A 101,260-nucleotide genomic window follows, 5' to 3' on the forward strand; every position below is an offset into this window, starting at 1 on the left:
CCAGCGAAGTAGAGAGCCGGCAAGTCCTTTCGACCACATCGAGCATCGGATGCTGATTGGGATGCTGCCGCGTTTTCGCCGCCGAACGTCTGGTGACGTAAGGTCACGCAACCTTGCAACTTGCGGCGCTAACCAGATGATTGCACAAAAAAAATGCAAGGCACGAGGCCTTGCAATTAAACGCGTCCGATCTGTTTCCGTTATCCGGCGGCAGCGAGTAACCGCGCCTAGATCGCATCCTCCCAAGACTTTGACCGCGTAGGAGGGCAGATTTTTCTCCGCCCTCTCGGTTATCGGGGCACATTAGCCCAACGGAAATGAAAATGTCACGAAGAATTTTGCCTTGAAACGGGCATTCTCGTGTTGCACTGCACAATAGTGCGGCAGGCTTTGCTTTTGAAACGAACAGGCGAGTTCGACAGAGCCTTTGCGGCATGTTCGCAATTGACGCGCGCAAAGAATTGGCGGCTAGACCCGAAGACGTTCGGCGCGTTCCATTGTCGGCGCTGACTGATCCGGAAGCGAGGGATTCCGGGCCGGAAGGGGGTGATGTATAGGGATGGCCGGGTTTCCATTCCGTCATGAAATCGCTATGAAGCCGGGGCAAGCAAGCCTGCGCCGCGCCGATTCTGGCGTGGCCATTCTCATTCACGGACCAGTCCATGCGTTTGTCGCGCTATTTCCTGCCTATCCTCAAAGAAAATCCGCGCGAGGCCGAAATCGTCTCGCATCGGTTGATGCTACGCGCCGGCATGATCCGCCAGCAGGGGCAGGGCAGTTTTTCCTGGCTGCCGCTGGGCAAGCGGGTGCTGGACAAGGTCTGCAAGATCATCCGCGAGGAGCAGAACCGCGCCGGCGCGCTGGAGATTCTCATGCCGACCATCCAGTCGGCCGATCTGTGGCGCGAGAGCGGGCGCTACAACGACTATGGCAAGGAGATGCTGCGCATCAAGGACCGCCAGGACCGCGACATGCTCTACGGACCGACCAACGAGGAGATGGTCACCGAGATTTTTCGCGCTTACGTCAAGTCCTACAAGGACCTGCCGCTCAACCTCTACCATATCCAGTGGAAGTTCCGTGACGAGGTGCGGCCGCGCTTCGGCGTGATGCGTTCGCGCGAATTCCTGATGAAGGACGCCTATTCCTTCGATCTCGACTTCGAGGGCGCGCGAGCCGCCTATAACAGGATGTTCGTCTCCTATCTCCGGACCTTCACCCGCATGGGCCTGCAGGCAATCCCGATGCGGGCCGACACCGGGCCGATCGGCGGCGATCTCAGCCACGAATTCATCATCCTGGCCGACACAGGCGAGAGCCAGGTCTTCTGCCATCGCGATTATCTGTCGCTTGCCGTGCCCGGCGCGAACACGGACTTCGCCAATGACGGCGAAATTGCCGATATCGTCAAGACGTGGACGACGCCTTATGCCGCGACCGACGAGATGCATGACGAGGCGGCCTGGGAGAAGGTTCCGACAGGCGACCGGGTCTCGGCGCGCGGCATCGAGGTCGGCCATATCTTCCACTTCGGCGAGAAATACTCCAAGCCGATGGGCGCCAAGGTGACCGGGCCCGACGGCAAGGATCATTTCGCCTCGGGCGGCTCCTACGGCATCGGCCCGTCGCGGCTGGTCGCGGCGATCATCGAGGCCAGCCACGACGAGAACGGCATCATCTGGCCCGAAGCGGTGGCGCCGTTCGATATCGGCCTGATCAACATGAAGGCGGGCGACGCCGACTGCGATCGCGTCTGCGACGAACTCAATGCCGCCTTCACCGCCGCCGGCAAGGATGTGCTTTACGACGATACCGACCAGCGGCCGGGCGGCAAATTCGCCACCGCCGACCTGATCGGCCTGCCCTGGCAAGTGATCGTCGGACCGCGCGGCGTGGCCGCCGGCGAGATCGAGATCAAGAATCGCAAGAGCGGCGAGCGCGTGACGCTGCCGATCGCCGACGCGAAAAAACGCTTCGGTGTCGCCGCATGAGCGAGGCGGCGGCAGCGAGATCGGCCGGCGCCGGCCCTTTTTCCATCTTCGAACGCACGGTTGCGTGGCGCTATTTGCGTTCGCGGCGCAAGGAGACGGTGATCTCGGTGATCGCCTCGATCTCCTTCCTCGGCATCATGCTGGGCGTTGCCACGCTGATCGTGGTGATGGCCGTGATGAACGGGTTCCGCGCCGAGCTTTTGACGCGCATTCTCGGCGTCAATGGCCATCTGATCGTGCAACCGCTCGATTCGCCGCTCGAGGACTATGCCCAGGTCGCCAGCCGCATCAACGGTGTGGCCGGGGTCAAATACGCCATTCCGCTGATCGATGGCCAGGTGCTGGCGCAAGGCAATGTCGGCGGCGGCAGCGGCGCGCTGGTTCGCGGCATCCGGGGTGAAGACCTCGGCAAGATCGCCATCGTTGCCAGCAACATCAAACAAGGCTCGCTCGACGGCTTCGATACGGGCGACGGTGTCGCCATCGGCAAGCGGATGGCCGAGAATCTTGGCCTGACGCTCGGCGATACCATCACCTTGATCTCGCCGGACGGCGATGTGACGCCGCTCGGCACCACGCCGCGCATGAAGGGTTACAAGATCGCGGCGATCTTCGAAGTCGGCATGTCGGAGTATGACAGCTCCATCGTCTACATGCCGTTCTCCGAGGCGCAGCTCTATTTCAACATGGACGGCCGGGCGCAGACCATCGAGATCTATGTCGACAATCCCGATGATGTCGACGCGCTGAAGCCGAAGGTGGAGGAGGCGGCACAACGCCCCATCGACCTGGTCGACTGGCGCCAGCGCAACGAGACCTTCTTTTCTGCCCTGCAGGTCGAGCGCAACGTGATGTTCATGATCCTGACGCTGATCGTGCTGGTGGCGGCGCTCAACATCATTTCCGGACTGATCATGCTGGTGAAGGACAAGGGGCATGATATCGCCATCCTGCGCACCATGGGCGCCTCGCGCGGCGCCATCCTGCGTATCTTCCTGATGACGGGTGCGGCGATCGGCGTGACGGGCACGCTCGCCGGCGTGCTGCTCGGCGTCTTGATCTGCACCAACATCGAATCGATCCGCCAGTTCTTCTCCTGGATGACCGGCAAGGTGCTGTTCAATCCGGAGCTGTATTTCCTCAGCCAGTTGCCGGCCAAGATGGATCCACGCGAGACGACCTATGTCATCATCATGGCGCTGGCGCTGTCCTTCCTGGCAACGGTGTTTCCAGCGTGGCGGGCGGCCCGCCTCGATCCGGTCGAAGCCTTGAGGTACGAGTAGTGGCCGAGGTCATTATCGAGCTGAAGAGCGTCGAGCGGCACTACGTCCAGGGGCCGCGCAAGCTCACCATCCTGAACGGCGCCGACTTCTCGCTGCGGCGCGGTGAGATGGTGGCGCTGGTAGCCCCTTCGGGCTCCGGCAAGTCGACGCTGCTGCACACGGCGGGGCTGCTGGAGCGTCCTGACGCCGGAGACGTGATCCTGTCCGGACGCGCCTGTGGCCGGCTGTCCGATGACGAGCGCACCTCGATCCGCCGCAACGATGTCGGCTTCGTCTACCAGTTCCATCATCTGTTGCCGGAGTTTTCCGCGCTGGAAAACATCATGATGCCGCAGCTGATCAAGGGGCTGCCGCGCAAGGAAGCGGGCGAGCGCGCGGCGCAACTGCTCGACTACATGCAGATCGGCAAGCGGGCGTCGCACCGGCCATCCGAGCTGTCCGGCGGCGAGCAGCAGCGCGTCGCCATTGCACGCGCGGTCGCCAATGCGCCGCTGGTGCTGCTCGCCGACGAGCCGACCGGCAACCTCGACCCGGTCACCGCCTCCTATGTGTTCGAGGCGCTGGAGGCGCTGGTGCGGCAATCGGGGCTCGCCGCGCTGATCGCCACCCACAATCATGAACTGGCATCGCGCATGGACCGGCGTGTCACGCTGGCCGACGGCAAGGTGGTGCCGCTGTAAGGAACGGTTCTCACCCGGCATGTACCGCGCGGGGGTAGCTTAGAATCGCCAGTGAGCGTTCATTGCGATCAGAGTGGACGATATCGCGCTCGTCGCCAGGATGAACAACCAGATTACAAGGTTGCGAGAGAGGCGTCGCCGGCGGCCTTGTCGCATGCGCTTTCGCCAACGGTCACCTTGATTCGCGCCTCCGTACTTCCCCATATCCATCGCCCGGCAGTGCCCCAGCCCAAGAATTATTGCTTCGGCCACGCTTTAATACAAGCGCGCGCTAATCCTGATCTCCAGGACTGGAAGCCTACGCCGCCGCGCTTTCAGCATCGTCTCGTGGCGAACGATTAACCTTTCGCTAACCGTGCAAAATTCCCCGCCTATCGCTCTATCCCCTAGCGATTGACATTGGAACAAAATTAGAACAAATTGGAAACATATCCACAACAGGAGAGAGTTATGACCGATCTGGTTCAGGATGTCATCTCGCTGGTTTGCATGAGTGCGTTTCTTGTTTCCATGGCGATCTGGATCGGAGCCATGTGAGTTGGCGGCGTCTGCCATCGCTGTTTCCCGATGGCCCTAAGCCGCTCCGCCGTTAAGCTTTTCTTGCCGCCGCGACGTTAGGGTGCGTCTCCAGGCAGGGAGCAGCGTCCAGGTGTCGCCCATCGTCACGGCCATTCTCGTGGCCAGCAATCTCGGACTGATCTTTCTCTTGATGACCGTGCCGCTTGGTTTGCGCACGGTCCGGTCCAGCCGCATTGTGGCAATGGACCGGCAGCGCCTGTGGCAGGCGCTGTGGCCGCTTGGCAGCGATGCCGGCTGGTCCGGCGAGATCCTGTCGGCGCAGCCGCTGGACGAAGAGGGCGTGGCTCGCATCATGCTGTCGTGGGAAGGCCGCGACGGCAAGCCGATAGAGCGCAGGGCGCGGTTTGAAGATGTCGTCGAGGGCAGCCGCTTCTCGATGCGGGTGATCGAGGATACCGCGCTCGATGGCTCGTTCTGGAAGGATTATGGCGAGACCGCCGAGCTGGTTTCGGAGGGCAGCGGCACACGCGTGACGCTCAGCCGGACCGACCGGTATCGCGGCGTCGCCTTCCTGGTGTTCCGCTACTTCGCCATGCGCCGCGAGCTTTCCAAGCTGCAGCGCTGGGCAAGGACCGGGCAGTACCGCAAGGGCGGCTGGTTCGAGCATCCGCTGAGCCAGGTCGGCTTTGCCGTGCTATCGGCATTGCTCCTGTGGCCGTTCTTCGGCCTCCACCTCGGCGGGCTGGCGCTGGCCGCGATCCTGACGTCGGTGGTGGCATTGCACGAACTCGGCCACATGGCGGCGTTCCGGCTGGCGGGCCATCGCAGGGCGCGGATGATCTTCATCCCGCTGCTTGGCGGCATCGCCATTGGCGGACGACCCTACAACAGTCGTTTCGAAGTGGCCTTCGTGGCCTTGATGGGGGCGGGGTTCTCCGCCTTCCTGGTGCCGATCGTCATCGCCGCCAGCGTGCTTGCCGGCAACGAGGGTCACAAGGCTGCCGCCGCGCTGCTGGCCGCCCTTGCAGGCTGCGCTGCCCTGTTCAACATCGCCAATCTGGTGCCGGTGTGGAAATTCGACGGCGGCCAGGTGCTGCGCCAGATCTGCCCAGGGCCGGTGGTCCTGGCGCTGGCGTCCTTCTCGCTGCTTTCGGCCTTTCTGGCGCTTGGCTGGCGGGCTGGTTTTTCCTCGGGCTTCCTGCTGGCGGCCGGTGCGGTGTTTTCGATCCTCAGCCTGCTCACCGTCGGCAGCGGGGTGAAGCCGCGTCACGAACTGGAGCCGATCGGCACCCTCGACCGTTTCGTCATCGCAGGCGCCTTGCTGGCGGTGTTCGCCATCCATGGCTGCGGCGTGCTATGGGCTTCCGCCCAACTGATCTAAGGGCGCTCGGAACCCACAGCTTTCGACTCGGCCTGACCTGAATCTCAATACACCTTATGCAGTTCCCAGGCCGACAGTGTCAGCCGGCCTTGCGCGAAGCTTCGGCGGGCAAGGCCGTCGCGGGACCGAACACGTCCTCGAAAGCGGATTTCAGTGCCAGGTCGAGATCGGCCATGGTCAGGAGCAGGCCGAGATCGACGAGGCTGGTGACGCCGTGGTCCTGCACGCCGCAAGGAACAATGCCGCCGAAATGGGCGAGGTCCGGCTCGACATTGATGGCGATGCCGTGAAAGCTCACCCAGCGCCGCAGCCGGATGCCGATCGCCGCGATCTTGTCCTCGGCCGGCGCACCGTCCCGCAGCGCAGGGCGATCGGGCCGCACCACCCAGACACCGACCCGGTCCTCGCGGCGCTCGCCGCGCACGTTGAAGGCGGCGAGCGTGCCGATGATCCATTGTTCGAGCGCGGCAACGAAGGCGCGCACGTCCTCGCGCCGACGCTTCAGGTCGAGCATGACATAGGCAACCCGCTGGCCGGGCCCATGATAGGTGTATTCGCCGCCGCGTCCTGCCGAAAAGACCGGAAAGCGGTCCGGCTCGATCAGGTCCTCGATGCGGGCGCTGGTGCCGGCGGTGTAGAGCGGCGGATGTTCGACCAGCCAGACGATCTCGGCGGCAGCTCCGCTGCGGATCGCCTCGGCGCGCGCCTCCATGAAGGCAAGCGCGTCGGGATAGGCGGTAAGGCCGGGTTCGACCAGCCATTCGACCGGCGCCGAACCGGGCAAGGGCAGGAATGACGTGGCGATCTGGCTGCGTTCAGTCATGACGTATCGCTTTGCTTATCCATGTCACGGCCCCAAAACCGCCTTGCCCTTTTGGGCGACATGCCTTTGGCCTCCATATGGCGATATCGGGCGCAAACGTCCAGTTCGGGATGCTCATTGCAATCCTGTGGAACGTTATGCCAATTGCCTGACATTATTGCTCGCCACGCACTTGTTTCGCCGGAAACGATTTGCTACACGCCGCGAGCCGGTCGGTTCCGGCTCCTACCACGTGCGGTCGTGGCGGAATTGGTAGACGCGCAGCGTTGAGGTCGCTGTGGGGCAACCCGTGGAAGTTCGAGTCTTCTCGACCGCACCAGTATTTCCTGAGGCAAGCCTTCGGACGTCTTGAAATGACCTCCTGCAATCTGGCGATCATCAGATCCTGAGTATGGCGCCGGCCTGCTATAAGGGCCGGATCTCGGTTCCACTCGGCAGATCAAAGGTCACGACGAGGCCGCTTGGCTGGTTGTCGTGCAACTCGATCTTGCCGCCGTGCCCCTGGATGATATCCGCTACGACGGAAAGGCCGAGCCCGAAGCCGTGCTTCGAGGCAACGCCGCGTGACATGTCCTCCTTGAAGAACGGTTCGAACACGCGCGAGCGCGCTGTCATGGAAATGCCCGGCCCATCGGGAGGCAGTAGGAGCACCGATGCCTGGACTATTTCAGGTGAAAATGGCTGCATGCATGAAGTGATCTTAAGTTTTGTTGCGCAATCTTGGCTTGATCTTGGCTCCGTGCGCGCCTCTGGAACGGCAAAGCGTCAGACTCGGGAGTGTTTGATAGTCCCGCTCGTCAGGACGTTGGGCCGGCCTGACCGCTGCCGAGAGGGATTTTTTGTCGGCCAACTAAAGTTCACCAGCGGCTGGCCGCTTCCTCAGCTGAGCTGCTAAACAAGGCTGTCGCTGTTTTGTTATTGCTCTCAGCTCGCTTGACAAAGCGATCCAGACCACGGCACGAATCGCTTCGTGGGTTTTGGCAAAGGGGAGATACCATGAAGAAGACTTATGTGAAGCCGATGTTCGTAAGGCGCGAAAAGCTGTCCGCCGTGACGGCGATAGCTTGTCCTAGCTTCGGCTGCCCGACCTAAGGGCTGGGCCGAACCGGCTTCTGCCAGATCGCCCGCCGTCGAAAGCGGGCGGGCTTCCATCGTGGCGTGAGCTTTTCGACTGTTTGGAAGGGACCGCTGGGCCGCGCATTCAGATCGCGCCGCCCCGTGCTCCGGGAACTGCCCTTAGGCAGCCTGTTCCCAGAGGTTATGCAGCCTTCTTCATCCGTGCCAGCGTATCGGCCACCTCCTCGCCGAAGGAGGACGGCGTCGGCACGATGATGACGCCGGCATGGCCCATGCGGCGGCCTTTCGGGCAGACAGGCCGATGATCTGGGCGATCGGCAATCAGCCAAGAATGATGAAGCAAGGTGACTGACGTAACTCGGCCAGCCGGCGAGCTACCCCGTCCATCCCAGCCCAGCCGAGATGCAATTAATCGACACCAGCAAGGCGTCAGTTGCCCGCTTTTGATCCGTCGTCCTTGCCCTGACATCACGCAGCAGATCGACCTGCAGCCGGTGGATGTCGTCCATCTGCCGCCGCAGGCTGTCGAAACGCCGCTTGAACATCGGAAAGCGCTCGGAAAGATCACCCCCTGTGAGGTCGCCGATCAGGCGTCGCGTCAACTCGTACTCCCCGGCGATGCGGGCATAGATTCGTTTGGCGGCATCGCTGTCGGACACAAGGCCGGCGTAGAGCCGCGCGATCTCCATGTCGGCCTGGTAGAGCGTCTTCTCGGCTTCGTCGACGACCAGGCGGAAAAAGCGCGAGTGCTCGAACATGCGGGCCAGAAGGTCGCGCCCGACCTCGCCGCGCACCGCGACGAAGGCGCTCAGCGCGCTGCCGATGCCATACCAGCCGGTCAACAGATGACGGTTCTGGCTCCAGGCGAACACCCATGGAATGGCGCGCAGGTCGGCGATGCCGTTGGCGCCGAAACGGCGATCCGGCCGTGAGCCCATTTTCAGGAGCGCCAGTTCCGCGACCGGGCTCGCCTGGTTGAAATAATCGAGGAAGCCGGGCTCGGCCATCAGCGTGGCATAGGATGCCTGCGACATACCGGCGAGCGCCTCGAGCGCTTCGTCGAACTCCGGCGTCTCCTTCGTCTCGGCATCGCCCGGCGATCCGACGCTGTGGGCCAGAACAGCGGCGGCGAGGATCTCGAGCTGGTTGAGGCCGGTGCCGCGATTGGCGAATTTCGACGATACAACCTCGCCTTGCTCGGTCACCCGCATGGTGCCGGCGACGGTGCCTTGCGGCTGCGCCGCGATCGCCCGGCCGGTCGGCGCGCCGCCACGGCTGACGGAGCCGCCGCGGCCGTGAAAGAAACTGATCCCAACCTTGTGCTTGCGCCCGACGGCAGCGAGCCGCTTCTGCGCTTTGGCCAGTTCCCAATTGGAGGCGAGGAAGCCGCCGTCCTTGTTGGAATCGGAATAGCCGAGCATGATTTCCTGGCGCGCGCCGAAATCGCGCACCGTGCGCCTCACCAGCGAGACGTCGAGCAATCCGTTCAATATGCCAGGGGCGGCCTGCAGGTCGGCGATGGTCTCGAACAAGGGCACGATCCGCAGCCTGATTGTGCCGCCGGCGGGCGCGGTCGAAAGTCCGCAATATTGCGCCAGCAGATAGACCGCGAGCAGATCGTCGGCGGAGCGGGTCATCGAGAGAACGAAAGAGCCGACAGCCTCGGGATCAGAGCTGGAGATGTGCCTGGCGATGACGGAGAATGTCGAAAGCAGTTCGCCTGCTTCAGCCGAGAGCCGCCCAGCGTCTATCTCCAGCCGCTCGCCCTCGCTGATGGCTTTGCGAATGCGCGCCGACCATTGCGGCGTGCCAGCCGCGACCGGATCGGCGGGGTTCGTCAGCGCAAACAGTTCGGCCAGCACGCGGTTGACGACCGTGGAGTTCTGCCTGAGGTCGAGCGAGACGGTGCGGAAGCCGAAGCTGCCGACCTGCCAGAGCAGAGGCTGGACGAAACGCCTGGCCACCGCGCGCCCGCCGATTGCTTCGAGAACGCTCGACAGCCCCTCCAGATCGGCACGAAACGCGTCCGGCGACGGGTACGCCGCCGCACCGCCGTCCCGTGTCGCCTCCAGCCGGGCAAGCAGGGCCGAAGCGAATTGGCGGAGCGGTTCGTCAGGGTTGCGGGCGTTGATCCCATCAGCCTGTCGGCTTTTATCAAGCGCCGTTTGCAGCACCGGCTTGAAGCTCGCCGGCAGGTCGATGACGTTCGAGCTGGCGCTGAGCACCGTCACCAGCCGCTGCATCTGCGCCAGATACCAGCCTATGGCCGTATCGCGGTATTCGGCCAGGGCATGGGCGGTGACGGCGGCCGTCACATTCGGGTTGCCGTCGCGGTCGCCGCCGATCCACGAGGCATAGCGCATGAAGGAGGGGATTCTGATCGACGCTGCCGGATAGTGGCGCTCGAAGGCGCCTTCAAGCCTGCCATAGAGCTGCGGCGTTGCCTCGAAGATGACTTCACGAAAGAAATGCAGGCCCCAGGCGATTTCGCGTTCGACCGTCGGGCGCTCCAGCCGCAGCTCGCCCGTCATCCACAGAAGCTCGATCTCGCTTTCCAGATCGGCGACCAGCAGATCGCGTTCGCGCGGCGCCCAGCGCGGCTGGTCGAGTTCGGTCAGCTTGCGATAGATACGGCGGTGGATCTCCAGCACCGTGACGCGTTTGGCCTCCGTCGGATGCGCGGTCATGGTCGGGCCGACGCAGAGTTCGTCGAGGCTCGCCTGGACCTGCTCCGCCGAATGGCCGTTCGCCGCCATCCGCGCGATCACACTGCCGAAGGAGCCGGGCACGTCGTCGACACCCGCGCCTTGTTCGAGTTCGCGGCGCGCCCGCATGGCGAGCAACTCGTCGGCAATGGCGAGCAGCTGGAACCAGACGCCGCTCGCCTGAAGCGCCGGGATGCGCTGCTCCGCGGCAAGCGAGACAAGCGACCGACGTCCGGTCAGAACGGCGGCGATCTCCGGCTCCCGCGCGCTTGCGACCTGAAGCAGCAGGCGCAACAAGAGGCTGCGCTCGTCCTCCCGAAATTTGATGCGTCTGCTCTGTTCCAAACGCTTCAAGCCGCCTTCTTCGTTCGCTCCAAAGTCTCGGCCACGACGTCGCCGAAGGACGACGGCGTCGGCACGATGATGACGCCGGCCTCTTTCAGGATCTCGACCTTCTCCTGCGCGGACTCACCGAAAGCCGAGATGATGGCGCCGGCATGGCCCATGCGGCGGCCTTTCGGGGCGGAAAGCCCGGCAATGTAGGCGATCAGCGGCTTTCTCATATTGTCGCGCGCCCAGATCGCGGCTTCGGCTTCCTGCGGTCCGCCGATCTCGCCGATCATCACCACGGCGTCGGTCTCGTCGTCCTGCTCGAACAGCTTCAGAACGTCCTTGAAGGAGGAGCCGTTGATCGGATCGCCGCCGATGCCGACGCTGGTCGAGACGCCGATGCCGAGCGCCTTCATCTGCGAGGCGGCCTCGTAGCCCAGCGTGCCCGACCGCCCGACGATGCCGACGCGGCCGGGAAGGTAGATGCTGCCGGGCATGATGCCCATCAGCGCCTGTCCGGGCGTAATGATGCCGGCGCAGTTCGGCCCGACCAGCCGCATGCGGTCCTCGAAGCGGTAGCGACGCATGTAGCGCTTGACCTGCATCATGTCTTGCGAGGGGATGCCGTCAGTGATGCAGACGCAGAGTTTTATTCCCGCGTCCGCCGCCTCCATGATCGAATCGGCGGCGAAGGGCGGCGGCACGAAGACGATGCTGGCCTCGGCACGGGTTTCGCGCACCGCGCCCTTGACGGTGTTGAAGATCGGCAGGCCAAGATGCGTCTGGCCGCCCTTGCCGGGGGTGACGCCGCCAACGAGCTTGGTGCCGTAGCGCTTCATGTCCTCGGCATGGAAGCTGCCGATCTTGCCGGTGAAACCTTGCACGATGACGCGCGTGCTGCGGTTGAGCAGGATTGCCATTCTTCTGTCCTCCCTCAGGCTGCTTTTTTACTGGTGGCCGCGCGCCATGCGGCGACGGCTTTTTCGGCGGCTTCGGCGAGCGTGTCGGCGACGATCACCGCCTCGCCGGAATCGGCCAGGATCTTGCGTCCTTCCTCGGCCCTGGTGCCGGACAGCCGCACCACAAGCGGCACGCTGACGCCGACCTCGCGGATCGCCTTGATGACGCCCTCGGCAACCCAGTCGCAGCGGTTGATGCCGGCAAAGATGTTGACCAGGATGGTCTCGACATTCTTGTCGCCGAGCACGGCGCGGAAGGATTTCGCCACACGCTCGGGCGAGGCGCCGCCGCCGATGTCGAGGAAATTGGCCGGCTCGCCGCCGGCGATCTTGATCATGTCCATCGTCGCCATGGCGAGCCCGGCGCCGTTGATGATGCACCCGATATTGCCTTCGAGGCCGACATAGGAGAGGCCGCGGTCGCTGGCGAAGGTTTCGCGCGGATCTTCCTGGCTCTTGTCGCGCAATTCGGAGATTTCCGGCCGCCGGAACAGCGCGTTCTCGTCGAACGACATCTTGGCGTCGAGCGCCACCAGGCTGCCGTCGCGGGTCACCACCAGCGGATTGATCTCCAGCATCGAGGCGTCGTAGTCGCGGAACACTTGGTAGCAGCTGAAGATGGTCTCGGTCGCCTTGCCGATCAGGCTGTCCTCCAGCCCGAGCCCGAAGGCGATCTCGCGTGCCTGGAAGCGCTGCATGCCGACGCCCGGGTCGACGGTGGCGCGGATGATGGAATCCGGCGCTCTTTCGGCGATCTCCTCGATCTCCATGCCGCCGGCGGCCGAGGCGACGATCATGACGCGCTCTTCCTTGCGGTCGAGCACGAAGCCGAGATAAAGCTCCTGCGCGATGTCGACGGCTTCCTCAAGGTAGAGGCGCGAGATCAGCTTGCCGCGCGGGCCGGTCTGGTGGGTCACCAGCTTGCGCCCGAGCATGGCTTCGGCGGCGCTGGAAATCTCCTCGTCATTGGCGCAGAGCTTGATGCCGCCGGCCTTGCCGCGCGCGCCGGAATGAACCTGCGCTTTCAGCACCCATTTGCCGCCGCCGATTTCGCGCGCCCGGTAGGTGGCTTGCTCGGGGCTGTAGGCCAGGCCGCCGCGCGGCACGTGCACTCCATGCCGGGCGAGCAGTTCCTTGGCCTGATATTCGTGGATGTCCATTTTTTCTCCTCCGCAAATCGTCAAAGTGCCGCGACGCGGCCCTTGTTGGCTAATTAAGCTGGCCGGCGCGTTCGATGGCGTCGTTGACCACCAGCACGTTGCGCGCCATGCGTTCCGAAGCGGCGTCGATCATCTTGCCGTCGAGCGCGGCGGCGCCTTTGCCTTGCGCCTCGGCTTCCTTCAGCACCTCCAGGATGCGGCGGGCGCGCGTGACTTCCTTCTCCGGCGGCGAGAACACATCGTTGGCCAAAGCAATCTGCGAGGGATGGATCGCCCATTTGCCTTCGATGCCGAGTGCGGCGGCGCGCCGGGCGGCCGCCTTGTAGCCTTCCGGATCGGAGAAATCGCCGAACGGCCCGTCAATGGCGCGCAGGCCATAGGCGCGGCAGGCGACGGTCATGCGCGACAGGGCGAAATGCCACTGGTCGCCGGGATAGTCGGGGTTGAGGCCGCCAATGTTGACGGTGCGCGCCTTGTTTGAGGCAGCATAGTCGGCAACGCCGAAATGCATCGCTTCCAGCCGGCCGGGCGTCGCGGCGATGGCCTCGACATTGGCCATGCCGAGCGCGGTCTCGATCAGCGCTTCGAGACCGACCCGGGTCTTGTAGCCCTTGGCCATCTCGATCTGGTTGACCATGGCCTCGACCATATAGAGGTCGGCGGGCACGCCGACCTTCGGCACCAGGATGGTGTCCAGCCGGTCGCCGGCCTGTTCCATCACGTCGACGACGTCGCGGTACATATAGTGCGTGTCGAGGCCGTTGATGCGCACCGAGACTGTCTTGCCCTTTGCGCGCCAGTCGATGTCGTTGAGTGCCTGGATGATGTTCTTGCGGGCGCGTTCCTTGTCGGGCGGAGCGACAGCGTCCTCGATGTCGAGGAAGACGAAATCGGCGGCGCTGTTGGCCGCCTTGTCGATCATCTCCGGGCTGGAGCCGGGAACCGCCAGCTCGCTGCGCTGCAGCCTGAGCTTCTTGAGATGGTTGATGGTGTGGCTCATCTTCTCATCCTCAAGCGGCTTCGGCGACCGGCACCGCGGCCGAGGCGCGGAAATGCTGGATGGCGGCGCCGACTCCGGACCCCGGCGCCAGCCGCACGCCGCAATCGAGCAACGCCATTTCGGCCGCCGACAGCGAGGCCAGCACCATCACCTCGTTCAGCCAGCCGAGATGGCCGATACGGAAGACCTTGCCAGCCACCTTGTTGAGGCCGCCGCCAAGCGACGTCTGGTACTTCTGGTAGGCCTTTTTGACGATTTCAGCGCTGTCGATGCCTTCCGGCACGAGGATGGCGCTGACCGTGTCGGAGTGCCATTTCGGCGCCTTGGCGCAGAGTTTCAGCCCCCAGGCGTCGACCGCCTTGCGCACGCCTTCGCCAAGGCGATTGTGGCGGGCAAAGATATTCTCCAGCCCTTCCTCGGCGATGAGGTCGAGCGAGGCGCGCAGACCGCGCAGCAATTGCGTCGCCGGCGTATAGGGGAAATAGCCGGCATCGTTGGCGCGGATCATGTCCTCGAAGGAGAAGAAGCAGCGCCGGTGTGTGGCGGTTCTCGAAGCGATGAGCGCCTTCTTGCTGACCGACAGGAAACCGAGGCCGGCAGGCAGCATGAAACCCTTCTGCGAACCGCTGACGGCGCAGTCGACGCCCCATTCCTCCTGGCGGAAGTCGATCGAGCCGATCGACGAGACGCCGTCGACGAAAAGCAGGGCAGGGTGGTTCGCATCGTCGAGCGCCGCGCGGCAGCCGGCGACGTCGCTGGTGACGCCCGTCGCCGTCTCGTTCTGGGTGCAGAAGATGGCCTTGATGCGGTGCGTCTTGTCCGCCTTCAGCCGCTCCGCATAGAGCTCGAGCGGAACGCCGGTTCCCCATTCGCAGTCGATCACGTCGACCTCGAAGCCGAGCCGCTCGGCCATGTCGACCCACAGATGCGAGAACTGGCCGAAGCGCGACATCAAAACGCGGTCGCCAGGGCTGAGCACATTGGTCATCGCCGCTTCCCAGGCACCGGTGCCGGAGGACGGGTAGATGAAGACGCGGCCGGTTTCGTTCTTGAAGACTTTCTTGATGTCCTCGAACAGCGGCAGGGTGAGATCGGGGAAGGTGGCGGCGCGCATGTCCTCCATCGGCAGGTTCATCGCCTGCCGCACTTGCTCGGGAATGTTTGTGGGTCCTGGGATGAAGAGATGAGTGAACCCAGCCATGTACGAACTCCTCCGATCGTTTTGGATTGTGGAGGGAGTGTCGCGTCGATGCGGCCGGCCAACAACACCTTGCCGGGTAAGTAGTTGGCCCGCGCGGGTGGGGTGCTCCTACCCGGTTGGCCTACCCGATAGGTGACTTGGGGCTTCGGCGCTTCTCGCTCGAATAGAGCGCTACCGCCATGGCGCGGTTGCGGACATCCAGCTTGTCGTAGAGATTCTTGAGGTGATATTTCACCGTATTCTCGGAGATGCCGGTCCGGGTCGCGATCTGCAAATTGGTCCAGCCGTCGGACAGCACCGCCAGCAGTTCACGCTCGCGCACGGTCAGTCGAGACAGAGGCGTGTCGTTGACCTTGTTGATGTCGATATAGGGGATGCAGATGCGGCCGTGCGCGACCGCCAGGATCGTGTCGAAGATGATGGCGGGATCGTCGAACTGGAAGCAGTAGCCCTGCGCCCCCAGGCGCACGCACTGTTTCAGGATGCCGATGTCATGGTCGTTTGAAAAGACGGCGATGCGAACGTTGAGCTTGCTGCCCTGGACCTCGGCCAGGACGTCCGCGCCGTCCATGTCAGAGAGCTTCCAACCGATCACGGCGACATCGAACTCCTGTGCCGTGGCAAGCTCCAGGAAATGCCTGCCGCTTTGTACCGAGGCCAAAAGTTCGAACCGCCCGTCGCATTCCAGCATTTCGCGCAGAGCCGATATGACGAGCGGATTGCGTTCGGCGACGACCACGCGAACGCGCCGCTCTTCGATTGCCTTGTTCTCTGTCCGTGACCTGATCTTCAAGGGCTTTCGGCTTTTTTGTTGCGGCCTGGCGGGTCCTGGCGATGCCTGGACCTGCGTCATGGGTAATTCTGCCCCAATGGCGCGAGGGTGCTCTTTCCCCAGCGACATCAGCTGTCGCGCCGCCGGAAGCCGAAGGGCGCCCTTCTTTTGATGAAATCGATAGTCCGTGCGCGCATGACAACACGGCATCGGCGAAGCCCGACGTGAGCGGGCAAGCATGCGTTTGACCTGAGATTCCCGAGCGTTAGAAGGCCATGTTGCGAAGTTGAAGCGTGTTGGGCCGACGTCGCTTTTGCACAGGCACCGGGCCGAAAAACCGGTTTCCACTTTGCGGACTCATGGTCTAGACCTGATTTGCACCTTTTCCGGGATTCTGATGGCGGGAGGCGCTGGTGGAAGGCCAGGACGAACGGACGACGGGCGCCAAGGCCGCCGACGAGCACCACGCCGACATCTATGGCGAGGACGGTGCCGTCCTTTCGTCCTTCCTCGCCCGGATTGGTGCGGCGATCGCCGACCGCGACACGCTGACCCTCAAGCGTGAAGTCGACGACCTGCATCAGTCGGAACTTGGCGACCTCATCGAGGCGCTGCACCCCGAACAACGGCTTGCCTTGGTCGATCTGCTGGGCGCCGACTTCGACTTCTCCGCTTTGACCGAAGTCGACGAGGCGATCCGCATGGATATCGTCGACAATCTGCCCAATGCGCAGATCGCGCAGGCGGTGCAGGAGCTCGATTCCGACGATGCGGTCTACATCCTGGAAGACCTCGAGCCGGAAGACCAGGACGAGATCCTGTCGCAACTGCCGTTCACCGAGCGGATCAGGCTGCGCCGTTCGCTCGACTACCCGGAAGAGACCGCCGGAAGGCGCATGCAGACCGAGTTCGTCGCGGTGCCGCCCTTCTGGACGATCGGCCAGACCATCGACTACATGCGCGAGGACAAGAACCTTCCCGAGCGCTTCAGCCAGATCTTCGTCATCGATCCGACCTTCAAGTTGCTGGGCGCCATCGATCTCGACCAGATCCTGCGCACCAAGCGCGCGGTCAAGGTCGAGGAAGTCATGCATGAGACGCGGCACGCCATCCCGGCCACCATGGACCAGGAAGAGGCGGCGCGGGAATTCGAACAATACGATCTCTTGTCGGCGGCCGTGGTCGACGAGAACGAGCGGCTGGTCGGCGTGCTGACCATCGACGACGTCGTCGACGTCATCCAGCAGGAAGCGGAGGAAGACCTGCTGCGCATGGGCGGCGTCGGCGACGAAGAGCTCTCCGACAGCATTCTGGCGACCTCGCGCTCGCGCGTTCCCTGGCTGCTCGTCAATCTCTTGACCGCATTTCTGGCGGCATCGGTGATCGGCCTGTTCGACCACACGATCGAACGGATCGTGGCGCTCGCCGTGCTGATGCCGATCGTGGCCGGCATGGGCGGCAATGCCGGGTCGCAGACCATGACCGTCACCGTGCGGGCGCTGGCGACCAGGGATCTCGACATCTACAATGCCGGCCGCATCATCCGGCGCGAAATGGGCGTCGGCTTCATCAACGGCATCGTCTTCGCCATCCTGATCGGCATCGTCGCGGCGGCGTGGTTTCGCGATCCTAATCTGGGCGGCATCATCGCCGCGGCGATGATCATCAACATGTTCGTGGCGGCCCTTGCCGGCATCCTGATCCCGCTGCTGCTCGACCGCTTCAAGGTCGATCCCGCGGTCGCTTCGGCGGTTTTCGTCACCACGGTCACCGATGTCGTTGGATTCTTTGCCTTCCTCGGCCTCGCGACCTGGTGGTTCGGCGTCCGGTAAGTGTCTCAATTGACTTTTACGTAAATGCCGTGCGAGGCTCGTGCGGGGGTGCCCGGTTCGATTCCGGCGGGCAAGGGTTTGGTTCGGGACAGATGGGCGACGCCGCATGGCGATCACCCGGAATTCCGGCATGGAGTGACAATGCGGGAATATTATTCGATCACCGAACTGACCCGCGAATTCGACGTGTCGACGCGGACGCTGCGTTTCTACGAAGACGAGGGGCTGGTGCAGCCGGTGCGTCGCGGCCGCACGCGTCTGTTTCGCCCTTCCGATCGCCATCTCATCCGGCAGATCATGCGTGGAAAACGGCTCGGCTTCTCGATCAACGAGATCCGCGAGATCATCCAGATGTACAAGGAGCCGCCGGGCGAGGTCGGGCAGCTCAAGCTGATGATCAAGCGCATCGAGGAAAAGCGCGAGGATCTCAGGCAGAAGCGCCGCGACCTCGAGGAGACGCTGGCCGAACTCGACCAGGCCGAAGAGTCCTGCGTCGAGCGGCTGGTCGAGCTCGGCGTCAATACCTGACCTGTGCGGTTGCTCCGATGCCTCGCCGCCAGGAACTGTGAAGGCTTGAACCGGCGGTCGATCACGTCATGTTCATCACTCTCGCTTGGCTGTTTGTCGCCGCTGTCACCGTCCACAATCTGGAGGAGGCGGTTTTCCTGCCTGCCTGGTCCGAGCAGGCGGGGCGCTGGCACCGTCCCCTCGCGGCCAACGAATTCCGGTTCGCGGTGTTCGTGCTGGTTGTTCTTGCTGGCGTTGCGGCTTTGCTCGCCACCGTGCAGGGACGGGAGAGTTTCGGCGCCTACGTCCTGTCGGGCTATGCGCTTGCGATGCTGCTCAACGTGGCTTTTCCACATCTCCTCGTCACAATGGTCACGCGCCGCTATATGCCGGGGACCGCGACCGCTCTCGCATTGAACCTGCCGGTCACCGCGGCTCTGCTGCATCAGGCATTTCGCGAGGGATATATTTCGGCGACCGGCTTCGCCTTGACGGCGCCCGCCATTGTCCTGGCCATCGTGCTTCTGCTCCCGGTGCTGTTTTATGTCGGCCGGAAACTGCTTCCGGACACGGCAGGCGCTCCAGGCAAGGCTTCTGACTGATCCCGCCGGACCTCAGATCCAGCGCCGCACGCGTTTGGCGTAGTCGCGGTATTTCTTGCCGAATTTCGCCGCCAACATCTTTTCCTCGCGCTCGATCGCGACCTTCTGGGTGACGAAGGCGGCGACGAAGGCAAGCAGGATGAACCAGGCGATGCCCGAGACGAAGGCAACGCCGATCAGCATCAGCGTGTTGGCCAGGTACATCGGATTGCGGGTGACGCCGAAGGGACCGGTCGTGACGAGATGATCGGGCACGGCGTTGGGATTGAGCGTTGTCCTGGCCCGTATCATGGTGCGGATCGCGGTGAACCAGAGGACGGCGACAGCGAACAAAGCCACCCAACCGGCGGCGAACAGGATGTCGCCCAGCAGGTCGCCGATCCAGGGCAGGGGATAGAGCAGGCCGAGGATGATGCTGAGGGCGATTGCGGCGACGTAGATCACCGGCGGCCACGGTATCAGCCCAGGCTTCGGCTCCGTCATTGCGTCCCTCCCTCCGTCATCTTGTCCTCGGTCTTGGCGGTACACGTTGCGGCAAGATCGGACAGATGCGCCCTGAAGTCCGCAGTCTGGTCGTTGTTGTAGAGCCGATCAAGAGAGCCTTCACCTTCGAGAGTCTCGAGCATACAGCCGCAATAGCTCGAACAGAAGGTTGCGTTGCGCATCTGCTCGCACGAGCGCTGGCAGGTTTTCAGGAAATTGACCCGCGGGGGGTCGACCTGCGCGGGCATCACTTGCGAGAACAGCCAGACGCAACCGATCAGCAGCGGCTGGTGGATCAGGTAGAAGGCCAGGCTGTGGCGGCCGATGAAGACCAGAGGATTGGCCCAGCGGCCTGGCACGCGGCTCGCCAGACGTGCCCGTATACCGGAAGTGGATGCGAGTTTCGCCGCCCCGAGGCCAAGAAGCACGGCCCCAAACCATGGAAACAGCGGCACATAGTCGTTGGAGCGCGGATTGATCGCCGACAGGCCGATCCACCACAGCCACGGATGATCGAGGGCCTCGAAGCGCAGGTAGGCTGGCGCCGCGATGACGAGCGCGGCGACGACAAGCGTCAGCAGCGCCGGCAGGCGCAGGAAGGCGAGGCCAAGCAAGCTCGCCAGCGCGATCTCGTGCAGGATGCCGAAGAAGATGAACCCGTCGGGCGTGGCGATGCGGGTGACGACCGAGATGGCGACCGCCGCGCCGGCGACCATGGCGAACCGCTTCCAGAAACCGTTCCAGCGGATCTGTCGGCCATGGGCGAGATAGAGGCTGACGCCCACCAGGAACAGGAAGGTCGAAGCGATGCAGCGGGCGTAGATCTTCCACCAGCCGAAGGCGGTGAGACCAGGGTCGGTGTAACCGAAGAATTCCAGGTCCCAGGTGAAGTGGTAGCTCGCCATCGCGATCAACGCGATGCCGCGCACGATGTCGATGGCGACGATTCGCTTCGATGGCTCCGGAACGGGTGCGGTCGGCGTGTTGATGCTCATGGTCTCGTGATCTGATTCAGCCCCTCCAAGACGACTATCACGGTTGCACCGGATAGAAGAAGACCGGTCGCCCTGGCCCGGACCGCGCGGCGGAGCCCGCGCCAGCCGCCGGGTTTGGGCCAGCGCGGGAAAGCCTTTGACCGGCTTCGCTTTTTGCCGGGTGTGCGTCGGTTTCCTCTTAATGGGCCTGAAATGTCCGCGCCAGATTTGGCGCCGCGATTCTGTTTGGGGAAGCAATGTCCACCCATGTGCGCCATCCGATCTGGCTTCCGGCCCTCAAGGCCGCGGACGCGCGCACCTTCGCCTCGCTCTACGCGGTCGAATCCTTCGCCCGCGCCATGGTGTCGAGCGTCATCCCGATCCAGGCCTACGAAATCCTGCACAACGAGCAGGTTGTCTCGATCCTCTACACCGTCGTGTCGCTGCTCGGCCTGTCGGTGACCCTGTTCATGCCGATGCTGATCCGCCGCTTCGCGCGGCGGTGGGTGTACACCGCCGGCGCCTGCCTGCTTGCCATAGGCTCGCTGTTCTTCGTTACCCATACGCTCGCCGGGCAACTGGCCGGCATGCTGTGCCGCGTCATGGGCGCCAGCGCGCTGTCGATCACGCTCAACCTCTACATCATGGACCACATCCGCAAGACCGACTTCATGCAGGCCGAATCGCTGCGCATGGCGTGGTCGATGGTTGCCTGGACCTGTGGGCCGACGCTCGGCATCTTTCTTTACGCGCATTTCGGCATCTACGCCGCGCATGGCGCGGTGGCCGTGTTCGCGTTTGCCTTGCTGGCGCTGTTCTGGACCTACCGGCTGGGTGACAACCCGTCGATCCGCCCGGGCAAGACGCGGCCCGCCAATCCGCTCGCCAATATCGGCCGCTTCGTGGCGCAGCCGAGGCTCAGGCTCGCCTGGCTGATCGCCTTCGGCCGGTCCTGCTTCTGGACGACGTTTTTCGTCTATGGGCCGCTGTTCATGGTCATCACCGGGCAGGGCGATATCGCCGGCGGCCTGCTGGTCTCGGCCGGCAACGCGCTTTTGTTCATGGCTATCTTCTGGGGCAAGGCAGGAAAGCGCTTTGGCGGCCGGCGCACCATGACGTTTGCCTATTTCGCCATGTCGGCATCGCTGCTGGCCGCCGGCACGATCGGAGCGACAGCACCGTTGCTGACCGGCGCCTTCCTGTTGTGCGGCGCCTTCTTCACCATCGCGCTCGACGCCCTGGGTTCGACCGCCTTCATGCGCTCGGTACGCTCCTATGAGCGGGCGCAGATGGCGGCGGTCTACCGCACCTATCTCGATTTTTCCGAACTGACGCCGCCGCTGGTCTATTCGGTGGTGCTGGCGTTCTTCGGCCTGGGATCGGTGTTCGTCACCCTCAGCCTGCTGGCGGCGTTTTGCGGCTTCATGACCTGGCGCTACCTGCCGAAGTCCCTGTAGGTATGTCGATATTCAGGTGATGCCGGCCTGACCTGAATCTCGACATACCCTCATGTCACCGCCGCATGGCGCTCGCGCACCCAATTGTGGAAGCGGTGCAGATCATATTCCTCGGGCATCAGCACGCCGGCTGTGTGGCGCATCGAGCGTAGGCCCTTCTGGTTGACCTCGCAGATGGCGGCGTCCTCCTCCAGCACCTGTGTGCCAAAGGTGATGATGTTGTCGATATCGGTCTCGGCGAGGGCCTCGGGCGCGAACAGCCACTCCGCGACAAGCTCCGTCTGTTCGGGACCGAGCGGCACCAGGCGCACGGTCCTGACATAGTCGACATGGCCGACGATGAACATCGAGGGCAGGCTGGTGGCATAGGTCTGGCCGGCGCTGCGTTCCGCCGGCTTCAGCCCTGAGAAGACCGGCCCGTGCGTCTGGCCGTCGCGCGACCAGGTCTGGGCGCCTGCGCGCAAGCCGCCGGAAAATTCCGGCGCGTCATTGTCGGCGTGGCGGAGCCATTCGGGATCGTCATGCCGGCTCATCAGGCCGCGGCCATAGATCGGCACCAGCCGCGACAGGTCCTTGTGGACGCCCGGACAGTGCAGGCACTCGTTGAAGTTTTCCCAAAAGATCTTCCAGTTGCAGTTCATGACCTTGCGCAGCACATGGCCTGAGACCAGCGTTTCGAGCGGCCAGTTGCCGAGGTTGCCGGACGCGGGATCGAAGGAGGATTGCGCCGAGCCGGCGGCATCTTCAGCAAGATTGACGAAGACGAAGCCGCGCCACACCGAGAGCGCGACGCGATAAAGCGGGTGATCGGCCTTGTCGAAGCCGTCAGGCAGCGATTTCGACGGCACGCGCACCAGCTCGCCGCGCAGCGAGTAGGACCAGGCGTGATACGGGCAGGTTATCAGCCGCGCTTTCAGGCGGCCCTCGCTCTCCTGGCAAAGCTGCGAGCCGCGATGGCGGCAGGTGTTGTGGAAGGCGCGCAGCTCACCTGTGTCGTCGCGCAGCACGAGGATGTCCTGCGTGCCGATGCGGAATCGGCGGAAGGCAAGCGGCTGCGCCAGATCGGCCTCGCGGCAGACGAGCAGCCAGTCTCTGTACCAGATGGCGTCGAGATCACGCTTATAGCTCTCCTGGTCCCAATATGCCGATGAGGGCAGCGTCGGCTCGGTACGGGTCAGCCCGTTATAAGGATCGCGCTCGCTGGCATTGGGCTGCATGGCTGGCTTCCTGTGAGGCTTGCCAGCCGACACCCGGCCATGAAGTTTGTCAATCAGGACGGGATGGGAGCGGCTTTGCCGATACGACGCTCCTGCGCTGGCGGCTGTCGGAATTTGGTTTGCCGCGCGCGGCGAATTTCCCTATAGTCACCAACGTCGTCGGTTCCTTTTTGGGAGCCAAGAGGGAATGCGGTGCGGGCGAGGTTTCGCCCAATGCCGTGGCTGCCCCCGCAACTGTGTGCGGTAGTCCTCTCCATATGCCACTGAAGGTTTTCCTTCGGGAAGGTGGGGAAGGGCGCTTATCCGCGAGCCAGGAGACCTGCCGGCGACAGGAAACTGACTTCGATGCCCTCGGGTGGAGGGTGAAAGGACAAGACATGACTACCGCTACCGTCTCCCTCGGCGCCTCCGTCTCCTCGCAGTCGCGCTTCATGCAGCTCGCGCTCGCGGCGCTGCTCGGCATCTTCGTCGTTGGTTTTGTCGGCTTCTCACACATCGATGCGGTCCACAACGCCGCCCACGACTATCGCCACTCGATGGCCTTTCCCTGCCACTAACTGGGATCTGACATCATGAACCTTTTTCGCAACGTCGTGTTCGTCGCGGCGATCGCGGGGCTCGTGGCCGGTGTCGTTCTCGCCTGCATGCAGGCCTATGCGACCGTTCCACTGATCCTGAAAGCGGAAGTCTACGAAAAGGCAGGCGGCGGCCATCATCACGACCATGGCGCGGCACCCGCGGCAACCGATACCGGCGCCGTGAGCACGGCCGCTCCGGCAGGCAATGCCATGAGTTCCGCCGCGCCGGCAGCGGAAGCAGCTGCTCCGGTAGCGGAGGATGAAGGCTGGGCGCCGGCCGACGGCTTAGAGCGTTTCGCCTTCAGCGTGCTTGCCAATATCGTCACCGGCATCGGCTTCGCATTGGTCCTGGTCGCGGTTTCGGAATTCGCAGGCGGCGTCGGCAACTGGCGCCAGGGCGTTTTCTGGGGTCTGGCCGGCTTTGCCGTGTTCACACTGGCGCCTGGCCTCGGCCTGCAGCCGGAGCTGCCTGCAATGCCGGCGGCCGATCTCCTGCCGCGCCAGATCTGGTGGTCGGCAACGGTGGCGGCAACCGCTATCGGCCTTGGCCTGATCGTGTTTCGCAGATCGCTGCCGTTGACCATCCTCGCGGTCTTGCTGATCGTCGCGCCGCACATTGTCGGCGCGCCGCAGCCCGACAGCTTCGAGACACCGATCCCGGAAGGCCTGCATCATCAGTTCGTGGTGGCGGTGACGGTGACAAATCTGGTGTTCTGGCTGTTGCTCGGCGCGGTCGTCGGCGTGGTTCGCGGGCGCTTCACCGGCCCGGCGACCAGCCTGCGCGACAGCTTTGCCTGATCTGGGCAAGCTGACCTTCATCATCGGTGGTGCGCGCTCCGGCAAGAGCGCGCACGCCGAAACCCTGGTGACGGCATTGCCCCCGCCATGGGCCTATATCGCCACGGCGCAAGCCTATGACGACGAGATGCACGAGCGCATCGCGCTGCATCGTTCGCGGCGCGGCGAGGGCTGGTCGACCATCGATGTGCCACTCGACCTTGCCGAAGCGCTAGAGGCGTTGCCGGATGGTCAACCGGTGCTTGTCGACTGCCTGACGCTGTGGCTGACCAATCACATGCTGGCGGATCACGACGTCGAGGCCGTGTGCCGACGGCTGGCGGACGTTCTGTCGCGGCCGCGCGGGCCGTGGTTCGTGGTGTCGAACGAGGTCGGGCAAGGCATCGTGCCCGACAATGCGCTGGCGCGGCGTTTTCGCGACGACGCCGGTCGGCTCAACCAGCGGGTCGCCGCGGTCGCCGATACGGTGCTCCTGATGGTGGCGGGGCTACCGCTCAAGGTGAAATGAAATGACCGAAGACAAGGGCTCCAAAGACCGGGATGAAGAACGCCATCGCGCCAAGATGGCCAAGCGCAAGGCGGTGCAGGACGCCGAGGTCGCGGGCAAGACGATCGAGAAGGGGTTGCTGATCGTCAACACCGGCCCCGGCAAGGGCAAGACCACGGCCGCCTTCGGTCTCGCACTGCGGATGCTCGGCTACGGCAAGCGCGTCGGCGTCGTCCAGTTCATCAAAGGCAAATGGCACACCGGCGAGAAGGACGCTTTCGCCGCCTTCGGCGACCGGGTCGTCTGGCATGCGATGGGCGAGGGGTTCACCTGGGAAACGCAGGATCTGAAGCGCGACATCGCGGCCGCCGAAGCCGCCTGGGCCAAGGCCGTGGAATTGATTGGCGACCCCTCGATCAGCCTTGTCGTGCTCGATGAACTCAACATCGCGCTGCGCTACGATTATCTCGATCTCGACAAGGTGGTTGCCGCGCTCAAGGCTCGCCGCGAGGGCCTGCACGTTGTCGTCACCGGTCGCAACGCGAAGCCGGCGCTGGTCGAGGCGGCGGACCTGGTCACCGAGATGGGGCTGACGAAGCACCATTTTTCCGCCGGCGTAAAAGCGCAGCAGGGCATCGAGTTCTAGAACACCAGGATTGCGATCACCGCGATCAGCCCAAACAGGCCAATCAGCAAATAGTCGGCGACACGATAAAGTTGGAGCGCCCGCCGGATGTCGCCGCTGTCGACATCGCGTCGTCCGTCTTCGCCCATGAAGACGTCGTCGACCACGACGCCGCCATAGCTGCGCGGCCCGGCGAGCGCGAGGCCAAGTGCGCCGGCCATGGCCGCTTCCGGCCAGCCGGCATTGGGCGAGCGGTGTTTTTTCGCGTCGCGCCGTACCGCCTGCCAGGCATTGCCGGGGTCGGTGCCCTTGACCAGGAAAGCGGCCAGCACAATCAGCACCGCCGTCAGCCGTGATGCCGGCAGGTTGATCCAATCGTCGAAGCGTGCCGCCGCCCAGCCGAAGGCCTCATGGCGTGGGGTGCGGTGGCCGATCATCGAATCGGCGGTGTTGGCGGCCTTGTAGGCGGCGCCGCCGGCCAGCCCGCCGACACCGGTCCAGAAGGCGGGGGCGACGATGCCGTCGGAGAAATTCTCCGCCAGGCTCTCGATCGCCGCCCGGCAGACGCCGGCGCGGTCCAGCGTTTCGGGATCGCGGCCAACGATTCGCGAGACGGCGGCTCGGCCCATGTCGAGGCCTCCGCTGTCGAGCGCGTCGGCGACGGCTTCGACGTGTTCGTAAAGGCTTTTCTGCGACAGAAGCGATGTCGCCAGAAGGACGGCAATGATCAATCCCAAGGGGACGAACCAGAGCAGGACAAGCTGCACGCAAAGACCTGCTGCCGCCGGCACCAGCACGATGACGAGAAGCGCCTGGACACCACGTTGGCGACGCAGCGCGTCGGGATCAGTGGCGCGGTTGAGCCTCAAGTCGAGAAAGGATATCAGCCTTCCGAACCACGTCACCGGATGGCCGATGGCGCGAAACAGCCAGTCGGGATAACCGAGGGCGAATTCGACAACCAATGACAGGAAAGCGATCAGGACTGACATGAAGCTTCTTGAAGGAGCGGTGGACCATGGTGGAAGTCTTGGCCGGGCAAGGGCGCTTTTCCCCAATGCCGTGCTGCCGTTCGTCGACCTCTCGACCGGTATCAATCCGCACTCCTACCCGCTTTTCGACCTGCCCGCCACCGCCCTGTGGCGATTGCCGGAGGCCGCGCGTGGGTGCGAGCTGATAGAGATTGCGGCCCAAACCTATGGCGCGCCTTCAGCGGGCAACGTCGTGGCGGCGCCTGGTACGCAGATTCTGCTGCCGCGCGTGGCATCGCTGGTGCGGCCCGGCAAGGCATTGGTGCTGGCGCCGACCTATGCGGAACACGCCAGGGCGGCGGCAATCGCCGGGCACGAGGTGGCCGGGGTCGGCGATTTCGCCGCGCTGGCCGAAGCCGACCTCGCCATCATCGTCAATCCGAACAATCCGGATGGGCGCATCATCGAGCGCGACCGGCTGCTGGCGCTGGCCGCCAGGTTGCGCGCCAGGGGCGGGTTGCTGGTCGTCGACGAGGCGTTCATGGATGTCGGCCCGCGCGAGCACAGTCTCGCCGGCGATGTCGGCCAGGGCGGCATCGTTGTGCTGCGTTCCTTCGGCAAGTTCTTTGGTCTGGCCGGCCTGCGGCTTGGGTTCGCGCTTGCCGATGCGCCGACGGTCGAGCGGCTGGAGACACAATTCGGACCTTGGGCCGTCGCCGGGCCGGCGTTGGAATATGGCATCCGCGCGCTCGCCGATCTCGGGTGGCAGGATGCGATGCGGGCGTCGCTGGTGGATGCGTCGGCGCGCCTCGATGCGCTGTTCGGCCGTTTCGGCGTTCGCGTCGCTGGCGGCACCACATTGTTCCGCTATCTCAGCCTCCCCGATGCCGGCGGCCTGTTTTCCGCGCTTGGCGAGAGCGGCATTCTGCTCCGGCATTTCTCCGGCCGGCCGCATGTCCTGCGCGCCGGCCTGCCGGGGAGCGAGGTGGAATGGCGCAGGCTCGAATCCGCGCTTGCCGATTGGGCGTCGCGGCGCGAGGATCGGTCGAAAGGTTAGAAACAATGATCCATGTCTGCTCGCTGGCGAAGATCGAGGAAACGGTGGCCAGGACAGGCGCCGACCGCATGCTATCGCTGCTTGCGGCCGGGACGGATGTGGTGCGTCCGGCCTCGATCCCTAGGGAAAACCACCTGCATCTGGTCATGCATGACATTGCGATGGCGCAGGACGGCATGACCATGCCTGGCGAGGAGCATGTGCGCAGTCTGCTCGATTTCGCGCGCCGCTGGGACCGGGCAAGGCCGATGGTGGTTCACTGCTATGCCGGCATCAGCCGTTCGACGGCTTCGGCCTACATCATCACCGCGGCGCTGGCGCCTAAGCGCAATGAGCTGGAACTGGCGCAGACGTTGCGCGCGCTGTCTCCTTCGGCGACGCCCAATCCGCGACTGATCGCGGTGGCCGACACGCTGCTCGAGCGCAAGGGCCGCATGATTGAGGCGATCGAGTCGATCGGGCGAGGGGCCGACGCCTTCGAAGGCACGCCGTTCGCGCTCAAGATCGATATTTAGGCGGCTATTTCAGCCACTCCGCGAGCTTTGCCTTGCGCATGTCCCGCAGCAGGTTGATGAAGCCGTCGGCCTGATATTGCGCGGTCAATCGGCCTTTCTCTGCCGTTGCAATGCTGGCGTCGCCGACCACGCCGTTGGGGTTGAGATCCCCAGCGATCCAGGCGAAGGCATGCGTGCCGGTGTGGCGCAGCAGCGAGAAGTCCTTCTCGGCCTTGGCAACGTTGGAAATGAAATTGTCGGCCTTGCCCATGTCGACGAGATCCGGCCGGAAATGCAGCATCAAAGAGGTCTCGACATCGCCGCCATGGATGCCGTGACGGTCCTCGAGCTCGGTGTACATGCCGGCCGGGCGGCCAAAGCGCTGCCAACTGGTCTTCACCGCCAACATCTTTTCGCGCACGCGCAGTTCGCGCGTGACGATGCCCATGATCTCCTCATTGCCGCCATGCGAATTGACGACGATGAGCTTGCGCACGCCGGCGCGCGCGATCGACAGCCCAAGCTCGGTCCACGCCTCGATCAGCGTCGTTGCCGGCAGGGTCAATGTGCCCGGCGCATGGAGATGCTCATTCGACTTGCCCACCGCCTGGACCGGCAGGATACGGATGTCGAGGTCCTCGGGCAGGCGTGCGATCACCGTGTCGAGCATGCCGTTCATGATCGAGGTGTCGGTCGACACAGGAAGATGCGGCCCATGCTGCTCGATCGCCGCCAGCGGCAACACCGCTATAGTCGCCTCGGGATCGATCGAGGCATATTCTGATGTCCGGTAGTCGCCCCACCAGACGCGTTTTTTTGTCTCGTTCATTTTGTGCCTCAACGGAACTGATTTGGCGTCGGCGCTGCCCCTCACCCTTACCCTCTCCCCGTAAGGACGGGGAGAGGGGATCGCCAGCCTCGGAGCGCTTCCCTTCTCCCCGTCTCTATACGGGGAGAAGGTGCCGGCAGGCGGATGAGGGGCAGCGCCAACTTCGCGTGACTTTAGACGATTGGACTGTCGATTCGTAGGGTTTCACTGGCGCTTCTTACCCGGCCGCGATGACCTCGACCTCGACCTTGAATTCGGGCCTGGCAAAGCCGGAAACGATCATCAGCGTCGAGGCCGGCGCCGGGCTGGAGAACATACGGTCACGGACCCCCATATAGGGCCGCAGATGCGCACGGTCGGTGACGTAAGCGTTGATGCGAACGATATCAGGCAACCCCAGCCCGGCTTCGCCCAGGATCGCCGCGATGTTCTTGAAGCAGAGTTCGGCCTGCGCGCCGGCGTCTTCCGGTATCTGGTCGTCCGCCGTGATGGCGACCTGGCCCGAGCACAGCACCAGCCGCTTGCCAGCCGGCACCTCGACGCCGTGGCTGTAACGGGCAAAGGGCGGCTTGATCGACTTCGGGGTGAGAAACTTGAACATGGCAATCTCCTGGATATCGTCAGCCTAGGGCCGGATGCATTGCACCATCAAGATGGCGGTGCATGTCGCCCGTGCGATTGTGGACAGGCGTTCAAAAAATAGGCACGATGCCCTTCGGTGCAGCACGACCTTTCCGGCTTTCGCAGATGGCTGTGGTGCAGGCGGGCGGGTCCCGGCGCGCGACGCCGGTGGCATGTGTCTTGCTTCTTGAATCTTTGGTGTCAAGCACGGCGCGCAACGCGCCGGTGCAAATAAAGGGCGGTGTCAATGTACGTGAAACAGAAGATTTCGGTGGCTGTCGTGGCTCTGCTTGCGGCCAGCACGCTGGGCGCGGCGGCGAATGAAAAAGTCACTTTCGGCACCAACTGGCTCGCCGAGCCGGAGCATGGCGGCTATTACCAGGCCGTGGCGGATGGCACCTATGCCGCCTGCGGCCTCGATGTCACGATCATGCAGGGCGGCCCGCAGGTCAGCGGCCGGCCGATGCTGCTCGCCGGCAAGATCGATTTCTACATGGGCGGCAATTTGCTGTCGGCCTTCGATGCCGTCCAGCAAGGCATTCCGATGCGCGTGGTGGCGGCGGATTTCCAGAAGGATCCACAGGTCATCATGTCCCACCCCGGCGAGGGGCTCGATAAATGGGAAGACCTGAAGAACGCCGAGCAGTACATTCTGGGCGATGAAGGTGCGCAGACCTTCTTCCAGTGGATGGTCATCGAGCTCGGTTTCGATGCTTCAAAGCGCGCGCCCTACACCTACAACACCGCTCCTTTCCTCGCCAACAAGAAGTCGATCCAGCAGGGCTACGTCACCTCGGAGCCGTTCGCGGTCAAGAAGGAAGGCGGCTTCGTGCCGAACCAGTTCCTGCTCGCCGACTATGGCTGGGACACCTATTCGACCACGATCGAGGTGATGCAGGACACGATCGACAAGAAGCCCGAGGTGGTCCAGTGCTTCGTCGATGGCTCGGCCAAGGGCTGGTACAAATACCTCTACGGCGACAACAAGGCCGCCAACGACATGATCAAGAAAGATAATCCTGACATGAGCGACGAGCAGATCGCCTTCTCGATCGAGCAGATGAAGAAGTTCGGCCTTGCCGATTCCGGCGACACCGAGAAGCTCGGCATCGGCGCCATGACCGATGCGCGGATCAAGAGTTTCTACGACAAGATGGTCAAGGCCAAGGTCACGCCTGCAGGCATCGACATCACGAAGGCCTACACGCTGGCCTTCGTCAACAAGGGCGTCGGGCTCGAGCTGAAGAAATAGGCCGGTCCCGGCATGAAGAGGGAGAAGGTGGCGCAAGCGCCGGCCTTGGACGTCGCTCCGACCTTGTTGGCGCTGCGTGGCGTCGGCAAGGTGTTTTCCAATGGCGTGACGGCGCTCAGCGATGTCGACCTGACGATCCGGGAAGGCGACTTTCTCAGCCTGCTCGGACCGTCCGGTTGCGGCAAGTCGACGGCGCTGCGGCTGATCGCCGGCCTGTCGACGCCGACGTCAGGCGTGCTCGACTGGCGCGGCAGCGGCTCGCTCGACCGTGCCAATATCGGCTTCGTCTTCCAGGAGCCGACGCTGCTGCCCTGGGCCAGCGTCTTCGACAATGTCTGGCTGCCGCTCAGGCTGAAAGGCATTTCTCGCGCCAAGGCCGCACCGGCAATAACGGAAATGCTGGCGCGGGTTCACCTCACCGGGTTCGAGGACGCGGTGCCGCGCGAGCTGTCCGGCGGGATGAAGATGCGTGTCTCGATCGCACGCGCCATGGTGACCAAGCCGCGCGTGCTGTTGATGGACGAGCCGTTCGCCGCGCTTGACGAGATCACTCGCTTCAAGCTCAACAACGACCTGCTGGAACTGTGGCAGGACGAGCGCTTCACCGTCGTCTTCGTCACCCACAGTGTGTTCGAAAGCGTGTTTCTGTCCAACCGCGTCGTCGTCATGGCGGCGCGGCCGGGCAGGGTGTTCGACGAACTCGCCATCGAGGCATCCTATCCGCGCGACGAGGCTTTCCGCACGTCGCCGGATTATGCAGCCCTGTGCCGGCAGGCCTCCGACGTTCTGGTCAATGCCATCAACTCAACGGCGGGCTCGCATCATGACGGTCATTGACGGCACGTTGAAACTCGACCCCGAGGAAGCGCGGCGCGTGCGCCAGGAGCGGCTCGAGCGGATCGGCCGCTGGGTGCTGCCGCTGGCGATCATGATCCTGGCGATCTGGCTGTGGGACCGCATCTGCGTCTGGAACGAGATTCCGCAGTACATCCTGCCGCGACCCGGCGTGGTGCTGTGGACGCTCTACAACGATGCCGGCCTGCTGTTCTCCGCGCTGCTGGTCACCCTGCGCATCACCTTCCTCAGCCTGCTCCTCGCGGTTGTCGGCGGCGTCGGCCTGGCGGTCTTGTTCGCGCAGTCGAAATGGGTGGAGATGTCGTTCTTCCCCTTCGCCATCGTGCTGCAGGTGACGCCGATCGTGGCGATCTTTCCGCTGATCAACATCTATGTCGACAACCAGACGACCAAGCTTCTGCTCTGCGCCTGGATCGTCGCCTTTTTTCCGATCCTGTCCAACACCACGCTCGGCCTCAACTCCGTCGACCGCAATCTGCGCGACCTGTTCAAGCTCAATGGCGCGACGCGTTGGCAGCAGCTGCGCTATCTCAGACTGCCGGCGGCGATGCCGTATTTTCTCGGCGGGCTGAAGATTGCCGGCGGCCTGTCGCTGATCGGCGCGGTGGTGGCCGAGTTCGTCGCCGGCGCCACCGGCCAGTCGTCGGGGCTCGCCTCGCGCATCATCGAAGCCGGCTACCGGCTGAATGCGCCAAGGCTGTTCGCGGCGCTGTTTTTGATTTCGCTCACCGGCATTCTGATCTTCCTCGTGCTGTCGCTGATTTCGCATCTTATATTGCGGCGCTGGCACGAGAGCGCGTTGAAGCAGGAGCGCTAGTGCCTTGATACCAGCCTCAGGTCCCTACCACTTAACCAATGTCCGGCTTCACGCGTCGCTGACGCCGGGCTTTGCCTCGGTCTTCGACAGAGATGGTTTTGCGCTGGCCGACATCACCGTCGCCGATGGCAAGATTTCCAGCATCGCGGCGCATGCCGCATCGAAAGTGCCGGCCGGCGCCATCGATCTTGGCGGCCGTATCGTGCTGCCGTGTTTCGTCGATTGCCACACGCATATCGACAAGGGCCATATCTGGTCGCGAAAGCCCAATCCCGACGGCAGTTTCATGGGTGCGCTGAACGCCACCGGCGCCGACCGCGCGGCGCGCTGGAGCGCCGAGGACGTGGCGCGGCGCATGAATTTTTCGCTGCGCTCGGCCTACGCGCATGGCACCAGGGCGCTCAGAACCCATATCGACAGCGTCGCCCCGCAGGAGGAAATCTCCTGGCCGGTGTTCGAGACGATCCGCGAGGCCTGGCGCGGCCGCATCGAATTGCAGGGCGCCTGCCTGCTTGGCATCGAGGGCGTGCGCGACAGAAAATGGTTCGACAGGCTGGCCAAACGAGTGGCCGCCGCCAAGGGCGTGCTGGGTGTGGTGACCTATATGGTGCCGGACCTGGAGGAACTGCTCGACCACGTCTTCGCGCAGGCGATCAAGCACGGGCTCGACCTCGATTTTCACGCCGACGAGACCAACGATGTCGCCGCGATCTCGCTGAAAAAGATCGCCGAGGCAGCCCTGTGGAACGGATTCGAGGGCAAGATCCTCGTCGGCCATTGCTGCTCACTGGCGCGGCAGCCCGATCTCGAGGTGCTGGACACGCTGGACAAGGTGGCGAAGGCCGGGCTCGCCATCGTGTCGCTGCCGATGTGCAATCTTTATTTGCAGGATCGACGGAGCGACGGCACCACGCCGCGCTGGCGTGGCGTGACTCTGCTGCACGAGATGAAGGCGAGGGGCATTCCGGTGGCCGTCGCTTCCGACAACACGCGCGACCCCTTCTACGCCTATGGTGATCTCGACATGCTGGAAGTCTATCGCATGGCGACGCGCATCCTGCATTTCGATCATCCGGTCGCCGACTGGCCGCAGGCGGTGACCGCGACACCGGCCAAGGTGATGCGGCTCGATGGCTTCGGCATGCTTGCCGCCGGCGGCGACGCCGACTTCATCCTGTTCAAAGGTCGAAGCTGGACGGAATTGCTGTCGCGGCCCGAATCGGATCGCATCGTCGTGCGCGCCGGACGCGCGATCGACCGGCAATTGCCCGACTATGCCGAACTCGACGAGCTGATGGTGGAATGATGGATGTTTCGGCGCTCAAACGCGATCTCGACGGGATAAAGCTCGACGACAATCCGGCGATCGTCCAGCAGAAGAGCCGCGACTTCTACTGGTACAGCCCGGTGCTGAAACGGCAGCTCGACCACGTCACCGGCGACCTCATCGTGACGCCGAAGACCGAGGCCGAACTGATCCGCGTGCTTGCCGCCTGTCACCGCCATGGCGTGCCGGTGACGCCGCGCGGCAGCGGCACCGGCAATTACGGCCAGGCAATGCCGCTGTCGGGCGGGGTGGTACTCAACCTCGCCGAGATGAACGAGATCAAGTTGATCGGCCCAGGCCGCGTGGTGACCGGACCCGGCGCGGTGCTGGCCGACATCGACAAGGCGACGCGGGCGCATTCCGGCCAGGAACTGAGGCTGTCGCCCTCGACCTACAACACCGCCTCCATCGGCGGCTTCATCGCCGGTGGTTCTGGCGGTGTCGGCTCGATCAATTTCGGCGGATTGCGCGACTTCGGCAACGTGCTGCGGCTGCGCGTGGTGACGATGGAGGCCGAGCCGAAGGTGCTCGAACTGACAGGCGAGAACCTGCACAAGGTGACCCACGCCTATGGCACCAATGGCATCATATCCGAGGTCGAGATGCCGCTGACGGCAGCCTATGACTGGATCGATGTCATCGTCGGTTTCGACGCCTTCATGGAAGCAGCCCGTTATGGAAACGCGCTCGCCTGCCAGGACGGCATCCTGACCAAGCTGATCACGCCGATCGCGGCACCCGTGCCGCAACTCTACTTCAAGCGGCACCAGAAATTTTTCAGGGAAGGGCAAAGCATCTGCGTCGTCATGGTGGCTCGGCATGGGCTGGACGCCTTCCTGGCCTTTACGCGCCGCGCCGGGGGCGACGTGATCTTCAACGCTGCCCTTGTCGCGCCGGAGGAGAAAAAGGGCCTGCCGCCGGCCTACGAGCTGGCCTGGAACCACACCACGCTCAGGGCACTGCGGGTCGATCCGTCGATTACCTATCTGCAATCGCTCTATCCCTTTCCCGACCAGTTGGCGCTGGTCGAGAAGATGGATGCAATGTTCCCTGGCGAGGTGTTCTCGCATCTCGAATTCGTCCGGCTGGACGGCAACATCACCTGCTTCGGCCTGCCGCTGGTCAAGTTCACCACCGAGGCGAGGCTCGACGAAATCATCCGCCTGCATGAGGACAATGGCTGCCCGATCTTCAACCCGCACCGCTACACGCTGGAAGAGGGCGGCATGAAGCAGACCGACGCCGTGCAGTTGGCCTTCAAGCGCGAGACCGATCCGGAAGGCCTGCTCAACCCCGGCAAGATGATCGCCTGGGAAAACCCGGACTACGACTACCGTTCGGGCCGGACTTTTCTGTTCAAGGGGCTGCAAAAGGCAGGCTGATGAACATCCTCGTGCTCTACGCCCATCCGGTCGAGACCAGCTTCAATGCCGGCCTGCACCGGATGATCGTCGAGCGGCTGACGGCGGCGGGTCATACAGTCGACAACTGCGACCTCTACGCAGAGAATTTCGACCCGCGCCTGACGCGGGCGGAACGGCTTGGCTATCACGACCCGCGTGGACCAGGGGATGCGGTTGCCGGCTACATTCAGAGGCTGCAGGCGGCCGAGGCCCTGGTGCTGTCATTTCCGGTCTGGAACTACGGCTATCCGGCGATCCTGAAAGGATTTTTCGACCGCGTCTTCCTGCCCGGCGTGTCGTTCAAGCTGGTCGATGGCAAAGTGCAGCCGACGCTGCACAACATCCGTAAACTGGCGGCTGTCACCACCTATGGCGGCAGCCGGTTCCGCGCCATGGTGATGGGCGATCCGCCGCGCAAGGTCGTGAAGCGCATGCTGCGCGCGACGATCAAGCCCGGCGCTCCCGTCTCCTATCTCGCCCATTATGCGATGAACCTGTCGACCGACGAAACGCGCAAGTCCTTCATGACGAAGGTCGCGGCCAGCATGGATGCATTCTGATGCGTGCGCTTGTCGTCTATTGCCATCCGGTGCCGGAGAGCTTTTGCGCCGCGATCCGCGACACCGCCGTGGACGTGCTGACGCGTCGAGGCTGGGACGTGCGGCTGCTCGACCTCTATGCCGAGAAATTCGATCCGGTGATGAGCTGCGAGGAGCGGCGCAGTTACAACGACCATGCGCCGCAGGATCCGGCGCTGAAGCCGCATTTCGAACTGCTCAATTGGGCCGAGGCGATCCTATTCGTCTATCCGACCTGGTGGTATGGGCTGCCGGCGATGCTGAAAGGCTGGCTCGACCGGGTGTGGGCGACCGACATCGCCTTCAAGCTGCCGGCGGGCAAGGGCGGGATCAAGTCGCTGATGACGCATGTCACCAAGGTCGGCGTCATCACCACCTGTGGTGCGCCAACCTGGTGGAGCGTCGTCGTCGGCCAGCCCGGACGCAAGACCTTGCTGCGCGGCATGCGGGCGCTGTGCGCCAGACGCTGCAAGACGTTTTTCCTGGCGCATTATTTGATGGATGCCTCGACGCCGGCGACGAGAGCGGCGTTTCTGGTCAAGGTGCGGGCGAAGCTGGAGCGTTTTTGAGAGCAGCACTTGCCTTCTCCCCTTGTGGGAGAAGGTGGCCTCGCGAAGCGAGGTCGGATGAGGGGTGCTCCAGGGAACGCCAACGCCTCACTCCGCTGGAACACCCCTCATCCGTCTCGGCGCTGCGCGCCGATCCACCTTCTCCCACAAGGGGAGAAGGAAGAGGCGCCGCGCTACATCCTCACCCGTTCCGACCTCGGATCATACATCGGCTTCAGCGATGATTCGGCGGCAAACCGTTCGCCGGCGATCTCGATCTCATAAGATGAAGCGAGCACATCCGCCTCGCTTTCGCCCTGGCATGGCACATAGCCAAGGCCGATGGCGCCGCCGAGATGATGGCCGTAATTGCCGGAGGTGACCGGACCGACGATCTTGCCGTCGCGCAGGATCGCCTCGTTATGGAAGAGCAGCGGCTGCGGGTCCTTCAGCCGGAACTGGACCAGCCGGCGGTTCAACCCGGCCTCCTTCTTCTTCAGCACGGCGTCGCGGCCGATGAAATCGCCCTTGGCTGTCTTCACCGCGAAGCCAAGGCCTGCTTCCAGCACATTGTCCTCATCGGTGATATCGTGACCGAAATGGCGGAAAGCCTTTTCGATGCGGCAGGAATCCAGCGTGTGCAGGCCGCACAGCTTTAGCCCGACATCCGCGCCGGCCTCGTCGATCGCCTCGAAGACATGCGCGGCCTGTTCGGTCGAGACGTAGAGTTCCCAGCCGAGTTCGCCGACATAGGTGACGCGGTGCGCCCGGGCGAGCCCCATGCCAATCTCGATCTCCTGGAAGGTGCCGAACGGATTGTTCTCGTTGGAGAAGTCGTTGGGGCTGACCTTCTGGATCAGTTTTCGCGCATCCGGACCCATCAGGCAGAGCACGCTTTCGGCCGCGGTGACATCGGTGATGACGACGAACGCCTCACCGACATGCCGGCGCAGCCAGGCGAGGTCGCGTTGCAGCGTGGCCCCTGGCACGACGAGGAAATAGGCCGTATCTGAGAGGCGAGAGACGGTGAGGTCGCTCTCGATGCCGCCGCGCTGGTTGAGCATTTGCGTGTAGACGATCTTGCCCGGCGCCACATCCATGTCGTTGGCGCAGAGCCTTTGCAGGAAACGCTGAGCGTCGCGACCCTCGACTCGGATCTTGCCGAACGAGGTCATGTCGAACAGACCGACCTTGTTGCGGACCGCCAGATGCTCCTCACGCTGATTGTCGAACCAGTTCTGCCGCTTCCAGGAATAGCGATATTCGCGCTCCTGGCCTTCGCGCGCGAACCAGTTGGCGCGCTCCCAGCCGGCAACCTCGCCGAACACGGCGCCACGCGCCTTCAGATGTTCATGCAAGGGCGAGCGGCGCACGCCACGCGATGTCGCCATCTGCCGGTAGGGAAAATGGTCGGCATAGAGCAGGCCGAGCGTTTCGGAGACGCGCTCCTTGAGATAGCGGCGGTTCTTCTGGAACGGCTGGGTGCGGCGGATGTCGACTTCCCACAGGTCGAACGGCGCTTCGCCATCGTTGATCCACTGCGCCAGCGCCATGCCGGCGCCGCCGGACGAGACGATGCCGATCGAGTTGTAGCCGGTCGCCATCCAGTAGCCGCGCAGCTCCGGCGCCTCGCCTAGATAGTAGCGGTCGTCGGGGGTGAAACTTTCGGGGCCGTTGAAGAAAGTGTGGATGCCGGCGGTGGCCAGCATCGGCATGCGGTTGACGCCCATTTCGAGGATCGGCTCGAAATGGTCCATGTCCTCCGGCAACTGGTCGAAGCAGAAGTCTTCGCGTATGCCGTCCATGCCCCATGGCTTGGCCACTGGCTCGAAGGCGCCGAGCATCATCTTGCCGGCGTCTTCCTTGTAGTAGGCGCATTCGTCGGGCACGCGCAGCACCGGCAGCCTGCCGAGGCCGGGGATCGGTTCGGTGACGAGATAGAAATGCTCGCAGGCATGCAGCGGGATGGTGACGCCGTTCCGGGCACCGAGTTCGCGCGCCCACATGCCGGCGCAGTTGACGACGATGTCGGCCTCGATGGTGCCTTGCTCTTCGCCCTGCGCCCAGGACACGCCGGTGACGCGGCCATTTTTTGTATGGACCTTCGTCACCTTCACATTCTCGACAATGGTGGCGCCGCGCTGGCGCGCGCCCTTGGCCAGCGCCATGGCGATGTTGGCCGGGTCGCATTGACCGTCGAGCGGCAGATGCACGGCGCCGACCACGTCGGAGACGTTGAGATGCGGATACATCTGCTTGACTTCATTGGGAGAAATCTCGCGCACATCGACATCGAAGGCGCGGGCGAGCGATGCCTGCCGGTAGATCTCGTGCTTGCGCTCCTCGGTCAGCGCGACGGTGATCGAGCCGACCTGGCGCATGCCGGTGCCGACCTCGGTCTCGGCCTCCAGCTTCACGTAGAGGTCGGCAGAATATTTCGCCAGCCGGGTCATGTTCTGCGAACCGCGCAACTGTCCGATCAGGCCGGCGGCATGCCATGTCGTGCCCGAGGTCAGCTGCTTGCGCTCCAAAAGCACGATGTCGGTCCAGCCGAGCTTGGCCAGGTGGTAGGCGACCGAGCAGCCGGAGACGCCGCCGCCGATGATGACGGCCCGCGCCTTGGTGGGAATGGTCTTGACGGTCATGCGGCCTCACGACGGTAGCTGGAAACAAAACGGCGCAGCCGGGCGGCTGCTTCCCGCAGTACCGGTTCGGGCTGGCACAGGCTTATCCTGATATGGCCGGCCGCGGCTTCGCCGAAGCTGGAACCGGGCATGACGCCGACCTTCTCCTTGTCGAGAAAGGCGAAGGCGAACTTCTCGTCGTCGGGTTCGACATCCGATATGTCGAGCATGACATACATGCCGCCTTCGGAACCGCGCACGGTGACATCGTTCATGCCGCGCACCGCGTCGAGCAGGACGGTGCGGCGTGCGGCGTAGCGTTCGGCGATGTCCTTGACGCCATAGTGCTGCTCCAGCGCCTCGGCGCAAGCGATCGAGATGAAGGCCGGCAGGCCGTAGGTTGTCACCAGGTTGAGGTTGGTCAGCAGCGTGATCATCTCCTCCGGACCCGTCAGCCAGCCCATGCGCCAGCCGGTCATGCCGTGGCTCTTGGACATCGAATTGATGACCAGCGTGCGCTCGGCCATGCCGGGCAGCGAGCGCGGCGAGACATGCTCGCCGCCGCCCAGAGTCCAGTAAACCTCGTCGGAAAGCAGCCAGAGGTCGTGCTCGCGGCAGAGTTCTGCCAGTTGTTCCAGCCGCTCGCGCGAGTAGACCGCTCCGGTCGGATTGTTCGGCGTGTTGATCAGGATGGCGCGCGTGTTGGGCTTGAGTGCCGCACGGATCATGTCCGTGCGGGGTTGGAACCCATCCTCGGCCGGCGTCTCGACCACGGTGAAACTGGCGCCGGCGGCACTGAACGTGTTGGGGTAGGTGGCATAGTAGGGCGCTACCACGATGGCGTGGTCGCCCTGATCGAGCACGGCTTGCACGGCAGCGTAAAGTGCTGCCTGGCCGCCCGGCGTGGCGATGACCTCTTCCGGCCTCGTCTCGACGCCGGTGCAGGCGCTGGAGGCCGCCGCCATGGCCTTGCGCAGGCGCGGCAGGCCGGGCAGCGGCGTGTAGTGATGGTTGCTGCCACGGACCGCTGCCACGCAAGCCTCGATCGTCTGCGACGGCGTGTCGAAATCGTGGTCGCCGACCGACAGCATGATGATGTCCTCGCCGGCCTCCTTGCGGTTCCAGGCGGCGAAATGAACCTCCCAGCCATCCTTGCCCGATGGCACGATGCCGGTAATGCGCGATGATGGTTTAGGCATGTAAGACTCCCGTGATCGCGTAACCGTTCTGTTGCAGCCGGTCGCGCAAGGCGGCGATATGGGCGGGACCGACCTCGCAGCAACCGCCGACGATGTCCGCTCCAGCTTCCACCCAGCCGACAGCCTGATCGGCGTAAGCATCCGGACCGAGGTCGTGGCGGGCATGCAGCACATCCACCGTGCCGCCATGCTTGAGCGCTTCGGTGGAGGTGAAGCCATTGGCATAGGCGCCGACCGGGCCGCCGAGCTCGATCAGTTCCGGCAAGGCCGCCGCGATGGCTTCCGGACGACAGCAGTTGAGCAGCCGCGCCGCCACCGGCAGACCTCCGAGCGCATCCGCTGCCGACGCAATCGTCTCGCCGCTGCGCAAGCGTGGCGTGCCGTGATCGGCCAGCGTCCATGACACCCAGACGGGCTTGCCGCTTTCCGATGCGGCGGTGACCGCCGCGCGTGCCTCTTCGGCAGAGGCCATGGTCTCGCACAGGAACAGGTCGACGCCATCAGCCTGTTCGGCGACGATGCGGCGGTAGATGTCGAGCGTATCCTGATAGGAGATCGTCAGCGCCGGCGCGTAGCTGCCGAAAAGCGGTGACAGGCAGCCGGCGATCGCCGCGTCGCCGGCCTCGTCGCGGGCTTGCCTGGCGAGGTCGATGCCACGCTTCTGCAACGGCTTGAACAGGTCTTCCGCGCCCTCGCGCGCCAGGCGTTCGGGCGTCGCCGAATAGGTGTTGATGGTGATGACCCGGGCGCCGGCGCGGATGAATTCGGCATGCAGGCCGCGCACGAGGTCCGGTTCGTCGATCAGCACCCTGGCCGACCACAGCGGCGTCGGCTCGGACTTGCTGCGCCGCACCAGCTCCTGGCCCATGCCGCCATCGGTGAGGATAACCGGCTTCATGCGCGCAGCCTTTCGTTCTTGGGATCCCACAACGGCTCGTCCTGCTGCACGACCGCCTTGAAACGGTCGCCGAAGATCTCGACCTCGACAGAGGTGCCGGGCTCGCTCAGGTCGGCGCGCAGCATGCCGAGCGCGATCGATTTGTCGACACGATGACCCCAGCCACCCGATGTCGTCTCACCGACGATCTGGCCGTCGTGCCAGAGCGTCGACATGTAGGGCGCGTCGCAATCGCCGGGATTTTCGACCACCAGCGTGACGAAGCGCTTCTTCACGCCTTGCTGTTTCTCGTTCTGGAGTGCCGCCTTGCCGCGGAAGTCGGGCTTTTCCCATTTGACGAAGCGCTCGAGCCCGCCCTGCAGGATCGAATAGTCGGTCGACAGGTCGCCCTTCCAAGTGCGGTAGCCCTTTTCCAGGCGCAGCGAATCCAGCGCGTACATGCCGAACGGCTTCAGCCCGTGGTGCTGCCCGGCGGCACAGATCGCATCGAAGATGGCGGCGGTGTCGTCGACCCTGGTGTGGATCTCCCAGCCGAGCTCGCCCGCGAAGGAGACGCGAACCAGCTTGGCCCAGCGGCCGGCGATCCTGGTTTCCTGATGCGTCAGCCATGGCAAGGTCAGGTCGGCTTCACAGACATCGGCAAGGATTTTTCGCGAATTGGGGCCGGCCAGGATCTGCGTGGAGAATTCCTCTGTCCGGTCGATCAGCTTGAACGCGGCATCCCCGGGCATGTGCGACTTCAGCCATTCGAAGTCGTGCCACTGCGCCACCGCCGCGGTGATCAGCGTCATGGACTCCTCGCCATGGCGCACCACCGACATTTCGGTGACGATGCGGCCCTTGTCGTCGGAGAAATAGACCAGGCCGATGCGACCGGGCTTCGGCACTAGGCCGGTTACCTGCCGGCTCAGCCATTCGGCGGCGCCAGGGCCTTCGAGATTGAAGCGCGAGAAGCCGGGCAGGTCGAGGATGCCGGCGGCGTCGCGGACCGCGAGACACTCTTCGCGGACTCGTTGCTGCCAGGGCCCCTCGCGGCGGAAGGTCAGCGTGGCTTCCTCGGAGATGTCGTCGCCGTCCTGCGCGTACCAGGTGGCGCGTTCCCAGCCATTATAGGCATCGAAGCGGGCGCCCAGCGCCTTGATGCGATCGTGGATCGGCGACAGTTTCCTGTCGCGGCCTTCCGGCCAGGCGTGACGCGGGAACTGGATGGCGTATTCGTTGCCGTAGATTTCCATGCCCTTGGCCACGCAATAGTCCGGCGCGGAAGCAAAGGAGGTGAAGCGGCGCGGATCGCACGACCACATGTCCCATTCGGTCTGGCCTTGCGTCACCCATTCGGCCAACACCTTGCCGGCGCCGCCGCCCTGGGCGATGCCGAAGGTGAAGACGCAGGCCTCGAAGGCATTGGGGACGCCAGGCATCGGGCCGATCAGCGGATTGCCATCCGGCGCATAGGGGATCGGGCCGTTGATGACCTTGGACAGGCCGGCGGTGCCCAAGATCGGCACGCGGGCGACGGCGTCGGCGAGATAATGCTCCAGCCGGTCGAGGTCGTCTGGGAAGAGCTGGAACGAAAAGTCATCCGGCATGGGATCGTTGTGGGTGGCCCAATGCGCGCGGCAATTGCGCTCATAGGGGCCGAGATTCATGCCGGCCTTTTCCTGGCGCAGATAATATGAAGTGTCGACGTCGCGCAGCAGCGGCAGCTTCTTGCCCTGTTCCTTCGACCAGGCGGCGAGCTCGGGGATCTCTTCGAACAATATGTACTGGTGGCTCATCACCATCATCGGCACTTCGCGGCCGAACATCCTGCCGACTTCGGCGGCACGGTAGCCGGCAGCATTGACGACGATCTCGCAGCGGATCTCGCCTTGCGCCGTTACAACCACCCACTCGTCCTTCTCACGGCGCACGCCGGTGACGGGGCAGAAGCGGATGATCTTCGCGCCCATGTCGCGTGCGCCCTTGGCCAGCGCCTGCGTCAACTGTGCCGGGTCGATGTCGCCGTCGCTCGGATCGTAGAGCGCGCCCTTCAACTCGTGCGTTTCGAGGAAGGGATAGCGGCGCTTGATCTCGTCGAGCCCGACCACGTCGATGTCCATGCCCTGATAGCGGCCCATGCCCTTGGCGCGCTGGAACTCCTGCATGCGCTCCTTTGTGTGGGCGAGCCTGAGCGAACCGGTGACATGGTAGTTCATGGGATAGTCGACGGCGTCGGCGAGGCCCCGATAGAGTTCGGTCGAATAGCGCTGCATGTTCATCAGCGACCATGAGGAGGAGAAGGTCGGCACATTGCCGGCGGCATGCCAGGTCGAGCCGGAGGTCAGCTCGTTCTTTTCCAGGAGCACGCAGTCGGTCCAGCCGGCCTTGGCCAGATGATAGAGCGAGGAGGTGCCGACCACGCCACCTCCGATGATCACCACGCGCGCAGTGCTCGGCAAACCCGCCATGTTCTTCTCCCAATCTTCAAGCGCGCCGCGCTTTTCTTTTTGTTTTTATGCGTGTCGCCGTCGCAAAACCGCTGCACGGTTCCGGCGACATCCACTCATCAATCAATAGACCGGCGGCGAAACCACCCAGATGACAACAGCCGGCTCGCTACCCGGATTGCGCCAGCGGTAAGACTTGCCTTCGAAGCGAAAGGAGTCGCCTTCGCCAAGCCGGTGCCAGACCCCGGCTATTTCGATGTCGAACTGCCCGGACGCGATGTATCCGGCCTCCTCGGTCGGCCGGCGGGCCTCGTTCTTCAACTCCGCTCCCGGCGCGAAGACCGACCGCACCATCTCGAAGCTACCACCGAGGTCCGGTGACAGAAGCTCTTCCACCAGACCGGATTCGCTGGTGCCAAGCGTGCGGCGCCTGCCGGCGCGCACCACCACGCCGCGCTCGCTCTCCACGGGTACGTCATGGCTGAAGAACAGGCTGATCGGCACGCCGAACAGTTCGGCAAAGGCCCGGAGATCACTGAGCGATGGCGTCGACAGGCCGCGCTCGACCTGGCTGACCCAGCCGACCGAGCGGCCGAGCTTCAGCGCGATCTCGGCCAGCGTCAGTCCGCGCACCCGGCGCAAGGCCCTGATATCGCCGGCCAGGACTCGCTCGTCAGGTCCCTGTAATGTTCGTGCGGTAGGGGAGACCAAATCGCTCACTTCATGAAAATTTTCAGTCGAATTTCATGAGAAATCAAGCTCATGAAAAAATCAAGTAGATTTTCACCAATGCTCAAGATTTGCTTGCAGGATTTTGACGGTTCATGCAAAGGCTCCGCCGCGAGCGGCGAGTGGGGACGTCCGATCGACACAACGGCTAAGGGACGGCCCATGCTGGAAAAGAAGGCTCGAATCACGGTTGATGCCGAGATCGTCGACGACGCGATCATGTCGCGCCGTTCGGTGCGTGCATTTCTGCCCGACATGATCGATGACGAGACGATCCGTGACATACTGACTGTTGCGGCGCGCGCTCCCTCCGGCACCAATATGCAGCCGTGGCGGGTCTACGTTACCAAGGGCGGGACCAAGCAGCGGATCACGGATGCCATCATGAATTCCGGCATCCGCGCGGAAAAAGCCGACTGGGACGAATATCGCTATTATCCCACCCAGTTCTTCGAGCCTTATCTCACCCGCCGCCGTGCCAACGGGTTCGGCCTTTATGGCGCACTCGGCATAGGCCGCCGGGAGGTCGACAAGATGCGCGCCCAGCACGACCGCAACTTCGTCTTCTTCGATGCGCCGGTCGGCATGATCTTCACCATCGACCGCCGGCTCAACCAGGGTTCGTGGATCGATTACGGCATGTTCCTGCAAAACATCATGGTCGCGGCGCGGGGCAGGGGTCTGCATACCTGTCCGCAAGCGGCCTTCGCGCCCTATCACCGGCAGATCCGGCCGGTGCTCGGCATTCCCGACGAGGAGATCGTCGTCTGCGGCATGGCGCTCGGCTATGAAGACACTTCCAAGCCCGAGAACGCCTTCCGCACCGATCGTGAGCCGCTCGAGGAATGGGTGACGTTCAGCGAATAGGTCTCGGCCGCCAACCGGGGCAGGGCCGCTATTCCGTATTCATGTGCGCGCCGTGGCCGCTGACATGGGCGCCGTCCTGCGGCGTCAGCTTGAGATAGGCAAGCAGCGCGCAGAGCGTGATGATGCCCTCGATCACGAACAGGATCCGGAAATCGCTGGCGACGGCCGGCCCGCCGCCGGCGAGAAACGACAGCATCGCGGCAGCCAGGCCAACGCTGATGGCGACCGCCAGCTGCCACAAGATGTAGTAAAGCGCGCTGAAGCGGGCGAGCTGCTCGGGCGCGATGTCGGAATAGGCTAGATTGCCGGTCGAAGCCCATTGCACCGAGCGGAAGACGCCAAAGACGAAGATGTAGGTGAGCGTGATCCAGACCGGGGTCGTTGCTTGGATCAAGGCGAAGCCCGCGACCATGGCGGCAACCACGGGCGTGTTGAAGACCAGCACGCGGCGAAAACCGAAACGGTTGAGAAGGCGTGGCATGAAGAAACGCATACCCACCGAGCCGACCGCCGCAACGAAGGTCAGCGATCCCGCCTGCACCGCGCTCATGCCGAAGCCGAGCTGGAACATCAGCGGCAGCAGGAAGACGACGGAGCTGAGACCGATCGTGTCGAGGCCGCCTCCGGTAAGGAAGGAGATGCGGAAGGTGCGGATGCGCAGGAGCTTGAGATCGAGCAGGGGATTGCGCACACGCAGGCAATAGAAGGAGGCGGCCGTCAGGATGATGAGCGCCAGCGCAAGCTCGGCCGCGATCATGCCGCTGGCGGCGTCTTTCGCCGCAAGGGAGTCCATGCCGAAGACCAGCAGCACCATGCCGCTGCCGACCAGCACAAAGCCTGGAAAATCGAACCGCGTGCGCACGGGCTTGGTCATTGTCGGGAACAGTGAGGCGGCAAGGATTGCGGCGGCGAGCGCGAACGGCACGTTGATGAAGAAGATCCAGCGCCAGGAGATGTAGGTGGTCAGCGCGCCGCCGACGAGCGGACCGATCAGCGGCCCGGACTGGCCGGCCAGCGAGATATACATGTTGATCTTCAAGGTCCGGCTGCGCGGGAAGGTCGACAGGATGACGACCTGGCCGAGCGTGCCCATCAGTGCGCCACCGAAACCCTGCAGCGCGCGGGCGCCAACCAGCATCCAGATGTCGTTCGAGAGCCCGCACAGAGCCGATGAAGCGGCAAACACCAGCAAGGCGAAGCAATAGACGTTGCGCAGGCCGAAACGATCGGCCGCCCAGCCGCCGAGCGGCATGGAGATGATCAGGCTGGCGACGTAGACGGTGATCAGCAGGCCGAGCTGGCTCGGCGGACGGCCAAGGCTTTCGCTGATGCCCGGCAGCGCCGTCACCACGACATTCTGGTCGAGGCTGGTCATGAACACGCCGCAGGCGACCGTCAGCGGCAGCAGGAGCAAGGCTCTGGCCGGCACATCGGCGCGATCGGTGGCGCCGGCGGATAGTTCAGCAGTCATGGGGATGTTCGAACCAAATATGCCGACTTTGAGACCGGATTTTCATATCCCTTGGACCGTGGGCGGCCATGTTTTGCATCATGGGCGCCCGCGGCAGGATTCTCTAGCGGCAGAACTGGCCGGTATTGAGGCCAGAAGCAGCGGCAATGGGCACATCCGGCCGCACTGCCTACTGCACCTCGTAGCCGACTTCCTCGCTGGCATGGCAGAGCGCCTTCCAGAACGAGCGGGCGAAAGAGCGGAAGACATAGATGTCGAACTGGTCGGTGCCGGTGCGCTGGATCTGGGCGAAGACATCGTGATGCGTTGTCGAGCGGCCGGCGCCGACCGGAAAGGCGGGCAGAACGAAGTCGATGGCAAAGAATTTCGACAGCACCCATTCGGCTTTCGGCCCGGCAATGCGGATGGCGGTGCGGCCATGCGACAGGTCCGTCACCGTGCCGATGGCCGGCGTCACCGCCTTGGCGAAGGCCGCGGCCAATCCTTCGGCCTCATCGGCCACGGTGAATTTTCCCGGTGCGAAACCGAACACCGACTTCGCGCCGTCGCTCAAGCCGCCGCCGGCGCCGTCCGGCAGAGCGAGCCCGCTGACGGCGCGGATCGCTGCCATCAGTTTCTTCTCTTCGCCAGGCCATGCCGCGAGTTGCACGATCGAGCCCGGCCTGGTTTCGGTGAGCAGGATTTCGACGCCATGTTCGAAATTGCCGTGCGAGCCGACATGGAATTCCGGTTCGAGGGGCGATTGACGCTCAGCCATGCATGCGGGTCCCTTCCGGATCGTAGAAGTGGTTGGAGACGATCTCCACGGGTCCGAAGCGGCTGCGCAAGGGATCGGAGACATGGGCACGCGTGCCGTGCCTGGCCTTGCCGCCCTTGACCAGCGCCAGCGCGATATGCTTGCCGAGCGCCGGCGAATAACAGCAGGCGGTGATGTGCCCGATCGAGCCGTGCGGATTGACCTCGTCGACTTCCTCGACAATATGCGCGCCGCCATTGAGCGGCCGGTTGTCGAGCGCGATCAGGCCGACCAGTTCCAGCCGCTCGGACGCGACGAGGCCTTCCCGGTCCATCATCGCGGAGCCGATGAACGGCTTCTTCTTCGACAGCATCCAGTCGAGATGCAGGTCGCGCGCCGTGGTGCGGCCATCGATCTCGGCGCCGGTGACATGACCCTTCTCGATGCGCATCGTGCCCAGCGCCTCGAGCCCGTAGGTCACCAGCCCGAACGGCTTGCCGGCCTCGACCAAGGCTTCCCAGACATGGGTGCCGTGGCCGGCGCCGGAATAGACTTCGAAGGCCATTTCGCCGGAGAAGGATAGCCGGCAAATCATTACCGGCACACCTGATATCTCACCGTGCACGATGCCCATGAAGGGCAGCGTCGCATTGTCGACAGCCGTGCCGGTGACACAGGCCGCGAGAATCTGCCTCGCTTTGGGGCCGCCTATCGCGGCTCCCGCCCATTCGTCGGTCACCGAGGTGACATGGACCTTGAGTTCCGGCCAGATCACGTCGAGGAAATATTCCAGATGCTGCATCACCTTGCCGGCATTGGCCGTGGTGGTGGTCATCAGGAAATCCTGTTCGCCCAGCCGCCAGGTGGTGCCGTCGTCGAAGGCAAAACCGTCCTCGCGCAGCATCAGCCCGTAGCGTGCCTTGCCGACGGCGAGCGTCGAGAACATGTTGGTGTAGACGCGGTCCAGGAACGCGGCCGCGTCGGGGCCTTGCACGGCGATCTTGCCCAGTGTCGAGACATCGACCATGCCCGCGCTTTCGCGCGTCGCCTTGGCTTCTCGCACATAGGCCTGTTCGACAGTCTCGCCTGAAAGCCCGTAGATCATCGGCCGGTACCAGAGGCCGGCCGAATACATGGTCGCGCCATTGGCGAGGTGCCAGTCATGCATCGGCGTAAGCCGCTCGGGCTTGAGGTCACCGAAACGTTCGGCTGCCAGCGAGCCGATCGACACTGGCGCGAAGGGCGGCCGGAAGCGGGTCGTGCCGACTTCCGGGATCGGCTTGCCGAGCGCTTCCGCCATGATGGCAAGGCCGGGGATGTTGGAGCTCTTGCCCTGGTCGGTGGCCATGCCGAGCGTGGTGTAGCGCTTCAGGTGCTCGACTGAGACGAAGCCTTCGCGATGCGCCAGGCGGACATCCTCCGCCGTGACGTCGTGCTGCAAGTCGACAAAGCTCTTGCCGCTGCCCTTGATCTCGAACACAGGCGCGGGATCCTGGTCTCCAGGAGTTGCCTCGACAGTGGGCAGCGCCGCCGGCGTGCCTGTTCCTCCGGCTGCGGCAAGGCCTGCGGCGCGGCCTTCGGCGATCGCCTCGACCGTCGAAAAGCTGCCGGTGAAGGCGCCGGCGCCAATCCAGTTTTGTGTCGGCTTGGGCGGCAGGAAGGCTTGCCGGGCGGCGTTCCATTCCGCTTTGGCGCCGGCCTGGCTGGCCAGATGAATGGTCGGCGACCAGCCGCCCGACATCAGCAGGCAATCGGCATGGACGCTGCGCGCATCGCCGCTCAGCGCACCGGCGACCATGTCGAAACGCTGGACCTTGAGGCCGGACAAGGCCTTGCCACCTTCCGTGGCGACCACCGCATGGCCGGACAGCAATTCCGCCTCGGCTTCGCCGGCCAGGGCGCTCATCTCGGCGGAGGGCTGCGGGCGCACGTCGATGATGGCAACGATCGCGGCACCTGCCTGCTTCAGCGCCAACGCCGACCGGTAGGCGCTGTCATTGTTGGTGAACACCACCACCCGCTGCCCCGGCAGCACGCCGAATTCGCTGGCGTAGCGCTGCGCCGCGTGCGCCAGCATCACGCCGGGCCGGTCATTGCCCGGGAACACCAGCGGCCTTTCGAAGGCGCCGGTGGCCAGCACCACGGATCCGGCGCGGATCGCCCAGTAACGATGGCGCGGCTCACCCTTTGCGGGCTGCGCCTTGTGGTCGCTGACCCGCTCGAGCGCGGCAAGCGTGTTGTTGTCGTAGTAACCCCAGACCGTGGTGCGCGGCAGAAGCCGGACATTGTCGCGGGCCTCGAGCTGGGCGACGGTGCGCCGCACCCATTCAGCCGCCGGTGCGCCATCGATGGTTTCGCCCGACCAGTTGCCCGAACCGCCGAAACGCGGCTCGAGATCGGCCAGGACAACGCGTGCGCCTTGATCGGCGGCAGCCTTGGCGGCCATCAGCCCGGCCGGGCCGGAGCCGACCACAAGCACGTCGCAAAACGCGTTCATGCGTTCATAGCGGGCCGGGTCCTTTGCCGATCCGGCGCTGCCGAGGCCGGCGGCGCGGCGGATGAAATGCTCGCAGAACATCCAGAAGCGCGTGCCTTTCAGCGGGCCGACAACCGGACCCATGAAGGTCTTGTAGTAGAAGCCGGCCGACAGGATCTTGCCGCCGAGCTGGTTGACGGCATGGATGTCCCAGGTGAGCGAGGGGAAACGGTTCTGGCTGACGGCGATCAGCCCGTCATGGATCTCGACCATGGTCGCCGGGATGTTGGGCTCGCGCACTTCGCCCTTCAGCACCGTTACCAGCGCGTTGGGCTCCTCGACGCCCGCGCTCAGCAGGCCGCGCGGCCGATGGTATTTGAAGGAACGTCCGAACAGCGTGACGCCATTGGCCAGCAGCGCGGACGCCAGCGTGTCGCCGCCATGCCCGGTATAGGCAACGCCGTCGAAAGTGAAGCGGATCGTCTTCAGCCGGTCTATGCGGCCGCCGGTGTCGGTGCGGCGCGGGCTCATGGCTTGTCCTCCGCCTTGCGGCGCGCGGCCGAGCTGTGATCGCCGCGCACGAAGGCGACACTGGAAATCTCATGCGTCAGCGTGTTGCGCACAACCCTCAGATGCGCCCGGCAGCCGCCGGAGTGCTGCCAGATCTCGTTGTGGTCGCCGGCCGGATTCAGCCGGTCGTAGACATAGGCGTTCCAGGCCTCGAAATTCTGCGAGGCGGGGTCGGGACGCTCGCGGTTTCCGTCGCCCTGATAGGTGAACTCGATGACGTCGCGCGGGCCGCAGTAGGGGCAAGTGATCAGCACGGAATGTTCCTAATGAAGCCGCGGGTTCGCGCCCTGACCCTTGTCGTCGATCACCAGGCCCCGATGAAAGCGGTCGAGCGTGAAAGGGGCGTTGAAATCGTGCGGCTGGTCCTTGGCGATGGTCCAGGCAAAGCACCAGCCGGAAGCCGGAGTCGCCTTGAAGCCGCCATAGCACCAGCCGCAATTGAGATACATGCCGGGCAGGGGGCCGATGGTGATGATCGGCGAGCCATCCATCGACATGTCGCAGACGCCGCCCCAGGAGCGCAGCATGCGCACGCGGGCAAGGCCTGGGAAAAGCGCCAGCATCTCGCTCATCACCTCGTCGACGATGGGCAGATTGCCGCGCTGGGCGTAGCTGTTGTAGCCGTCGATGTCGCCGCCATAGACAAGGCCGCCCTTGTCGGACTGCGACATGTAGAAATGGCCCATGCCGAAGGTCACGACGGTGTCGATGAAAGGTTTCAGCGATTCGGTGACGAAGGCCTGCAGCACATGGCTTTCGATCGGCATCGTCTCGACGCCGGCCAATTGCATGACGCGGCCGGTGCTGCCGGCCACCGCGACCGCCACTTTCTTGGCCCTGATATCGCCGCGCGAGGTGGTGACGCCGGTGATGCGGTCGCCGTCGCGCAGGAAGCCGGTGACCTCGCAATTCTCGATGATGTCGACGCCGCGGCGGTCGGCGCCGCGCGCATAGCCCCAGGCAACCGCATCGTGCCGGGCGGTGCCGGCGCGCCGCTGCATCAGGCCGCCAACCACGGGAAAGCGTGCATCATTGGAGATATCGAGCGCCGGGATCAGGCGCTTGATCTCGGCTGGCGTCATCAATTCCGCGTCGACGCCGAGATGGCGCATGGCGTTGCCGCGCCTCGCGTAGTCGTCGAACTGAGCCGGCGTGTGCGCCAGGTTCAGGCAGCCGCGCTGCGAGAACATGACGTTGTAATTGAGCTCGTGCGACAGGCCCTCCCAAAGCTTCATCGAATGCTCGTAGAAGCGGGTATTGGCCGGCAGCAGATAGTTCGAGCGCACGGCCGTGGTGTTGCGGCCGACATTGCCGGATCCCAGCCAGCCTTTCTCCAGTACCGCGACATTGGTGATGCCGTGTTCCTTGGCCAGATAGTAGGCGGTCGCCAGGCCGTGACCGCCGCCGCCGATGATGACGACGTCGTAGGATGCCTTCGGATCCGGCTTGCGCCAGGCCGGCTTCCAGTCCTTGTTTCCCTTGAGCGCGTTCGCGAGCAGCGAAAGGGCCGAGTACTCTGCCATGTGTAAGGTGTCCGTTGCGGGCGATGCGGCAGACTATAGAGCAGGCCGCATCGGCAAAGCCAATATTGCGCCATGGCCTTTCGACTGGCCGACGCCTCGATGCGACGGCTTGCCCCATGATATGGCCGTCTTTATCAAGGACAGGCTTTTTTTGAATTGCCTTTGCGCTCCGTGAGTCGCCAACAGATCATGCTTTTTCGATTGCTTCGCCTCATCCTGATCCTCGCGCTTGTCGTTTCGGCGCCGCCTTCGTTCGAGGCGATGGCGCAAGCGCTCGGCCAGGGCGCCGCCGGATTGGTCACCGATCAGCAGAAGGTCATCCAGGGCCTGACAGCCAAAACCGATGATCTCGAGAAGAAAATACAGCAGGACGGTGAGGACGATGCCTCGCTCGTGGATATCCGTCTGCAACTGGAGGATCTGTCGCGGTCGGCACTCACCAGTGCGCTGGCATTCCGTTCGCGCCTCACCGACATCAACAATCGCATCGAGGTGCTGGGCCCGCCGCCGGCGGCGGGCCAGCCGCAGGAGCCCGACATAGTGACCGGCGAACGCCAGGCGCTGGCGTCGGAGAAGGCCGAGATCAACGCGGTCGTCGCCAGCGCACAGAACCTGTCGATCCGCATCAGCGGGCTGATCGACAAGATCGGCAACATGCGCAGCGCGCTGTTCCGCAATCTTTTGACCAAGCGCTACGTACTCTCGGACGCCTTGAGCCCGCAGGTGTTTTCCGATGCGCGCGACGAGTTCGGCAATTTCTACAAGGCGGTGTCGTCCTGGCTGAGCTTCGCCATCAAGTTCAAGTTCCAGGCCATCCTGGCGGCAACCTTCGTGGCGCTCGGCCTGGCGCTGGTGCTTCTGGTCGGCGGGCGGCGCCTGTTCGGGCGGGTGTTCGAGGCCGACCCCAGCAATGAGGATCCATCCTATCTCAGCCGTCTTTCGGTGGCCTTCTGGTCGACCTTGCTGCCGACGCTGGCGGTTGCCGCGTTTCTCGGCTCGACTATCTTCTTTTTCAACTATTACAACGTCTTGCGCGGCGATATTGGGCTTTTCCTCAATGCGTTGGCCACCGTCATCGGCGTGGTGTTTTGCGTCAACCGGCTGACCAACGCGGCACTCGAGCCGCGTTTGCCCAACTGGCGTCTCATCCCCGTCGAAACCGGGCCGGCGCGCTGGCTGGTCCGCCTGACCACCGCCATGGCCGTGGTCATCAGCTTCAACACCTTCCTGTCGATCGTGAACGACAAGATGGGGTCGCCGCTGTCGCTGACCATCGCGCGCAGTTTCGTCGCCACCATCATCGTCGGCGTCATCCTGATCCTGATGGCGATGCTGAGGCCCTTCAAGGCGCGTGACGGAAGCTGGCGCCCGTGGCCGGCATGGCTGCGCTACACCTCGCTCGGGCTCGGGCTTTTCACCATCATCGCGGCGCTACTCGGTTATATCGGCCTTGCGCTGTTCGTATCGCTGCAGGTCGTGGTCACCGGCACCGCGCTGATAACAGCCTATATCGGCTTCCTGTCGGCGCAGGCGATCGGCGAGGAGGGCGCTTTCGCCAACACCTCGGTCGGGCGCTGGCTGTCGGCCAATTCCAGCTACGAGGATACCGCGCTCGACCAGCTCGGCCTTGTCGTCAGCATCGCCATCAACCTGATGATCGTGCTGGTTTTCCTGCCGCTGATCCTCTTGATGTGGGGCTTCCAGCCCGGCGATATCGAGGCGTGGGCATATAAGCTCGCTACCGGCATCAATATCGGTTCGGTGACGATTTCGGTCACCGGCATCCTGTCGGGCATCGTTGTCTTCGTCATCGGCTATTTCCTGACGCGCTGGTTCCAGGGCTGGCTCGACGGCTCCGTCATGGCGCGCGGCAAGGTCGATACCGGGGTGCGCAACTCGATCCGGCTGGCGGTCGGCTATGCCGGCGTAGCGCTCGCCGCACTGGTCGGCATCTCGGCCGCGGGCATCGACCTCTCCAGCCTGGCGCTGGTCGCCGGTGCTCTCTCCCTCGGTATCGGTTTCGGCCTGCAGAATGTGGTGTCTAATTTCGTCTCCGGCCTGATCCTTTTGGCCGAGCGCCCGTTCAAGGTCGGCGACTGGATCGTGGCCGGCGACGTCAGCGGCACGGTCAAGAAGATCAGCGTGCGCGCCACGGAGATCGAGACCTTCCAGCGGCAGTCGGTGATCCTGCCCAATTCCAACCTGATCAACAACGCCGTCGGCAACTGGACGCACCGCAACAAGCTCGGCCGCATCGACATCAAGGTCGGCGTCGCCTATGGCAGCGACGTCAAGCAGGTCCACGCCGTGCTGCTGGATATCGCGCGCAGCCATCCGCTGGTGTTGAAGAATCCCGAGCCTTTCGTGCTGTTTTCCAATTTCGGACCCGCCGCGCTCGAATTCGAGATTCGTGTGTTCCTGGCCGATGTGATGAACGGCAACATCGTGCAGAACGACGTCCGCTTCACCGTGCTGGAGAAGTTCGACGACCAGCACATCGAAATCCCTTCCACGCCGCGCGCGGTCGTCGAGGCCAAGAAGCACCAGGCTTGGCCAACCGATGACGACAAGATCGAGGCCGATTTCGCGGAGCAGGAAGAGGCCAAGGCGCAAGCCGAGGCGGAGTCGAAAAAGCTGCCGAAGCCGCGCAAGTCCAAGAAGCCCGATCCGGACTAGGCCCGGCATCCGGCCTGCCGGGCGGCGCCCGTCGCTGCCTTTCGGCTCATTTCGTGCCGGGCGGCCAGATTAACGGGGTGGGCAAAAGCCAAAGCCAATTGCGGCATGAATGCGGCATTCAGTTGCGGTTCAGCTTTCATCTCATATAAGCTCCCATGCAACGGCGAAAATGCCTTGTGAAATGCAACAGAGGCGGTGGGAACACCGATACTGCAAATGTGGAAGTCTCTCGTCGCTGCCGTGGCTTTGCTCGCCGTGAGCGGCTCGGCCCATGCCGCCAGCGCGGTCAACAAGGACGCCGAGACCCGCACGCTGGTCGTGACCGAGGGCGGCAGCAAGACCGAGCTTGCCCTGGCCGGCGGTGAAACCGTCGAGTTCTGCCAGAACGGCTGCTTCGTCACCTTGCCGAACGGTGACCTCGAAGCCCTGACCGGTTCGGAAACCATCGAGATTTCCGGCGGCGTCGCCCGCATCAAGTAATGTCCGTGGCATGGTTGGAAAGGCCGGGCATTTGTCCGGCCTTTTATCGTTTCCGGTAGCTGTTGCTTAACAGTGACGCCTGAAATACCGCCGCGGCAGCCGCCTGCAACCGTACGTTTTAACGTTCGCTAGGCGATCCCCCGCTATACCACTGTCCAAGACGCCGAAATACGGCGCTCAAGGGGTTCCGGTTTCCGGATCATATGCTGGCAGGGCAGGACGGGCATGGACGCGCGGTCGGACAGGAACGCAATACCGCTTGCGGTCGATCTCGACGGCACGCTGATCGCGACCGACCTGTTGTGGGAAGGACTGTTCATCCTCCTCAAGAAGAACCCGCTCTATCTTTTCCTGGTGCCTTTCTGGGCGGCCGGGGGACCGGCGCGGCTGAAGCAGGCGATCGCCCAGCGCGTGGACATCGACCCCGCCACGCTGCCCTATCGGGCGCCGTTGCTCGACCGGCTCCGCACCGAGCACGCCGAAGGCCGCAAGCTCGTGCTGGCCACCGGCACGCCGCGCAAGTTCGCCGACGCCATTGCCGTCCATCTCGGCATCTTCGACCGGGTGCTGGCCACCGACGGCCTCGACAATCTCACTTCGGGCAAGAAGCGCGCCTCGCTCCTCGCGGCCTATGGCGATGCCGGTTTCGACTATGCCGGCAACAGCCGCCATGACCTCCAGGTCTTCGACGCGGCGCGCAGCGCGATCGTGGTGGCGCCGGACCGTCATGCCGCACGCTGGCAGGCGGCGCATGGCGCCGAAACGATGCCGGCTCCGAAGCCGACATTGCCGACCATCATCAAGATGCTGCGCGTCCACCAATGGCTGAAGAATTCGCTGATCGCCGTGCCGATGATGCTGTCGCACGAATATTTCAACTCCAACATGATCTGGGAGTGCCTGCTGGCATTCATCTCGTTCAGCGCGGTTGCCTCGGCGATCTATATACTCAACGACTTCTTCGACCTTGCGCTCGACCGCAAGCACGTCACCAAGCGCAACAGGCCGTTCGCCAGCGGCGCGCTATCGATCCCGTTCGGCCTTGGCGCGATCGCGGTGCTGCTGGTGATCGGCGTCGGCACCGGCTGCCTTCTGCCGATCGAATTCCTCGGGGTGCTCGGCGGCTATATGGTCGTTACGACCGCCTATTCGCTGTCGTTCAAACGCATGCTTCTGGTCGACGTGCTGACGCTTGCCGGGCTCTATACGATCCGTGTGCTGGCGGGCGCGGCCGCCACAGGCGTCGACGTCTCGTTCTGGCTGCTCGCCTTCTCGATCTTCTTCTTCCTGTCGCTGGCGCTGGTGAAGCGCTTCGTCGAATTGCGCACCACCGCCATTCCGCCAGGCGAACGCATTGCCGGCCGCGGCTATCGCACCGAAGACCAGGAGATCGTCGCCCAGGCCGGCATGGCTTCGGCCTTCTCCTCGGCGCTGGTGCTGGCGCTCTACATGGACAGCGTCGCGGTGCGCGAACTTTATCCGCATCCCTGGCTGATCTGGCCGCTGGCGCCGATCGTGCTCTACCTCACCATGCGCGTCTGGATCCTGGCGCGCCGCGACGAAATGCACGATGACCCGGTCGTCTTCATCATACGCGACTGGCGTAGCCAGATCGTGGTAGCGATCGGCGCCGTGCTGCTGGTCATCGGGGGCTGGTAGGCATGGCCGAACGCTTCCAGAGCTTTGGCCTTGCCACGCCGCCTGCGGCAAGGGCGATGCATGCCGATGACGCCATTGCACTGCTGAAAGGCGGCCAGGCCAGGCAAGCATCGTTGCTTGCCTATGGCAATGGCCGGTCCTATGGCGATTCCTGCCAGAACCAGGCCGGCACGGTCATCGACATGCGGTCCCTGAACCGCATTCGCGGCTTCAACGCCGAGAGCGGCCTGCTCGAAGCGGATGCCGGTGTGCTGCTCGCGGATGTCATTGCACATGCCGCGCCTCACGGTTTCTTTCCGGCGGTGGTCCCCGGCACACAATTCGTCACGCTCGGCGGCGCCATCGCCAACGATGTCCATGGCAAGAACCATCACCGGCGCGGCACGTTCGGTTGCCATGTGGAAAGCTTCACCCTGCTGCGGTCGGACGGGCGTAGCTGTCGCTGCTCGGCGACCGAAAATCCGCGTCTGTTTCGGGCGACCATCGGGGGCATGGGCCTCACGGGCCTGATTCTGTCGGCCTCGATCCGGCTGATGCGGGTTCCGTCGCTCGACATCATCGAAAAGACGGCGCGGTTTCGCGATCTCGGCGAATATTTCGACCTTGCCGAGGCTGCGGACCAGGCCAATGAATATGCCGTCGCCTGGATCGACCAACTTGCCCGTGGCCGCGACAGCGGACGGGGCTTGCTGTTTACCGGCAACCACGCCGAGCATGGCTCGCACGCGGCCGCGCGTGCAAACGGGAAATTCTCGGTGCCGTTCCAGCCGCCTTTCAACGTGCTCAGCCGGCCGTTCCTGACCGCGTTCAACGCTGCCTACAGGTGGAAAAAACGCCCGGCTACCGTGCCGCGCCAGGTCGAATACCAGGGCTTTTTCTTCCCGCTCGACGGTTTGCACGACTGGAACAGGCTCTATGGCCCGAAGGGGCTGTTCCAGCATCAAAGCGTGGTCCCGGAAGAGGCGGCGCGCGCGATCGTGCCGGCATTGCTGACGGCTGCCCGCCAGGCCAGGCAGGGGTCCTTCCTCACCGTCCTGAAGCGCTTCGGCGGAGTCCGCTCGCCGGCACTGCTGTCGTTCCCGAGGCCGGGCTACACGCTGACGCTGGACTTCCCCAACAGGGGAGCGGCGACGCTTGCCCTGCTCGGCGAGCTCGACCGCATGACCATCGCGGCCGGCGGGGCGGTCAACCCTTACAAGGATGCACGCATGTCGGCTGCGACCTTCAGCGCTTCGTTCCCCGACTGGCCGAGACTGGAAGCGTTGCGCGATCCCGCCTTCATGTCCGATTTCTGGGCGCGCACGGCCGGGAGCATCGACCACAGGCGCCGCGGCGCCGAGGCGGCCGAATAGATAAAATTGGAATGAATCATGGTTTCTGAGCGCTTAACGGCAAGGTTTACTCAAAATAGTCTCGTGAGTTCACGAAATCTTTTCAGGTTTGTATTATCTGATATTGCAGGGGTGGCGGGTTGAAATGAAATATATCGTCTTCATTCTCTTTACGGTCATGACCAATGCCGCCGCGCAGCTTATGCTGAAGCAAGGCATGATTTCGCTCGGACCGATTTCGTTCGAGGGCACCAATCCGCTGATCAAGCTGTTGCAGATCGTCTTCAGCCCCTGGGTCTTCCTTGGCCTGTGCACCTTCGTCATTTCGATGGTCTCGCACCTCTATGTGCTTTCCAAAGTCGAACTCTCCTTTGCCTATCCGTTTCTCAGCCTGGCTTACGTCGCCGTCGCGATCTTCGCCTATTTCGTGTTCCGCGAGGATCTCAACGGCTGGCGCATCGCCGGCATCGCCTGCATCTGCGTCGGCACGGTGCTGATCGCGCAAAGTGGGCGAGGGCATGAGGAGCAGAGCGCGTCCATCACCTCCGACAAGATACAGGCAAACGAGATCGTTCGATGAGACATGTGATTTTCGGCGGTGACGGCTTCGTCGGCCGCCACCTTGCGCCGAAGCTTGTGGCCGATGGTGAGGAAGTCGTCGTCGTCGACATCGCCAAGAGCGACCTTGCGCATTACCGCAATGTCCGCTTCATCAAGTGCGACGTCACCGACCCGGGCTCGGTTGCCGCGGTCGGGCTGAAAGCCGACGACATGGTCTACAATTTGTCGGCCAAGATGCTGTCGCCTATCCAGGTGCGTGCCAAGCGGCACGATTTCTTCTTTCCGGTCAACGTCCACGGCACCGAGCACATCATGCAGGCCATGGACAAGGCTGGCGCGCCGAAGCTTGTCCACTACACGACCGACATGATCTACGGCCACACGGTCACCCAGCCGATGACCGAGGAGCATCCGGTCGCGCCGCTCGGCGAATATGGCTGGTCGAAGCAGAAGACCGAGGAACTGGCCGCCGAATGGCGCAGGCGCGGCATGTCGATCTCGCTGTTTCGTCCGCGCCTGATCATCGGACCCGGCCGGCTCGGCATCCTGGAAAAGCTGTTCAAGCTGATCGACTGGAGTTTTCCGGTGCCGATGATCGGTTCGGGCCGCAACCCTTATCAATTCATCTCGGTGTTCGACTGCGCCGAGGCCGCACGCGCGGCCTGGAAGGCCGGTGTGCCCAACGAGGCCTACAATCTCGGCTCGCTCAACCCGCCGCCGGTGAGAAAATTGCTCGGCGACCTGATCCGGCATGCCGGCTCGAAGTCGATCCTGCTGCCTACGCCCGGCTGGGCGGTCAAGCGCACGCTCGACCTGCTCGATCTCATCAACCTGCCGATCATGGATCCCGAGCAATATCTGATCGCCGACGAGGAATGCGTGCTCGACGTATCCAAGGCCGAGCGCCAGCTCGGCTGGGTGCCGCAATACCGCGACGAGGATATGCTGATCGCCGCCTACAGCGAATACCGCGCCAAGAAGGCAGGTCCCGCTGTCGCCACCAAACATGTGCCCGGCGAATAGCGGCCTGCCAACACAGCTTATTGCGCACGACGCTGGTCGGAGCGCTGACAGGAGATTGAAATGACCGTCATGGCCAAGCCGGAGCAGACGAATACGCGCGCCCTGGTCAGCGCGCCGACGCTGTCGCCCGCCACCATCGCCAAGCCCGACCTGATCAGCGTCGAGCAGGCCAAGGCGATGGATGTCGCAGGGATGACCGACCTGTTCAAGGCGCATCTCAACCCGGGCCAGCTGCATTTCATGAAGTTGCTCGGCTTCCACAAGATCAAGATCGAGCGTGCCGAGGGCATGTTCTACATCGACCAGAACGGCCGCAAGATCCTCGATTTCTTCGGCGGCTTCGGTTCGTTGGCCTTCGGCCACAACCATCCGCGCATTCTGGAAGTCCGCAAAAAATTCCAGGAGGAAAAGCGGCAGGAAATCGCCATCGCCTTCATGTCGCAATATGCGGCCGCGTTGGCGCACAACATCGCCAAATGCTCGCCTGGCGATCTCGATATGGTGTTCCTCGGCTCGTCCGGCTCGGAAGCGATGGAAGCGGCGGTGAAGCTCGCCGAGCGCGCCGCCGGTCCGAAGCGGCCGAAGATCGTCTATGCTGAGAATTCCTTCCACGGCAAGACGAAGGGTGTGCTGGGCATCACCGACGGCCAGCTCTATCGCGCCGACTTCAAGATGGCCGACAACACGGTGCGCATTCCCTTCGCCGACGTCGAAGCCGTGGAGCGCCTGTTCCGCTCCGATCCGGAAGTCGGCGTCATCGTGCTGGAAACCATCCAGGGCGGCGGCGGCATCATTCAGGCGCCGACTGAATACTGGCAAAAGCTGCGGGCGCTGTGCGACCAGTATGGCGTGCTGTGGGTCGCCGACGAAGTCCAGTGCGGCTATGGCCGCTCAGGCCGCTTCTATGCCTTCGAGCATTACGGCGTCGTGCCTGACGTGACGGCATTGGCCAAGTCGCTTGGCGCCGGCAAGGCAGCGGTCGGTGCGATGATTGCGCGCCGCGAAATCTACATGAAGGCCTACGGCACGCCGAAGACGGCGATGATCCATGCCATGGCCACCTTCGGTGGCATGGGCGAGGCGTGCGCCACCGCGATCGAGGGCATCAACGTGCTCTACGACGAGGGGCTGATCGACAACGCCGCCGTCACCGGCGATTACCTGCTGCAGCGCCTGCAGGCGCTCAGGGAAAAATACCCCAAGATCATCAAGGACGTGCGCGGCAAGGGTTTCATGATTGGCCTGGAGTTCCACGACTTCTCGCAGACCTTGCCTATGGTACTGCGCCCCATCGTCAGCGTGCTCGACGACAAGCTGAAGGGCTCGCTGTCCGGCTTCGTCGGCGCGCTGTTGTTGCGCGACTATGACGTGCTCGTTGCCTTCACCGAATACAACCGCAACGTCATCCGGCTCGAGCCGCCGCTGATCTGCCAGCGCGAGCATGTCGACCGCTTCGTCGACGCCTTCGACAGCCTTTTGTCGCGCGGCATCGTGGCGATCGTGAAGGATTTCGTCAAAAGCCAAGTCCGTTAACGAGGTTCGCTGAACACTGTCATGCTGACCAAGTCGCCCTCTGCAAAGAATCCACTCGACCGGCTCGTCGAGGCCGGCCTGGCGTGGTGTGAGGGAACTTATGCGCGGCTGGCGGCTCCGATCGGCGCCGCGGCTTTCGCGCTCTATATCCTTCTGACGGCGTTCACGGCCTGGGTGATGCCCGACGCCAACTGGGACATGCTGCCCTATCTCGCCATATCGGAGGAGAGCACCTACCCCGATGCGCAAGCGCTGCATGACTATACCTACGACACCGTCAAATCGGGTGTCTCGGCCGGCGACTACAAGGCGCTGACCGACGATGGCGGCGGCTTCCGCAGCCACATGGCGCAGAACGCCGCCGACTTCCATTCGCTGCTCGGCATGTACCGGATCAAGTTCCTCTATGCCGAAATCCTGTCGACGCTGAGCGGGGTGATGTCACCGGTCGAGGCGATGCGTCTGGTGCAGGTGTTTTCGGCACTGCTGTTCGGCGCGATCACGCTGCTCTGGCTGCGTTCGCAAAACGCATTGGCCCTGGCGCCGGTGGTCGGCGCGGTGCTGATCATGGCCGATTTCGGCGATGCGGCGCGCGCCTCGACGCCGGATCTGCTCACCTCGGCGCTGCTGCTCGGCGGGCTCTACGCCTACGTCAGAGGCCGCGAGGCGGCGACGGCGATCCTGCTCTTTCTCGCCTTCATGGTGCGACCGGACAATATTGTTTTCCTTGCTGTTTTCGCTGTGCTGCTGGTCGTCTTCCGGCAGCAGGCATGGGGCGCGCTGGCCGGCTTTGCCGCGTCCTTCATTGCCTATTTCGCCATTTCGCACTGGGCCCATCATCCCGGCTGGTGGCCGCATCTTTGGTTCTCCAGCATCGAACAGCACTACAATATGGACGGGTTCGAGCCGGCCTTCTCGGTCATCGCCTATCTCAGGGCGTTCGCCACGTCGCTGCTGCGCGCCGTCAACCTGAACAGTTGGATCGGCGTTTCGGTGCTGGCGCTGGCCGGCTGGTATGCGGCGAGCCGGGCCGGCTTCAAGCTCGATCGCCGCGCCGGTATCCTGTTCGCGGCGCTGGTGCTCGGCGCGCTAGCCAAATTCACCGTCTTTCCGATCCACGACACGCGCATCTATTTCCCGCATCTGATCCCGCCATTCCTGCTGCTGGCACCGCCCTTCATGGAACTGTGGGCGGCGGTCGCCCGTGGCCAGCATCGCGCCGCCTTGCACGTCATTCCCGGAGACAAATCATGAGTTCGGTTTCCAGCCTGGCGCGCATTGCCCTGTCGCTTGGCCTTCCCGCCGGCCTGCTCGATCGCGGGCCGTCACTGCGCGGCACCAAATTCCTGGTCAAGGCGGCGCTGAGGGCGCATTTCGGTGTTGGCGGCCGGCCATTCCAGATGGTCAATGTCGGCGCCTGCGATGGCGCGCTGTTCGATGACGTGACGCCCTGGCTGCACCGCATCCCAAGGGCCCGCGCCGTGCTGGTCGAGCCGATCCCGTACAATCAGAAGCGGCTACGCGCCAACTATCCAGATACGGAGCGCTTCATCATCGAGCCTGTGGCGGTGACCAAGACCAAGGGCACCATCACCGTCCGCACTTTCGATGCCGCTGCCCTGGAGGCCGGCACGCTGCCGATCGAGTTCATCGGTTGCTCCTCGGTGACCGACACCAATTTGATGTCGGGCAAGAATGCCTGGGGCGAGGCCGACGCCAACTTCAACAACTTCGCGCCGCATCTGAAAGACATCGAGGTGCCGTCGGAGACCTTGCAGACATTGCTCGACCGCAACGGCGTCAGCCATATCGACGCCTTCCTCGTCGATTGCGAAGGCGCCGACTGGGTCGTGTTCGAGCAACTCGACCTCAAGCGCTACCGTCCCGGCATGATCAAGATCGAGGTCGGTGCGCTGCCCGCCCCGGAAATCGGCCAGGTCGTGGTCAAGCTGAAGACGGCGGGCTACCAGGTCGGCTTCCAGGCCGAGGACGTCTGGGCGTTTGCCTGACGGTAGCTGTTTTTCCTGAGCCACGACGGGTCGCGCCGCATCCGTGGCGTGTCGCAAACAGGCGGTAGCGCAGTGCCCGCCGCCTGCATATTGTGCGCCGATCAAACGGGCGCCGACGCCGCCCGCAACAGCACTTGGAGTCGCGGGCAATGGCAGAATTTCCGAAAAAGGCGAAGGTCGTCATCATTGGCCTCGGCGGCATTGTCGGTGCATCGATCGCTCATCATCTGATCGAACGCGGCTGGGACGACATTGTCGGCATCGACAAGTCGGGCATCCCGACCGATATCGGCTCGACCGCGCATGCGTCGGACTTCTGCTACACCACCAGCCACGATTTCCTGTCATGCTGGACGACGCTCTATTCCATCGATTTCTACGAGAAGATGGGCCATTACGCGCGTGTCGGCGGCCTCGAGGTCGCCCGCGTCGGCGACGACAGCCGCATGGACGAGATCAAGCGCAAGATCGCTTCGGCCAAGGCCTTCGGCACGCGCGCCCGGCTGATCGAACCAGCCGAGATCAAGGAAAAATTCCCGCTGATCGAAGAGGATCTGGTGCAGGGCGGCCTGTGGGATCCGGACGCCGGGCTCGTCATCCCGCGCTCCCAGACCGTTGCCGGCAAGCTGGTCGACCAGGCGGAAGCGTCCGGCAAGCTCAAACCCTTCGCCAACACGCCGGCGAAGTCGCTTGTCGTCAAGGACGGCCGCATCAGCGCCGTGGTGACCGACCGCGGCACGATCGAGGCCGACTATGTCATCGTCTGCGCCGGCATCTGGGGACGGCTGATCGCCGAGATGGTCGGCGAGGATCTGCCGGTCATGCCGATCGACCATCCGCTGACCTTCTTCGGGCCCTACACCGAATTTGCCGGCACCGGCAAGGAGATCGGCTGGCCACTGCTGCGCGACCAGGGCAACTCGGCCTATATGCGCGACACCGGCGACCCCAAGACCGCCGAGGGCGGCCAGATCGAATGGGGCTATTACGAAGAGACCAATCCGCGCCTCTGCCACCCGCGCGATCTGCTTGAGAAGGACCAGGCACGGCTGTCGCCGTCGCAGCGCGATCTCGACATGGAGCAGATCCTGGCGCCGCTGGAACGCGCCATGGAACTGACGCCGATTCTGGGCGAACTCGGCTACAACGAAGGCCATTCCTTCAACGGCCTGTTGCAGGTGACTGCCGATGGCGGGCCGTCGATGGGCGAGAGCCAGAAGGTGAGGGGTCTCTGGTACGCCGTCGCCATCTGGGTCAAGGATGGCCCCGGCATGGGCAAGCTGATCGCCGACTGGATGACCGACGGTCGCACCGAGATCGACCATCACGCCATCGACTATGCGCGCTTCTATCCGCACCAGACGAAGGAACAGTTCATCTGGGATCGCTGCACCGAGACGGCGATGAAGGTCTACAATCCGGCGGTGCATCCGCGCGAGCCCTTCTCCAAGGGTCGCAACATCAGGCGCTCGCCGTTCTGGGAGCGCGAGAAGGAACTCGGCGGCTATTTCATGGAGCTCGGCGGCTGGGAGCGCGCGCATGGTTACGCCGCCAACGAGCATCTGCTCGAGAAGTATGGCAACCGGGTGCCCGTGCGCGAGAACGAGTGGGACAACCGCCACTTCTGGCGCGTCTCGAACGCAGAGCATTTGGCGATGAGCGAGGATTGCGGCATCGTCAACCTCTCGCATTTCTCGATGTATGACATCGAGGGACCCGACCATGTCGCACTGCTGGAATGGCTGTGCGCGGCCAAGATCGGCGGCGACAACAACATCGGCAAGGGCATCTACACCCACTTCCTCGATGAGGAAGGCATGGTGCGCGCCGACTTCACCGTGATCCGCATGGCCGACCGCTGCCGGCTGATCGACGGCGCCGATGCCGGGCCGCGCGACTTCCAGTACATGCGCCGCACGGCTCAGGACAAAGGGTTCGATGTCACCATCACCGATGTGACCGAGAAGTACGTCACCATCGGCATCTGGGGGCCGAACGCCCGCACCACCTTGCAAAAGGTGGTCGAGAACCCGGATGGGCTTTCACCGGAGAATTTTCCATTCGCGGCCATCAAGCCGGTCCGCATCGGTGGCAAGGATGTCACCGCGTTCCGCATATCCTATGTCGGCGAGCAAGGCTGGGAACTGCATATGCGCTACGAGGATGGCCTCGCCGTCTGGGACGCGCTGCGCTCGACCGGCGTCATGCCGTTCGGTGTCGAGACCTATGCCAACACCCGCCGCATGGAAAAGAGCCTGCGGTTGCAGAATGCCGACCTCTTGACCGAGTACAATCTGCTGGAGGCCGATCTCGCCCGTCCGAAGGTCAAGGAGAACGATTTCTCCGGCAAGGCCAAGCATGTCGAATACCGCGAACGCGCGCATCAGCCGGCCATGCTGTGTACGCTGGTGATGACCGAGAATACGGATTCCAGGGGTGTTGCCCGTTATCCCGTCGGCATCATGCCGGTGATCGACCCCGAGAGCGGAGAAACGCTGGTCGACGAACTCGGCCGTCGCTCCTTCACCACATCGGTCGCCTATGGCCCGACGATCGGCAAGAACATCGCGCTTGCCTATCTGCCCTGGGCCTATGCGCAGGAGGGCCGCAAGCTCATGGTCGAGTATTTCGGCGAGACCTATCCGGTCGAAGTCGCCGGCGTCGGTTACAAGCCGCTTTACGACCCGGAGAATCTGAAGCCGCGGAGCTGATCGTCCAGCGGTAGGGCTCGCATAGATTGGATCAGCCCGGCCACGGCCGGGCTTTTCTCTTTTTCAGTGGACGATTCTCGCTTACCCTTGCGCAATGTCTGGTTTGCCCTGCGCAAGACATCTGCTTTCCGCCTCTGCTGCACTGGCGTTGGTGCTCTGGCTGGCGCCAACGTCCCGCGCGGACGAGCCGGTCGATGTCGAGCTGGTGCTGGCGGTGGACGTTTCGCTGTCGATGTCGGCGGAGGAGCTGGAGATTCAGCGCCATGGTTACGCGGCGGCGTTGACGCATGACAATGTGCTGCAGGCGATCGCCGATGGCGCCTATGGCAAGATCGCCGTCACCTATGTCGAATGGGCCGGCACCAGCTGGCAACGCGTCATCGTGCCGTGGACGGTGATCGCGAGCCGGGCCGACGCGGAGCGGGTGGTGGCGCAATTGTCGGCCCAGCCGCCCAACAGCGCGCGGCGCACCTCGATCTCCGGCGCGCTGGAGTTCGGCAGCGACCTTTTCGCCGAAAGCGGCTACCAGGGAACCAAGCGCGTCATCGACATTTCGGGTGACGGGCCAAACAACCAGGGCGCGCCGGTCAATCTCGTCCGCGACGGGGTGGTCAGGCAAGGCATCGTCATCAACGGCCTGCCGCTGATGACCCGAGGCGGCTTTTCCGGCGTCTATGACGTCAACGATCTCGACCGCTACTACAGCGACTGCGTCATCGGCGGCGCCGGCGCCTTCATGATCCCAGTCAACGACTGGACGCAATTTCCCGAAGCCATCCGCCGCAAGCTGGTGCTGGAGCTTGCCGGCCCGGCGTCACCGCAATGGGCGGCGGAGGAGGCGGATCACCCGCCAGTGGTGCTGGCGCAGGACAAGCCCGCCGCCGACTGCCAGATCGGCGAGAAAATGTGGCGCAACCGCAACTGGATGCCCGACAGCCGGTAGGGCAATCCCAAACCGGGTTGCCGGCTGCTTTCCGCGCGAACACGTTCCTGTTGATTGACAAGCCCATCGGCCTCTGTGAACAATTTCCCCCAGAAAAACAAAGGGGAACTGATATGAACAGGATAACCGTATTTGCCGCGACATTGACGCTTGCCGCGGGCTTATCCGCACCGGTGATGGCCGCCACGTCACTCACCATCGGCATCAGCGGCTGGACCGGCTTCGCGCCGCTGACACTCGCCAAGCAGGCAGGGCTGTTCGAGAAACATGGACTCGACGTGACCTTGAAGAAGGTGCCGCAGGCCAGTAGGCCGCTCGCAATAGCCAGCGGCGACCTGCAATGCGCCGCCACCACGGTCGAGACCTGGCTGGTCTGGAACGCCAGCGGGGTGACCACCAAGCAGATTTTCCAGCTCGACAAATCCTATGGCGCCGACGGCATCGTGGTGCGCAACGACATCAAGACCGTCGCCGATCTCAAGGGCAAGAACGTAGCGTCCTCCGCGCCGGGAACGTCGCCCTATTTCATGCTGGCCTGGGTGCTGAACAAGAACGGCATGTCGACCAAGGACGTGACGGTCGTCAATCTCGAGCCTGACGCGGCGGCACAAGCCTTCCTCGCCGGCCAGAATGACGCCGCCGTCACTTATGAGCCTTTCATCTCGGCCGTGCGCGACAAGGCCGACCAGGGCCATATCCTGGCGACCACGCTCGACTATCCGATGGTTCTCGACACGGTCGGCTGCACGCCCGAATTCCTCAAGGCCAATCCCGACGCCGCCAAGGCGCTTGCCGACAGCTATTTCGACGCGCTCGACCTGATCAAGAAAGATCCGCAGAAATCCTATGAGATCATGGGCGCCGACGTGAAACAGTCGGCCAAGGAATTCGAGGATTCGGCGAAGTACCTGAAATGGGCCGACAAGGCCGACAACAAGCAGTTCTTCACCAAGGAATTCCAGGACTTTTCCAAGACCGCCGGCGACCTGCTGCTGCAGATGGGGCTGATCAAGGAGGCGCCCGACGTCGCCACGCTGGCCGACACCAGCGCCGTGGCGAATTGACGGCTCAACCCCTGGATACCGTGCGGTGGCGCAGAGCGCCGCCGCCTTCCTGCTGACAAAGGACGAAGATGCGCCCCTTGCATCCTGTCTCGCCGGGCCTGCGAACAGTGCTCGGCATTTCATTCTTCGTGCTGTTCGTGGTCTTCTGGGCCTGGATCACGCTTGGCGGCCACGTCAACCGCATCTTCCTCGCCGATCCGCTGTCGATGCTGCGGGACGGCTGGCGGCTGCTGGTCGAGGACCGTTTCTGGCTCGACATACTGATCACCATCTGGCGGGTCTTCGGCGGCTTTGTGCTGGCCTCGGTCGTCGCCGTGCCGCTCGGCATCGCCATGGGCGCCTGGAAGCCGGTGGAAGCCTTTCTGGAGCCCTTCGTCTCCTTCGCCCGTTATCTGCCGGCATCGGCGTTCATTCCACTGCTCATCCTGTGGGCGGGCATTGGCGAATTGGAAAAACTGCTCGTCATCTTCGTCGGCTCGGTGTTCCAGATCATCCTGATCATTGCCGTCAAGGTCGGATCAACGCGGCGCGACCTGGTCGAGGCGGCCTATACGCTGGGCTCGACCAACAATGGCATCGTCAGGCGGGTGATCATGCCGACCAACGCACCTGAAATCGCCGAGACGCTGCGGCTGGTGCTCGGCTGGGCCTGGACCTACGTCATCGTCGCCGAACTGATCGGCTCGTCGTCGGGCATCGGCTATATGATCATCAACAGCCAGTCGCGGCTGGCGACCGGGCAGATCATCTTCGGCATCATCGTCATCGGCCTGATCGGGCTGTTGTCCGACTTCGCTTTCAAGGCGTTCAACCGCTGGCTCTTTCCGTGGAGCCTGACGTGAGCAAGCTTCTCATCGAGGGTGTTTCGCGCACCTTTGCCGGCGTGCGGGGCGGAGAACCCGTCAGGGCGCTGATGCCGGTCGACCTGGCGGTCGCGGCCAATGACTTCATCACCATCCTGGGGCCGTCGGGTTGCGGAAAGTCGACGCTGTTGAGGATCGTCGCCGGTCTGGAGGCGCCAAGCGAAGGCCGCGTTCTGCTCGACGGCAAGGCGGTGACGAGACCGGGACCGGACCGCGGCATGGTCTTCCAGTCCTACACGCTGTTTCCCTGGCTCACGGTCGCCGAAAATATCGCCTTTGGCTTGCGCGAACGCGGCATGGCCGAAGAGGAGCGGGACGGGATCGTCGCCTCCTATGTCGATCTCGTCGGCCTGAAAGGGTTCGAGAACCATTGGCCGAAGCAGCTTTCCGGCGGCATGCAGCAGCGCACGGCGATCGCCCGGGCGCTGGCCAACGATCCGGAAATCCTGTTGCTGGACGAGCCGTTCGGGGCGCTGGACAACCAGACGCGCGGACTGATGCAGGAATTGCTGCTCGGCATATGGGAACGGCGCAAGAAGACGGTGCTGTTCGTCACCCACGACATCGAGGAGGCGATCTTCATGGCCTCGCGCGTGATCGTGATGACGGCGCGGCCCGGCCGCATCAAGTCGGATGTCGCCATCGACCTGCCGCATCCGCGCCACTACACGCTCAAGACCAGTCCGGAATTCTCGGCGTTGAAGGCGCGGCTGACCGAGGACATCCGCGTCGAGGCGATGCGGACCGCAGACGTGCACTAATCGCTCACGGTTCGGTCGTTCCGCGCGTATGGTTTGGGTCAGGCCGCCAGCAATTGCTTGCGGTCGACGCGCTCCTGCTGCGGCGAGCGGGCATAGAGCTCACGGTAGCATTTCGAGAAATGCGAGGCCGAGACGAAGCCGCAGGCGACCGCCACCTCGACCACCGGCATCGACGACTGGATCAAGAGATGCCTTGCGCGGTCGAGGCGGATTTCGAGATAGTAGCGGGCAGGGGAGCGTCCCATCTCGGTTCGGAACAGGCGCTCTATCTGGCGGCGCGACAGGTCGACATGGTCGGCGATCTCGATCAGCGACAGCGGCTCGGACAGATTGGCCTCCATCAGTTCGATGATGGTCAGCACTTTCGAGTTCTGCACACCAAGCCGGGCGCGCAGCGGCAGGCGCTGGCGGTCGGTCGGGCTGCGCACGCGGTCGGTCAGCACCTGCTCGCAGACGCGGTTGACGAGGTTCTCGTCGAAGTCGTCGCCGATCAGCTTCAGCATCATGTCGAGCGCGGCGGTTCCGCCGGCGCAGGTGTAGATGTTCTGGTCGATCTCGAACAGGTCGGCAAAGACATTGGCTTTCGGGAAGGCCTCGGAAAAGCCCGGCAGGTTTTCCCAATGGATGGCGCAGCGCCTGTTCGACAACAGCCCGGCGGAGGCGAGGATATGCGCACCGGTGCACAGGCCACCCACCGCGACGCCGCGATTGTATTCCTCACGCAGCCATGCAAAGGCCGACTTGTTCTGGTAGCGTTCGACATTGATGCCGCTGCAGACGATGGCCATGTTGGGACGATCCGGCCCCGCCATCTTCTTGCGTTCCTCTTCCAGCGAGGTGTTGACGGCGCATTCGACGCCGTTGGAGGCGCGCACCGGCTTGCCGTCGATGCTGGCAAGGCGCCAGCGATAGGCCTCGTAACCGAGCATCCGATTGGCGGAGCGCAGCGGGTCCAGCGCGGTCGCAAAAGCGATCATGGTGAAATCGGGAACAAGGAAGAACACAAACGACCGCTTGATCGGATGCTTGACGGCGTTCACGGGGAACCTCATCTGGCCATGACGCGAACAGGATGTCGCGAATAGCATAGCGTCATCAGGAAAAACCATTCCTGTCAATCGGCTAGGTGGCTTTGGCAAGATTAAATTTGCGACATGGGTCGCAAATGGGCAATCGCCGCGCGGTGCTGCTCAAACCAGGCCACCGTCAGGTTGTGAAAAGACGATGGAAGCGCAACAAAATAAACGCCGCCTCGGCGGACCGAAGCGGCGGCAGTCAACTCTGAAGCCGTGGCAGGGGAGCGCGGCTCTGGAGGTATTTTGTGTTTCTATGCAGTCCCGAACGGAAAACCGTTACACGATTTTCCTGGAACTAGTCTTATTCAGGCGACGAAGCCGAGGCGCGCCGCAGCCATGGCGCCGGTCTGGCCAGGCATGGTCTTGGCGAGGCGCTGACGCTCGAGCGCCGTGGTCAGGTTCATTTCGCGGCGGGCGAAGAGGCGGGCAAAAAGCTTCATGATCATCTCCAATCGGTTGCTCAGACGGGTCGCCTTCGCTTGATGGAGTGGGGCAGCTCGTTTGCTGACGGTGATATAGGCTTGTGTGAGCGGAAACTAAATCGCAAAAGCGAAGCGCTTGATATGAAAAGCGACACCAAATGCGACAAATTTGGGCAGAGTGAAGCTGTCATGCCCAATATTTACGAATATTTACAGACGGTTAGCTTCAAAAACGAGCTGCTATGCGGCTTGCTCATATGCGCCATGCAGCGGCGGCATGGCTCCTGAATTCGTTTGAATGCAAATAAAATAGAGAAGGCCTGCCGGGCGGTTTGCGCGGCAGCCCTTCAGCACGGGGTACACACGATCTACTTTGCTCCAGCCCAGGATCCGACGCCATTGCGAATGCCGGTCTTGGCGTCGGAAGCTTCCGGCCAGCCGATATCCTTCTGCAACTCGATCGGCAGGGAACGGATGGCGCGTTCGGTCTGGTAGCGGGCGCGGGCCGCGTTGAATTCGGTCGCGATGCGGCCGAGGGACGACAGGATAGACATTTCGATCTCCTTTGCAGCGGCGCGGGAGGCGCCGGCAACGTGTTACGTCAGGTCTGTTTCAGCTTCATTTCATGCCGAATGCAGGTCTGCGCCGTGGTCGTTTGGTGACCGCTTTTGGCAGCATGCTGCTTCGATGGAGTTGACTATGCTCCTGATCTGATGTTCAATCAAACGAAATGGAATGATGCTTTGTATCAGAAAAATTGAAGGCTGATCGCCATGAACGCCCCACTCAATCATCCGCTGCCGCTGCTCGACCTCGACGTTTTGCGCACTTTCGTGGCGATTGCCGAGACCGGCAGTTTCACCACTGCGGCCAATGCGGTGTTCCGCACGCCGTCGGCCGTCTCCATGCAGATCAAGAAGCTGGAGGATATTCTCGGCCGCTCGGTGTTCGCGCGCGATGCGCGTTCGGTAACGCTGACCACGGACGGCGAGATGCTGCTCGGCTATGCCCGCCGGCTTTTGTCGATCAACCGCGAGGTGGTGTCGAAGTTCATCATCCCCGATATTGTCGGCGTTGTGCGGCTGGGCTCCCCCGATGACTATGGCGAGCGCGTGCTGCCGCATGTGCTGAAACGTTTCGCGCAGTCGCATCCCTCGATCGCCGTCGACGTCACCATCGACCAGAGCAGCAATCTGCGCCGCCGCATGGACGACCGGGCGCTCGACATCACGCTGTTGACGAACTCGTACAAGACCAGCGCGCTCGGCGCCGAGGTGCTTTTGACCGAGCCGATCGTGTGGGCCGGCGCCAAGGGTGGCTGCGCGCATCTGCGCGAACCTTTGCCGGTTTCGCTTTGGGAAGAAGGCTGCGCCTGGCGGGCCGGTGCGCTCGAGGCATTGGGCCGCGAGGGCCGCAATTACCGCGTCGCTTACATGAGCGCCCATACGGCCGGCCAGCGCGCCGCCATCATGGCCGACCTCGCGGTCGCGCCGCTGCCGCGTTCGTTCCTCGGCAATGACATGGTCGAACTCTGCCCGAAGGACGGCATGCCCGATATCGGCACTTACAATCTTGCCATGGTGGTGGCGCCGGACGCCAGCGCGCCGGTCAAGGCCGTCGCCGACCACATCCGCGCGACCTTCGAAGTGTTCCGGGAAACCGGCAAGTTCTGATTATCCGGGATACCCGGACTGGAGGCGCTGCTCCGCAGCCTCCGCGGAGGGCGCCTTGAACCTTGCCGCCGTGCCTTGAACGATCGGCGAAGGGCTCTCGTTGAGGAAAGCAACGATGTGTTGGCGCGCGCGCCGCGCTTCCGGCATGTCAATCAGCGGCCAAACGTGGAACATGCCTTCCTCGTAGACCAGCTCCACCTCGACACCGGCGGCGCGGGCTTTTTGTGCGAAGATCAGATTGTCGGGTGTGAGAAGATCGCGGGAGCCCGTCAGGAGCAATGTCTTCGGCAACACCGACAGATCGCCATAGACCGGGCTGATGCGCCAGTCTGCCGGATCCATGCCGGCACTATAGAGCCGGATTGCCTCCCGCCCACCGGCAATGCCCAACCATGGGTCGTTTCGCTCCGCCTCGAACACTTCGGGGTTTGCGAGCGAGACGTCGAGCCCGGGTGAAATCAGCACATGGCGCGAGGGTAGGGGCAGGCCCTCTTCCGCCGCCATCATGGTCAGTACCACCGCCATGTTGCCACCCGCGGAATCGCCCATGAAGATGATCTCTTCCGCCTCCGTCTCCTCGATCATCTGGCGATAGACATTGCCGACCATGCCGAACATGGCGTGGAAATCGTGTTCCGGTGCGATGGGATAGATCGGCACGGTGATGCCGTAGCCCAGCCGGTCGGCCATGTCGGCGATCAGATACCAGTGATAGGGCGTGATCTCAAAGACATAGGCGCCGCCGTGCAGGTAGAGAATTCGCTTGTGCTCTCCGGCCCGGGGGGCGATTTCGTAGACCGGGAAACCGTCCACGCTGCGCGTCTGGATGTCGTAACGCTGCTGCAGCGCGGCCGGTGGATGGTGATCCTCGGTTTTGCGCGCGGCCGCGATCCAGCGCCGCAGGTTTTCCGGGCTGGAAAAGGCCTGCTTGCGGCTGTGCCTGAGCACGAAGGATACGACGTGGCTTTTCAAACTTGGCATGCGGAGACACGAACTTCGGCGGCAGCCGACTAAGAGATTTCCCCCTCCAAGCGAAGATCGTGCCTTGGCCGAAAATGTCAAGATTTACGCTGTGCCCACACGCTGGTGTGATCCGCGCGCTGTCGTCGGCGCCGCGGCAAAAGCGCCGCGCGCAATCGGTTGCTGGTGGCCACCGGGGATGTGCGAGATCCCCGGCGGATGCCGAGCAATTTGCATTTGTCGGCGAACGTCATCAGCGCGTCGTACCCAGAAGCAGCGAGGCGAGCGTCACCTGCGGATCGTTCGGCGGCGATGCCGGCCAGCCGATGTCCTTCTGGACATGCGCCGGCAAGCTGTTCAGCGCGCGGATCGCCTTGTTCCTGGCATGGGCTTGCCTGATGGTCACACCGAAGCGGCCGAGATTTTCGAACATCGACATTTTCATCTCCCTTGAAGAACGGCCGTGGCCAAGGACTATCCTCGGCCGCCGTTCGATGCGGGGTAAATGCGCCTGCCATGTATCGGATGGATTTCGCGGAAGCAGCGTTTCGGTTTCCGGATCGGTTCGATCCGGAAACATTTGCATACAAATGAAATCGAGGGAGGGGCCGGCGGGCCTATTCGCGGCTGCGCCGTGCCGCGTGGCCCTCGCGCGAGCGCCGGCGCGGCGCGGCGTCGCCGGCGATGCCGTCATCGCTCACCGTCTTGCGTGGCGGCAGTTTCACCGCCGCCGACAGTTTCGGGAACGGATCGACCTTGTTGGGCAGCGCCATGGCGTAGACGAAATGCTCCTGGAATTTCGGTTCCAGCGCTGTCTCGATCTTCTCGATCTGGCTCACCGTCTCCTCGATCTCGCGGCGGTAGCCGCGATTGAGCAGCGCCATCCGCGCGCCCGCACCGGCGGCGTTACCGACGGCCGAAACCTTGTCGAGGTCGCAGTCGGGGATCAGGCCGAGCACCATGGCGTATTTCGGATCGATGAAGGAGCCGAAGGCGCCGGCGAAATGGATGCGGTCGACATGCTCGGTGTTCTGCTTTTCCATCAACAGCTTGGTACCGGCATAGAGTGCAGCCTTGGCAAGCTGGATGGCGCGCACGTCGGTCTGGGTGATGGTGATCTTGGGTTCGCCTTCCTTCAGCACGTAGGAGAAGGTGCGGCCGTTGGCGACGACGCGCGGCGAGCGCGCGGCAAGCGAACCGTCGACGACACCATCCTCCGAGATGATGCCGGCGAGATACATTTCGGCGACGATCTCGATGATGCCGGAGCCGCAAATGCCGGTGACGCCGGTCGCCTGCACGCTGTCGAGGAAGCCCGGTTCGTCGGACCACAGTTCCGAGCCGATGACGCGGTATTTCGGCTCCAGCGTGTCGGGATCGATGCGCACGCGCTCGATGGCGCCGGGCGCTGCCCGCTGGCCGCCTGAGATTTCGGCGCCTTCGAAGGCCGGACCGGTGGGCGAGGAGGCAGCGACAACACGCGCGCGATTGCCGAGTACGATCTCGGCATTGGTGCCGACATCGACGATCAACATCATCTCGTCCTGGCGATGCGGGCCTTCCGACAGCGTCACCGCCGCCGCATCGGCGCCGACATGGCCGGCAATGCAAGGCAGCATATAGAGGCGCGCGCCCTGGTTGAGCTTGAGGCCGATATCGGAGGCCTTGATGCGAACGGCGCCCGAGACGGCAAGCGCGAAGGGGGCTCCGCCGAGCTCGGTCGGATCGATGCCGAGGAACAGGTGATGCATGATCGGATTGCCGACGAAGACGGAATCCAGGATGTCGTTGCGCTGGACGTTGCCTTCGGCGCAGACCTTGTCGACGAGGCTGGAGATCGCCTCGCGGACAGCAACCGTCATGCCTTCGCGGCCATCCGGGTTCATCATCACATAGGAGACCCGGCTCATCAGATCCTCGCCGAAGCGGATCTGCGGGTTCGACGTACCCGAAGAGGCGGCGACGCGGCCCGACAGCAGCGACACCAGATGCATGGCGATGGTGGTCGAGCCGATGTCGCAGGCCAGGCCGTAGGCCTCGTTCTTGAGGCCCGGCCATAGCGCGATGACGCGCGCTATGTCGCTGTCGGCATCCTTGTGGATGGCGGCGGTGGCGGTCCAGTTGCCCTTGCGCAATATGCCCTGCACCTGCGGCAGCAGGTAGAAGTCGAATTCGAGGTTTTTAAAGCCCCAGTCCTTCATCAGCGCGATCTTGAGCCGGTCGAGATCGCCCAGAGGCTTGTGCATGTCGGGTTCTTCGATCTCGACATAGCACATGCGGATCGCCGTATCGCGGGCGATCACCCTGGTGTCGGCATCCTTGCGGATGGTCTGCGCATTGATGACGGTGTCCTGCGGCACGTCGATGACGAGGTCGCCGAGGATCTGGGCGGAGCAGGAGAGGCGGCGCCGTTCGGGCAGGCCGCGCACGCGTTCGTAGCGCTCTTCCTTGGGACCCTTGGGCGAGATGTGGTCGTTGGAGGAGACGATCTTGTGCTTGGCGAAATTGCCTTCCTGCACCTCGATCTGGCAGCGACCGCAGGTGGCGCGCCCGCCGCACACGCTCTCGACATAGACGCCGAGCTGGCGCGCCGCGTCGAGCACGGGCGTGCCGACAGGGAACCGCCCGCGCTTGCCTGACGGCATGAACAGCACGAGTGGATCGGTGATGTTGGCAGGTGAATTCATCGCTTGTCGTTTAGCCGCCCGTAGTGTCGATTGTTAGTTTGAAATAGGCGGTAAGAGCAGCAAACGCTACAAGATTGAAAGCAAAGAAAAATCTGACGAAATTTCTGGCATATCTCACATGCAGGGGAAGCATTTTGGGTACTCTAATGGCCCAAGTGGCAAAGAGTAAAAAGAACAGGATATCCATGTAGAGGATATAAGGTCCCCACTTTAGAACACCGGCAGAAAACAAATCAAAATCTTGCCTTTCCGGAAAAACGAAGAATCGCGTTACGCAAAAAATGACGATGGCCGGAACCGAGAGGGTTCCAAGCAAAAGAAGTTGGACTTTTCCTATGGAGATTCGTTGGTCTCCCATTTTTTGATCAGGCTTCCCTATCTCTAGCTTCAAAGCGCATGGCTTATCCCCGGCCCATCCGGGCTTCACGACCACCGCGACGGCGACCGCCGGCGGCGCCATCGCCCGGGGCATTGACCTGCGTCGGCGCCGCAACCGCATGGCCGCCTTCGGCCGGCTTGTAGTCCTTGTAGGTGCGGATCCAGTTGGTGCAGTTCTCGTCGGTGCCGTTCAGCACGTTGGCGCCGCGCACGGCCTCCATTTCCTGCGGCCGCACCGGGTTCATGATCGCCGAGGTCATGCCGGCGCCGATCACCATCGGGATGAAGGCGGCGTTGATGCCATGGCGGTGCGGCAGGCCGAAGGAGATGTTGGAGAGGCCGCAGGTGGTGTTGACCTTGAGCTCCTCGCGCAGGCGGCGCAGCAGCGCGAACACCTGGCGGCCGGCATCGCCAAGCGCACCGATCGGCATGACCAGCGGGTCGACGACGACGTCGTGCGCGGGAATGCCGAAATCGGCGCAGCGCTGCACGATCTTCTTGGCGACGGCGAAGCGGACGTCCGGATCCATCGAAATGCCGGTCTCGTCATTGGAGATGGCAACGACGGGCACGTTGTATTTCTTGACCAGCGGCAGGATGGCCTCGAGCTTTTCTTCCTCGCCGGTAACGGAGTTGACCAGCGGCCGGCCCTTGGCGACCTTCAGCGCCGCCTCGATCGCTGCGGTGACGGAACTGTCGATCGACAGCGGCAGATCGACCAGGCCCTGGACGATTTCCAGCGTCTGCACCAAAAGACCAGGTTCGGTTTCGTTCGGGTTGACCGAGGTGACGCCGGCATTGACGTCGAGCATGGTGGCGCCGCAGGCGGCCTGCTCCAGCGCGTCCTTGATGACGGTCTCGAAATTGCCAACCACCATCTCGGCGGCGAGCTTCTTGCGGCCGGTCGGGTTGATGCGTTCGCCAATCACGCAGAAGGGCTGGTCGAAGCCGATGATGATTTCTCGTGTCGCCGAGGCAACGATGGTCCGGGTCATGAAATCTCTCCGTCGTGATATAAAGAGTTCTTTATATCGTTATCTCTTGTCGATCAAGCGAATGGTGGCCTTCCGCGCGGGTCAATGCGCGGTCTTCACCATATCCACCTGGGTTTCGGTAATATCTTCGTGCAGGATGCGGTCCAGCCGGTCGGCGACCATCTGGTCGTCGCGGCGGATTTCACGCTTCCATGGCTGGCGGCCCTTCAGCACGCCCGATTCATCGACGATCTCGGCGACATATTCTTCCTGGCGATAGGCCATCACATGGATGCCCGAGACACCGGGAATTTCCTTCACCTCGTTGATGATGTCGGTGCAGAGCTGCTTGCCTTCCTTCTTCTGGTCTTGGGCGCCTTCCAGCCGCTTGATGACGGCATCCGGAATATGGATGCCCGGCACGTTGGAGCGGATCCATTTTGCCGTCTTGGCCGAGGCCAAGGGGCCGACACCGCACAGGATGAACACTTTCTCGGTGTGGCCGAGATCGCGCGCCTTCTGCATGAAGGTTTTGAACATCGGCACGTCGAAGCAATACTGCGTCTGCACGAACTGCGCGCCGGCGGCGATCTTCTTGCCGAGATGGATCGGGCGAAAGTCGAAGGGCGGCGCGAACGGGTTGACGGCAGCGCCCAGGAACAGCTGCGGCGGCGTCGTCAGCTTGCGGCCGGACAGAAACTTGCCGTTGTCACGCATGATGCGGCAGGTCTCCAGCAGCGACATGGAATCGAGATCGAACACGGGCTTGGCGCCCGGCTGGTCCCCGGCCTGCACGCCGTCGCCGGTCAGGCACAGCATGTTGGCGACGCCCATGGCGGCACCGCCCAGCACGTCGCCCTGGATGGCGATGCGGTTCTTGTCGCGGCAGGCGATCTGCATGATCGGGGCGTAGCCCATACGGGTCAGCAGCGCGCAGATGCCGACCGACGACATGTGGCAGTTGGCGCCGGACGCATCGACCGCGTTGATGGCGTCGACCCAGCCGTCGAAGATCTTCGCCCTGTTGTAGACATCCTCGGGATCGGCGCTGTCGGGTGGGTTGAGCTCGGTGGTGACCGCGAATTCGCCGCGCCGCAGCACGCGCTCCAGCCGGCCGCGCGAGGTGTGGCCGGGCAGGGGATCGAGCGGCAGGTGAATGCCGGCCGGGTTCTCGTCACGCTGACGGCCGGTCATGCGGCGGCTCCGGTCTTTGGCGCGGCAGCGGCTTCGCGGGTTGCCGCCGCCTGCGCGGTGACGCGCAGCCAGGCCGAGGTTTCGCGCAGCGACTGGTCGACCGGCTTCTGCACGGTGAGGATCCTGTCGGCGTTGACCATGTTCTGCGAACCTTCCCAGGCCTTGACCCAGACGCAGGGCATATTGGGCTCGACCTCGCAATTGCCGTTGGCGCGCACGCCGCCGCAAGGGCCGTTGCGCAACTGCTTGGGGCAGTTCATCGGACACGACATACCGGTGGACGACAGGATGCACTGGCCGCACATGCGGCAGTCGAACATGAAGCCCTTGACGCGCTTCTCGACGAACTTGATCGGAGCCTCGACGCGGCCATAGCCGATGCCCTTCCACAGGGGATGCAGCAGCAGGAACATGTCGGCGAAGCGGGCATAAAACCATTCGAGCAGACGCGAGTGCCGAACAGACCATAATCTCACCGCGAACGAGCGCTGCACGCGGCGCTGCGGCGAGACGTCGGCCGGCTTGTAGTCGGATTTCGGCGCTGCCTTCTTGACCAGCGTGGCCTGGGTAACCGTCGGGTTCTCGTCAGACATTTTCTTTTCCGCCCGCCTTGACCAGAGCGACCAGCCGCTCGCGGTCGTATTTCGCGTCGAGCTCGTGGAATGCCTTTTCGACCTCGGCTTCGAGATCGTCGCCGACCGGAACCGGCTCGGCCTTGCGCCATTCGGCGAGATAGTCGTCGGTGCCACCGGCGCCGGTACGCATGGCGCACATGTCGATCGCCTCGGTGAAGCGCAACGGCAATTCGCGCTTGGCATTCTGCCGGCCTTTCCTGACGATGACCTGGGCAGGGATGTCGCGCCAGTAGACGACGATAAGATCGGCCATGAATTCTCGCTCCTCGATATTCCGAGCATTGCCGCAAGCGTCGTAAGGCTGCTTGTTATGGGACGACGCGCGCGCATTCAAAAGCGACGCATTTGGATGTCGTAAAATGAAAGGTGGGTTTATTCGTTTGCGACCCATGTCGCGACGGGGTCAATGCAGCAATATGGCGGCCGAGTTTGCGCTGTTGCCGAGGCAGGATGCGTCACCAGATGCCGGTTCTCAGCCCTGTCCAGACGTAGAACCAGATCGTTGGGTGGTACCACTGTTTCGATGGCAGCTCTGGATCGAACGTTGCGAGTTTTCCGGCCAGCGCATCGCTGACCGCCTCGACGCAGATGTCGCGCGAAAACGCCGCCTGGCGCAGCGCATAGCTAGAGATGGTGTCGCCTTGTTTCGGCTTGCCGCGCACCTGCTTCAACACGCCGCCGGTGTCGACGCCCGCATCGACCAGATGGACTGTCGTGCCGAAATTCTGCGGATCTCCTGACGTCAATGCCCAATAGCCGCCATTCATGCCGCGGTATTTCGGCGTGATGCCGGCATGATAGTTGAGTACCGGGCAAGGCATTTTGGCCAGCATCTCCCTGGAAATCAGCCTGCACCCGTTCAACAGCACGACGCCGGGCTTGATCGTCTCGATCGCTTGCAGACATTCCGGCCCGTTGGCGGATTCCACATGGACGACGACCTGGCCTTGCCGAGGCTCCGTTTCAAGCTTCTCCTCGGCAATCAACCGGGCGGCATGTTTGACGTTGAGCCGTTTGCCAAGCCTGCTCAGCACCATGGTGCCGAGCTGGCCCATGGCGGAGATCCAGCCCTGGCGTCGGGCGCGGCCGCGCAGCAATTGCTTTTTAGATTCAGAGATTTCGAGGACGACGCTGACAGGGCCGACGCGGTCGGCGAGATCGTTGATCATGGCCCAGACATGCGCGCCGCCGCCGGTGACGACTACAATCGGTCGCGGATTGGGTTCCGACGCTGCCATTGATCTTGCCATGCTCCGAGGACCGGCTGACGTGGCCGGACCTTAGGGCAGGCGGGTTAATCCCTGGTATGCCGGAAGCCTTACCGGGGCATGAAGACCGGTCAGCGTTTGAACTCCATGATGTCGAGCTTCGATTCGTAGTAGGGCGCGGGGAATTCGATGCGCCATTCCTTGGCGCTGTTGCGGAAGGCGTAACCGACCTGATCGGTCTGCGGACCGCTGCCATAGGGCTTTGCCCGGTCGTCGTTGACGGAGCCGGAGCCAAGATAGATCGAGCGCTTGTCGCCATCGTCGAAGAAGCGGCCCTGGGTGCGCTGCGAACCGCTGATCTTTTCCAGCCGCCAGCCGGAGCCATCATCGGTCACCCTGCATTTGAACCAGCCATAGATGACGAGCGGGCTCAGTCCGCCGACCTTGATCGTACGGCACCGCCAGTTGCCGGTGAGATCCTTGTCGGAGAAGGCGACCAGCGGCTTGGCCAGCAGCGCGTCGAGCTGCTTGACCTCTGCGGGGTTGCCCGCCTTTGCCTCGGCGAGTGCTGCCTTGCGGGTGTCGCCATATTTGTCGAGCCGCGCCTTGTCGGAGGCGGTGATCAGTTTCTGCACTTGACCGTCGGCAAGGGCGGGCAAGGAGCAGCAGAGCAGGCCGACAACGGCAAGCAAGGGGCGGAGGTTCATCGAAGGATTCCCTGTTTTGTCTGGAACGGCGCCGCTGCCGTCTGGTGCATAACTTACCGGGTCGCTGGCGCCTGTCATCCGTGCTTAACAGCGTCACGATCGAAATTCATGGTGTGACGAATGCGAATCTTGCTTACGGGGTCATCGGGTTGGCTGGGAAGCGCGTTGGCGCCACGCCTGCGCGGGCTTGGACATGACGTCACCGGCCTCGATCCCGTTCCGTCGGCCGAAACGCGGATCGTCGGTTCGATTGCCGACCGTGACCTCGTGATGCGTGCCGTTGGGGAAAACCGGATCGGGGCCATCATTCACAGCGGCGCGCTGCACAAGCCCAACATGGAAAGCCATGCCAACAGCGATTTCATCGCGACCAACGTGCAAGGCACGCTAAACCTGCTCGATGCGGCGGTGGCGGCCAATGTGCAACGCTTCGTCTTTACGTCAACGACTTCGCTGATGATCTCGCAGGCGATACGCGACGGCTTCAAGGGCGGTGCGCGCAGGGCGGCGTGGCTGACGGAAGCGATGTCGCCCGAGCCGCGCAACATCTACGGAGTGACCAAGCTCTCGGCCGAACATCTTTGCCGCCTCTACCATCTTCAGCATGGCCTGCCGGTGGTCGTGCTGCGCACGGCGCGCTTCTTTCCCGAAGCCGACGACATGGCGCATGCGATCGAACAGTCGGACGCCAACACCAAGGCAAACGAACTGCTCTTTCGGCGGCTGACGGTGGACGACGCGGCGCGGGCGCATGTCGCGGCATTGGAGAAGGCGCCGGAGCTCGGTTTCGACATCTTCATCGCCTGTGCGCCAACGCCGTTCCAGCCCGATGATTGCGCGGACTTGATCGCCGACGCTCCATCGGTCGTGGCGCGTTATTATCCCGAATTTCCCGCCCTTTATGCGCGCAAGGGCTGGACGATGTTTTCCTCGATCGACCGGGTCTATGACGCATCGCGGGCTAGGGACAGGCTGGGTTTTGTCTGCAGGACGAGCTTTGCCGATGTGCTGACGGCGCTGGCGGCGGAAGAAGCTGCCTGAAGCCGTCAGGCGTTCGATGCGATCCGCGCTAGCTCCGGCGTCAGATCGCCGTAACCGGTCGAGCGGCGCTCGTAGGCGAGGCCGAGCAGGGCGGCGGCTTTTTCCGCAACCTTGTCGAGCTCAGGATCATCGGTCTGCGCCAGATAGATCAGTCTCTCGTAGTTGCCGAAATAGTCCTTGATCAGCTCCGGGTGCTTGTCCAGGCCGAGCGGCTTCATGAAGAAGGCATCGAACTGACGGCACAGGAAGTCGGTCATGTAGAAAGACATCATGTCGTCGTCGGCGACCTTCGCATAGGCGTCCATGCCTTGGTAGAAGGCGAAGCAATGCGGGCCGGCCATGCGCTCGACGCCATGCTTTTCCAGCACGCGGTCAAGCAGACCGCCCGTACCGCAATCGGCATAACCGACGAAGATGTGTTCGTAACCCTCCGCCTTGGCCTTTTCGATGGCCTTGTCCATGGCCGGCGCGATGCGATCCGGATAGAAATGAAATTCCGCCGGCAAACAGGTCAATTCCAGGTGGCTCAGCCCGAGCTGTTCCTTGACGGCCAATACCTCACGCGCAATCATTCCGCAGGCGATGACGAGCAGCCTGCCTGTCTGATTCGGTTTGGTTTTTTTCGTCTTGACCAAGTAGAACCGGCTTTCGCTGCGGGGCTATTATCTGTCGAGGGAGACACCGTCCATGAAACTGCTACGCATTGCGCCGATCGCCATCCTTGCCTGCGCGCTTGCACTCACGGCCTGCGCCAACACCATTCGGGGTGTCGGCAAGGACGTCAAATCGACGGCGAGGGCGGTCAAAGACACCGTCGCCAATTGATCGGCAGCCACGTCCCTCATCTGGGAACAAAAAAGCCGCGCTGCAAGGCGCGGCTTCTTTTTCGTCATCCCGATGCCTGGATCAGGCCGAAGCGCGCACGTTGTGCTTGCGCTTCATGAAATCCTTGGCGGTCTCGACCGCCACCGCCGCGTCGCGGCAATAGGCGTCGGCGCCGACGGCCTTGCCGAATTCCTCGTTGAGCGGCGCGCCGCCAACCAGCACGACATAGTCGTCGCGGATGCCCTTTTCCTTCATCGTGTCGATGACGACCTTCATGTAGGGCATGGTGGTGGTGAGCAGCGCCGACATGCCGATGATGTCGGGCTGGTGCTGCTCGATCGCATCGAGATACTTCTCGACAGCGTTGTTGATGCCGAGGTCGATGACGTCGAAGCCTGCGCCTTCCATCATCATGCCGACGAGGTTCTTGCCGATGTCGTGGATATCGCCCTTGACGGTGCCGATCACCATCTTGCCCTGCTTGGGCGCGCCGGTGGCGGCGAGCAGCGGACGCAGGATGAACATGCCGGCCTTCATGGCATTGGCCGACAGCAGCACTTCGGGAACGAACAGGATGCCGTCGCGAAAGTCCTCGCCGACGATACGCATGCCTTCGACCAGCGCCTCGGTCAGCACCTTGTAAGGAGCCCAGCCGCGCTCGAGCAGGATGCGCGTTCCTTCCTCGATCTCTTCCTTCAACCCGTCATAGAGATCGTCGTGCATCTGCTGCACCAACTCGTCGTCGGAAAGTTCAGAAAGGATGATCTCGTCGTCGGACATTTTAATCCAGCTCCTCACGGCATCGCGACTGTGTCGCAAGGCACAAAATAATGGCGTTCATACCTAACCCGCAACGGGCGGGTATCCATAGCTGATTTGCGACTTCCCGCAAAAGGAAAGCGACTGGAAAATCTATCGGATTTCTTGTCGATTTTGCGACAGGCGTTGGCGCGGACGGGCCGTTTCGAATAGGGTGCATGGCTACGATCCGGCGAAAGCCGCGCCATGCGGCCGCAACGGTTACGGACCGGCCATAGTCAGGCAGGCCATATTCAGGGAAGAGCGATCATGAGCGAACACGCGGCAGTCGACCAGGAAGCGTCCAACGCGCGGCGTGGGCGCGGCGCCAGCGGTGGAGCGGCGGCCCGCCGGGCCGCGCGTTCCGGCGGCGGCCCCGGCACCCAGCTTACCTACATCAAGCGCAAGATCAACGTCTACGAGGTGCTGAACGAGGAAGGCCTGGCGCTGATCGAGAAGAACACCGACACGGTGCTGGAAGAGATCGGCATCATTTTTCGCGATGACGCGGAAGCGCTGCAATTGTGGAAAGAGGCCGGCGCCGACGTCAAGGGCGAGCGCGTGCATTTTCCCAAGGGGCTCTGCCGTTCGCTCCTGAAGACCGCGCCGTCCATCTACACCCAGCATGCCCGCAATTCGGAGCGCTCGGTGCAGATCGGCGGCAATGCAACCGTGTTCGCGCCGGTCTATGGTCCACCCTTCGTGCGTGATCTGGACGGCGTCAGGCGCTATGCGACGATCGAGGATTTCCAGAATTTCGTGAAGCTCGCCTATATGGCGCCATCGATCCACCATTCGGGCGGCACGGTGTGCGAGCCGGTCGACGTGCCGGTCAACAAGCGCCATCTCGACATGGTCTATGCGCACATCAAATATTCCGACAAGCCGTTCATGGGTTCGGTGACCGCGCCGGAGCGCGCCGAGGACACTGTGGCGATGGCCAAGCTGGTGTTCGGCGACGACTTCGTCGAGAACAACACGGTGCTGACCAGCCTGATCAACGCCAACTCGCCGATGGTGTTCGACGAGACCATGCTTGGCGCCCTGAAAGTCTATTCGCGGCATAACCAGGCCTGCATCGTCACGCCGTTCATCCTCGCCGGTGCGATGAGCCCGGTGACGGTGGCCGGCACGCTGACGCAGGTCCTGGCCGAAGTGCTGGCCGGCGCATCGTTCACGCAGCTGATCCGTCCGGGCGCGCCGGTGCTGTTCGGTACCTTCGCCTCGTCGATATCGATGCAGTCGGGCGCGCCGACCTTCGGCACGCCGGAACCGTCGCTGGTTTCCTATGGCGCCGCGCAACTCGCCCGCCGCCTCGGACTGCCGTTCCGCACCGGCGGCTCGCTCTGCGCGTCCAAGGTTCCGGATGCACAGGCGGCCTATGAAAGCGCCAACACGCTGAACTCGACCATTCTCGCCGGCACCAATTTCGTGCTGCATTCGGCCGGCTGGCTCGAGGGCGGGCTGGCGTCCTGCTATGAAAAATTCATGATGGATATCGACCAGCTCGGCATGCAGCAGAAATTCTGCGAAGGCGTCGACCTGTCGGAAAACGGCCAGGCGATGGATGCCATCCGCCAGGTCGGCCCGGGCAGCCACTATCTCGGCTGCGACCATACCCAGGCCAATTTCCAGACCGCCTTCTACCGCTCGTCGATCGCCGACAACAACTCCTATGAGCAGTGGCTGGCCGAAGGCCAGAAGACCGCCCCGCAGCGTGCCAACGATCTCGCCCGCCGCTGGCTGGAGGCTTACGAGGCGCCGCACCTTGATGAAGGTATCGACGAAGCCCTGAAGGACTTCATCGCCAAGAAGAAAGGGTCGATGCCCGACGCCTTCACCTGAAAGGAGCCCGAGTCAGGCGGGGCTAAAGTCGCCAACATCATCCACAAGGAAGTCTGGCGGAGCGCGTTCTCCGATCCGGACCGGAAGGGATGATTCTTGCCGACGCCGCCGCTATTCTCCGGGCGGGCGGTCGGAGATCGAGATGGGTCGAAAGGCATTGAGGGGGATCGCGGCTGATGTCGCCGCGTCATTCATCAGCCGCAACAACGACGCCGATGGTTATTGGGCCATCGGCAAACTTCACGCGCACGCACGAGAGCACTCTACGGCCAAAATCCTGATTGACTTATCAGGCCAGTTATCAGGTACGTTGTCGGAATTCGCTTCGATAGCCGCCAAATACCGGTCAATGATCGAAACTCAAACTGCCGCAAAGGGTCTTCGGGTTTGTTCTAGCCAAATTGAAATTGAGTTCGATCTCCCGAAAACCAGGCAGTGCTCGGCGGACGAAACCGGATACACGTGCGCTGTGATGATCGTTGACGACCGAGGACAAGCTTGGATTCGCAAGGTCTACGGCTGTTCTCACCCGCACGATCCAAAACGAGAGCGACGCAGTTCGCGAGCTAAAAGCGAAGCTGAAGCCCGATGATCCGTAGCTATGATCATCTCAGCGGGGCCCTGGTCCGATATGGACTAATTGTCCGCGGCGGCTTCAATTTCGTCGATGGCGAAGACGTTCCCCTAGGCTCATCAGGCGTCCCAGCCAGGTCGGTGCTGCTGGTCGGGCAGGCGGGCGCGGCGCCGTGGCCGCACTTCCTGCGGTGGCGTGAGAAGCAGCCACCGTCCGCCATCAATCCGCTCGACACATGGTCGCGCGCGGTCATCGGCGCCGTTGCCGACGATTTCGGCGCGCGCGCTGTGTCGCCTTCGGACCGCCCGTATCTGCCGTTCCAGCGATGGGCGATGCGGGCCGAGGGGCTGAGACAGTCGCCGCTCGGCATCCTGATGCATCCGAAATATGGGCTCTGGCACGCCTATCGCGGCGCATTGCTGTTCGATCAGGAGATCGCAACCCCCGAAGCTGACGCAGCGATTCATCTTTGCGACACATGTGTCGAAAAACCCTGCCTGAAATCCTGTCCAGTCGGCGCCTATTCGGTGGACGGCTTCGCGCACCAGGCGTGCCTGGCGCATGTGCGCGGCACGGATGGTGCGCCTTGCCGTGCCGGCGGCTGCCTCGACCGCAACGCCTGTCCCTACGGCGCTGAGCATCGCTATCCGGCCCATGTCCAGGCTTTCCACATGGCGGCGTTCGCCGGAGTATAGGCATTCCTCCGAACCGCACGGAAACTTGACCGAGATCGGCAGGTTGCGGCTTGCCCTGGCGGGCGGCGCGGATATCTATCGCCTGGCAACCGGCGGAGCGCGCAATGACGAAGCAGGACATCGAGATCAAGACCCTGGACGGCACGGCGAAGGCACGGCTGTTTCGTCCAGCCTCGCCCGCCAGGGCCGGCATCATCATCTACATGGATATTTTTCGGTCCGCGTCCGGTGCTCGACCAGATGGCCGAGCGCCTCGCGGGGCATGGCTATGCCGTGCTGGTGCCCGATCTCTTCTACCGCTATGCGCCGTATGGCCCGTTCGATCCCAAAACCGCCTTTGCCGAGGCAAAGACCAAGGCCCTGCTGTTGATGCTGAGCGGCGGCACGACGCAGGGCATGACCATCCGCGACGGCAGCGCCTTCCTCGATGCTCTGGCCGCCGAGAGGATCGCCGGACCTGTTGGTGTCGTCGGCTATTGCATGGGCGGCGCGCGGGCGCTCAACGCCGCCGCGACCTATCCCGACAGGATCCGGGCCGCCGCCAGTTTCCATGGCGGCAACCTCGCCAGCGATGCCGCCGACAGTCCGCACCGCAAGGCGGCTTCCATCAAGGCGCGCATCTATGTCGGTATGGCGGGCGTCGACCGGAGCTTTCCGCCGGAACAGTCGACGAGGCTGGAAGAGGCGCTGCGGAATGCTGAAGTCGACCACACGATCGAGAATTATGTCGGCATGGCGCATGGCTGGTGTGTGCCCGACCATAGTGTCTTCAATGCAACCGGTGCCGAGCGGCATTGGAAGCGATTGACGGATTTGTTCGCCGAAACGCTGGTCTGAGCCTTCGCCACCCTGTTGGCCGCGCGCCACATTGGAGGTATCAGGCGGGATGACCGGCTCGCCCGCTAAAGCGGCGCGGGTCATGCGGGAACGATCAGCCTGATGCAATCCTATGATGTCGTGATCATTGGCGCCGGCGCCGCCGGAATGATGTGCGCCGTGGAGGCCGCCAAGCGCGGCCGTTCGGTGCTGGTCCTCGATCATGCGGCGGCACCTGGCGAAAAGATCCGCATCTCCGGCGGCGGTCGGTGCAATTTCACCAACATCCATACGAGCCCGAAGAATTTCATCTCGAGGAATCCGCATTTCTGCATCTCGGCGCTCAGCCGCTATACGCAGCGCGACTTCATTGCGCTCGTCGAACGTCACGGCATTGCATATCACGAGAAGACACTGGGGCAGCTTTTTTGTGACGGCTCGGCGCGCCAGATCATCGACATGCTGGTCTCGGAAATGCAGGGCAGGGGCGCCGAGCTGGTATTGTCGACTTCAGTCGAGACCGTCAGCAAAACCGAGGAAGGGTTTGAACTCAGGCTCTCCGCCGGCTCGGTCTCTTGCCGGTCCCTGGTCGTGGCCTGTGGCGGCAAGTCGATCCCCAAGATGGGCGCGACGGGCTTCGGCTACGAGCTTGCCGATCGGTTTGGCCTTGCCGTCGTAGAAACACGGCCTGCCCTGGTGCCGCTGACCTTCGATGCAAAAACGCTCGATCGGCTTTCGCCCCTGGCCGGGAACGCCGTCGACGCCGAGATTGCCTGCGGCAGGGCGCGGTTTTCCGAGGCGATGCTGTTCACGCATCGCGGCGTAAGCGGGCCATCCATCCTGCAAATCTCCTCCTACTGGCGCGAGGGTGATGAAATCCGCATCGCCATGCTGCCGGGCACGGATGTGGCTGAACTCGTCCGCGCCGCCAAGCGTGGCAATGGCCGGCAGGCGGTGCAGACCGTGCTGGCAAATCACTTGCCGAAACGGCTTGCCCAGGCGATAGCCGAGCGAACCGGGCTCAATGGCAATCTTGCCGATCTTTCCGAGGCCCAGGTCAAAACCGTGGAGGCCGCGGTCAACGACTGGCGCATCAAGCCAGCCGGTTCGGAAGGCTACCGGACGGCCGAAGTGACGCTCGGCGGGGTGGACACCAACGGGCTCGACCAGAAGACGATGCGGGTGAAATCGATACCCGGCCTGTTCTTCATCGGCGAGGTCGTCGACGTCACGGGCTGGCTCGGCGGCTATAATTTCCAGTGGGCATGGTCGTCGGGCTGGGCGGCGGGCCAGGCGTGTTGACATTCAGGTGAGGCCAGCCTGACCTGAACCTCAACAGGTGCAAAGGCCCTGTTCGAAAAAAATCTTTCCATCACCCCAAGGATTAGCCATTAGCCTTCGTCCAACAGGCAAATGATGGCGATGATGCTGGATGAGAGCGAAGCCTCCGACGCCGAACTGATCGGGCGGGCGAAGGGCGGAGACAGGGGGGCCTTCGGCAAATTGCTGGAGCGTCACTACGACTTCGTCTATCGCGCCGCCTATCGCTGGTGCGGCAGGAAGGCCGATGCCGAGGACATCGCCCAGGAAGTCTGCGTCCGGCTCGGCAAGGCGATCCGCGATTATCGCGGCGGCGGTGCGTTCACGACATGGCTCTATACCATGACGATGAACGCCGCGCGCGATATGATGCGCAAGACCGCGCGCGAGACGGTCAAGACCGAGGCCTATGGCGTCCATGCGCTGATTTCGGGTGAGGCCCCGGCCGAGAGCGAAGACCCTGCCGAAGCGCTGTGGGCGGCGGTGCGGCAATTGCCGGACAAGCAGCGTGATGCCGTGATGCTTGTCTATGGCGAAGGCTTGAGCCACGCGGCCGCCGCCGAGGCGATGGCGATCTCGGAGACGACGGTTTCCTGGCACATCCATGAAGCGAAGAAACGGCTGAAGACGTTGATGCGTTCAGCCGGGGAAGTGTGACCATGGTCGACGACAACGAACTCAGAAAGCTGCGCGACGCAGCAATACCCGCACCCGGCGAGAGCGCGAAGGCGCGTGCCTTCGAGGCCGCCCTGCGCGCCTACGACCAGGAAAATATTTCTGCTGTCACCCAAGGATCGGTCGGCGGCCTTCGTCTCACAGAGCGAGCACAAAAGCTCTGGAGCGAAATCATGCAAAAGAAACTCATTGCCACGCCGGCCCTTGCCGGGCTCGTCGCCCTGCCGATCGCCGGATACGCCACCTTCCATATGCTGAGGGAACAGCCGCCGGCGTTCGGCGACAAGGAGAAGATCACCGAGACGCTGGCCGACAAGCCGGCGACGCTGAAGCCGGCCACCGCCGAGCCGAAGCAGGCCCCGACGGAACTGGCGAAAGACAAGAAGGCCGACGCGGATGTGGAAAGCCGCGATGCCAGCGACGCGCTTGCGCCACCAGCCTCGCCGCCGCAGCCGCAGACGACTGCCGCAGGCGGCGTGGCGCAGCAGGACGGACGCACGCGTGACGTGACGCCGAATGAGGCCCCGGCAACGGTCAACGAACCCGAGTCGGCCACTTTGCGGGCTTACAAGCCAGCGCCGGCCCCGACAGGCGAGTTCGCGGTCGACGGCACGACAAGCGCGCCGTCGCGGGTTGCCCGCATGCCGGCTGCCGAATCCAAGCTGATGGCGCCGCAGCCGACCGCACCGGCGGATCAGATCGCGCCGCAAGAGGAAAACCGCAACCGCATCGAGGACTTCAAGACCAATCCGGTGCATGCGGCCCTGCAAGACCCGGTCTCGACCTTCTCGATCGATGTCGATACCGCCTCCTATTCCTTCGTGCGCCGTTCGCTGAAGGAAGGGTCGGTGCCGCAGGCCGACACGGTCCGGGTCGAGGAGATGATCAATTACTTCCCCTATGACTGGAAGGGGCCGGACTCGGCATCGACGCCGTTCAACTCGACCGTCAGCGTCATGCCGACGCCGTGGAACGAGCACACCAAGCTGATGCATGTCGCCATCAAAGGGTTCGACATCAAGCCGACCGAGCAGCCGAAGGCCAATCTGGTCTTCCTGATCGATGTCTCGGGCTCGATGGACGAGCCGGACAAGCTGCCGCTGCTCAAATCGGCATTCCGCCTGCTGGTCAGCAAGCTGAAGGCCGACGACACGATCTCCATCGTCACCTATGCCGGAGAGGCCGGCACCGTGCTGATGCCGACCAAGGCGGCCGAAAAGGACAAGATCCTCAACGCCATCGACAATCTGACGCCCGGCGGTTCGACGGCCGGCGAGGCCGGCATCAAGGAGGCCTACAAGCTTGCCCAGCAATCCTTCGTCAAGGATGGCGTCAACCGGGTGATGCTGGCCACCGATGGCGACTTCAATGTCGGCCAGAGCGACGACGATGATCTGAAGCGCCTGATCGAACAGGAGCGCAAGTCGGGTGTCTTCCTGTCGGTGTTCGGCTTCGGCCACGACAATCTGAACGACCAGATGATGCAGACCATCGCACAGAACGGCAACGGCACCGCCGCCTATATCGACACGCTGGCCGAGGCGGAGAAGGTGCTGGTCGAGGATGCCTCCTCGACCCTGTTCCCGATCGCCAAGGATGTGAAGATCCAGGTTGAGTTCAACCCGAGCAAGGTCTCGGAATACCGCCTGATCGGCTACGAGACCCGGGCGCTCAACCGCGAGGATTTCAACAATGACCGCGTCGATGCCGGCGACATCGGCTCGGGCCATTCGGTCACCGCGATCTATGAGATCACGCCCAAAGGCAGTGGCGGCGAGCAGATCGATCCGCTGCGCTATGGTCAGGCCACGGTCAACAATGGCGGCGTTGCCAATGCGGACGAATACGCCTTCGTCAAGATACGCTACAAGCTGCCCAACGAGGACGTCTCGAAGCTGATCACCACGCCGGTGACCTCTGCCAACGAGGTGGCTTCCTTCGACCAGGCGAGCACCGACCAGCGTTTCTCCGTCGCGGTGGCGGCCTTCGGCCAGAAGCTGCGCGACGAGGATGCGACCGCGAAGCTCGGCTACGACAAGATCATGGAGATTGCCACTGCCGCCCGAGGAGCCGACCCGTTTGGGTACAGGTCCGAGTTCCTTTCGCTTGTGCGCCTTGCCTCGGCGCTGGGCGGTAACCGGTAGTGGCGATGAAGGCCGGCTTCTTTCAGATGATGGGATCGTTCTGATAGCCGGCCCACGGGCGGGTGAGGCAGGCCGGCGAGGGATACTTTCCCTTGCCGGCCTTTTTTTCGGATCTGTTGATATTCAGGTGATGCCGGCCTGCAAACAGTGGCTTCCTGCGCTTCCGGTGCTCACGTACTTAAGTACGCTCCGCTCCGGTTCTCGAAAGTCACTGTTTTCGGCTCGGCCTGACCTGAATCTCAACAGATCCTAGGGCAGCGCGCCGGATCGTTAAATTGCGCTGCATTTCCGGTACCGGATAGCAATTTCCTCTCGCTACACCGGTCATGTCTAAGGCTTGAGGGAGCCGGAATTGCAGATCAGAACCATCGCCAACTCGACTCCGCCGGCACGGGATGCTTCGGCGGTTTCATCAGCCCCGTCAGCCGAATCCAGACGCATCAGCGATGATGTCGCGCAGGCGCGTCACACCGCCATGTCGGCGCTGACCAATGACCGCTTCCGCGCCATGCTGGAGCAGATTACCGATCCGGGCGCGTCGGGTGTGCTGGCGACAATGCGCGGCGACAATGTCGTCGATTTCAGGTCGGCGCAGTCGAGTTACGCCGACAACAGCGAATAGCCGCAAAAGAAATCGCGTCAGGCCCGGCCGCGGCGCCGCTCGCGGCGGGCTTCGCTGGTCTCGGCGGTGTTTGCCGTCGCCACCTTGTTGCGCATCGGACCGATGCGCTCGACGATCTTTTCGACCGTCGGACGATCCGCCTTGGTATGGGCGTCGAGCGCCTTGCGCATCGCGGCCAGATGCTGAAACGAGGTGCCGCAGCAGCCGCCGATGATTTTGGCTCCGCCATCCACGGCCAGCCGGACATAGTCGGCCATCAATTCCGGCGTGCCGGAATAGTGGATTTCGGTGCCACGGAATTCGGGGATGCCGCAATTGCCCTTGACGATGACGGTCGCCTCCGGCTTCGCCTGCGTCATATCGAGCAGCGAAGCCAGGATGTCGGAGGCGCCGACGCCGCAATTGGCGCCAACGCCGAGCGGCGCCTGCGACAGGCCATCGGCGACGCCGTGGATATCTTTCGGCAGCAGGCCCATCATGGTGCGGCCGGCGGTGTCGAACGAGCCGGTATAGGTGTAGGGCAGGCCGACGCGGATGGCGGCCTCGGCGGCGGCGCGGATCTCGTCGGGCGCCGACATGGTCTCGATCCAGGCGACTTCGGCGCCACCTTCCTTGAGACCCTCGATCTGTTCGGCAAAGGCGTCGACCGCCTCGTCATAGGTCATGGCGCCAAGCGGCACCAGCAATTCGCCGGTCGGGCCGACCGAACCAGCAACGATCACCTTGCGGCCGGCCTTGTCGGCGACAGCGCGGGCGATCTCGGCGGCGCGTTTGTTCAGCGCATGGACGCGGTCCTGCGCATGATGCAGCTTCAGCCGGTGGCGGGTACCGCCGAAGGAGTTGGTCAGGATGATGTCGGCGCCTGCGTCGACGAAATTCTGGTGCAGGCTGGTGATGGTGTCGGGCGCCGTTTCGTTCAGCAGTTCCGGCGCCTCGCCGGCCTCCAGACCCATGGCGAACAGATTGGTGCCCGTGGCGCCATCGGCCAGCAGCACGCCCTTTTCAGCCAGCAGGGCTTCGATCGGATTGCTCGTCGTCATCGGATTGGCTTTCATGTCTTGAAATTCGAATAAGGATATAAAGAAGTCTTTATGTCTAGTCAATGAAATTGCGATGCAGAACGCGCTCAGGCTGAGCCTGATGCGAACGACATGCCGGCCAGGTTGCGGGCGAAGGCGGCCGCTTCGTGCGGGTTGATGTCGGCGGCACGGATCAGATTGTCGAAATGCTGTGTCAGCGCCTGGACCGGCTGCGTGGCGTTCAGCACCACATACATGTCTCCCACATAGATGGCGGCGCGATAAGGACCGAAGATGGTGAGCGGGATGGAATAGCGCATGCGGCCGTCATAGAGGAACAGGCGGAAGGTCGGATAGAGGTCGTCGAGCAGCGTCGCCATATGGGCAAGTTGCTGCTGGCGGTCGGCTGCCGGGAAACGGTCCCACACGCCGAGGCCGCGGGCGAAGATCTCCAGCGTGTGGCGCGGCATGCAGACTTCCATGTCGGTTTCCGGACGCCGGTTGTATTCGATGCGGTATTGCGTCTCGCTGGCCTGCGCCAGGCGGCTCCTGTTGGTGATGTTGGCCTCGTAGTCGACGAGCGCGCGGGTGCGCAGGAGATCGGGAATGCCGGCCGGCACATAACGGATCTTGGTGCCAGCGGCTTCAGCGAACCATTTGGCGAGCAGCGTGCGGTCGAACCCGTCGGGCGCTTCTTCGATTTCGAGGCTCTCGCGGATTTCGCCGGTCACCCCTTCGTCCTGGCTCAAGCCCAGCAGCCAGTCCAGCGACACCTTGAATTCGGCGGCTATGTTGAGGAGCGTTTCGGCTCGCGGCAGGCGTGTCGACGCGCCTGACATGAGCTGCGACAGCGCCGACCGATCGATGCCGACCGCTGACGCGAACGCAGACTGATTGAGATCCGAGCGTGTCAGGAGGAGCTTCAGACGCTCCCGAAAGATCGTCGACAGATCGCGCTTGTCCATGGCCTTGCTCCCGTCTTCCGGAGGAAAAATTTGCGCCGAAGCCCCTGCAGCAGGGCTCCCAGGCGTAAATGAATCCCTAAGATTGTTTACAATGTACAACATATGCAGTCAAAAATGCGCAATCGCAACATTTTGTGCACTTTGTCGCGTTGAGTGGAATCACTTCTCCTGACACAATGCTGTCAGGAACCAATTGGGGTTCCGGCGACTGAGGGACAGTGGTCGATAGCATGGCAAGCATACCAGGCAAGAGCATCCGTCGAAGCAGCAAACCGGTCATCGAATGGCCGACCGTGGTTCTCGCTTTCTTCTGTTACGGCACATGGTTCGCCGCCGGCCTCTTCCTCTGGCCATCCTATCCCATCCTGGCCCTTATCGTCATGGCCGTTACATTGGCTCTGCAGTCCTCGATCATGCATGAGGTGCTGCACGGTCACCCGACCCGCAACGCTCTCATCAACGAAGCCTTCGTTTTTCTGCCGATTGGCCTCGCCTGGCCGTTCCGCCGCTTCAAAACCATTCACCTGCGCCACCATGCGGACGAGCGCCTGACCGACCCGCTGGACGATCCCGAGAGCTATTACAAGGCGCTCTGGATGCACGAAGAAATGCCGCCACTGATGAAATTCGTGCTGAAGGTCAACAACACCATGGCCGGTCGTCTGGTGCTCGGCCCGTGGCTGTCCTGCATCGGCTTCTTCATCGACGATGCCAAGCATGTGATCGCCGGCGACAAGGCGATCCGCAAGGCCTGGCTGCTGCATGCGATCGGCCTTGCCGTGGTGCTGCCGGTCGTGCAGTTCGGGTTCGGCATGCCGGTTTGGCTCTATGTGCTGGTGCCGGTGTGGCTTGGCCAGTCGCTGATCTCGATCCGCACCTATGCCGAGCATCAGTGGTCGGAGCATCCGGAAGGTCGCACGGTGATCGTCGAGCGCTCGCCGCTGTCGTTCCTGTTCCTCAACAACAATCTGCACTTCGTCCATCACAAGAGCCCGACGATCGCCTGGTACCGGCTGCCGAAGCTGTTTCGTGACCGGCGCGAGGAATGGCTGCGGATGAACAATGGCTATGCCTACCCGAACTATTTCGCGCTGCTCAAATCCTATGCCTTCAAGGCCAAGGAGCCGATAGTGCATCCGGTTCTGCGGCGCGCGCCCGAGCCGGGCAGGGCGTTCAAGCCGCGCGTCAGGGCGCGCAACATCAATGGACTTGGCACGGTGCCGGTCCCGGCCGAGCCGCCCAAGGAATAGTATCCGCCGATAGTGTGGATACCGCGTCGGCCAATTCTGATTGGGCGCCGCGTTTTTGCGATCTTTTTCCCAGGCATGGTGGTTTGATATCGGCATGAGCGAATTGATTGCGGCGTTGCCGATGTATGACTGGCCCGAAGTGCGCGACGAGGTCGACGCGCAATGGGCGTCGTTGCGCGAGGCTTTCCGGCCGAGGGGTATCGATGCGCCGCGGTCCATCGTGCGGCGCAACGCTGACCTGCCCGCCGTGCCGGGCGGTATCCACGACGCCCAGGGGGGGCTGATCGCTCCGGATCCGGCGACCCTGCCGCCGGACGAGCTCGATTTCCACAAGCTCTGGCTGCATCCGGCGCTGCTGTTCGCGCAGACCTGCTGGGGGCCGATGGAACTCGGTTTGTCCCCGCACGTGCAGGTGGTCGGCCAGCCAAGCTATGACGCCTATGAAGGCGGACAGGGCGAACTCTATTCGAGCGCGCTGGTGATGCGCTCGGGCGAGGAGCCGGAGGTTCGGTCACCCGCCGACGGCAAGGCCCTGCTGCCGCTCGATCTCATCCGAGGCAAGCGCTTCACCTTCAACAGCCTCGATTCCATGTCGGGCATCATCGCGCTGACGCGCGACCTGGAAGCGGCCGGCGAAAACCTGGACATATTTTCATCGAGTGGCGAAAGCGGCGGCCATCGCGGCTCGATCGTGGCGGTCGCCGAAGGCAGGGCGGATGTCGCCGCGATCGATTGCGAAAGCTGGGCGCTGGCACAGCGCTTCGAGCCGGCGGCGCGCAAGGTCGTGATCGTCGGCTGGACAGCACGGCGCAAAGGTCTGCCGTTCATCACCGCGAAAACGACGCCGGAAAAGACCGTGCGCGCGATGCGCGAGGCGCTTGCCGGCCTAGCCGAGCAGCCTCTCATCCAACGGGTAGGTTGAAAGTTTTTCGTTGCCGGTCTCTGTGATCAGGATCTGCTCCTCGATCTTGACGCCTTCGCCGCCGCCCAGCCGGCCGATATAGCTCTCCACGCATAGCACCATGCCTGGTTCCAGCACACCGTCGGGCGTATCGGATGTCCAGTCGCCGGCATGCGGCAAGGTCGGGTATTCGTCGGCCAGCCCGACGCCGTGGTAGAGAACACCGTAACGGGTCGGGAAACAGTCCCCCGGCGGCACCGCTGAGCGTTCGACAAGGTCGCGGAACGATATGCCGGGCTGCATCAGTGCCGTGTTGTGTTCGATCTGATCGACGGCGATGCGGAACAGGTCGCGCTGTTCGTTGGTCGGCTTTGTATCGCCGCACAGCCAGGTGCGCGAGAGATCGGCGCAGAAGCCGTAGGGGCCGATCAGGTCGGTGTCGAACGCGACGAGATCGCCTGATACAATGATCCGCGACGAGCATTCTTGGAACCACGGATTGGTGCGCGGTCCCGACGTCAGCAGCCGCGTCTCGATCCATTCGCCGCCGCGCGCGATGTTGCCGCGATGGAGTTCGGCCCACAATTCGTTCTCGGAAATGCCGGGCTTCAACGCCTGTTCCATCGCGCCCATCGCCGCCTCGCAAGCGACGATGGCGCGGCGCATGGCGAGGATTTCGTCCGGTGATTTGATCAGCCGAGCATTTTCCATCACCGCTTCGCCATTGCCGATGGAGATCCCCAGGCGGTGGAGCTCTTCAACCCCTTCCGGATTGATGTGGTCGACGGCGATGCGGTTGTTGCCGCCGCCGTGCTCCCTGACCAGATCGGCGATGCCGGCGGCCCAGCGGCGGACTTTCTGCTCGGTCAGTTCGCCGCCATAGAGATACATCCATGAAATGGCGGGGCGGACTTCATCGACGACACCGGAGTGGTCGGAAAGATGCTCGCATGAAAAGTAGTCGAACAGCATCACCGGCCCGTCGGTGGCGACGAAGCAATGCCGTGTCGGATTGTGCGCCACCCACAGCTGCATGTTGGTGCTGTCGGTCGCATAGCGGATATTGACGGGGTCGTAGAGCAGGGCGCCGGCATAGCCGCGGCACTTCAGCTCGGCGCGAATGCGGTCGAGCCGATATTGCCGCATGGCGGGCAGGTCGGGAGCTACAATGCCTGCCGCGGCCCATTCCGCTTCAGCCACCGCGCCATAACCCAGCACATGCTGGTTGAGCCCAGCGGCCTTCTGTCGTGAGGCGTCGCGCAGCGCCTCGATCGAGCCTGATACAAAAGGCATGATCTTGCGGTGGCGGCCGAAGCTTCCCTTTGGCGCCGCGCTGTCCATGGCGAAACCTCAGCTCCGCATCTTCTCGCCACTCGGGTCGAAGGGCGCCTCGACATTGATGCGGGCCGGACGCCGGTGACCGAGGATTTCGATCTCGAACAGGCCGGCGCTTTCATCCTCGGCGAGTGCCGCCGGCACATAGCCTTGCGCCATCGATTTCTGCACGTAATGCGCATAACCGCCCGACGTCACCCAGCCGACCACGCGCCAGTCGCCGTCGACGATGCCGCGCACGGCGGACGCGCCTTCGGCGGCCTTTGAACCGCGTATTTCCTTGCCTGAAGTGTCGAAGCGCGGCGCGCCGTAGCCATGCGGCTTTTCGACGGTGCCGTAATCCTTGCTGACCTTGGCCCAGATCGGCTCGTCGCCCATCACGTCGGCATCGGCCGCGTCGACGATGAAAGAGACGCGGCGCAGTTTTGGACCTTCCGCCTGTTCCTTGGCGGCGGCTTCACGACCGATGAAATCGTTCTTCTCAAGCTTGATGAAGCGGTCCATCGAACCTTCGAATGGCCCGTAGATTGGCCTGAGCTCGCGGAACCAGGTCGGGAAGTTCTTTTCCAGGCGCATCGACAGCAAGGCGCGCATGCCGAAATCGACCAGGCCGAATTCCTCGCCCGCTTCCTTGATCGCCTTATAGACCAGGCGCTCGTAGGCCGGCGCCATCCAGATTTCGTAGCCAAGGTCGCCGGTGTAGGTAATGCGGTTGACCAGGCACGGTGCGCCGCCGACCGCCATTTCGCGGAAATCCATGAAACGGAAAGCCTTGGTCGAAATGTCGACATCGACCAGCTTCTGCAGGAGGTCACGCGACTTCGGCCCGGCGATCGACAGGCCGACCAGCGTCTGGTCGAAGCGATGGATACGCACCGAACCATCCTTCGGCAGATGCTTCTCGAACCAGCGCATGTGGTATTTCTGCGCGGCCGATGAACCCCAGATCATGAAGCGGTCTTCGCCAGCCTTGGCGATGGTGAAGTCGCCGATCAGCTTGCCGAATTCGTTGATCATCGGCGTCAGCACGATGCGGCCGGTCTTCGGCATGCGGTTGGTCATCAGCCGGTTGAGGAAATCCTCGGCACCCGGTCCCGACACTTCGTATTTGGCGAAGTTGGCGATTTCGGTGACGCCAACCCTTTCACGGGTGGCGCGCACTTCCTCGCCGATCGGTCCGAAATCGTTGGAGCGGTGGAAGGAGACGATGTCTTTCGGCTCCTTGCCCTTGGGCGCGAACCAGAGCGGGGTTTCGAGGCCCCACGAGTCGCCCATCACGGCGTTGTTGGCGAGCATGGTGTCGTAGAGCGGTGTCGTCTGAGCCGGGCGGGCCGCGGGCAGCTCTTCATTGGGGAAGCGGATCGAGAAGCGGCGCGAATAGTTTTCGCGCACCTTGGCATTGGTGTAGCGCAGGCCGGCCCACTCGCCGAAGCGGGCGACATCCATTCCCCAGACGTCGAAGCCCGGATCGCCATGGACCATCCAATTGGAGAGAGCCAGGCCGACGCCGCCGCCCTGGCTGAAGCCGGCCATGACGGCGCAGGCGCACCAGAAATTGGTCAGGCCCTGCACCGGGCCGACCAGCGGGTTGCCGTCGAGCGCGAAGGTGAAGGGGCCGTTGATGATCTGCTTGATGCCGGCCTTTTCGATGCCGGGGAAATGCTTGAAGCCGATCTCCAGCGACGGCGCAATCCGGTCGAGATCGGGCGGTAGCAGTTCATGGCCGAAATCCCACGGTGTGTTGACCGGCGACCACGGCTTGCAGGCCTTCTCATAAGTGCCGAGCAGGATGCCGTTGCGTTCCTGGCGGGTGTAGATTTCGCCCTTGAAGTCGAGCACGCCGATCATTTCGCGGCCGGTCGACTTGTTGAATTCCTCGACCTCCGGCATCGGCTCGGTCAAGAGGTACATGTGCTCCATCGCCAGCACCGGCAGTTCGACGCCAACCATGCGGCCGATCTCGCGCGCCCACAGGCCGCCGCAGTTGACAACATGCTCGGCATGGACCGTGCCCTGTTCGGTGACGACGTTCCAGGTGCCGTCCGGCTGTTGCGTCAGGTCGACGACGCGGTTGCGCAGCACGATCTCGGCGCCGAGCTTCTTGGCCGCCTTGGAGTAGGCGATGGTGGTACCCGAGGGATCGAGATGGCCTTCGACCGGATCCCACATGGCGCCGACGAAATTGGTCTCGTCCATCAGCGGGAACATCGCCTTGGCCTCGGACGGCGTGATCAGCTCGGTGTCCATGCCGAGATAGCGGCCCTTGGCGTGGGCCAGCCGCAGGAAATCCATGCGCTCGGGCGTATCAGCCATCATCACGCCGCCGGTCAGGTGCAGCGAGCAGGATTGGCCCGAAATCTCCTCGATCTCCTTGTAGAGCTGGACGGTGTAGGCCTGGAGCTTGGCGACGTTCGGATCGCCGTTCAGCGTATGAAAGCCGCCCGCCGCGTGCCAGGACGAGCCCGAGGTCAGCTCGGACCGCTCGATCAGCATGACGTCGGTCCAGCCGGCCTTGGCCAGGTGATAGAGCACCGAGCAGCCGACGACACCGCCGCCGATGACAACCGCTTTTACATGGGATTTCATGAAGATAGGTCCGTTTTTGAAGAGATTGAATCGAATGAGCGGGGCGTGAAAACAAGGCGGAGGTCGGATACAGCCGTGTTTTCGGCGAGCCTGCCATCAAGCGCGGCAAGGATGGTTTCACAGACGGACGTACGATGTTTCAGGACGTCATGGTTCCAGACACGCAGGATCGAATAGCCTTGGGCGCGCATGAAATCGTCGCGGCGACGGTCATAGGGACTGTCGGCGTGTTGGTGGCCGTCGACCTCAACGACAAGCCATTTTTCGCGGCAGGCGAAGTCTGCAAAGAAGGGGCCGATGGAGAGCTGACGGGTAAAGCGATAGCCGCCAAGCTTGCGTGCTTTCAGTTCAAGCCAAAGCAGTGCTTCCGCCTGATTGCCGGCTTGCCGGAGTTTTCGCGCTCGCGGGGTTGTGCCTGCTTTTCGGCGGCTGCGCGTTGCGTGACCGGCTTCCCCCACTCCGTCGCCGCTTCGCGGCGCCACCTTGTATCTACACGAGAGAGATTTCGTGGGATTGAAGCGATTGAGCCAAGGTCCGGGCGGCCGCCCGGACCTTGGCTTGGCGAAGTCGCCCGTACCACCTGAGGTTACAGCCGCGGGAGAGCTT

The 101,260-nt window shown here is 63.3% G+C and carries 94 protein-coding genes, 1 tRNA gene, 1 pseudogene and 1 riboswitch (1 of these 97 only partly in view); of the genes and pseudogenes, 51 read left to right on the forward strand and 45 right to left on the reverse strand.

Features of this window, described 5'->3' with window-relative positions; all coding sequences use genetic code 11:
- The 5 genes from EN845_RS15845 to EN845_RS15870 all read left to right on the forward strand — a co-directional run.
- Positions 1-12, forward strand: the 3' end of a protein-coding gene (locus EN845_RS15845; RefSeq protein WP_127276486.1) for a DUF1467 family protein. It extends 273 nt beyond the left edge of the window; the window shows 12 of its 285 coding nt (coding positions 274-285); its start codon lies beyond the left edge, outside the window; the stop codon is at positions 10-12.
- A gap of 650 nt (positions 13-662) precedes the next feature.
- Positions 663-1,991, forward strand: a complete 1,329-nt coding sequence (proS, locus tag EN845_RS15850) for a proline--tRNA ligase (RefSeq protein WP_127871575.1) — start codon at positions 663-665, stop codon at positions 1,989-1,991.
- Positions 1,988-3,274 (forward strand): lipoprotein-releasing ABC transporter permease subunit, encoded by a 1,287-nt coding sequence (locus EN845_RS15855; protein ID WP_127871574.1) that lies wholly within the window; start codon positions 1,988-1,990, stop codon positions 3,272-3,274. Before proS ends, EN845_RS15855 begins: the two co-directional genes overlap by 4 nt.
- Positions 3,274-3,954, forward strand: coding sequence for an ABC transporter ATP-binding protein (locus EN845_RS15860; RefSeq protein ID WP_127279562.1), 681 nt, complete (start codon positions 3,274-3,276; stop codon positions 3,952-3,954). Before EN845_RS15855 ends, EN845_RS15860 begins: the two co-directional genes overlap by 1 nt.
- 649 nt (positions 3,955-4,603) lie before the next feature.
- Complete coding sequence (locus tag EN845_RS15870) at positions 4,604-5,854, forward strand: site-2 protease family protein (RefSeq protein ID WP_127279564.1); 1,251 nt, start codon at positions 4,604-4,606, stop codon at positions 5,852-5,854.
- Positions 5,855-5,933: 79 nt separating this feature from the next.
- Here the strand turns inward: EN845_RS15870 and lipB are convergent, their stop codons facing one another.
- The gene (lipB, locus tag EN845_RS15875; protein WP_127279565.1) at positions 5,934-6,677 is read right to left on the reverse strand and encodes a lipoyl(octanoyl) transferase LipB; all 744 of its coding nucleotides are present in this window, start codon (positions 6,675-6,677) and stop codon (positions 5,934-5,936) included.
- Positions 6,678-6,911: 234 nt separating this feature from the next.
- On the opposite strand from lipB, the gene EN845_RS15880 reads away from it, so the two are divergent.
- Positions 6,912-6,996 (forward strand) — tRNA-Leu (locus tag EN845_RS15880).
- Positions 6,997-7,082: 86 nt separating this feature from the next.
- On the opposite strand, the gene EN845_RS15885 is transcribed toward EN845_RS15880, so the two are convergent.
- The 7 genes from EN845_RS15885 to EN845_RS15915 all read right to left on the reverse strand — a co-directional run bounded on the left by EN845_RS15885 (position 7,083) and on the right by EN845_RS15915 (position 15,800).
- The gene (locus EN845_RS15885; RefSeq protein ID WP_281040977.1) at positions 7,083-7,364 is read right to left on the reverse strand and encodes an ATP-binding protein; all 282 of its coding nucleotides are present in this window, start codon (positions 7,362-7,364) and stop codon (positions 7,083-7,085) included.
- A gap of 764 nt (positions 7,365-8,128) precedes the next feature.
- Complete coding sequence (locus EN845_RS15890; RefSeq protein ID WP_245511753.1) at positions 8,129-10,813, reverse strand: phosphoenolpyruvate carboxylase; 2,685 nt, start codon at positions 10,811-10,813, stop codon at positions 8,129-8,131.
- Entirely contained in the window at positions 10,810-11,709 is a 900-nt protein-coding gene (gene sucD, locus EN845_RS15895; RefSeq protein WP_127871573.1) for a succinate--CoA ligase subunit alpha, read from the reverse strand. The genes EN845_RS15890 and sucD overlap by 4 nt, the downstream gene beginning before the upstream one ends.
- A gap of 14 nt (positions 11,710-11,723) precedes the next feature.
- Positions 11,724-12,908 carry a malate--CoA ligase subunit beta gene (locus EN845_RS15900; RefSeq protein ID WP_127871572.1) on the reverse strand — a complete coding sequence of 395 codons (1,185 nt, stop codon included), beginning with the start codon at positions 12,906-12,908 and terminating at the stop codon, positions 11,724-11,726.
- A gap of 49 nt (positions 12,909-12,957) precedes the next feature.
- Positions 12,958-13,908: a CoA ester lyase gene (locus EN845_RS15905; RefSeq protein WP_127871571.1), complete on the reverse strand. Its 951-nt coding sequence runs from the start codon at positions 13,906-13,908 to the stop codon at positions 12,958-12,960.
- Positions 13,909-13,918: 10 nt separating this feature from the next.
- Positions 13,919-15,109 (reverse strand): aminotransferase class V-fold PLP-dependent enzyme, encoded by a 1,191-nt coding sequence (locus EN845_RS15910; RefSeq protein ID WP_127871570.1) that lies wholly within the window; start codon positions 15,107-15,109, stop codon positions 13,919-13,921.
- 121 nt (positions 15,110-15,230) lie between these two features.
- Positions 15,231-15,800: a response regulator transcription factor gene (locus EN845_RS15915; protein ID WP_245511757.1), complete on the reverse strand. Its 570-nt coding sequence runs from the start codon at positions 15,798-15,800 to the stop codon at positions 15,231-15,233.
- Between the two features lie 494 nt (positions 15,801-16,294).
- Here EN845_RS15915 and mgtE point away from each other — a divergent pair, with 494 nt between their 5' ends.
- The 3 genes from mgtE (at position 16,295) to EN845_RS15930 (ending at position 18,822) form a co-directional block, all read left to right on the forward strand.
- The gene (gene mgtE, locus EN845_RS15920) at positions 16,295-17,713 is read left to right on the forward strand and encodes a magnesium transporter (protein WP_127871569.1); all 1,419 of its coding nucleotides are present in this window, start codon (positions 16,295-16,297) and stop codon (positions 17,711-17,713) included.
- 141 nt (positions 17,714-17,854) lie between these two features.
- A complete protein-coding gene (locus EN845_RS15925; protein WP_006203215.1) occupies positions 17,855-18,241 on the forward strand; it encodes a MerR family DNA-binding transcriptional regulator in 387 nt (128 codons plus the stop codon).
- Positions 18,242-18,309: 68 nt separating this feature from the next.
- Positions 18,310-18,822: an HXXEE domain-containing protein gene (locus EN845_RS15930; RefSeq protein ID WP_127280836.1), complete on the forward strand. Its 513-nt coding sequence runs from the start codon at positions 18,310-18,312 to the stop codon at positions 18,820-18,822.
- A gap of 12 nt (positions 18,823-18,834) precedes the next feature.
- On the opposite strand, the gene EN845_RS15935 is transcribed toward EN845_RS15930, so the two are convergent.
- Positions 18,835-19,305, reverse strand: coding sequence for an isoprenylcysteine carboxylmethyltransferase family protein (locus EN845_RS15935; RefSeq protein WP_127871568.1), 471 nt, complete (start codon positions 19,303-19,305; stop codon positions 18,835-18,837).
- Complete coding sequence (locus tag EN845_RS15940) at positions 19,302-20,300, reverse strand: DUF1624 domain-containing protein (RefSeq protein ID WP_127871567.1); 999 nt, start codon at positions 20,298-20,300, stop codon at positions 19,302-19,304. Before EN845_RS15940 ends, EN845_RS15935 begins: the two co-directional genes overlap by 4 nt.
- Positions 20,301-20,536: 236 nt before the next feature.
- On the opposite strand from EN845_RS15940, the gene EN845_RS15945 reads away from it, so the two are divergent.
- Entirely contained in the window at positions 20,537-21,736 is a 1,200-nt protein-coding gene (locus EN845_RS15945; protein WP_127871566.1) for an MFS transporter, read from the forward strand.
- A 50-nt stretch (positions 21,737-21,786) separates the two neighbouring features.
- Here the strand turns inward: EN845_RS15945 and EN845_RS15950 are convergent, their stop codons facing one another.
- Positions 21,787-22,953, reverse strand: coding sequence for an aromatic ring-hydroxylating dioxygenase subunit alpha (locus tag EN845_RS15950; protein ID WP_127871565.1), 1,167 nt, complete (start codon positions 22,951-22,953; stop codon positions 21,787-21,789).
- A 143-nt stretch (positions 22,954-23,096) separates the two neighbouring features.
- Positions 23,097-23,295, forward strand: a riboswitch (cobalamin riboswitch).
- A gap of 35 nt (positions 23,296-23,330) precedes the next feature.
- Between EN845_RS15950 and EN845_RS15955 the strand changes: the two genes are divergently transcribed.
- From EN845_RS15955 to cobO, 4 genes are read left to right on the forward strand one after another with little or no spacing between them, the layout of a single operon-like run.
- The gene (locus EN845_RS15955; RefSeq protein ID WP_127280551.1) at positions 23,331-23,510 is read left to right on the forward strand and encodes a CbtB domain-containing protein; all 180 of its coding nucleotides are present in this window, start codon (positions 23,331-23,333) and stop codon (positions 23,508-23,510) included.
- 15 nt (positions 23,511-23,525) lie between these two features.
- On the forward strand, positions 23,526-24,329 hold the full coding sequence (locus EN845_RS15960) for a CbtA family protein (protein WP_127871564.1): 804 nt from the start codon (positions 23,526-23,528) through the stop codon (positions 24,327-24,329).
- A complete protein-coding gene (gene cobU, locus EN845_RS15965; protein ID WP_127871563.1) occupies positions 24,322-24,837 on the forward strand; it encodes a bifunctional adenosylcobinamide kinase/adenosylcobinamide-phosphate guanylyltransferase in 516 nt (171 codons plus the stop codon). Before EN845_RS15960 ends, cobU begins: the two co-directional genes overlap by 8 nt.
- Position 24,838: 1 nt before the next feature.
- A complete protein-coding gene (cobO, locus tag EN845_RS15970; RefSeq protein WP_127871562.1) occupies positions 24,839-25,462 on the forward strand; it encodes a cob(I)yrinic acid a,c-diamide adenosyltransferase in 624 nt (207 codons plus the stop codon).
- Here cobO and cbiB read toward each other — a convergent pair.
- On the reverse strand, positions 25,459-26,433 hold the full coding sequence (cbiB, locus tag EN845_RS15975; RefSeq protein ID WP_127280780.1) for an adenosylcobinamide-phosphate synthase CbiB: 975 nt from the start codon (positions 26,431-26,433) through the stop codon (positions 25,459-25,461). The genes cobO and cbiB overlap by 4 nt on opposite strands.
- Here cbiB and cobD point away from each other — a divergent pair.
- Both cobD and EN845_RS15985 read left to right on the forward strand, forming a co-directional pair.
- The gene (cobD, locus tag EN845_RS15980) at positions 26,432-27,469 is read left to right on the forward strand and encodes a threonine-phosphate decarboxylase CobD (protein ID WP_127871561.1); all 1,038 of its coding nucleotides are present in this window, start codon (positions 26,432-26,434) and stop codon (positions 27,467-27,469) included. The two genes, cbiB and cobD, sit on opposite strands and share 2 nt — an antisense overlap.
- Positions 27,470-27,474: 5 nt before the next feature.
- On the forward strand, positions 27,475-27,984 hold the full coding sequence (locus EN845_RS15985) for a tyrosine phosphatase family protein (RefSeq protein ID WP_127871560.1): 510 nt from the start codon (positions 27,475-27,477) through the stop codon (positions 27,982-27,984).
- A gap of 4 nt (positions 27,985-27,988) precedes the next feature.
- Here EN845_RS15985 and EN845_RS15990 read toward each other — a convergent pair whose 3' ends face one another.
- Both EN845_RS15990 and EN845_RS15995 read right to left on the reverse strand, forming a co-directional pair.
- Positions 27,989-28,792 (reverse strand): creatininase family protein, encoded by an 804-nt coding sequence (locus EN845_RS15990; protein ID WP_127871559.1) that lies wholly within the window; start codon positions 28,790-28,792, stop codon positions 27,989-27,991.
- Positions 28,793-29,009: 217 nt separating this feature from the next.
- Positions 29,010-29,393, reverse strand: a complete 384-nt coding sequence (locus EN845_RS15995; RefSeq protein ID WP_127871558.1) for a RidA family protein — start codon at positions 29,391-29,393, stop codon at positions 29,010-29,012.
- Positions 29,394-29,660: 267 nt separating this feature from the next.
- On the opposite strand from EN845_RS15995, the gene EN845_RS16000 reads away from it, so the two are divergent.
- From EN845_RS16000 to EN845_RS16030, 7 genes are read left to right on the forward strand one after another with little or no spacing between them, the layout of a single operon-like run.
- Positions 29,661-30,665, forward strand: a complete 1,005-nt coding sequence (locus tag EN845_RS16000) for an ABC transporter substrate-binding protein (protein WP_127277990.1) — start codon at positions 29,661-29,663, stop codon at positions 30,663-30,665.
- A gap of 12 nt (positions 30,666-30,677) precedes the next feature.
- A complete protein-coding gene (locus EN845_RS16005; RefSeq protein WP_127871557.1) occupies positions 30,678-31,502 on the forward strand; it encodes an ABC transporter ATP-binding protein in 825 nt (274 codons plus the stop codon).
- Positions 31,489-32,337 (forward strand): ABC transporter permease, encoded by an 849-nt coding sequence (locus tag EN845_RS16010; RefSeq protein ID WP_127871556.1) that lies wholly within the window; start codon positions 31,489-31,491, stop codon positions 32,335-32,337. Before EN845_RS16005 ends, EN845_RS16010 begins: the two co-directional genes overlap by 14 nt.
- 4 nt (positions 32,338-32,341) lie before the next feature.
- Positions 32,342-33,643 (forward strand): cytosine deaminase, encoded by a 1,302-nt coding sequence (locus EN845_RS16015; RefSeq protein WP_127871555.1) that lies wholly within the window; start codon positions 32,342-32,344, stop codon positions 33,641-33,643.
- Positions 33,643-35,046: an FAD-binding oxidoreductase gene (locus tag EN845_RS16020; RefSeq protein WP_127871735.1), complete on the forward strand. Its 1,404-nt coding sequence runs from the start codon at positions 33,643-33,645 to the stop codon at positions 35,044-35,046. Before EN845_RS16015 ends, EN845_RS16020 begins: the two co-directional genes overlap by 1 nt.
- A complete protein-coding gene (locus EN845_RS16025; protein WP_167531380.1) occupies positions 35,046-35,627 on the forward strand; it encodes an NAD(P)H-dependent oxidoreductase in 582 nt (193 codons plus the stop codon). Before EN845_RS16020 ends, EN845_RS16025 begins: the two co-directional genes overlap by 1 nt.
- Positions 35,627-36,214, forward strand: a complete 588-nt coding sequence (locus EN845_RS16030) for an NAD(P)H-dependent oxidoreductase (protein WP_127871554.1) — start codon at positions 35,627-35,629, stop codon at positions 36,212-36,214. The genes EN845_RS16025 and EN845_RS16030 overlap by 1 nt, the downstream gene beginning before the upstream one ends.
- A gap of 173 nt (positions 36,215-36,387) precedes the next feature.
- Here EN845_RS16030 and EN845_RS16040 read toward each other — a convergent pair whose 3' ends face one another.
- From EN845_RS16040 to EN845_RS16060, 5 genes are all read right to left on the reverse strand, one after another.
- The gene (locus EN845_RS16040) at positions 36,388-38,838 is read right to left on the reverse strand and encodes an FAD-dependent oxidoreductase (RefSeq protein WP_127871552.1); all 2,451 of its coding nucleotides are present in this window, start codon (positions 38,836-38,838) and stop codon (positions 36,388-36,390) included.
- Positions 38,835-40,016: a pyridoxal phosphate-dependent aminotransferase gene (locus EN845_RS16045; protein ID WP_127871551.1), complete on the reverse strand. Its 1,182-nt coding sequence runs from the start codon at positions 40,014-40,016 to the stop codon at positions 38,835-38,837. The genes EN845_RS16040 and EN845_RS16045 overlap by 4 nt, the downstream gene beginning before the upstream one ends.
- Positions 40,009-40,914: a homocysteine S-methyltransferase family protein gene (locus EN845_RS16050; RefSeq protein ID WP_127871550.1), complete on the reverse strand. Its 906-nt coding sequence runs from the start codon at positions 40,912-40,914 to the stop codon at positions 40,009-40,011. Before EN845_RS16050 ends, EN845_RS16045 begins: the two co-directional genes overlap by 8 nt.
- Entirely contained in the window at positions 40,911-43,364 is a 2,454-nt protein-coding gene (locus EN845_RS16055; protein WP_127279478.1) for an FAD-dependent oxidoreductase, read from the reverse strand. Before EN845_RS16055 ends, EN845_RS16050 begins: the two co-directional genes overlap by 4 nt.
- Positions 43,365-43,466: 102 nt before the next feature.
- Complete coding sequence (locus EN845_RS16060) at positions 43,467-44,063, reverse strand: XRE family transcriptional regulator (RefSeq protein ID WP_167531379.1); 597 nt, start codon at positions 44,061-44,063, stop codon at positions 43,467-43,469.
- Between the two features lie 171 nt (positions 44,064-44,234).
- On the opposite strand from EN845_RS16060, the gene EN845_RS16065 reads away from it, so the two are divergent.
- Positions 44,235-44,939 carry a nitroreductase gene (locus EN845_RS16065; protein WP_167531378.1) on the forward strand — a complete coding sequence of 235 codons (705 nt, stop codon included), beginning with the start codon at positions 44,235-44,237 and terminating at the stop codon, positions 44,937-44,939.
- A gap of 28 nt (positions 44,940-44,967) precedes the next feature.
- Here the strand turns inward: EN845_RS16065 and EN845_RS16070 are convergent, their stop codons facing one another.
- The 5 genes from EN845_RS16070 to EN845_RS16090 all read right to left on the reverse strand — a co-directional run bounded on the left by EN845_RS16070 (position 44,968) and on the right by EN845_RS16090 (position 51,715).
- Positions 44,968-46,410 carry an MFS transporter gene (locus EN845_RS16070; protein WP_127871548.1) on the reverse strand — a complete coding sequence of 481 codons (1,443 nt, stop codon included), beginning with the start codon at positions 46,408-46,410 and terminating at the stop codon, positions 44,968-44,970.
- A 169-nt stretch (positions 46,411-46,579) separates the two neighbouring features.
- Positions 46,580-47,167 (reverse strand): sarcosine oxidase subunit gamma, encoded by a 588-nt coding sequence (locus EN845_RS16075; RefSeq protein ID WP_127871547.1) that lies wholly within the window; start codon positions 47,165-47,167, stop codon positions 46,580-46,582.
- Positions 47,160-50,153: a sarcosine oxidase subunit alpha gene (locus EN845_RS16080; protein WP_127871546.1), complete on the reverse strand. Its 2,994-nt coding sequence runs from the start codon at positions 50,151-50,153 to the stop codon at positions 47,160-47,162. Before EN845_RS16080 ends, EN845_RS16075 begins: the two co-directional genes overlap by 8 nt.
- On the reverse strand, positions 50,150-50,446 hold the full coding sequence (locus EN845_RS16085) for a sarcosine oxidase subunit delta (RefSeq protein WP_027145874.1): 297 nt from the start codon (positions 50,444-50,446) through the stop codon (positions 50,150-50,152). The genes EN845_RS16080 and EN845_RS16085 overlap by 4 nt, the downstream gene beginning before the upstream one ends.
- A gap of 9 nt (positions 50,447-50,455) precedes the next feature.
- Entirely contained in the window at positions 50,456-51,715 is a 1,260-nt protein-coding gene (locus tag EN845_RS16090) for a sarcosine oxidase subunit beta (protein WP_127871545.1), read from the reverse strand.
- 189 nt (positions 51,716-51,904) lie between these two features.
- Between EN845_RS16090 and EN845_RS16095 the strand changes: the two genes are divergently transcribed.
- Positions 51,905-54,391 (forward strand): mechanosensitive ion channel family protein, encoded by a 2,487-nt coding sequence (locus EN845_RS16095; protein WP_127871544.1) that lies wholly within the window; start codon positions 51,905-51,907, stop codon positions 54,389-54,391.
- On the opposite strand, the gene EN845_RS35490 is transcribed toward EN845_RS16095, so the two are convergent.
- Entirely contained in the window at positions 54,388-54,531 is a 144-nt protein-coding gene (locus EN845_RS35490) for a hypothetical protein (protein ID WP_167531377.1), read from the reverse strand. The genes EN845_RS16095 and EN845_RS35490 overlap by 4 nt on opposite strands.
- Positions 54,532-54,607: 76 nt before the next feature.
- Between EN845_RS35490 and EN845_RS16100 the strand changes: the two genes are divergently transcribed.
- The 13 genes from EN845_RS16100 (at position 54,608) to EN845_RS16160 (ending at position 69,329) form a co-directional block, all read left to right on the forward strand.
- Positions 54,608-54,871: a hypothetical protein gene (locus EN845_RS16100; RefSeq protein WP_127277681.1), complete on the forward strand. Its 264-nt coding sequence runs from the start codon at positions 54,608-54,610 to the stop codon at positions 54,869-54,871.
- Between the two features lie 225 nt (positions 54,872-55,096).
- Complete coding sequence (locus tag EN845_RS16105; RefSeq protein ID WP_127871543.1) at positions 55,097-56,530, forward strand: UbiA family prenyltransferase; 1,434 nt, start codon at positions 55,097-55,099, stop codon at positions 56,528-56,530.
- Positions 56,531-56,532: 2 nt separating this feature from the next.
- Positions 56,533-57,882, forward strand: coding sequence for an FAD-binding oxidoreductase (locus tag EN845_RS16110; RefSeq protein ID WP_127871542.1), 1,350 nt, complete (start codon positions 56,533-56,535; stop codon positions 57,880-57,882).
- A 124-nt stretch (positions 57,883-58,006) separates the two neighbouring features.
- A complete protein-coding gene (locus EN845_RS16115; protein WP_127871541.1) occupies positions 58,007-58,441 on the forward strand; it encodes an EamA family transporter in 435 nt (144 codons plus the stop codon).
- Positions 58,438-59,445: an NAD(P)-dependent oxidoreductase gene (locus tag EN845_RS16120; RefSeq protein WP_127277685.1), complete on the forward strand. Its 1,008-nt coding sequence runs from the start codon at positions 58,438-58,440 to the stop codon at positions 59,443-59,445. Before EN845_RS16115 ends, EN845_RS16120 begins: the two co-directional genes overlap by 4 nt.
- Positions 59,446-59,505: 60 nt before the next feature.
- Entirely contained in the window at positions 59,506-60,978 is a 1,473-nt protein-coding gene (locus EN845_RS16125; RefSeq protein ID WP_127871540.1) for an aspartate aminotransferase family protein, read from the forward strand.
- A gap of 21 nt (positions 60,979-60,999) precedes the next feature.
- Positions 61,000-62,232 (forward strand): hypothetical protein, encoded by a 1,233-nt coding sequence (locus tag EN845_RS16130; protein WP_127871539.1) that lies wholly within the window; start codon positions 61,000-61,002, stop codon positions 62,230-62,232.
- Positions 62,229-62,987: an FkbM family methyltransferase gene (locus EN845_RS16135; RefSeq protein ID WP_127871538.1), complete on the forward strand. Its 759-nt coding sequence runs from the start codon at positions 62,229-62,231 to the stop codon at positions 62,985-62,987. The genes EN845_RS16130 and EN845_RS16135 overlap by 4 nt, the downstream gene beginning before the upstream one ends.
- 149 nt (positions 62,988-63,136) lie before the next feature.
- Complete coding sequence (locus EN845_RS16140) at positions 63,137-65,698, forward strand: FAD-dependent oxidoreductase (RefSeq protein ID WP_127871537.1); 2,562 nt, start codon at positions 63,137-63,139, stop codon at positions 65,696-65,698.
- Positions 65,699-65,792: 94 nt separating this feature from the next.
- Positions 65,793-66,641 carry a DUF1194 domain-containing protein gene (locus EN845_RS16145; protein ID WP_167531376.1) on the forward strand — a complete coding sequence of 283 codons (849 nt, stop codon included), beginning with the start codon at positions 65,793-65,795 and terminating at the stop codon, positions 66,639-66,641.
- 113 nt (positions 66,642-66,754) lie between these two features.
- Positions 66,755-67,705, forward strand: a complete 951-nt coding sequence (locus EN845_RS16150; protein ID WP_127279860.1) for an ABC transporter substrate-binding protein — start codon at positions 66,755-66,757, stop codon at positions 67,703-67,705.
- Between the two features lie 68 nt (positions 67,706-67,773).
- Positions 67,774-68,547, forward strand: a complete 774-nt coding sequence (locus EN845_RS16155; protein ID WP_127871535.1) for an ABC transporter permease — start codon at positions 67,774-67,776, stop codon at positions 68,545-68,547.
- Positions 68,544-69,329: an ABC transporter ATP-binding protein gene (locus EN845_RS16160; RefSeq protein ID WP_127871534.1), complete on the forward strand. Its 786-nt coding sequence runs from the start codon at positions 68,544-68,546 to the stop codon at positions 69,327-69,329. The genes EN845_RS16155 and EN845_RS16160 overlap by 4 nt, the downstream gene beginning before the upstream one ends.
- Positions 69,330-69,367: 38 nt before the next feature.
- Here the strand turns inward: EN845_RS16160 and EN845_RS16165 are convergent, their stop codons facing one another.
- From EN845_RS16165 to EN845_RS16175, 3 genes are all read right to left on the reverse strand, one after another.
- Positions 69,368-70,306, reverse strand: a complete 939-nt coding sequence (locus EN845_RS16165; RefSeq protein ID WP_348631100.1) for a GlxA family transcriptional regulator — start codon at positions 70,304-70,306, stop codon at positions 69,368-69,370.
- 404 nt (positions 70,307-70,710) lie between these two features.
- The gene (locus EN845_RS36650) at positions 70,711-70,845 is read right to left on the reverse strand and encodes a hypothetical protein (protein WP_127281166.1); all 135 of its coding nucleotides are present in this window, start codon (positions 70,843-70,845) and stop codon (positions 70,711-70,713) included.
- A gap of 350 nt (positions 70,846-71,195) precedes the next feature.
- Positions 71,196-71,381: a hypothetical protein gene (locus EN845_RS16175; protein ID WP_127280941.1), complete on the reverse strand. Its 186-nt coding sequence runs from the start codon at positions 71,379-71,381 to the stop codon at positions 71,196-71,198.
- Between the two features lie 219 nt (positions 71,382-71,600).
- Here EN845_RS16175 and EN845_RS16180 point away from each other — a divergent pair, with 219 nt between their 5' ends.
- Positions 71,601-72,500 (forward strand): LysR substrate-binding domain-containing protein, encoded by a 900-nt coding sequence (locus EN845_RS16180; protein WP_015317416.1) that lies wholly within the window; start codon positions 71,601-71,603, stop codon positions 72,498-72,500.
- Here EN845_RS16180 and EN845_RS16185 read toward each other — a convergent pair whose 3' ends face one another.
- The 10 genes from EN845_RS16185 to EN845_RS16230 form a co-directional block, all read right to left on the reverse strand.
- Entirely contained in the window at positions 72,501-73,481 is a 981-nt protein-coding gene (locus EN845_RS16185; protein WP_127871532.1) for an alpha/beta hydrolase, read from the reverse strand.
- 232 nt (positions 73,482-73,713) lie between these two features.
- On the reverse strand, positions 73,714-73,899 hold the full coding sequence (locus tag EN845_RS35495; protein WP_167531375.1) for a hypothetical protein: 186 nt from the start codon (positions 73,897-73,899) through the stop codon (positions 73,714-73,716).
- 178 nt (positions 73,900-74,077) lie between these two features.
- Positions 74,078-76,147 carry an ASKHA domain-containing protein gene (locus EN845_RS16195; RefSeq protein ID WP_127871531.1) on the reverse strand — a complete coding sequence of 690 codons (2,070 nt, stop codon included), beginning with the start codon at positions 76,145-76,147 and terminating at the stop codon, positions 74,078-74,080.
- Between the two features lie 10 nt (positions 76,148-76,157).
- Positions 76,158-76,607: a hypothetical protein gene (locus tag EN845_RS16200; RefSeq protein WP_135897771.1), complete on the reverse strand. Its 450-nt coding sequence runs from the start codon at positions 76,605-76,607 to the stop codon at positions 76,158-76,160.
- Complete coding sequence (locus tag EN845_RS16205) at positions 76,549-77,520, reverse strand: methyltetrahydrofolate cobalamin methyltransferase (protein WP_127871529.1); 972 nt, start codon at positions 77,518-77,520, stop codon at positions 76,549-76,551. The genes EN845_RS16200 and EN845_RS16205 overlap by 59 nt, the downstream gene beginning before the upstream one ends.
- Positions 77,521-77,601: 81 nt before the next feature.
- Positions 77,602-78,693: a methylenetetrahydrofolate reductase gene (locus EN845_RS16210; RefSeq protein ID WP_127278052.1), complete on the reverse strand. Its 1,092-nt coding sequence runs from the start codon at positions 78,691-78,693 to the stop codon at positions 77,602-77,604.
- Positions 78,690-79,286: a methylenetetrahydrofolate reductase C-terminal domain-containing protein gene (locus EN845_RS16215; protein ID WP_127871528.1), complete on the reverse strand. Its 597-nt coding sequence runs from the start codon at positions 79,284-79,286 to the stop codon at positions 78,690-78,692. The genes EN845_RS16210 and EN845_RS16215 overlap by 4 nt, the downstream gene beginning before the upstream one ends.
- A complete protein-coding gene (locus EN845_RS16220; protein ID WP_127871527.1) occupies positions 79,279-79,581 on the reverse strand; it encodes a virulence factor in 303 nt (100 codons plus the stop codon). The genes EN845_RS16215 and EN845_RS16220 overlap by 8 nt, the downstream gene beginning before the upstream one ends.
- Positions 79,582-79,783: 202 nt before the next feature.
- Entirely contained in the window at positions 79,784-80,566 is a 783-nt protein-coding gene (locus EN845_RS16225; protein WP_127871526.1) for a formyl transferase, read from the reverse strand.
- A gap of 101 nt (positions 80,567-80,667) precedes the next feature.
- Positions 80,668-81,243, reverse strand: a complete 576-nt coding sequence (locus EN845_RS16230; protein WP_127871525.1) for a DUF4893 domain-containing protein — start codon at positions 81,241-81,243, stop codon at positions 80,668-80,670.
- Positions 81,244-81,363: 120 nt separating this feature from the next.
- Between EN845_RS16230 and EN845_RS16235 the strand changes: the two genes are divergently transcribed.
- Complete coding sequence (locus EN845_RS16235) at positions 81,364-82,284, forward strand: NAD(P)-dependent oxidoreductase (protein ID WP_127871524.1); 921 nt, start codon at positions 81,364-81,366, stop codon at positions 82,282-82,284.
- Positions 82,285-82,289: 5 nt separating this feature from the next.
- Here the strand turns inward: EN845_RS16235 and EN845_RS16240 are convergent, their stop codons facing one another.
- Positions 82,290-82,919 (reverse strand): DUF1638 domain-containing protein, encoded by a 630-nt coding sequence (locus EN845_RS16240; RefSeq protein WP_127871523.1) that lies wholly within the window; start codon positions 82,917-82,919, stop codon positions 82,290-82,292.
- Between the two features lie 52 nt (positions 82,920-82,971).
- On the opposite strand from EN845_RS16240, the gene EN845_RS16245 reads away from it, so the two are divergent.
- Positions 82,972-83,109: an entericidin A/B family lipoprotein gene (locus EN845_RS16245; protein ID WP_019858698.1), complete on the forward strand. Its 138-nt coding sequence runs from the start codon at positions 82,972-82,974 to the stop codon at positions 83,107-83,109.
- A gap of 81 nt (positions 83,110-83,190) precedes the next feature.
- Here the strand turns inward: EN845_RS16245 and EN845_RS16250 are convergent, their stop codons facing one another.
- A complete protein-coding gene (locus EN845_RS16250) occupies positions 83,191-83,889 on the reverse strand; it encodes a B12-binding domain-containing protein (RefSeq protein WP_032930649.1) in 699 nt (232 codons plus the stop codon).
- A gap of 288 nt (positions 83,890-84,177) precedes the next feature.
- Here EN845_RS16250 and EN845_RS16255 point away from each other — a divergent pair, with 288 nt between their 5' ends.
- From EN845_RS16255 to EN845_RS35500, 8 genes and pseudogenes are all read left to right on the forward strand, one after another.
- Complete coding sequence (locus EN845_RS16255; protein WP_127278059.1) at positions 84,178-85,752, forward strand: trimethylamine methyltransferase family protein; 1,575 nt, start codon at positions 84,178-84,180, stop codon at positions 85,750-85,752.
- 142 nt (positions 85,753-85,894) lie between these two features.
- Positions 85,895-86,344, forward strand: a complete 450-nt coding sequence (locus EN845_RS16260; protein WP_127278060.1) for a hypothetical protein — start codon at positions 85,895-85,897, stop codon at positions 86,342-86,344.
- Complete coding sequence (locus EN845_RS16265) at positions 86,341-87,021, forward strand: 4Fe-4S dicluster domain-containing protein (RefSeq protein WP_127871522.1); 681 nt, start codon at positions 86,341-86,343, stop codon at positions 87,019-87,021. The genes EN845_RS16260 and EN845_RS16265 overlap by 4 nt, the downstream gene beginning before the upstream one ends.
- Positions 87,022-87,125: 104 nt before the next feature.
- A pseudogene (locus tag EN845_RS16270) lies at positions 87,126-87,858 on the forward strand (dienelactone hydrolase family protein).
- A gap of 102 nt (positions 87,859-87,960) precedes the next feature.
- A complete protein-coding gene (locus tag EN845_RS16275) occupies positions 87,961-89,139 on the forward strand; it encodes an NAD(P)/FAD-dependent oxidoreductase (RefSeq protein WP_127871521.1) in 1,179 nt (392 codons plus the stop codon).
- Positions 89,140-89,253: 114 nt separating this feature from the next.
- Entirely contained in the window at positions 89,254-89,814 is a 561-nt protein-coding gene (locus EN845_RS16280; protein WP_127871520.1) for an RNA polymerase sigma factor, read from the forward strand.
- 2 nt (positions 89,815-89,816) lie between these two features.
- On the forward strand, positions 89,817-91,976 hold the full coding sequence (locus EN845_RS16285) for a VWA domain-containing protein (RefSeq protein ID WP_127871519.1): 2,160 nt from the start codon (positions 89,817-89,819) through the stop codon (positions 91,974-91,976).
- Positions 91,977-92,328: 352 nt separating this feature from the next.
- The gene (locus EN845_RS35500; RefSeq protein ID WP_167531374.1) at positions 92,329-92,598 is read left to right on the forward strand and encodes a hypothetical protein; all 270 of its coding nucleotides are present in this window, start codon (positions 92,329-92,331) and stop codon (positions 92,596-92,598) included.
- A gap of 17 nt (positions 92,599-92,615) precedes the next feature.
- Here the strand turns inward: EN845_RS35500 and bmt are convergent, their stop codons facing one another.
- The gene (gene bmt, locus EN845_RS16295; protein ID WP_167531384.1) at positions 92,616-93,638 is read right to left on the reverse strand and encodes a betaine--homocysteine S-methyltransferase; all 1,023 of its coding nucleotides are present in this window, start codon (positions 93,636-93,638) and stop codon (positions 92,616-92,618) included.
- Between the two features lie 86 nt (positions 93,639-93,724).
- Positions 93,725-94,582: a helix-turn-helix transcriptional regulator gene (locus EN845_RS16300; protein WP_127280234.1), complete on the reverse strand. Its 858-nt coding sequence runs from the start codon at positions 94,580-94,582 to the stop codon at positions 93,725-93,727.
- A 230-nt stretch (positions 94,583-94,812) separates the two neighbouring features.
- Here EN845_RS16300 and EN845_RS16305 point away from each other — a divergent pair, with 230 nt between their 5' ends.
- Both EN845_RS16305 and EN845_RS16310 read left to right on the forward strand, forming a co-directional pair.
- On the forward strand, positions 94,813-95,832 hold the full coding sequence (locus EN845_RS16305; protein ID WP_167531373.1) for a fatty acid desaturase: 1,020 nt from the start codon (positions 94,813-94,815) through the stop codon (positions 95,830-95,832).
- Positions 95,833-95,926: 94 nt separating this feature from the next.
- Entirely contained in the window at positions 95,927-96,754 is an 828-nt protein-coding gene (locus EN845_RS16310) for a PhnD/SsuA/transferrin family substrate-binding protein (RefSeq protein ID WP_127871517.1), read from the forward strand.
- On the opposite strand, the gene EN845_RS16315 is transcribed toward EN845_RS16310, so the two are convergent.
- From EN845_RS16315 to EN845_RS16325, 3 genes are read right to left on the reverse strand one after another with little or no spacing between them, the layout of a single operon-like run.
- Positions 96,719-98,074, reverse strand: a complete 1,356-nt coding sequence (locus EN845_RS16315; protein ID WP_127871516.1) for a Xaa-Pro peptidase family protein — start codon at positions 98,072-98,074, stop codon at positions 96,719-96,721. The two genes, EN845_RS16310 and EN845_RS16315, sit on opposite strands and share 36 nt — an antisense overlap.
- Positions 98,075-98,083: 9 nt before the next feature.
- Positions 98,084-100,654, reverse strand: a complete 2,571-nt coding sequence (locus EN845_RS16320; RefSeq protein WP_127871515.1) for an FAD-dependent oxidoreductase — start codon at positions 100,652-100,654, stop codon at positions 98,084-98,086.
- A complete protein-coding gene (locus EN845_RS16325; protein WP_245511758.1) occupies positions 100,651-101,112 on the reverse strand; it encodes a DUF559 domain-containing protein in 462 nt (153 codons plus the stop codon). Before EN845_RS16325 ends, EN845_RS16320 begins: the two co-directional genes overlap by 4 nt.
- Positions 101,113-101,260 lie beyond the last annotated feature (148 nt).

The organism is Mesorhizobium sp. M8A.F.Ca.ET.202.01.1.1, assembly GCF_004791595.1.
Classification (GTDB): domain Bacteria; phylum Pseudomonadota; class Alphaproteobacteria; order Rhizobiales; family Rhizobiaceae; genus Mesorhizobium.

Coding starts and splice junctions, on each gene's coding strand:
- proS (WP_127871575.1), top strand. CDS start 663: ATGCGTTTGTCGCGCTATTTCCTGCCTATCCTCAAAGAAAATCCGCGC.
- EN845_RS15855 (WP_127871574.1), top strand. CDS start 1,988: ATGAGCGAGGCGGCGGCAGCGAGATCGGCCGGCGCCGGCCCTTTTTCC.
- lipB (WP_127279565.1), bottom strand. CDS start 6,677: ATGACTGAACGCAGCCAGATCGCCACGTCATTCCTGCCCTTGCCCGGT.
- EN845_RS15885 (WP_281040977.1), bottom strand. CDS start 7,364: ATGCAGCCATTTTCACCTGAAATAGTCCAGGCATCGGTGCTCCTACTG.
- sucD (WP_127871573.1), bottom strand. CDS start 11,709: ATGGCAATCCTGCTCAACCGCAGCACGCGCGTCATCGTGCAAGGTTTC.
- EN845_RS15900 (WP_127871572.1), bottom strand. CDS start 12,908: ATGGACATCCACGAATATCAGGCCAAGGAACTGCTCGCCCGGCATGGA.
- EN845_RS15905 (WP_127871571.1), bottom strand. CDS start 13,908: ATGAGCCACACCATCAACCATCTCAAGAAGCTCAGGCTGCAGCGCAGC.
- EN845_RS15910 (WP_127871570.1), bottom strand. CDS start 15,109: ATGGCTGGGTTCACTCATCTCTTCATCCCAGGACCCACAAACATTCCC.
- EN845_RS15915 (WP_245511757.1), bottom strand. CDS start 15,800: ATGCTGGAATGCGACGGGCGGTTCGAACTTTTGGCCTCGGTACAAAGC.
- EN845_RS15925 (WP_006203215.1), top strand. CDS start 17,855: ATGCGGGAATATTATTCGATCACCGAACTGACCCGCGAATTCGACGTG.
- EN845_RS15930 (WP_127280836.1), top strand. CDS start 18,310: ATGTTCATCACTCTCGCTTGGCTGTTTGTCGCCGCTGTCACCGTCCAC.
- EN845_RS15935 (WP_127871568.1), bottom strand. CDS start 19,305: ATGACGGAGCCGAAGCCTGGGCTGATACCGTGGCCGCCGGTGATCTAC.
- EN845_RS15940 (WP_127871567.1), bottom strand. CDS start 20,300: ATGAGCATCAACACGCCGACCGCACCCGTTCCGGAGCCATCGAAGCGA.
- EN845_RS15945 (WP_127871566.1), top strand. CDS start 20,537: ATGTCCACCCATGTGCGCCATCCGATCTGGCTTCCGGCCCTCAAGGCC.
- EN845_RS15950 (WP_127871565.1), bottom strand. CDS start 22,953: ATGCAGCCCAATGCCAGCGAGCGCGATCCTTATAACGGGCTGACCCGT.
- EN845_RS15955 (WP_127280551.1), top strand. CDS start 23,331: ATGACTACCGCTACCGTCTCCCTCGGCGCCTCCGTCTCCTCGCAGTCG.
- EN845_RS15960 (WP_127871564.1), top strand. CDS start 23,526: ATGAACCTTTTTCGCAACGTCGTGTTCGTCGCGGCGATCGCGGGGCTC.
- cobO (WP_127871562.1), top strand. CDS start 24,839: ATGACCGAAGACAAGGGCTCCAAAGACCGGGATGAAGAACGCCATCGC.
- cobD (WP_127871561.1), top strand. CDS start 26,432: ATGAAGCTTCTTGAAGGAGCGGTGGACCATGGTGGAAGTCTTGGCCGG.
- cbiB (WP_127280780.1), bottom strand. CDS start 26,433: ATGTCAGTCCTGATCGCTTTCCTGTCATTGGTTGTCGAATTCGCCCTC.
- EN845_RS15985 (WP_127871560.1), top strand. CDS start 27,475: ATGATCCATGTCTGCTCGCTGGCGAAGATCGAGGAAACGGTGGCCAGG.
- EN845_RS15990 (WP_127871559.1), bottom strand. CDS start 28,792: ATGAACGAGACAAAAAAACGCGTCTGGTGGGGCGACTACCGGACATCA.
- EN845_RS15995 (WP_127871558.1), bottom strand. CDS start 29,393: ATGTTCAAGTTTCTCACCCCGAAGTCGATCAAGCCGCCCTTTGCCCGT.
- EN845_RS16000 (WP_127277990.1), top strand. CDS start 29,661: ATGTACGTGAAACAGAAGATTTCGGTGGCTGTCGTGGCTCTGCTTGCG.
- EN845_RS16005 (WP_127871557.1), top strand. CDS start 30,678: ATGAAGAGGGAGAAGGTGGCGCAAGCGCCGGCCTTGGACGTCGCTCCG.
- EN845_RS16010 (WP_127871556.1), top strand. CDS start 31,489: ATGACGGTCATTGACGGCACGTTGAAACTCGACCCCGAGGAAGCGCGG.
- EN845_RS16020 (WP_127871735.1), top strand. CDS start 33,643: ATGGATGTTTCGGCGCTCAAACGCGATCTCGACGGGATAAAGCTCGAC.
- EN845_RS16025 (WP_167531380.1), top strand. CDS start 35,046: ATGAACATCCTCGTGCTCTACGCCCATCCGGTCGAGACCAGCTTCAAT.
- EN845_RS16030 (WP_127871554.1), top strand. CDS start 35,627: ATGCGTGCGCTTGTCGTCTATTGCCATCCGGTGCCGGAGAGCTTTTGC.
- EN845_RS16040 (WP_127871552.1), bottom strand. CDS start 38,838: ATGACCGTCAAGACCATTCCCACCAAGGCGCGGGCCGTCATCATCGGC.
- EN845_RS16045 (WP_127871551.1), bottom strand. CDS start 40,016: ATGCCTAAACCATCATCGCGCATTACCGGCATCGTGCCATCGGGCAAG.
- EN845_RS16050 (WP_127871550.1), bottom strand. CDS start 40,914: ATGAAGCCGGTTATCCTCACCGATGGCGGCATGGGCCAGGAGCTGGTG.
- EN845_RS16055 (WP_127279478.1), bottom strand. CDS start 43,364: ATGGCGGGTTTGCCGAGCACTGCGCGCGTGGTGATCATCGGAGGTGGC.
- EN845_RS16065 (WP_167531378.1), top strand. CDS start 44,235: ATGCTGGAAAAGAAGGCTCGAATCACGGTTGATGCCGAGATCGTCGAC.
- EN845_RS16070 (WP_127871548.1), bottom strand. CDS start 46,410: ATGACTGCTGAACTATCCGCCGGCGCCACCGATCGCGCCGATGTGCCG.
- EN845_RS16075 (WP_127871547.1), bottom strand. CDS start 47,167: ATGGCTGAGCGTCAATCGCCCCTCGAACCGGAATTCCATGTCGGCTCG.
- EN845_RS16080 (WP_127871546.1), bottom strand. CDS start 50,153: ATGAGCCCGCGCCGCACCGACACCGGCGGCCGCATAGACCGGCTGAAG.
- EN845_RS16090 (WP_127871545.1), bottom strand. CDS start 51,715: ATGGCAGAGTACTCGGCCCTTTCGCTGCTCGCGAACGCGCTCAAGGGA.
- EN845_RS16095 (WP_127871544.1), top strand. CDS start 51,905: ATGCTTTTTCGATTGCTTCGCCTCATCCTGATCCTCGCGCTTGTCGTT.
- EN845_RS35490 (WP_167531377.1), bottom strand. CDS start 54,531: ATGAAAGCTGAACCGCAACTGAATGCCGCATTCATGCCGCAATTGGCT.
- EN845_RS16100 (WP_127277681.1), top strand. CDS start 54,608: ATGTGGAAGTCTCTCGTCGCTGCCGTGGCTTTGCTCGCCGTGAGCGGC.
- EN845_RS16105 (WP_127871543.1), top strand. CDS start 55,097: ATGGACGCGCGGTCGGACAGGAACGCAATACCGCTTGCGGTCGATCTC.
- EN845_RS16110 (WP_127871542.1), top strand. CDS start 56,533: ATGGCCGAACGCTTCCAGAGCTTTGGCCTTGCCACGCCGCCTGCGGCA.
- EN845_RS16115 (WP_127871541.1), top strand. CDS start 58,007: ATGAAATATATCGTCTTCATTCTCTTTACGGTCATGACCAATGCCGCC.
- EN845_RS16120 (WP_127277685.1), top strand. CDS start 58,438: ATGAGACATGTGATTTTCGGCGGTGACGGCTTCGTCGGCCGCCACCTT.
- EN845_RS16125 (WP_127871540.1), top strand. CDS start 59,506: ATGACCGTCATGGCCAAGCCGGAGCAGACGAATACGCGCGCCCTGGTC.
- EN845_RS16130 (WP_127871539.1), top strand. CDS start 61,000: ATGCTGACCAAGTCGCCCTCTGCAAAGAATCCACTCGACCGGCTCGTC.
- EN845_RS16135 (WP_127871538.1), top strand. CDS start 62,229: ATGAGTTCGGTTTCCAGCCTGGCGCGCATTGCCCTGTCGCTTGGCCTT.
- EN845_RS16140 (WP_127871537.1), top strand. CDS start 63,137: ATGGCAGAATTTCCGAAAAAGGCGAAGGTCGTCATCATTGGCCTCGGC.
- EN845_RS16145 (WP_167531376.1), top strand. CDS start 65,793: ATGTCTGGTTTGCCCTGCGCAAGACATCTGCTTTCCGCCTCTGCTGCA.
- EN845_RS16150 (WP_127279860.1), top strand. CDS start 66,755: ATGAACAGGATAACCGTATTTGCCGCGACATTGACGCTTGCCGCGGGC.
- EN845_RS16155 (WP_127871535.1), top strand. CDS start 67,774: ATGCGCCCCTTGCATCCTGTCTCGCCGGGCCTGCGAACAGTGCTCGGC.
- EN845_RS16165 (WP_348631100.1), bottom strand. CDS start 70,306: ATGATCGCTTTTGCGACCGCGCTGGACCCGCTGCGCTCCGCCAATCGG.
- EN845_RS36650 (WP_127281166.1), bottom strand. CDS start 70,845: ATGAAGCTTTTTGCCCGCCTCTTCGCCCGCCGCGAAATGAACCTGACC.
- EN845_RS16175 (WP_127280941.1), bottom strand. CDS start 71,381: ATGTCTATCCTGTCGTCCCTCGGCCGCATCGCGACCGAATTCAACGCG.
- EN845_RS16180 (WP_015317416.1), top strand. CDS start 71,601: ATGAACGCCCCACTCAATCATCCGCTGCCGCTGCTCGACCTCGACGTT.
- EN845_RS16185 (WP_127871532.1), bottom strand. CDS start 73,481: ATGCCAAGTTTGAAAAGCCACGTCGTATCCTTCGTGCTCAGGCACAGC.
- EN845_RS35495 (WP_167531375.1), bottom strand. CDS start 73,899: ATGTCGATGTTCGAAAATCTCGGCCGCTTCGGTGTGACCATCAGGCAA.
- EN845_RS16195 (WP_127871531.1), bottom strand. CDS start 76,147: ATGAATTCACCTGCCAACATCACCGATCCACTCGTGCTGTTCATGCCG.
- EN845_RS16200 (WP_135897771.1), bottom strand. CDS start 76,607: ATGGCGCCGCCGGCGGTCGCCGTCGCGGTGGTCGTGAAGCCCGGATGG.
- EN845_RS16205 (WP_127871529.1), bottom strand. CDS start 77,520: ATGACCCGGACCATCGTTGCCTCGGCGACACGAGAAATCATCATCGGC.
- EN845_RS16210 (WP_127278052.1), bottom strand. CDS start 78,693: ATGACCGGCCGTCAGCGTGACGAGAACCCGGCCGGCATTCACCTGCCG.
- EN845_RS16215 (WP_127871528.1), bottom strand. CDS start 79,286: ATGTCTGACGAGAACCCGACGGTTACCCAGGCCACGCTGGTCAAGAAG.
- EN845_RS16220 (WP_127871527.1), bottom strand. CDS start 79,581: ATGGCCGATCTTATCGTCGTCTACTGGCGCGACATCCCTGCCCAGGTC.
- EN845_RS16225 (WP_127871526.1), bottom strand. CDS start 80,566: ATGGCAGCGTCGGAACCCAATCCGCGACCGATTGTAGTCGTCACCGGC.
- EN845_RS16230 (WP_127871525.1), bottom strand. CDS start 81,243: ATGAACCTCCGCCCCTTGCTTGCCGTTGTCGGCCTGCTCTGCTGCTCC.
- EN845_RS16235 (WP_127871524.1), top strand. CDS start 81,364: ATGCGAATCTTGCTTACGGGGTCATCGGGTTGGCTGGGAAGCGCGTTG.
- EN845_RS16245 (WP_019858698.1), top strand. CDS start 82,972: ATGAAACTGCTACGCATTGCGCCGATCGCCATCCTTGCCTGCGCGCTT.
- EN845_RS16250 (WP_032930649.1), bottom strand. CDS start 83,889: ATGTCCGACGACGAGATCATCCTTTCTGAACTTTCCGACGACGAGTTG.
- EN845_RS16255 (WP_127278059.1), top strand. CDS start 84,178: ATGAGCGAACACGCGGCAGTCGACCAGGAAGCGTCCAACGCGCGGCGT.
- EN845_RS16260 (WP_127278060.1), top strand. CDS start 85,895: ATGGGTCGAAAGGCATTGAGGGGGATCGCGGCTGATGTCGCCGCGTCA.
- EN845_RS16265 (WP_127871522.1), top strand. CDS start 86,341: ATGATCCGTAGCTATGATCATCTCAGCGGGGCCCTGGTCCGATATGGA.
- EN845_RS16275 (WP_127871521.1), top strand. CDS start 87,961: ATGCAATCCTATGATGTCGTGATCATTGGCGCCGGCGCCGCCGGAATG.
- EN845_RS16280 (WP_127871520.1), top strand. CDS start 89,254: ATGGCGATGATGCTGGATGAGAGCGAAGCCTCCGACGCCGAACTGATC.
- EN845_RS16285 (WP_127871519.1), top strand. CDS start 89,817: ATGGTCGACGACAACGAACTCAGAAAGCTGCGCGACGCAGCAATACCC.
- bmt (WP_167531384.1), bottom strand. CDS start 93,638: ATGACGACGAGCAATCCGATCGAAGCCCTGCTGGCTGAAAAGGGCGTG.
- EN845_RS16300 (WP_127280234.1), bottom strand. CDS start 94,582: ATGGACAAGCGCGATCTGTCGACGATCTTTCGGGAGCGTCTGAAGCTC.
- EN845_RS16305 (WP_167531373.1), top strand. CDS start 94,813: ATGGCAAGCATACCAGGCAAGAGCATCCGTCGAAGCAGCAAACCGGTC.
- EN845_RS16310 (WP_127871517.1), top strand. CDS start 95,927: ATGAGCGAATTGATTGCGGCGTTGCCGATGTATGACTGGCCCGAAGTG.
- EN845_RS16315 (WP_127871516.1), bottom strand. CDS start 98,074: ATGGACAGCGCGGCGCCAAAGGGAAGCTTCGGCCGCCACCGCAAGATC.
- EN845_RS16320 (WP_127871515.1), bottom strand. CDS start 100,654: ATGAAATCCCATGTAAAAGCGGTTGTCATCGGCGGCGGTGTCGTCGGC.